The sequence below is a fragment of the Anabaena sp. WA102 genome, assembly GCF_001277295.1.
Lineage (GTDB): Bacteria > Cyanobacteriota > Cyanobacteriia > Cyanobacteriales > Nostocaceae > Dolichospermum > Dolichospermum heterosporum.
In genome coordinates this window covers 1,787,815-1,901,933 of record NZ_CP011456.1, presented here as the reverse complement: position 1 = coordinate 1,901,933, position 114,119 = coordinate 1,787,815, and the positions used below count along the sequence as shown (strand labels likewise).

The window sequence follows — 114,119 nt, the reverse complement described above, 5'->3', positions numbered from 1 at the left end:
GGAATGGAAAACTTCATGGCTTTACCAACTTTTGGTCAAACGACTTGCAAACGCTGGATCTGAAATGACAGAATATTTGCAAAATATCCCAGAGTTAATTACTGAAAATAAAACTGGTTTGGGCTGGAGTGTAACATCAAATGAAAAATTATTTGAAGAACTAATCGAAAGAATGATTGGTAAGTATATGGGTGTTAATGCTAAAAAAGGAATTACCTATTGCTGGATTCCCAATCACCTTCAGGATGCTGATGGTCGAATTGCACCGCGTTCTTTTCTCAAGTTATTTGTTTTAGCCGCAGAACTGAGAATACAACAGCACTCGACTGTTGAACAAAATATGGTACTTTTGCAACCCTCTGATTTACAGGGGGCTTTAATAGATACTTCAAAAGCGCGAATTGAAGAATTAGCTCAAGAGGAGTATCCTTGGTTAGAATCTCTTAAAACAAGTTTAGCTGAACTTGTAGTCCCAATAGAGAAAGACAAGTTTTTAGAAGCAGTAGAATCTACTAACTGGAGCGAAAAACCCGAAAAGCAACCACCTGTAATTAACCCTGAAGAAATTTTGAAATATTTACTTCAACTGGGAATTGTAGAAAGTCGTTCTGATGGAAGAATTAATATGCCTGAAATATATATGTATGGATTTAAAGTTAAACGGAAAGGTGGGGTTAAACGTCCCAAGTAGAAACTCAGGTAGAGAGCAACTGCCAAAAAATAACCCCCCCTTAATCCCCCCTTACAAAGCTACGGTGTACACACTGGAAATTGCCTGTTGGTTACCATAAAACCCCACCCCTAGCCCCTCCCCGCTCTTCGAGAGGGGAACTGGATTTTCAATAAATTCTTTCTCGTTGTGGAAAACTGGCTTTGGGTAAGGATGTGTGTACACGGTAGCGGATGCTTTGGGGGGAAACCGGAAAAATTACAGCAAATTGTCATCAAACCTGGAACAAGAACCCCACCCGCCACCCCCTCCCCGCAAGCGATGAGGGGGCTAGGATGTACCTTATATGATTGGAAATCGCTGTAGTTCCCTCCCCAAAGCATCGGGGAGGGTTAGGGTGGGGTAATTTGAGGAATAATGGTGATTCGATAACTTGTGTGTACACCGTAGCTACTTATAGTAGAGGGGGTTTACAAAACTTAATATCCGCCTTCTTCTTCGTATTCCACTTGTCGTTCCTTAACCTTTTTGGGAATGTTTACAGGCTTTGGTGCATCATCCCAGGCATCACCGTCTAGATCATCATCATAGTCATCATACTGGTCAGCGTAGGTCTTTTTGGCAGGTTTGGCTTCGGCTCTGGGGGCTTCCTGATAACTATCTCTTACCGTTGCATCACTCCAGTTATCTTCTTCGTCTTCTTCATACTGAATTGACTCGTAGGAACGGGCTTTCATCACCTGACGCTGGGGTCTTTCTTCTTCTACATAGTCTTCCGTCCATTCCTCTTCTTGGGCTATGGGTTCAGGAATGCGGACTTTAGGACGAGGTGGTTGGAGAGGAACACCACTAGGTAATTGATTACTGGGTGCAACTGTCCGAGGGGCGCTATAGCCAAATTCTTCTTCTGCATCTCTTTCCCAAGGGGCTTTACCGATTCCCAGCCGTTCTAAAACGCCCACGGTTAACTGGTTTACTCTTTCTTCAGCACCTTCAAACACAATTAACCGACTAGGTCCGGTGCTGACTACTTCATCAATGGATAGTTCATAGGTACTCAAAAATTGGTCGGGAATTTGCGGTAATCCCAAGGAGGCAATGACGATAGAGTATATTTTACCCGTTTCGCCATTAAATTTAAAGCCTCTTACTTTGCCTAAAACTTCACCTGTTTCGGTGATTACTTCCCAGTTCATCAGGTTACTGAGAATCTCCACTTCTACATCTTCGATGACATCCTCGTTATCAACTAAGATGACATCACCGATTTGGTTGATGCTGTTGAGATACATATTGCGGGGCAAACTAGAAATAGATATCAGGCTGTCTCGCAAACTTATTGCCACAACCTCTCTTTGATCAACATCAACCCAAATCTGACTCACGATACCTAACCGCTTACCGTTGTCGCGGGTGATTACCTGAGTGTTTAATATATCTGAACGTCTAACTATTTGTTCTGAAGTCATTCTATAGGTCGTCCTGTTCGCGTAGCGTGCCGTAGGCAATCTCGAATCTGGTTTATGTATATGTCTATTTTTAACAGAAATTTGTCAGTTGTCAGTTGTCAGTTGTCATTGGTAAACTTTTTTCCTGTTCCCTGTTCCCTGTTACCTAACTTAATACTCAAAACTTGAGTATCCGCGCCTCTGGCTTGAGTTACGCCAATTGTGCGTTGGGCTGATTGATTCTATCATCGGACGGCGCAAACTCACAATTATAAAGCTTGTTCCGCCTGTTGTCTGATCATTCTAGCTAATCATTCCCTGTTTGGCCCATTTAAAAACATATCAACTTCGTAATTGTAGCTGGATATCCTGATAATACATTTCCACCAGAACAGCAAGATTTATTGATATTAATATCCTTCTTTAGAAAGAAGAAGTAAAAAATTTTATTTTTAAAATTATAAGTATAGCTGTTTGGAGCTAAATGAATATGGCTTTATACAAAATTGAAGACTTTACTGCTGACTCTAACTATGATAGTCCAGGGTTGGATGGCAGTGAAGTTGAAAAGATTAAGCATTTTGATGTCTATTCAGACATAGATGATGATAAAGTTGGCACTATTAAATACATATTGGTAGATGATTCAGGGCGTTTGCGTTATTTAGTTGTGGACACAGGGTTTTGGTTTTTTGGTAGACAAGTATTGTTACCAATTGGACGTTCCCGAATTGACTATGATAAACGTCGGGTATACGCGAATAAGCTGACAAAGCAGCAGGTAGAAAATTTACCAGATTTTAAAGATTTGCAAGAAATTGATTACGACTATGAGGAACGGGTGCGGGGAGTTTATCGTAGACCAAGAGGACAAGCGCCTTTAGAGTCATCAACACCGCTAGAGTCGCCGATAGCTGTAGATTCTCCACTAGTTTCTCATGAGCGCACAATAGTTACTCCTGCTGTTCCTGTTGAACGGAATACATATAGGTATGAGGAAGAACCAAATCTTTACAATGTGAATGAGCAGGATCACCAAAACCTGAAACTATATGAAGAACGTTTAGTAGCTAATAAATCTCGTGTGAAGACAGGAGAAGTAACTGTTAGTAAGCAATCATATACTGAAATGGTAACAGTTTCTGTACCTGTGCAAAGAGAACGTATAGTCATTGAACACACTGATGCAGAAACGGGTGTTAAAACTGTATCACTAACTGAAGCTGATTTAGGTGAAGGAGGAGTAAAAATCAAGAAAATAGTTGAACAGGATACAGTTGAAGCGGAAGATACTATTCGTCGTGAAGAATTAGACGTGACTCGGAATGATCAACGAGTAACTGAGAGAAGAAACTAAGAAACCTCGAAACAGCACTTCCACAATCTCATCATGAAACATAATCAACCTCCTAGAAATTCATAGGGTGTACAAAGAATCGGCAATTCGTATCCAAAATCAATGCTGATCTGCTTGGGATGAGTACAGTTGAAAGTCACTGCGCCGTGTATTCCACCACTCCCTCGTTATCTCAATATTAGCCGCCACAATAATGTCTCTGCTTGGTCGAGCAGTAAGGTAGCCTAAAATACTGGTTTCAATATAGACAGATTCACTCATACACGGTAGATTGTAAGCTACTTCATTTTAGCTTATATTTTAGGTGTGTTACACTGCATTAACGCACCCTACAAGATTGGCGATTCCTAGGTCGCGCTTCGCTATCGCATTGATAGCTGTAATGCTTATAGTTAAAAGATTACAAAATATCTATTTCCCAGTCTTCCAATTGTAGTTGGGGAATGCGTGAAAATTCTTTAGTATTATGGGTAACTAATATCAAATTATTCGCTAAAGCAATAGCCGCAATTTGTAAATCGTAAGCTCCAATAGGTGTTCCGTTAGCAGCAAGTTGGGCGCGAATCTCTCCGAAAATTAGAGCAGACTGGTCATCAAATGGCAAAGACACAAATTGACTCAAAAATCCTTGCTGTAACGTCAGATTACGCTCTGGGTTAGCACTACGAATTGATCCGTAAAATAATTCACCCTTCACAACTGAACAAACAGCAATTTCTGAAAGTGGGATATTATCCAGCTTTTGTTTTAAATGAAAGTTTTTGCCCTTGAGATAAATAATACAGGCATTAGTGTCTAGCAGATAAATCATCAAAATAGCTCTCTTTCTGCTTGTTCTGGCTGTGGATGTCTGATAAATGTTTCATCTTGAATACAACCATAAAAATCACTCAATTTTGTTGTTGTTTTTGTTGGTGATGCTGATTCATAAACAAGAATAATATCTAATTCCGTTCCTTCTGTTGTTTCGGGTAATTGAATTTGTAAAAGTCCATTTTTACCAATTAGCGATCGCACTCTCATACTTTGCATAACTATTTACCTCTTTTGAATATCTGTTCTTTAAGTTCTTGTAACAACATAGATAGCTCCTATGCTGGAATGGTTGTCTAATGTTGTCTATTCAGTATATTATAAACGATCTTGCTTTATAAGTCTAATTTGAGCGATTCCTAGGTCGCGCTTCGCTATCGCACCTTATCAATCCACCTACAAGCGATTCCTAGGTCGCGCTTCGCTATCGCACTTGGTCAATCCAATCTACAAGCGATTCCTGCGGAGCGCTTCGCTATCACACCTTATCAATCTAACCTACGAGCGATCGCTGATTACGCTTCCCCAACAGGCGAACTCGCACTAATGAATAATCAAACTATCTCTAGTCATTTCTAAAAAATCATAGGTCAAAAACAATTCGATTATTGGAGTAATATTTTGTAGAAAAAGTTGTTCAATTTGTTTGTTACTAATATTACCTGTGGTTATTAGTAGTAGTTTGTAAGGCTCTTGTTTGATTAAAAAAGAATCTAAAAAATCTTTATCTTTGGTAATAACAATTCTCTGTTCCAGGATTGATAGTTTGTTGATTTCCGAATCTGGAGTTGCATTTTTTAAAGGAAGATTTTTGGTATGTATAACATCATAACCTAAGTTATCTAATAAATTGGCAATTCGCATTGGTAATTGAGCATCAATCAAGAATTTCATGAAACTAATTGGAGAATACTTTTAACTTGAGTAAGTCGAGTAGCAAAGCTGAGAACTGCTAAAATGTCTTCGTATTCTAAATCATCATAATCTTCTAAAATATCATCAATATTCATGCCTGAACTCAAAAGTTCTAAAATCATTTCCACCGGATAGCGCAATCCACGAATACAGGGTTTACCATGACAAATATCATGGTTAATTGTTATTCTATTTAATAGAAGGTTATTCATGATATTAGATGTTATGTTGGCACTAAATTAATTGTACTTGATTTTTCGAGTTCTATGACAATAGAAAAAAGCGAACTGAAAGTCACCGTTGCGCGACTCTTACAGAGCGCTTCGCTATCGCACTTTATCAATTTAATCTACGAGCGATTCCTAGGTCGCGCTTCGCTATCGCACTTCCTAACACCACCCAACAAGCAATCGCACTTTATCAATCTAACCTATGAGCGATTCCTAGGTCGCGCTTCGCTATCGCACAAGAGGAGCAATTACTAGGTTATGATTCATCCTGTAAATATCCAATTCTTGATTTTAGAGTATTAAATAAGCGATCACAATAAGGAGAAGCTTGACGAACCTGAGTTACATCTAATGATTCTAATAGTTCAGAGGCGTGTTTTATTTTGTGATATTCTCCCTTAGTAGTTCTACCAGTCGCAGTTTTGAGAGTAGGTTCTAAATTATCTTTTGCAATAGTTTCCACATTAGCATTTTTGGGAATAGCATTTTCTTTAAAACCTTGGCCATAAAATTTTTTCAGCGTTGCAAAATCAGCAATAAACCAAGCTTCCATTGTTTGTACCATTAAATGACAATTATCATCATCAACTTCTGTTGGTTTATCCCAATTATCTCTAAATTTTAAATGTTCCCAAGGAGATTTTTTATTTACAGGTGCTTCAGCATCAACTAATAATACATTAAAAGCATCAGGATGAGATTTTAAAGCATTTTTGAAATCACGGAAAGCATTATTCCGAGTACCACACATAATGATATTCCATTTAATGTTTTTGGTTGTTGCTTCCTTTACTAATTTTAAAAAAAACTTACTAAATCCTTTTCTAAGTGAAGATCTCTGATTTTTGGAATCTCCACCACCTTCTATATAAATTCTAATCTCTTTTACCATCTGTTTCCACCTATTTCACCCATCCGCCACAAATCACCTAAAGTATAATTTTCTAACCAGTCTTTGAGTTTATCTGGTTTAAGTCTCCTTAAATGAGTTCCTGTATTATCTCTTTCACAAACTACGACAGATTCAGGATATTCACTCAACGCAGAAACCAAAGCATCAGAATGAGTTGTGACAATTAATTGAGTTCTCTGAGATGCTTCTATTAATAATTCTGCAATAGTCGGTAAAATATCTGGATGTAAACCTAACTCCGGTTCTTCAATACAAATTAGTGGTGGTGGAGTAGGATCTAAAAGTAACGCCATTAAAAACAAATATCGCAATGTTCCATCAGATAAACGAGTTGCAGAAATTGGTTGAATTACATCTTCTTCCCGAATAAATAGTTGTACTGTACCACCATATATTCTTACATCTAAGTCTTCTGCTGTTTCATAAAATTTTTTGAGATATTCAATAAGTTTTCTACTTAATCCTTTGTATTGTAAATCTTTTATAAATAAACCAAAATTACTGCCATCTTCTAATAAAGGATGTTGGGGTAAATCAGCTTTTTGAGCTTTTCTTAGTTCTGAATCTCGTCCCATTTGCCAGGAACGATATAAACTAATTTTAGAAAACTCCGTACTTAGATAGGAAATTTCTGGATATCTACTTGGATCTTTTATTTCAGATAAAACTGATTGATCTGATTTAATTGAATGTAGTTCCAAAAGTTGTTCACTTCGTCTTTCCTGTCCTGACAATGGATCTTTATCTCTTACTGTAAAAGAACGAAATCCATTATAATTGTTAAGATAATAAAATTGAAAACCTTCTTTTGCCGTTTCTGGTTCGATAAATTCATCTACTAAATCAAATTTTTGATCATATGTGGTAAAACTAAGCGTATAATCAAGTAAAAGTGACTCTGATTTTTGAGGATAATCAACAGTAATTTTAATTTCTGCTATCGGAGTATCTTTGTTACCTTTCCATAAAAACTCATTAATACCTCCACTTTTACGAAAAGGCACAGGTAAATCTGTCGGTGTTGCTTTTAAAATTCCAATAGCTTCAATTAAATTAGATTTCCCAGATGTATTAGCACCAATTAACACATTTAGCGGTTGTAATTCAATTTCTTCACCTTCACTTCCATAAGAAAGAAAGTTTTGTAATTTGATTTTATGAATAAATCTTTTACCTTCCATTTACTTCTCCTAATATTAAATAAAACTATATTGTTGCTAATATTTTGGGTAAGGAATACACAATTATTTATGTTTTGCGATCGCGCAATCGCTGACTTGTCAGTTCGCTGATTAAACTTAAAATCAATTGGCGATCGCACTTTATCAATCTAACCTACAAACGATCGCACTAACACCACCCAACAAGCGATTCCTACGGAGCGCTTCGCTATCGCACTTTATCAATTTAACCTGTGAGCGATTCCTACGGAGCGCTTCGCTATCACACTTAGTCAAGGTGTAAATGGCAAACTGACAAAAGCCTTTTGGGAATCTAAGAAACAGTCTTTGCGGTTCGTACCAAAACAGTGTTAGCCATTACCATCTATTTAGATTAGACGCGGAGATTAAAATTAAGTATTCATAGTTCCGTCACTGTCCACTTTAACCCTTGCATCTGGTTAGACTCAACGACTTTTGGATGCGGATCAATTGGTTTGATTAGACTTCTCAATTTAAGCTGTACCTTTGAAGGGTCAATAGCACGTGGAAATAACTTTGAAGTTTTTACTGGTTGCTCAAGATGCAAAACAACACGCAACTGTTGCCCTTTCAAAATTTCCCCAGCAAAATTACTTTCGGATATGTCTGATGCGTGAATCTTGGCAGGTAACATAGCCGCAAGGGTATACAAGACTTTTTGCACTACTTCATCTGCTAAATCTATGGTTTTAGTCCGAGGATGCTGTCTATAGTCCTTGGCTTCAATTAACCATATCACCTGACTCTCAATTGCGAGAAGATCAACTGCTTTAATTCCAGGCGACATCTTAGAGAACTGGTGACGATAAAAAGCCCATTCATCGTACTTGCAAACTTTCCATGAATCGGGAAAGGTAAATATCAAGCTATCAACCTGGATGTTTATCACACTCAAACCCCACTACTGATAAAGCGATCAGATTGAGCAAGCTCTTCGTCCAGTGTTGTAATATCGCCAATTTCGTCAATCGTATCTCCTTGGTTGACTACAACACCGTCATCTGAAAAGTGCAAACCAAAGAATCGTGAGTTGAGTTCAATATTTTGCTGATCAGTCATTAATATTTCAAGCTCACGCAACAGGAATAAACTATGAGTGGCAATAAATACTTGAATCCCTATTTTACTTAGGCTCACAATGCTTTGAGCTACTTGTTTTATCAGAAGTGGATTGAGATTTGCTTCAGGCTCATCCCAAAATAGAAAACCTTTGTCCATTAATACCCCAGTTGCAATTAAACGCGCCAGCATTGCTAATTTACGCTGGCCTTCTGCAATAAGTGGCATCTCAAAGCGACCGCGCTCATTCTTCAAATAAAAGCGTCCATTCTTATCTAGCTCGATTGAGCCACCCATTGATGTTTCAAGCGGAGCTAACAATTCTTGAATTCTTTTCTCCTTAGTCCCTCTCTGCAAAGGATAGCCTAGAAGTATACAAGTGTCTCGCCAAGTCTCTTCAAATTCAAGGTAATGGCCTTCGTAAACGGAAATAAAGTTTGGAAAAATACTCAGCAATTCACGAGTTGGGATATAAGCTGGTGAAGTGTCAAGCCAACCCTTTGGAACTTGCTCTATAAGCACTTCTGTTTTACTATTCGTAGAAAAGCTAAATTCAAAATTGAACTTTTTATCTTCAAACAAGAGTTTAATGTCACATCTCTCACGTCCTTGCTTTCTTCTAGCGAGTCGCCCAAGAGATTCTGGACGAAAAACATTGATAAGCTTGTCTGCTAGACGAGTTTGCATTAAAGCTTTTGTTGGTGTACTACTTGTTGGTTTGCGGCTTTCTTCCCAACTGGTTGCAAGCGCTGAATAAGCAACTTTAAGAAGATGTGTCTTACCCGATCCGTTTTCTCCAACTATTACATTCAGATGTTTAGAGAATTGGAGATTTGCACTAGGAAAAACTGTGAAGTTTTTAATATTTAGATTATTTAGCATAGATTATTTTAAATGTTTACACTAATATTCTGTACTAATCGCACAGATTATATCAACCAACAAGCAATCGCACTTGGTCAACCTAACCTACAAGCGATTCCTAGGTCGCGCTTCGCTATCGCACTTGGTCAATCTAACCTACAAGCGATTCCTAGGTCGCGCTTCGCTATCGCACTTTATCAATCTAACCTACAAGCGATTCCTAGGTCGCGCTAGTTCCCTCCGGGACGCAATGCGTTCGCTATCGCACTTTATCAGTTTAAACTGTGAGCGATTCCTAGGTCGCGCTTCGCTATCGCTTGACATTCAAAACAGTCGCTACAAACTTTTGGGGACTCATTGGTGATTTAAAAGTGTTAGTATAAATAATTCCCAAAAGTTCACAAACTTGATATAATGGACATAAAGACTATTTAGTGAGGTAATAATTATGTTATCAACTGATATGAAACAAGAATCAATAATTAAGAGAATTGAGAATGTTGTTGCTATTTTAATGGAAGAACGTCCTTTATTTAAAGAGGATCTAAATTATACGAAAATGGTTCAAGATTTAGTAAAAGTATTTAAAGAAAACTTTTCTTTAGAAGAATTTAGTCAGATATCAGAAGAAAGTCTTAAAAAGCGTTGTAGTGGTATCATGGCTCTACACCTTTTGGCTAAAATAGGAGAGGATTTTACTCCTGAACAAATGGCAATTTTTGATGATGCAGTTAAAAGAAAATAGAAAATTTATGAATTATTTATTAGATACTAATATTGTTTCTTTAGCACTCAAACAAAATTCCCAAATTCTTCACAAGATTACAATTAGTGAGTCTAAGGAAGAAAAGATTTTTATTAGTTGTATCACCTATTTTGAAATTAGGCGAGGTTTTTTAGCGGTTGATGCACCAAAACAAAGAGCAAGATTTGAGGAATTTTGTCAAGAATATCCGATTATTTTCTTAGATGATTTAGCAATTTTAGAAAAAGCTGCTCAAATTCATGCTAATTTGAGATTAAGGGGTGTACCAATTCAAACTGAAGATGTTTTAATCGCTGCTACTGCTATTCTTAAAGATTTAATTGTGGTTTCTAATGATAGTGATTTGGCCAGAGTTGAGGGTTTAAGTTTAGAGAATTGGGTAGAATTATGATGATTAAATTATTTTTTGGCTGATGTATTTAAAACTGTAGGTTTGGTTAAGCTGTTATTGGGTTTTTCGCATTTGGTCAGGGTGTAAGAGACTTCCAAATAAAAAAATGTCCCAAAACTGATGCAGAAATTCTCTCTCTGTGTACTCTGTGCCTCTGTGGTTCGTTTCTTAGGATAATTTATTTCTTGGAAGTCTCTAAGTGGCGAACTCGCACTTTATCAATCTAACCTGTGAGCGATTCCTACGGAGCGCTTCGCTATCGCACTTTATCAATCCAAACTAAAAGCGATCGCACTTTATCAATTCAACCTACGAGCGATTCCTACGGAGCGCTTCGCTATCGCACTTTATCAATCTAACCTACAAGCGATTCCTGCGGAGCGCTTCGCTATCGCACTTTATCAATCCAATCTACAAACGATTCCTACGGAGCGCCTCGCTATCGCACTTTATCAATCTAACCTACGAGCGATTCCTGCGGAGCGCTTCGCCATCGCACTTTATCAATCCAATCTACAAGCGATTCCTACGGAGCGCAACGCTTACGCACTTTATTAATCCAACCTACGAGCGATTCCTGCGGAGCGCTTCGCTATCGCACTTGCTCAATCCAAACTACAAGCGATCGCTGATTACGCTTCCCCAACAGGCGAACTCGCACTAATGAATAATCAAACTATCTCTAGTCATTTCTAAAAAATCATAGGTCAAAAACAATTCGATTATTTGAGTAATATTTTGTAGAAAAAGTTGTTCAATTTGTTTGTTACTAATATTACCTGTGGTTATTAGTAGTAGTTTGTAAGGCTCTTGTTTGATTAAAAAAGAATCTAAAAAATCTTTATCTTTGGTAATAACAATTCTCTGTTCCAGGATTGATAGTTTGTTGATTTCCGAATCTGGAGTTGCATTTTTTAAAGGAAGATTTTTGGTATGTATAACATCATAACCTAAGTTATCTAATAAATTGGCAATTCGCATTGGTAATTGAGCATCAATCAAGAATTTCATGAAACTAATTGGAGAATACTTTTAACTTGAGTAAGTCGAGTAGCAAAGCTGAGAACTGCTAAAATGTCTTCGTATTCTAAATCATCATAATCTTCTAAAATATCATCAATATTCATGCCTGAACTCAAAAGTTCTAAGATCATTTCCACCGGATAGCGCAATCCGCGAATACACGGTTTACCATGACAAATATCATGGTTAATTGTTATTCTATTTAATAGAAGGTTATTCATGATATTTAGATTTTATGTTGGCACTAAATTAATTGTACTTGATTTTTCGAGTTCTATGACAATAGAAAAAAGCGAACTGAAAGTCACCGTTGCGCGACTCTTACAGAGCGCTTCGCTATCGCACTTTATCAATCTAACCTGTGAGCTATCGCACTTAAACCCAATAGGTGATTCCTACGGAGCGCTTCGCTATCGCACTTTATCAATTTCTCACGCTGCTTTCGCTAGTGGCATGAATATTTCAACGGATTCAAACGGTACAGATATTTTGTCTTCTTCTGTCCGTTCAATTAATCCGAGTTCTTCCAGGCGATTTACGTCTGTGTGTACGTTTGAATAGTTTCTTTCGGCTGTTTTTGCCAGCGCGTAAATACTGCATGGACCTGTTTTGCTTAAAGTATCAAGTAAATCAAGTCTAGCAGGTGTTAGCTCGCTAAAAAGTGATTTTGCAGATTCAAATGAAAGTCTAAAATTTACTGGCTTTCCAATTTCGGAGTCTTTAATTTGTTGACGAGCGGCTCGGATTGCAGAACCACCCTTGGCTACTTCAATAATTGCTTTCATAATTCACTCCAGGTTTCAATGTCTTTTTCAAAATCGTCAAGCAATTTATCAATGCTTGTGAATTTGTAATCTATTTCGTGTGAATTTATATGTTTATGATCTCCTTTTTGTGCGTTCGTTGTCATATCGAATTCTACATTTTCCATATCAATCTAACCTACGGCTAAACTAACAAGTCAAGGTTCTTGAGAAAGAGATAAGATACGCTGATATAGCTGGGGACTGATGCGAAAACCAGCCCGGTTGATCAAAGCATCCATAACAGGTTGAACTTGAGGGATAAGACTTCTTTGTTTAGCAACAAGTAGAATACCCAGAATACCAATAATAGGTATCCCAAGCCGGAGAGCTTCTTGCCGTCCCAAGCGTTCATCAATGAGCAAATCATCGGCTTGTAGCTCAAGTGCCAAGGCTATAGCATTTGCTTCTCCAGCATCAAGTCCGCGTTCCTGTTGAAGCTGGTTAGCAAGTTGGAAGTTGTTGAGGAATTGGCTTTGAATCCAGTCCAGTTGGAGAATAGCTGAAATAGTAGGATTGCTGGCGGCTACCAATTCGCTGGCAACCACGTCAGGAATGATAACCTGATGGTAAATAGCTTTTAGCAACCCAAGATGATCAACAAGGGCAAGATTCGACAGAGCAGAAGTATCACTGACAACAATCATAGCCAGCCCCGACTCCGCAGGTGTTGAACATCTTCCTCAAAGTCTTCCACATCGTAATGGACACAAATATTCCGATCTGCCAGCAGCTTTTGAAAGTTCATTATGTCTATTCCCGCAATTTTGCTGGCGCGGCTGAGGGAAATCCGCTGCTGCTGGAATAGGGCAATGGCTATTTCCTGAAGCCATTCACTCTGGTTAAAAGTTTCAGTTTTACTGAGGCTATCAGGTAGGTTCAGGGTAATTTGCATCAAGTTGTCCTCACGCAGTCACTTCTAATTTTAATTTTACTCTATTTCCCAGTCTTCCAATTGTAGTTGTGGGATGCGTGAAAATTCTTTAGTATTTGTGTAACTAAGATCAAATTATTCGCTAAAGCAATAGCAGCAATTTGTAAATCGTAAGCCCCAATAGGTGTTCCATTAGTAGCAAGTTGAGCGCGAATTTCTCCGAAAATTCTAGCAGACTGGTCATCAAAAGGCAAAGACACAAATTGACTCAAAAATCCTTGCTGTAAGATCAGATTAGGCTCTGGGTTAGCACTACGAATTGATCTGTAAAATAATTCACCCTTCACAACTGAACAAACAGCGACTTCTGAAAGTGGGATATTCTCCAGCTTTTATTTTAAATGAAAGTTTTTGCCCTTGAGATAAATAATACAGGCATTAGTGTCTAGCAGATAAATCATCAAAATAGCTCTCTTTCTGCTTGTTCTGGCTGTGGATGTCTGATAAATGTTTCATCTTGAATACAACCATAAAAATCACTCAATTTTGTTGTTGTTTTTGTTGGTGATGCTGATTCATAAACAAGAATAATATCTAATTCCGTTCCTTCTGTTGTTTCGGGTAATTGAATTTGTAAAAGTCCATTTTTACCAATTAGCGATAGCGAAGCGCTCCGTAGGAATCGCACTCTCATACTGTGCATAACTATTTACCTCTTTTGAATATCTGTTCTTTAAGTTCTTGTAACAACATAGATAGCTCCTATGCTGGAATTGTTGTCTAATATATGTTGTCTATTCAGTATATTATAAACGATCTCGCTTTATAAGTCTAATTTGAGCGATCGCACTGGGGGGAAGTCTGTTTATATAATCATTTTCCCGGAATAAGGAAAAATAGTCTATCAAATAACCTTCAAAATCTCGATCTTTTGTGTAGTCCTTTTCAAGGGGTCTCCAAAATCTGTCGTTCATTTCTTGGGTGTTTTCATATGAAATATTTTCACGATCACGCCTGATATAACGCAATAACTTATCCCACAAAATTTCCAGCGTAACCAAATTTCTTTCTATTACATCTATTTGTGTAGATGGAGAACTTTTATAAAAGGTTTCAACGTAAGCGTAGGTTTTCCAGTGCGTTATTCTATCATTCTTTGATTTATAATATGTGTACTCGCTCAGATAGTTAAATACATGAATCGCAATGTTTAGCCTGTCAAACTTTTCTGTCTCTGTTAATTTTATATCAAGGAAATTGTTTTTTTGGAACAATTTTTTTTGGTATCCCTTCTTTATATCGCCATTTGCGGTATAAAAGAGGCGCCATAAAAAATTTCGCTCAACAATTTTTGCTCCAGTTATGTATCCATCGTGAATTCCATCTGCGAATTCTCCGCGTTTTCGTTCGTATAAAAGACCATAATTTTCAAAGAGAAAGGTTTGAACTGAAGTATGAAATAATTCATTTGAAAATTTGTCTGCATTTATAACTGGAGTTTGCTTGTTGGTTGCATTAGAAATATCGTCAATGAGTTGCATTTTTTCGTCGATGTTTATGGTATCGACGAGTGTAATAACTTTTAGTAAAACCTCTTTTCCTAAGAATTTTTTTTCTGATCCATCTATATCTTCGGCATATATACGGCTTAGACTAAAAGATGTTTGGCCTCCATTAATAATTTGCGGGTTTTTAACGTAGAGTTGGGCTTTGTTTTTTTGTCCGATTTTTTCATTTATATTCGTTTCATCTGAGAACATTGTGATTCCGTTATTAAAAAGGGCAAATTCATTGCTGTCTGTATTAAGTATCGTTTCACGAATGGCTGTATTAACCGACTTTCCTTCTAAGTCAAGATAGCTTCGAGGGTTATATGTTAAAATAGAGTTCTTATATTTATGCATTAGTTTAGCTATCTCAATGGCTGGAACAAAAAGAACAGTTATCTCACAGTTTCCATGTCTTGTGGATACGTTATAACTAATCTTACTGCCAGAATTTTTTTGCGACAAATCAATTGGAATGGATATATCGCTTGCTGTGAAATAAGTTCCTCGCACAATAGGAAACACCAATTCGCGATAAGTTCGTTCAAAATTAAATATTTTTGCTGCATAGCCTCCTGTTAGTTGTTTGGCTTTGGCAGGTGATATTCTTGAATTTGCGAGAATAGCAACGCTGTAAGAATATCTGGCAATGTCTGATATTTCAGATATCTCGCGTTGTAGTTGTTTTATTTTCCCATTATAGGGGTTGTCGTGATCATCTTTTTCTTCTCCCTCTAATATTCTGCTAATGTCCATAGCAAGAATTTCCTCAAGCATTATTTCTTTCTCTTCAAAATTTTTTTCTGTCGTTCTAAACTTTGATTGTATCAGGTATATTATTTTTGATTCTTCGCTAATAAAGTACCCGTCAATTCCGCCATCGTAAGAGCCATCTGTAATAGTTTTTTCGCGCATCTTAAAGTCAGTAATGCCGAACATTACTTTCAAATAAAGATGAATGAAAGCCCTCGATCTAGCTTGATTAACCTTTTCTGTATCCTCTTCATTAGGTAAATACTTTGTATGTAATTGTTGTGGGGCTTCTTTTCTAATTTGATCAATAACGCGAAGGAATATTTCGTAACGCATATAGATTTATTGCTAATTTAAGAAGATTCTGAGGCGTTGCTGAATCATGGGATGATTTTCTTTAATACAGAACGAAGTTTCAATGTTTCCAGCCTCTAATTCATCCCGCATTTATGCAACGCCCACAATTATCTATCTTACGCGATCCTGCGGACTTCTTCAATGATCTGATGATTGCAATTTAATCCCCAAAACCTGAGTATAAGCACCTCTAGCTTGAGTTACACCAATTGTGCGCTGTGCTGATTCTATCATCGGACGGCGCAAGCTCACTACAATAAACTGTGCCTGTTCTGCCTGTTGTTTAATCATTCTCGCTAATCGTTCCACATTTGACCCATCTAAAAACATATCAACTTCATCAAAGGCGTAAAATGGAGATGGACGATAACGTTGCAGGGAAAAGATAAAACTTAATGCAGTTAAGGATTTCTCTCCCCCAGACATGGAAGCAAGACGTTGGACAGGTTTACCTTTGGGGTGTGCGACTAGGTTTAAACCACTGTTAAAAGGATCTTCGGGATTATCTAGTTGTAAATAACCGTCACCATCGGAAAGGATAGCAAAAATAGATTGGAAATTCTCATTTACTGCGTCGAAAGCTTCTTTAAATGCTTTTTGACGGAGGGTGGTAAAGTTTTCAATTCTTAATAATAATTCTGTCCGTTCACCTTCCAAAGTCTCTAATTTTTCGGTAAGTTCTTGGAGACGACTTTGGACTTTATCGAATTCTTCCAAAGCTAACATATTTACAGGTTCCATTGCCTGTAAACGTTTACCTAAACTCCGCAATTCTTTTTGTAAGTCTTCTAAATCAACTTTATTGGGAACTTCTGGTAAAGGACTTGGTAATTCTGCACCTAAATCTCGCAATTGGTTTTGCAGTGCTGTTAAATCTTCCCGGCGTTTTTGTTGAGTTTCTTGGAGTTTCTCAATTTCCCATTGTAATTGTTGTTGACGCAATAAGAGCGATCGCAATTCTATTTCTACTGTATCTCGATTCTTTTTCTCTTCCCCTAAATTTTCCTCTAATTTCCGCAAATTAGTCTGAATTTCGGTAATTAAACCATTTAATTCTTCAAGTTGACCATTAACTGTTGTTTGTTGCTGTTTTCCTGTCGTCTCTTCTTGCTGATATTGAATAACTCTGATTTGGGATTCTTCTATTTTTTCTTGTAACCGCTGTTGTTGATTTTCAAGATTTTGTAATTGTTGTTTAACATCTGTTAACGCAGTTTCCCGTTGTTGTAATTCCTGTTCCTGGTTTTTAATAATAGCTTGGATTTGTTGCCATTCGCTGGGGGTTTGAGAAGATTCTAACTCAGCTAAAGTATGTCTCAATTGTTGTAATTGAGTTTCCTGTTCTGGCAATTCCCGATTTAAAATTTCTAAACGGGATTGTGCCGATGTAAATTTTGCCGTATTTTGCGAAAGTTGAGTGCGATTATGTTCCAACTGCGTTGTTAAACTCTTAATCTCTTTTTGTAACTGTTCTAAATATAATTGTTGTTCCCTGCGTCCTTGACGTGCTTCCGTTAACTCCAGGGAGAGGGTTTTAGTACGAATTGCTAAAGTAGAAATTGCTTCTCCACAACGCTCTAAAATACGATCAATATCTATTAAGCGAGATTTCAAATTAGCGACCTCTTGAGATTCCCCCGTTTCTCCTTTATCAAAACGTAAAGATGAGCGTTGACTACCACTACCTCCAGTCATTGCTCCGCTAGTTTCCAATAATTCCCCTTGTAAAGTGACTATACGATATAGTCCCATATTTTTTCGTGCTTGAGCAAGAGTAGCAAAGACCACCGTTGCGCCGAAAACATAGGCAAAAACATCACGATAACGGCGATCGCACTCTACCAAATTTACCGCATAATTAACAAAACCATCAGCTAAACGCAGAGTTGCATCTTGGGTAAATCTAGGGACTTTAACCTTATTTAAAGGTAAAAAAGTTGCCCTTCCTGCCCGTTTTTGTTTCAACAGTTCAATGCCCGCAGATGCCACACTATCATCTTCAACCACAATATGCCCTAAACGTCCACCCGCAGCCATTTCCAACGCTGTTTGATATTTGGGATCTACCTTACCCAACTGCACCACCAAACCACATAAACCGGGCATTTCTGACTGTAAAATTACTTTACTAGCTTGTGTTCCTTGTATTTCCTGTTGTGCCTGGGTTTGTGCCTCTAATTTATCTAATTGACGTTGTTTGTCCCGTTGTTCTTGTAAAAGTCGCTTTTGGGTATCTTGTTGAATTTGTAACTCTTGTTCAGTAGCGGCGAGGTTTTCGGCTAAATTTTGAATAGGTTGAGTAGAAGCATTAAATTCTGTTTCCAAACGCCCATATTCAACTTGTTTTGCGGTTAATTCCGGTTCTAAAGTCGCAATTAATTGAGACTGTTCAGAAATGAGTTGTTGTAATTGAGTATTCCGTTCTTGTAATTGTGCTTGTTCTGTGCGTTGTGGTTCAAGGGTATGCAATAAAGATTCAATTTGCCGATTTAAAGCCGTTTGTTGTTGTACCCAGGCTTCCGAAGCTGAAGCAATTTCCGCAGCAGCTTGACGAGAAGATTCTAAATTTTGTTTAGCGGTGTCACGTTCTGATTGTAGAGATGTGACATTCAACATTTCTACATTATGACTTTTTTTAGCTTCCTCTAAAGCAAGTTGATATTGTTGAATTTCTTGATAAGTTTGATTTAACCGCTTTGTAGATTCTTGAATAGATGTCTCTAACTCCCGTTGTTGTCGCTGGAGTTGTTTCCGTTCCGCTTCTTGGGTAGCGAGATTAGACTGAACAGAGAGAAGTTCCTCCTCACCCAAAGCCTTCACACGCAGATTTAGCTGCTCTAATTCAGTAGTTTTCTGATCAATTTGGGAATTAGTTGTTAATAGTTCATTAGTAAAATTACCAAAATTGCGATCGCCCTCTTGAACTTGTGCAACCAGTTTTTCCTGCTGTGCTTGGAGAGAACGCCAAGATAACACCGCTTCCCAGGATTGTTTTTGGATAAATTCAATTCGCAATAATTGATACTTTTCCGCCTTAGCCTTATCTTGAGATAGGCGATCGCATTGTACACTTAACTCAGTTTGAATAATCCGACAACTATCCTCCTTATCCTTCACCTCATCTAAAGTAGACTTAGCTTGGACAATTTTCCGATCATAAGTCGCCACCCCAGCCAACTCATCAATAATTTCCCGACGTTCCCGCGCATTCATCGAGATAATACTCGTCACATCCCCCTGCAATACTACATTATACCCTTCAGGATAAATCCGCAGTTCCTCCAAATCCTCATGTAACTCAGACAGAGTACAAGCCACACCATTAATATAATAATTCGACGTATACCCCCCTGCTGAGACACCCGCAACCGCCGAGTCACACTCCACTCAGAGGATTTTGGATTTTGGATTTTAGACTTTGGATTTTCCCCCACTTCCCCCACTTCCCCCACTTCCCCAACCTCCCCCACTTCCCCCACTTCCCCCACTTCCCCCACCTCCTCCCTCTGCGCCTCTGCGCCTCTGCGTAAGATATCTGAAATATCAAAAGTCACAGTTACACTAGCTTCCAGCGCCGAACGCCCCTTATGTTTTTGAGCATTATTGACCAAATCTGGTAAACGTTCCGCCCGCATACCCTTAGAACTAGCTAAACCCAAACAAAACAACAAAGCATCCAGAATATTTGACTTCCCAGAACCATTAGGACCAGATATGACAGTACACCCCGGTAGCAAAGGGACAGCAGTAGTCCCACCGAAGGATTTAAAATTGGTAAGTTCAACGCGCTTGACATATACCATGAGGCACTAATTAACTGTAAACTGGGTCAAGTAAATAAGTGTACCAATTATTTATCATTTCGTGGTTATAAAAAAGGGTAATAAATAAATTTATGCAGATTAACACGCCAGATTGGGTGAAACACGCAGTTTTCTATCAAATATTCCCCGACAGATTTGCTAGAAGTCAGCGTTCCCGTCAAAGCTTCTTAAATAATACCAATTTAGAAGCCTAGGATGCACCACCCACATATCAAGGCTATAAAGGTGGTGATTTGTGGGGTGTGATAGAAGAATTAGATTATATCGAAAGTTTAGGAATTACAGCGATTTACTTTACACCCATTTTTCAATCTGCTAGTAATCATCGTTATCATACCCATGATTATTACCAAGTTGATCCGATGTTGGGGGGAAATCAAGCTTTACGAGAATTAATAGATGCAGCCCACTCCCGCAATATAAAAATAGTTCTTGACGGCGTATTTAATCATTCTAGTCGCGGCTTTTTCTTTTTCCATGATGTCTTAGAAAATGGTTCTAATTCTCCTTGGATAGATTGGTTTAAAATTCAAGGCTGGCCGCTTGCACCTTATGATGGTAATTTACCTGCTAATTATGATGCTTGGGCAGGAATTCGCTCTTTACCAACTTTTAATCATGATCATCCTGATGTTAAAGAGTATATCATGAAAATTGCCGAATATTGGCTGGAATTTGGCATTGATGGTTGGCGGTTAGATGTACCTTATGAAATTAAAACTTCGGGTTTTTGGCAGGAATTTCGCCAACGAGTCAAAGGTATTAATCCTCATGCTTATATTGTCGGTGAGGTCTGGTCAGATGCCCGTGAATGGCTTGATGGGACGCAATTTGATGGGGTATTGAATTATTTATTTAATGAGGCAGTGCTGGCGTTTGCAGTAGGCGATCGCATTGTATTAGAATTAGTAGAATCTCAGAGTTATTATCCCTATCCTGCCCTAGATGCGGCTGGTTATGCAGCCAAAATTCACAGCCTTTTAGAATTATATCCTTGGGAAATTCAACTAACTCAATTAAACGTCCTCAGTAGCCATGATACAGCCAGGTTAATTAGTATTGCTGATGGTGATCAAGCAAGTGTAGAATTATGTAATCTGTTGTTATTTACCTTTCCCGGTGCGCCTAGTATTTATTATGGTGATGAAGTTGGTTTACCTGGAGGCATAGATCCAGATTGTCGCCGTGTTTTCCCCCTAGAATCTGATTGGAATCAAGACATTTTAAATACTCACAAACAATTAATTTCTATTCGTCAAAATCACCCGGCTTTGCGAATTGGTAGTTATCAAGTTCTTTATGCAGTAGGAACAGTTTATGTATTTGCCCGAACTCTAGAAAGTGAAGAATTAATTATTGCTGTGAATGTGGGAACTGAATCTATCACAGTGAATATAGATTGTCGTAATTTGCCAAAAAAACCACACCAAGTTTTATTTGGCAATGGGGAAATTACATGGAAGGATAACAATGTTTCTTTAACTATTCCTCCCCGTAGCGGCTTGATTTGCGTTAATCTCAAATCCCCACCACATCTCGTTCCTAGTCTCTGACTAGGAATGCAGTTGATGAGGCTCTGCCTCTAATATCATTGAAGGCAGAGCCTTCTAGAGTTCATTCCCAGTCAGAGACTGGGAACGAGATGATGAGTGATATTTTTTTGCTACTTATGGGTAATCTAATCATAGTAGGGGTAATGCTGCTATTAAGACAACAGCAATTTTTGACACATGACTAACTCTAGTGATGATTACTTGGTTCGGCGCGGTAAGCAGATTGAGCGAAAGAAAAGAATTGTTACATATATCGGACTTATTTCATTTGGCGGTTCAATACTGTTCGGCGGGGTTAATGCCATCAAACAGTCTTGGGAAAAACCTAAGCAAGCAGTAGTTAAAACCGTTGGGAATGATTTACAGACACAGATTAAGGGGTATGAGTTGGTTTTACAACGTGAACCGAATAATCAAATGGCGCTTGAGAGATTGTCCATTATGCGGTTAAGGTCTGGGGATAATCAGGGGGGGATTGCCTTAATTGAGAAGTTAATAAAATTACATCCAGATAGAGAGGATTATCAAACTGTGCTGGCAGATATAAAGAAGAAAATGAGGGAAAAGTAAGAGCGATATCAGAATTGTTTAAGTAGGTTGGCGTTGAAAATTGTCGTTATGGCAAGGCAAAAGGCAAGATTTATTAGTCCGTTTTAACGGACTTGAGCTATGAGACAGGGAATTTATTCCCTGGCAGGTGTGGAAAGCAACTTTACCCAGAGGGAAAATTATGTCTTTTAATAAATACAAAAGCATTGCTGATGTTTTACAGGAATTTCCACTCACTTACAAAGAAAAAAATTTCATTGAACAAGTACCTATGGAAACTGATCCGTATTTTAAGAGTAGATTAGATTTTATCCTAGAAGAAGGAGTTGTTTTTAATTCAGAATATGCTATTTGTGAAAGCATTATTTACCCAGTTCTTGTAGAAGTATGGCGACAATATGCTAGTAAATTATTACTTTGGAGTCATCAACCTTTAAATTATGATGAGAATTTATCAGGGATTCCTGACTATATGGTTGCTCAACGTTCTTCTAGGGGTAAAATTATTTTAGAGAAGCCCTATCTAATTATAGTGGAAGCTAAAAAAGATAACTTTGAGGAAGGTTGGGGACAATGTTTAGCGGAACTGATTGCTGCACAAAAAATGAATGGTAATCAAAATAGTCGGTTATTTGGTATAGTTTCTAATGGTAAGTTATGGGAATTTGCAGTTTTGCAAGAAATGGAGTTTGTTAAGAATGTTAAATATTATGTATTAGAGGATTTACAAGCACTGATGGAGGCGTTAAACTTTATATTTAGTAATAGTTTTGAACAGGTTATTTATTGAGTTTTTAAGTAGTTAATAAATTCTGTGACTCCATCATATTGATCATGGTAATCAACATACTGATTTAACACTTGTATATCTAAATCTGGTAATAATTGACTTTGATTAACCTGATTATATTCACCATTTTCTAAAGCATAGATTTTTAATAATCCATCTTCCCAAATCCAAACTTCAGGAATACCAATTCGTTTATATATTTCTAATATTTTTATATTTCCACTGGTAAAAATTACCTCAATAATTAAATCGGGAATGTCTTTTTTACTATGAAAAATATAGGATTCATCAGGTTCTTTACGTCCAGTTATATTTTTATTTCCTAACGTGGCACTACCTCCAGCATAAAATCTAACCCTTTTTTCTCTACAGTATGCTTCTAACAATAAACTAATTGTTCTTTTGTAATATTCATGTTCTTGTCCTAAATTCATAATAATTTCTAATTCTCCATCTAAATAAATAAATCTTATCCCCTCAATATCTTGAAAGGTGGTTTCTATTTGCTCAAATTTTTCCCAAGTAATTCCTGTAAGAACTAGATGATTATTTGGTACAATAGCTTTTTGTAATGTAGTTGTCATAGTTTTTATTCCTCAAATACAAGGTATGGAAGCGGTTACAGTTAAATTGTACTAAATAAGTGATATCTACCAAGATAAAGCAGCAGAAGCAGAAATTGATTTATAATCCTATTTCAAAAGTCGGTAAGGTGTCTGCTTGGAATTTAGCGATCGCCTCTTGGTTTTCTAATTCTAATACAACTCTACTCTGTAAATGTGGTAGTAGTGTTTGCCACTGTTTTTCACTGATTTCTTCTATCAAAGAAATTTGTATGCTTTCGGTAATATCTATCTCATCTTCCATTATTAAGTTCATAGCGATACTAGATAATATTCCGTCCGCAGTTTCAGGATCACTGTTACTAACATAGATGAGTAATGTCGTTTCATCAGCATGAGAATCAGTAGCTAGTGCTTTAATTACCTCTCCTAATTGCACATATAAATCATCTTCTGACTGATTCCAATCAGGAAACATGATTAGATTAATTTCTCCAAGGTTGAAAGGTAAAGATTCAAGAGTTTGATTAACTAAAACATTGCTGACAATATCAGCCATTTTGTCCCAAGAAAACTTCTGAGATTGTTGTAATCCTGCCTGAATTAAATTACGTCTTAAGCTGGGTTTTTGAACATCACATAAAGCATTAGTCATACCCTCAATATCATCATCTTTAACATAGATGACTGCTTCTCCTCCAACTTCGGGTAAAGAGGCATTAGGAGTAGTAATTACAGGGCATCCACAAGCCATTGCTTCCGCTACTGGCATTCCAAAACCTTCATATTGAGAGGGATAAACTAGTGCCACTGCTCCAGCATAAGCTAATCTTAATTCTGCATCACTTAATTGTAATCCGTGAAAGGTACATCCAGCAGTATATTGTCGCCATTCAGGAGGTAATTGACTACCTGCACCAGTCGCTACTATATCAAAACTGTGTTTATTAATCAGTTGGGAAAATGCCTGCAAGAAGAGAATTGAGTTTTTATATCCGCCTAGTCCACCTAATAGGAAATAGGGTTTATTGATGCCATATTTATATTTAAAGGCATTAATTTCATTTTCAGAGACAGGGGAGAAAAGAGGATCAACTCCACAATGGGCAACAGTAATTGATTCTAATGATATATCTGGGAAAAATTTACTTAAATCTTTCGCTGTATTTTCTGATATTGAAAGAAAAGCAGATGCGTGTTTGATTGCATTATGCTTTTCTCTCCACATAGGTTCATTTAAGTTGAGTCCTAATACTTCTGCTATCATGTCATAAGCCATAAATACTGAAGGTGTATGAATGGGTGTCGTGTAATAAGTAGAAATAAATAACTCTGCTCCTTCTTCATCACAAATTTGCTGGAGAATTTGGCGATCGCTGTCTGTATTATTGTAATCATAAGGGTGAATGGTACGATACCATACTCCCGCTATATTTGGAGCAGTACCCGCTCTATCTAATAAAACAATATGTTTAGCAAAACCACTGTTAACCCACTCCTGTAATAAAGATTGCCAAACTCTAGCAATTCCTGTTTTATAGAGTTGGAAAAATACAGCATCAACAACAATAATGGGATCAGAATAGGTTTTTGTTTTTGTTAGTAAAGAATAGGAATTTTGCTGATTTAGATTGTCTTGCTGTTGTAGTTCTGGTATGAGTTGATATTCTATTTTTTCACCTGTATTTACAAATTTAATAATTTGATTAATACGAGCCTCTATGGTATGTTTGGCTATAACTTCTTGTCGAGCTTGTTCAGAAATATATTCTAAATCTGGTAAATGTTTTAAATAATATTTAAAATTCTCTAGTAATTCAGGTATATTATCAATTTCATAAGGAATATAATGCTCATATTCTTTAAATAATAAACTATGGTAAGGATCATTTTTTAAACGATATTGAAAAAGAATTGTACCACAAGACATAGCCTCATAAACCCTTTGAGTATAACCACCATGATTTGTGGGTAAATTTATCGTTAAAGTATATTCATTATATAGATTTACTAATTTTTCTGCACTCTCTCCAGTATAAATATATTCACTAATATAATCTATTGCTTGATTAGTTAAGAGTTCGCTCAATAATCTTCTTCTTTCTGAATAAACTTTTTCGATGCCAAAATTATTTATTTTTCCGAAGAAAAAAACCTGATTATTCCTCTCATTTAATGGTTTGCTTTTCTTAAATTCTTGACCATCAACGCAAAGTGGTGAAAAACAATAATTAACTGATTTTCCTTCAAAAAAAACTTTATCTCGCTCATCTCCATAAATAAAATAGTCAAAACAATGTAAAGAATTAGAACTTCTTTTAAAAAATCCTGGAAACAAAGAATTAACAATAGATTCCCAACAAATACAAATTTTGGGTATTTTTACTTGATCCCAAATATCTTTTTTAGCATGATTGTCATACATAAAATAAAGAAAATGATCACCCCCTAAAATTATTATAAGATCGCTATTAGGAGCTTTTAAATATTCCAAAAGAGTATGACAATTTTCCGGATCTAATGCAAAAAAATTATTAAGTAATTTCATCCTTTTTAATGTTTCTACCCAACCTTTTCCAGTATTCCAAGTGTCATGGAATATTTTTCGAGAAGGATAAACTAAATCAATTTTCATGTTATTTAAGCATCTAAAGTATTATATAAGATATCAACAATTTTAACTTGTTCAAAAATTTCTAATTGAACAAATAATGGTATTATTAATCCTTGGTTTTGATTTTTCTCACTCTGTAACAATTTTGGACAAGTATTTAACTGACAAGCACAATCTTTTTTATCAATGCCACAACTCCAGTGTTCCTTTTGATAAGCTTCTTCCCTATGGGCGCACATTATCCCCCTTCGAGTAGCAATTCCTTGATCTAATAATTTTTGCATTACCTCCACTTGATTAATATGGTCAGCTAATTTAATACAATAGCTTTGCCAATTACTTTTTGCCCAGGCTGGTTCTGTTGGAATTTCTATTCCAGAAACATTAGCTAATAATTCCTGATATTTTTCTGCTAATTGTCGTCTTTTCGAGATTATTTGAGGTAATTTCTTCAATTGTTCCCGTCCGACTGCCGCCTGAATATCAGTCATTCTGTAGTTATAGCCTAAAACGGGATAGGTTTCAAAAATGACTTGTTTTGATCCATGACGCACGGTATCTGGTACACTCATGCCATGTTGTCGCCATAGCCTGAATTTTTCATCCCATTCTGGATTAGAAGTGGTTAGCATTCCTCCATCACCAGTGGTAATTACTTTTCTGGGATGAAAGGAAAAACAGGCAATATCTCCATGAGGTTTACCAATTTTTTCCCATTCTTCCTCCCATAATATCTCACTACCGATCGCACAGGCAGCATCTTCAATAACTGGTAAGGAATGTTTTTTTGCAATCTCTAAAATTTTTTTTAAATTGCAAGGCATTCCCATTTGATGCACTACTAAAATTGCCTTAGTGCGATCGCTGATGACAGACTCAATTAAATCAGGATTAATATTATAGGTTTCGGTTTCAATATCTACAAATACCGGAATAGCACTACAGTAGCGAATACTATTAGCTGTTGCAATATAAGAATGGGATACGGTAATTACTTCATCATCAGGTTGAACACCTACGGCTAATAAAGCCAAATGTAAAGCGGTGGTACAACTAGAGACGGCACAAGCATATTTTGCTCCCACATAGTCAGCAAATTCTTCTTCAAAAGCTTTGACTTGGGGACCCTGTGTCACCCAGCCTGATAAAATGGCTTGACTTGCAGCTTGGGCTTCTTCCTCACCCAGAAAAGGTTTAGCAATGGGGATGAAAGATAAGGGTTCATTCATACTCAATTATTGTGTCCATAAGAATAAGGTAAGTTAAATTATCCTTGATTGAAAAAGCTGAGTTTAAACACCAACTACTATTAAGATAGGTTATACAATATTCTTGGTTGTTTTCCACCAATCAACTAAACGGCTTAAACCCTCTTCTAAGGAAACCTCTGCTTTAAACCCTAGTAACTTTTCAGCTTTGCTGGTATCAGCTAATCTTTTTTGTACAGGATTAACTTTTCTCTCGGCTGTATATTCAGGTTTTAGATCAGATTTCATTACTTTTAAAAGGCTAAAAGCTAAATCGTTCAAGCTAGTTTCTACCCCACTAGCAATATTAAAAACTTCATCAGTAACATTACTTTGAGCAGCTAAAATATTGGCTTTGGCAATATCTTCCACAGAAACAAAATCCATAGTTTGTAAACCATCACCAAAAATCAGCGGTGGTTTTCCCTCGATAATACGATCCATCCACCTAACTAAAACTTCCGTATAAACCCCATAAATATCCATTCTCACACCATAAACGTTAAAATAGCGCAACGCGATATAATCTAAGCTATACATTTCATTAAAAGTGCGTAACATTCCCTCATTGAAGGTTTTAGCTGCACCATAAAAGGTACGGTTATTATAGGGGTGATGGGATTCAGTGGTAGGAAATTCTTCGGCCATACCCAAAACAGAAGCGGAAGAAGCCGCTATCACTTTTTTTACTTTTGCTTTTACTGCCGCTTCTAAAACGTTATAAGTACCATCAACTAATACCTCTAATGCTAATCTTGGTTCTTCAGCACATTGGGTAATACGAATCGCTGCTTGGTGAAATAAAACATCTACACCTGACATGATTTCGTTGAGTAGTGTTTGATCTCTAATATCTCCTTTGATGATTTTGACATTCCCATTAGCGAGCGCCCATTGTAAATTAGCTTTAGTACCCCTAACAAAGTTATCGAGAATAACTATTTCCAAAACTCCTTGTTTAACTAATTGATCGGCAATATGAGAACCAACTAATCCTGCACCACCAGTTATTAAAACTTTTTTCATAATTCGTTTCTCCAACGTAAAAATCTAGCAGGTACACCAGCTACAATCGCCATAGCAGGAACATCTTTTGTTACTACTGCTCCTGCACCTACTATACTACCTTGACCAATATTTACTCCTGGAAGAATAACTGCATTCATTCCTATATCAGCACCCATAGCAATTTTTACTGGTTTTATTTCTAAATCTGTTTGAATGATTGGGATATCAGTAGGTATGCCCGTATGGGTTGAACCTAATACTTTTGCTCCCGGTCCCCAACCAACATAGTCTTCTATAATTAAATTGCGAGCATCAAAGTAACTACCTGGACCTATCCAAACGTGATTGCCAATTAAGCATCTACCATCAAATCTACCTTGTATATAGGTTTGAGTGCCAATAAAAACACCATCACCTATTTCAAATGTCTCTGGATGTTTAAAGCGAACTTCACTACTAATAACGACATTATTACCTATCTTTTTTGTTAAAGCTTTCCATAATACTCTTCTCATTAGAGTATCAAATTGACCATCTTGAATAATGAATCGGTCATATAAATTAATTAATTGCTCTTGCTGGAAAGCAGTCAGTAAATGTTGCGCTAATTCTTTTTCAAAATTAGGATCTTCTTGAACTTGCTTCAATCCATGCTGTGCTTTAACAATTTTAGTTTTTAAATTATCACTCATAAAAAAATTAAAATGCTCCTGCAATATATGTAATAGCTGAATCAGTTAATTCTGCATACATAGGTAGAGATAATTCTTCATTGGCCGCTAATTCACTACAAGGAAAATCACCTAGTTTATAACCTAAATCTGCATAACCTTTCTGTAAATGAACAGGAATAGGATAATGAATCCCTGTTTGAATCCCCTTTTCCATTAATTGTTGTTGTAGAATATCCCTATTAGCTGATAGCACCCCATATATATGATAAACATGACGACTATAAGGCATTTCTACAGGAGTTTCTAACCCAGAATTTGCTAATAATTGATTATAAACTTGAGCGTGACTTCTCCTAGCTTCAGTCCAAGTTTCTAGGTGACGTAACTTCACCCGTAACACTGCCCCCTGTATTCCTTCCATACGGTAATTATAACCATTGAAATCATGATGATATTTCTTTTCTTGTCCCCAATCCCTTAACTTTCTAATAGTATGGGCATACTCAGGGTTATTAGTGGTTACAATTCCTGCTTCGCCATAAGCTCCTAAATTTTTGCCGGGATAGAAACTAAAACAACCTAAATCACCAATACTACCAACCCTTTTGCCTTTATATTCAGCACCATGAGCTTGAGCAGCATCTTCAATTACTTTCAGATTATACTTTTTAGCTATAGATAGAATAGAGTCCATATCCGCAGGTTGCCCATATAGATGAACAGGAAGTATGGCTTTAGTATTTTCAGTAATAGCAGATTCAATTTGGTTAACGTCTATAGTGTAGGAAATAGGATCAATATCCACAAAAACTGGTTTAGCTCCTGTATAACAGATAGCTGCCACCGTTGCCACAAAGGTAAAAGGCACAGTTATGACTTCATCACCAGCACCAATGCCTAATGCTAACAAGGCTAAGTGTAAAGCACTTGTCCCAGAATTTACACCAATACCATAATTAGCATCACAGTAAGTTGCAAACTCAGTTTCAAAAGCTTCTACTTCTTCCCCTAATATAAATTGGGTAGTTTCCAGCACTCCAGAAATAGCTTGGTTAATTTCATCTTTGATAGTAGCATACTGAGTTTTTAAATCTATAAATGGAATCATTGTGTTACCTCTGCTTCTGTCCAGTTCAATTCCACTAATTTACCCTGGTGTTTCATAGACTCAGTAGCAGCTTCAAGAATTTTCACCACTCGTAACCCAGCTTTACCATCAGTTAAAGGGCGATCGCCTGTTTTAATACAATTAATAAAGTGTGATACCACTCTATTAAGAGCTTCTGTCAGATCCAATTTTGGACACCACATATCGCCAGTCCGATAACCAATCAGCATTTTATACATATTCTCTTGATTGTTATTGACTGTAATTCCTCTGTCATATAACTTTACCTTTTCGCTAGGTTCTACATCATCATAGACGATCATTTTTTGACTACCACCAATGAGTGTACGCCGCACTTTGACTGGAGCAAGCCAGTTAACTTGTAAGTGGGCAATTAATTGCTCATTAAAAAATAATGTCATATAGGCTATATTTTCAGGTTCTCCACTGACATGACTTATACCTGTAGCAGATACAGCACAAGGTTTGGAAGGCAAGACATAATCCATAATGGATAAGTCATGTACTGCTAAATCCCAGATTACATTTACATCATGTTGAAATAATCCCAAGTTTACACGCGCCGCGTCATAATAATAAATATTACCTAATGTATTATTCTCTATGATCTCGTGTATTTTGCGAATTGCTCCCGTATAAACAAAAGTATGATCCACCATCAGAACTAGATTACGTTTATCAGCTTCAGCAATTAATCGTAATGCCTGTTCGGAGTTTGCGGTTATGGGTTTTTCTATTAAAACGTGCTTTCCAGCCTGTAAAGCCTGAATAGCTATATCAAAATGGGCTGAAACTGGAGTAGCAATAGCGATCGCCTCTATACGATCATCATTGATTAAGTCTTGATAGTTTAACGTCACATCAATAGTGGGGTAACGAGATTGGACTTTTACCAATCTATCTGAACTGAAATCACTAACAGCAATTACTTGGGATTCTGGTATTTCATAAAAGTTACGTACCAGATTCGGACCCCAATAGCCATAACCAACTACACCAATTCCTATCATGACTCACGCTTCCGCACATCACCTGTTACTTTAGCGGGTACACCTAGAGCAATTGCGTATTCAGGGATATTATTAGTAACTACTGCTCCAGCAGCAATCATTGCCCCTTCACCTATTGTTACTCCGCACATAATCACTGCTCCACTACCTATAGATGCTCCCCGTTTAATTTTCACTGGAGTTACATTCCAATCAGCTTCCGTCTTCAAATTACCGTTGCTGGTGGCTCTAGGATAACGATCATTAATGAACATAACACCATGACCAATCAGAACCTCATCCTCAATTTCCACTCCTTCACAAATAAAACTGTGGGAAGAAATTTTACAGCGATTACCCACAATCACACCTTTTTGTATTTCTACGAAAGCACCTATTTTAGTATCATCGCCAATCTTACATCCATACAGATTAACCAATTCAGGATGATGAATCACGACATTATTACCTAACTTTACATCTTGTGAAATTGCCATAAAATTTATATTGATCAGGACGCGGTTCAATTGCTAATTCTTGAATTCTTAAACCAATTCTTTCTCTAATATCAGTTGGTAATTTTTTGAGTTGTTTTACAGCACCCTTGGTAAATTCAATTTGATACTTCACGATTTTAATTCCTGTTGGTACTGTTCCCAAGATATTGTACCGTTCACTTCTGCATCTTTTAATTCAGCAATCGCATCCGCAATATCCTCTGTATCTTCACCTTCACAAATATCTAACAGTTCTAATATTTCCTCTAAAGTGCCTTCATAAACTTGTTCTAGCCGTTCATAGATTGCTTTTAATAATGCTTGTTTTTTAGTTGTAGTTTCCATTTTTACACCTCCTGCAAAATTATCTAAAAAATATTTGTCAACTTCAGTTACTTTTGAGGATACCAATTATCATCAAATAATTGTTCCAAAGAATAGGGACAATTATCAGGGAATAGATTTGATGCTAATCCTGTTTTTTGAACAACAACTTTCACAGCAACATTGTAAATATGAGCTAATTCTTGAACTAACTTATTTTTTAATGTATTAGTTAAGCTATTGTTTAAATCATCTCTAAAAGCGATTAGTTCTCCCTGCCAATGCCGATAATTTCGATCATGTTCTTCCTGCCAATATTCTAACAGTAAAATATGAATTATAATTTGTCTTAATAAACTTCTAACTTTGTTTAAATCATTTCTTCCCAAACTTTCTAACTCCTCAATTAAATTATCTAAATCTAAATTATCTAAATCTTTTGTTTTTAGAAGCTTAATAGTTTCTTCCAACCACAGATAATCATCAATTTCATACAGTTTTTTTAGTTGATTTTGTGTTACAGTTATCATAATCACAGTCCTTTTTTGTTAGAGGGTGTTTGAAAAGTTATGGTTGATGTATCAAATATTTTTTACCCCTCCCTAACCCTCCCCTTGTAAAGGGGAGGGAACTGGATTTTTATTTTTTCCCCCCTTTACAAGGGGAAAGGGGGGTAGCAATGTGACAAAAATTACGGAATACCACTTTTAAAACATCCTCTTAGTAGTAATCATTTCTCATGGTACATATAGAGTTCTCCTACAGTGGTAAACTACGCCCTTTATTTAAAGATTAACATAATCTAAGTCTGTTGAACTAAATATTGATTAGTAAAATTTAACATTTCTTCTGCTTGGACAATCAGTTTATCAGCATCTTCCCTGGTTAAATCTGGATTAACATCATAATCACCTCTATTTCTTTGATCCTGAGCATCAATGAGATAACGATGATATTTAATCGGAATTTTATTAGTTTTTACCAAATATTTACCTAAAGCAGAAATAACCGCAGCATGACTAGAATAAGATAAATTTTCATTTAATAACAAAGCTTCTGCTACATAAAACATACTATAGTAGCATCGAGAAGTCGCAAACTCAGGATAATTTTTATTATTTAATTCTTTAGCTGCATTTAAGCTCCTTTCTGCCTTAATTAATAAATATTTTTGTTCATTATTCATAAAGTAATCCCCTCTTTTCTAACATTCATAAAAAAAGGAGTATTTTTAGAGTTAAAATCTTTAGTTTCAGCAAAAACACGAGAAATAACTAAGTCAAATTCTAAAGATAATTCTGAAAGAAAAATGCTAGTTTTTTCGATTTCTTGAGAATAGTTAAAGGGTTCTTTTAACACAATTAAAATATCTACATCAGAATCAGAATGATGATCACCTCTAGCACGAGAACCAAACAAGATAACTTTATCCAAATTCTCCTGATAGGTTTTTTGTAGAAAACCTTTAACTCTTTCTAAAATTTTATTTATTATTAGCGATTCCATAGATGATGACCTCTTTTGATGAACATTATTTGGTGATCGTAGCACATTTTTTTATAGCTGAAGTCCTGACTATATACTTATTTGCTATCAAGATACTTCTGCCACATTTGCTCATAAGCCGTTTCCATATCACGGGTAAACTGCTTTGCATTCCATAGCGGTGCTGTGTGTCTTGACTGACGCAATTTCCAAGAAATCTGCTGTCGGAGTTTTTCATCCTTACCCAAACGCACACCCCACTCTACATACTCCTCCTCAGTCCAAGCAATACCTTCTGTAATACCAGCATTAACCATCATGCCGTAACTATTGCGGGCAGAGAATTGTTCACCCACTCTAGTAACTAAAGGAATACCCATCCATAGAGTCTCTAAAGTTGTGGTTGCACCATTATAAGGATAGGTATCTAAAACCACATCAGCAACTTGTAAATTAGCCCGATGGACGGCTTCACTACGGGCATAGGGTAAAAATTTGATGCGAGAAAAATCTACACCTGCTTCCGCTGCAATCTCTTCAAAAAATACCCTAGTTGTTTCTGGATCTGCATCCCCTTTAACCAAAAGATAGCTATTAGGTACTTCTTTGATAATTTTCATCTGTAGATATAAATGGGGTTGATGCCGTTTATATCCTTTTTGAGTCATGAAATAAACTATAGCATCACTAGGAATATCTAAATCTTCCCTTTGTAAATCAGGTACATCTACTTCAAAACCATCCACAGCAATATAAGTTTGAGGTAATCGCCAAATTGTCTCGCTATAATAATCCTGTGCTGCTTCTGGTAACACATAGGGATCAGCAATAAAATAGTCAATTGATGGTAATCCTGAGCTATCCCACCCTAACCATGTTACCTGTATCGGGGCAGATTTGACAGATAATAAATCACAAGCTTGATCTAAAGTTAAACTATCTAAATCTACCAAAATATCAATTTCATCAGATCGAATTTGATTCCATACTTGATGATGTTGAGAAGTACCAAATTGGTAAAAATTAGCAGACTTACTAACAAAGTGATTTTTGGTAAAATTTTCTATCTGCTCAGAGTCATTGAAAAAATAACAATGTATTTTAAATTTTTCTGGATCATGATAGTTGAAAATCCAGCGACATAACCAAGAAACAGAATGTTTCTTAAAACAATGGGAGATATAACCAATATTCAGTATCTTCTTATTTTTGCTTAGATTATGTTTACGTGAATCTAAATATTGTTGTTGTTGTTCTGCAATTTCTCCATGAAATTTGATTATCTGTGATTGGCAAAAACTAGAAATTTGGTGTTGAAGTTTGTGATTTCTATCAGGTTTATCTTCAAAATATGGTAAAAAGAATAGAGAAATAAACAGTCTAGAAATATTGACTATATTAATATCTTCAGGCTTAGTTTCTACCAAATTTTGAGCTAACAGAATGTGATTTTGTAAACGATCATGAGCTTCTTGCCAATAACTACCGGAAGTCATTAATCCCCTAATTACCACGTAATTAGCGCAAATTTTTTCAGCTAAAGTCTTACTCAATTCATAAGCAAGTTTAGCAGTTTCTATACCTTGCTCAAATTGATGATTATTTTGATAAAAATGTGATAGTAAGGTGAGAATTTCCCGGTATTCTATCTGGTGAATATCAGTAACCAATTCTAAACAAAGTTCTGAAAATTTTGATGCTAAACCAGGTCTTTTATAAAAAGCAGAAAATCTGACACATTGGATCATTATAGCTTCAATAATAACGATCCTGTCACTATCAGAATAATTCTGTAAACAGATTTTCACAAAGTTAAATACTGAATCAAATGCTTCTGCTTCCCTAGTTATATAAACTAAAAGTTTTTTAATGCTATCTATTAGTAGATTGATATCACAATTATCTGTTTTGGGAGATAAATAATTAATAGCTGACTCTAATAGATAAGCATAATCATCTTTAAATGTTTCTAGTTGGATGACAAGCTGAATAAGATGTAATAAATTATTGATATCTTCAGGAAAAATTTCTTTTATATGTTGACGAATTGCCCAAGCAACATGATAGTCTTCAATCGTCACCCGACGTTTAGCTTCTATTTCTAAAACTTCTAATAAATCTTTAGTGTCAATATCTACTTCTTCTGATAAAGCTGAAAACCAAGTAAATTGAGCTTCTGTTTCTTGACCTTGTAATAATAAGAGTAACCCTAAATGCCAATAATAACTTTTAATATCTTCTTCTTGTTCAATTGCTTCTTCATAAAGTTTAGCAGCAGCACTATAGTTCTCTTCAATTAGATATTGTTCTGCCCGTTTCTCCCAATCACTTATTTTACTAATAGTGTTTAATTCATTCATAACTTTTTTCAGTATGTTTATCGTTATGTAATATAAAGTATTCACCTCCCAAGTTCAATATGGAAGGTGAATGATTATTTCTTACCATTGATTAGCAAGAACAATAACTTAATTATTACTTAATTACGATACCATTGGTACTATCACAAATAGATGTAGATACGGATACTGAGGCACTACCATTAGTGTTTACATTCTTAGTTTCACAAAGGAAAGCTACACTTGTAAGTTCACTGTTAGCATTAATGGCTTTCAAATAAACCATACCACCGTAGTTTTTCAAACCAGAGGTAGTTACAATTTGAGCAGAAGTATTTAGAGCATAAGCACCAGCACCAGCACCAGAAGATGAAGTTCCGTATGTGTAATTTGCGGTAGTGGTATTAATACCAACACCTAATAAGTTAATATCTGTTCCAAATACATCATTCTCTGTCATAAATGCTTGTTGACCTCTGTTCAAAGAACCAACATAAGTCTTAGCTTCAGACTGTTTAGCTTTCTTAGCTTGGTTCAAGAAGGAGGGAAGCGCAATAGCGGACAGAATACCGATGATGATGATAACAACTAACAATTCAATCAGGGTGAAACCTTGATTATCTTTCTTTTTACCAAGAAGGTGTTGCAAGAATTTGGCTTTCAGTTCAGTTTTCATAGTAGTTTTCCCTGGTCGGAGTGTTGTTTGTTTCTTTATGCAAATAACTTACCCAGTTCTGATCAATTTCATATCACCCCACCAAAAAATATTTTTTCCTAGATATAAAAATGGATTAGAAAGCTTACATACAGATGATTTCATCTGATTATGTTTATTCAATCAATCCAACCGTTGGCATTTATAAAGGTATCCAACCAGTGGGACAAGAAGCTAAATTCATTGTTTGCTCAGTCCCTTCACCAGCAGCAGGACTTTCACATAAAATAGTGATGGTAACTGATCCAATAGTACCATCTGTGCTTAGAATCGTATTTAAATAGGGGACTCCTGCATAGGATTTCAACGCTGGTTTCCTGGATATACCGTTATTTGTCACCACTGTATTACTAGGAGCAATATTGATTTTATATAAATAGTTCTCTGTTTGCTGTCGAATACCAACGCCTAATTCATCAACAGATTCAGTAAAGACTGTATTTTCTAGATAATAAGCTTGTTGACCGCGGTTCATTGCACCAACATATAGTTTAGATTCTACCTGTTTAGCTTTATTAGCCCGACTCAGTAAAGTGGGTAGGGCGATCGCAGACAAAATACCAATCATGAGTATAACTACAAGTAGTTCAATTAGGGTAAATCCCGTATTGCCTAGCTTTGGTGATAAAAAATAGCCTAATATTAAGCCACACCAACTTAAAAACAGGATCTTATGCCAGCATTTTTATTAGAGGTCGGTACAGAAGAATTACCCGCAGGTTTTTTGAGTGATGCTATTGGGCAATGGCGATCGCGCATTCCCGAAAGTCTCAAAACCCACAGTCTCCCCGAATCGGTTGTCGAAGTCTATGGAACACCCCGCCGGTTAGCAGTTCTCATTACAGGTTTACCTTCCCAGCAAGCAGACAGAGAAGAAGAAATCAAAGGACCACCCGCACAAGCAGCTTTTAAAGATGGACAACCCACTAAAGCCGCCATTGGTTTTGCGAGTAAGCAAGGTGTAGATATTTCTGCTTTAGAAATTCGTCCCACGGAAAAAGGCGATTTCGTCTTTGTCAACAAACAAATTCCCGGTCGTCCCATCGCCGATATTCTAACCGAACTTGTCCCCCAATGGGTCTGGAACTTAGAAGGCAAGCGGTTAATGCGGTGGGGACATGGTGACGGACGATTTTCGCGCCCAATTCGCACTTTAGTCACATTGTTAGATGGGGAAATTTTACCATTACAATTAGAAAATGGGGCAAAAGTTGTTAAAAGCGATAGCCTTTCTCGCACCCATAGAGTCTTACACCCCCAACCCGTCAGCATTGACCATGCTACAGAATATGTTAAAACCTTGGCTTCTGGCTATGTAAATGTACTCCCAGAAGACCGAGCCGAAATCATCACAAATCAAGTGAAAGCAGCAGCCGAAAAATTAGGCGGATATACCCCAATTTACCCCGACTTACTAGCAGAAGTTGTCAATTTAGTTGAATATCCCACAGCAGTTATCGGCCAATTTGAAGAGGAATTTCTCAATTTACCAAAAGAAGTAATTACCGAAGTCATGGTAAGTCATCAGCGTTATTTTCCCGTCTTCAAAAATGCTGATTGCCAGGAATTATTACCCAACTTTATCACCATTAGTAACGGAGATCCTGCCAAATCTGATATTATTGCTGTCGGTAATGCCAGAGTAATTCGAGCGCGGTTAGCAGACGGCAGATTTTTCTATGAAGCTGATTTAGCCAAACCCTTAGAAAGCTACTTACCCCAATTAGAAAAAGTCACCTTTCAAGAAGATTTAGGTTCAGTTCGTGCCAAAATCGCCAGAATAGTTAAAAATGCCGAAAGAATTACCACTCAATTACAATTAAATCCAGACCAAACCCAGAATATACAAAGAGCCGCGTTACTTTGTAAAGCCGATTTAGTCACACAAATGGTCTATGAATTTCCAGAATTACAGGGAATTATGGGCGAAAAATACGCCTTAGCTAATGGCGAAAATCCAGAAGTTGCAAAAGCCATCTTTGAGCATTATTTACCCAGAAATGCTGATGATATTTTTCCCCAAACTCTCACAGGGCAAATAGTTGGTTTAGGAGATAGATTAGATACCTTAGTTAGTATCTTTGGTTTAGGTTTAATTCCCACAGGTTCATCAGATCCTTTCGCCTTACGTCGCGCGGCAAATGCGATTGTTAATATTACCTGGTTGGCGAATTTACAAATTAATTTATCAACCCTTTTAGAAGAAATCGCCACAGATTTCGCTACAACTTTTAACAAAGATGCCAAATCCTTAATTAAAACCTTGCAAGAATTTTTCCTGCAACGGATTCGCACCTTATTACAAGATGAAAAACAGATAGATTACGATTTGGTAAATGCAGTTTTGGGAGAAAATGATCCTGAATACACAGAACGAGCATTAACGGATTTATTAGATGTCCGCGATCGCGCTCTCTATTTACAACAAATCCGCAAAGATGGTACATTAGATAAAATCTACGAAACCGTCAACCGTTCCACCCGGTTAGCAGCCCAGGGAAATCTAGACTTTCAAACCCTAGAACCACAGTCTTTAATTAATCCCCAACTGTTCCAGAAAAAATCCGAATCTGCATTTTATAACGCCTTACTTGAATTAGTTCCTCAAACCCAAGCAGCACAACAAAACCGGGATTACCAACTATTAGTAACCGCACTAGCAAAAATTGCCCCCACCGTCAGTACATTTTTTGATGGTGAAGACAGCGTTTTAGTTATGGACGCAAATCCCGATATTAAGCAAAATCGCTTAAATTTACTGGGATTACTGCGAAATCACGCCCGTGTATTGGCGGACTTTGGCGCGATAGTCAAAAATTTGTAGCATAACGCAACAAAAATTGGTGTAATTTTTGCCAATTAACGCTACTATAGTGAAGCTTAACCAGGGATGCTACATAGTCTATGCCAGAAGCGTTAATTATTGGATTCGGAAAATCCGGTGTTGCTGCGGCAAGATTGTTGAAACAGGAAGGCTGGGAGGTTGAACTTTGCGATAGTAGCACCTCCCCAACCCTCCTCGAACAACAACAACAACTCGCCAGCGAACACATCACCGTCAAATTAGGACACAAACCAGAATTCACCAACTCTGATATATCCAAATTAATAGTTTTCAGTCCCGGAGTTCCTTGGGATATTCCTATTTTAGCCAAAGCGCGAGAATTAGGCATAGAAACTATTGGCGAAATGGAACTAGCTTGGCGATATTTGCAAGATATTCCTTGGGTAGCAATCACCGGGACAAATGGTAAAACTACCACCACCGCTTTAACTGCTGCCATTTTCCAAACAGCGGGATTGAACGCCCCCGCCTGTGGTAACATTGGTCATGCTGCTTGTGAGGTAGCAATACAGGCAAGAGGCAAGGGGCAAGAGGCAAGAGGGAATACAGACAAAAGTTCCGTTAATTGGATAATTGCTGAACTTAGTAGTTATCAAATCGAATCTTCCGTAACTTTAGCGCCCCGCATTGGGATTTGGACAACCTTCACCCCAGATCATTTAGCCCGACACAAAACATTAGAAAATTACTATAATATCAAAGCCAAATTATTACATAATTCCCAAATTCAAATATTTAATGGTGATGATACTTATTTGAGCAAATTAGGATTAACTCATTGGCCAAATGCCTATTGGACAACCGTTAAAGGTGAAAAATTCTTAATCGGCGAAAAAGGCTTTTATATAGAAAATGGCTGGGTAATGGAAAAAATTACCCCCACACCACAACCCATTGTAGAGGTATCTGCATTGCGAATGGTAGGGGAACATAACCAGCAAAATCTGCTCATGTCCGTCGCCGCTGCTAGATTAGCAGGTATAGATATTACCGCTATTTCTCAAGCTGTGCGTGAATTCTCTGGCGTTCCCCACCGTTTAGAACATATTTGCAATTGGCAAGGAATTGATTTTATTAACGATAGCAAAGCCACCAACTACGACGCAGCCGAAGTAGGATTAGCATCTGTCCATAGTCCCGCCATTTTAATTGCTGGTGGCGAAGCCAAAGCCGGGGATGATACCACTTGGTTAGCCCAAATTCAAGCCAAAGCCGCCGCCGTTTTACTCATAGGTAACGCAGCACCAGCATTTTCTAAACGGCTGCAAGAGATGGGATATAGCAATTATCACATAGTTGAAACAATGGCAAACGCCGTATCCTTATCTGCGGAATTAGCCAAAAAATATCAAGCCTCTGTAGTATTATTATCTCCAGCTTGCGCTAGTTTTGACCAATATCCCAACTTTGAAATGCGGGGTGAAGACTTTCGGCAATTGTGCCAAAAATATCTAGTACCGTAGGTTGGGTTAAGCAAAGCGCAACCCAACATCAATCAAATTGATGTATACTAAACACGGGTGAGATTTAAACTTTTGCCAAATGACAAAAAGCCCAGATGTGTAGGGGTAAAGCAAGAGCTTCATTGGTGTCAACTTAAGGTAAAACCTGTAGCCCGCCTGGGAATGAATTCCCAGTCTAATAGCAGAAGTCATCTGAAGATGACTAAATAACCCGGAAATTTTTGAGTAAACTTTAAGTAGGTTGGCGTTGAAAATTGTCGTTATGGCAAGGCAAAAGGCAAGAGGCAAGAGGCAAGAGTGAAGAGGGTTTGGGCGATTTTACATTTCTTTACACAGTTTGGTTTTATTGTGTTCACCTACTTAATTCATGTTGATTTAATATCAGGACTTACGCAAAATATTCCTCAAACCCTCATTTCTCTGTGTTCTCTGTGTTCTCTGTGGTTCATTATTCCGTAACTCGTGCGTAAGTCCTAAATATCACTAAAATTAATAACATTGACAGGTTACATATCACTTTTTTGTCAATTTGTCAATAGGAAATTTTTGCGATCGCTCAAATTAGATCATTTCTGAGCAAATTCATGGCTAAAATTGTTGAGGGAATAGCTATTAATTTTGTAAAGTTTTGTATTAGCCTGGGAAATTAATTTCTGAAACTACTGTCAATCAAGGGTTTGAGACTAACCTCTTCTGAAAGATCTAAAATTGATAATAGTAACCCAATTATGAAATTCTCTGAAATTATAGCAGATCGCTGAAAGTATAGCAACCTCGTTGATAAATAGAAAAGATTCTCAATTAATTATTAAGAAAATATAAAGGGAATTGCTAAAAGTTATAAATATCAAAAGTATTATTGATTTTCTATAATTTAAACTTATCATACAGCCATTATGAATAATATATCTGATAAACAGCATCTAGGATAAAACTAAGAGCATATTATAATTGTGCGATAGCGAAGCGCTGCTGCAAGCAGTTCGCTTTTTCGACTTAAGCTCAAATCCCTACCACATCTCGTTCCTAGTCTCTGACTAGGAATGCAGTTGATGAGGCTCTGCCTCTCATATCATTGAAGGCAGAGCCTTCTAGAATTCATTCCCAGTCAGAGACTGGGAATGAGATGATCTGGGTTCTTTGCGGGGTAGATATTTTACGTTAAGTTGACACCAATGAAGCTCTTGCTTTACCCCTACACATCTGGGTTCTTTGTCATTTGGCAAAAGTTTAAATCTCACAAGTACATAGTATAACTCTTAACTGGGAACAGTTTCAACTGTCTGGACATCCTCAATTTTCCAAATCTGACAAAGAAAAATGCACCTATTTTGAGACACCATCAGCCAAAACCTGGCACTTCTTTGTGATGAAAATCCGCGAAACTCTTATTAATAAATGGTTTTAGCTTTATTTAGCAAGTCTTAATTAAGTAGGTGAACAGAAAAATTTAAAGGTATGTGAAGAAAAGTAAAATCACTCAAAACTCTCTTCCTGTTCCCTGTTCCCTGTTCCCTGTTCCCTGTTCCCTGTTCCCTTGCCCCAACGACAATTTTTAACGCCCACCTACTTAACAATTGTCCAGAAACTATCCTAGCTAGTCCACGTCACCATACATATCACATATTATTGGCAATCTTATCATGAGTCGTTCTATCCATTGGCAATCTAGCACCGCTGCACTCATGGCTATAGCCATTACAACAGGTACAGCCATCCCCGTGCTATCATTTAACCCTGTTTTTGCCCAAGGATTTAATCTCAATCAATCGCGGACAATTAGTATCCCCGCTAATGTCACTTTACCTGTTACCTACGAAAAAGAGAAGGTTATTGTCAAACCGGGTGAAACATTGGCTCTAACTCTGAAAATAGCTGACAATGTTACTGATAAAAACAGAAATATTTTAATTCCTGCTAATACTGAAGTTATTGGAGAATTACAACCAGTAAGATTAAATGGGGCATCTACTAATAATAACCGGCAAGGTGTCCGCTTTGTAGCCAGGGAATTAGTATTTCCCTCTGGACAACGACAACAGATTTATGCTAACTCTAAAACCATCACCCAAACAGAAACAATTACCAAAGGATCAAGCACTGGACAAATATTAACAGATGCGGCTATTGGTGCGGGTGCTGCTACTCTGATTTCTTTGGTGACTGGTAACAAGAAAATTGAAGTTTTAGAACCCGTAGGTGGTGCAGCAGCGGGGGCTTTAGCTAGTATACTATTGCGAAAACCAAAAGCTGATGTTTTTGTGTTAAGACCAGAACAAGATTTAGATATTACCCTGACTTCAAATTTAGTCATAACTCGTCAATAAACTTATAGCGGTATGCACTGGAATGAAATACATCATAGTCCCCTCCTCGCTTGCGGGGAGGGTTTGGGGGTGGGGTTCTTGTACTTCATAACACCACAAAGTGCTGTAATAGTTTTGAAGTTGTGAATTTCATAATATAAATAAATTTTAGTCTCACGCAAAGGCGCGAAGACGCACTGAGGTTTGAGTTTTAAAGGTTCAATTTGGGAATTTCATACCTCACATTGGTGTCAACTTAACGTAAAACCTCTATCCCGCAAAGAACTCAAGTCATCTCATTCCCAGTCTCTGACTGGGAATGAATTCTAGAAGGCTCTGCCTTCAATAATATTAGAGGCAGAGCCTCATCAACTGCATTCCTAGTCAGAGACTAGGAACGAGATGTGGTAGGGATTTGAGCTTAAGTTGACACCAATGCATACCTCAATATGGCTACGCTACGCAGGCTATCAGCAACGCCTGAAATTTTTAAGTCTATTTATTTATTCCCTATTTTAGCCAACAGATTGCAACCAAATTATAAATGTAGTTCCTGGGGTATTTGGTAATGTGATAATTGAGTTAATGGCTGGACTAAAAACCTCGATGTTTCCCTGCATTTCTACTATTAACTGTTTAGCAATGGCAATTCCTAAGCCAGTTCCCGGAATTTCTGTTTTTGCCTGTACACCCCGGTAATGTCTTTCTCCTAGATGTTCTAAGTCCTCTGGAGGAATACCTGGACCTGTATCACTAATAGCAATACCTTGTAAATTTCCTTTTTGTTGCCCACATTGTACTAAGATTTTACCTCCAGGTGGTGTATATTTTAAAGCGTTATCAAGGATATTACTCAAAACTTCTCCTAAGGCTTTTTCATTCACCCTCGCTAGGGGTAGGTGAGGAGAAATTTCTGTGATTAATTGTAGATTTCGTTCTTGAGCGATCGCTTGGGCAGATATTAATAAAGGTGCTAATAAATCTACTAAGAAACGATTAGTTAATTGTTCCCCTGTTCCGGGCAATAATAACGCAGGTTTAGCTGCTTTTTGGACATTTGCGTTAATAACTACTTTTGATTCTGGTAGAGGTAAAGGTTCTGAATCTGCCGTATTTAAATCAATTACTTGATCAAATTGTTTTAATAGTTCTTGTAAGCGATCGCTCTCCCGGACTATACTGGTGGCTACTTCCCGATTAGGATCAACCGGTAGCATCCGCTTAAATAGTAATTTCCCAAAGGTGCGGATAGCAGTTAAGGGGTTACGAAATTGATGTAAAAGATTATCTAATAAATCCCGTTGTCTCTCTTGGAGAATTTGTTCCTGCTGGAGTTGATGTTGTAACCATGACTGGCGCTGGTCTAAAATGCAAGCGATCGCTAAAGTCTTAGCAATGCGTTCAATTTCCCGTTCCTCTCGTTCATTCCATTCCCTATCTTCTCTCGCCGTCACCAATAACCCCATCATCACGCCTTCATGAATCAAAGGTAAAACAATTTGGTTATGACTCAGCCAGTATTCATCTTGTGCATCGTGTAAATTTTGTTTTCCTGTTGCTGCCGATTCCGCTGATTCATGGGAGGATATTGGAGTCGGTTTTAACAATCTCATTTGCTGATTGGGTAATGCTAAAACATTAGCTAACCTTACAGGATAACCTTCCCCCACATCACTATATTCATCACTAGGATTTAATGCTATAGTCTCTGGATACACCATTACTGGAATTAGTCGTGCCTCTGCTGTAGATTTTTCTACTAGTTCTTGTGTCAAATAAACAACGCTAAAGCCCGCTCCCATCCCTTGGGTTAGCAGAGCCATTTGCTCTCGACATAGAGCAAGAAAATCAGAACTGGCAGACATTAGCATGAGTTCAGGAATCTAGGAGGAAGAATAAGTCACCAAGTCAGAAGAAGAAGGAAAGAAGGAATTGGTAGGGGTTTAGCTTATGCCTTACCCCTATAGCTTTCGACCTAATTTTCGCATTTTATTCAAGTACATAACGTTACTAAGGCTTCTAGCTATCTAGTTTAGTCTGGTAATGGATGATTGGTAGGGAAACAATAGCTGAAAAGTCAGCAATTTTTTTAATTTTTAAGTCTTCATTTTTGACAGTTTTACCCTAGTTGTATCAAAACATTAAAAACTATTGATCTTTTAAGATAGAACTTATATAATGACGACGGATTTTGTAGCCATAACTACAGTCTATAGCTTGAAACAGGAGGACAATAGGTTGGCAAGGAGACGCAAGCGGAAGAGTCGTCGTAGGCAGGAAGGACGGCGCATACTTGAGCATATCCCTCAGTACAGCATTGAAAGTGGCGAAGATAAACCTGTGACAGCAGCAAGAAAGTTCATTCAAGCTGAAGGTATCACGCCACCTGCGCTGCTACTAGTAAAACGCAATGAACATACAACAGACCGATATTTCTGGGCGGAAAAAGGTCTGTTTGGCGCTCAATACGTAGAAGAGAATCATTTCTTGTTCCCTAGTCTCAGGATTTTAGAATCACCAACAGCACCACAAACTGTGTCTGTTGCTGTGGCTAGTAACTAAACAACAAATGACTATCATATCTTGTAAATGTGACTTCTGACTCTGTGAATAATTAACTGGCAATTATGACTGGTTTGTTCAAAAATTCCATTTCTTTTAATTTTTTGGTTGAATTTGCCAGTAGAGTTTAAATACATTCTCTCAAGTCATGGGATAATTAATTCCTCATTAATCTGTAATAGATTAGATGAATCAGTTTGTTATCAGCTTATACAAAAGAGAATAGCGACAGAGCCAAGGTCATCCAAAAAATGAAGTATGAATTATTTATTTATGCTCTCACTAATTTGGACTACTATCAAGCTCTGTCCGCCAATTTAAATTTTTCCTCATGACATACCAAGCATCAGGAAGATTTCCCTACTGCTGATTTACTCAAAACTTGAGTCAGAAGCCTACATAATGCTAGTTTTCACCCCCAACAATTAATCAAGTGTCAAGTGTCTTTAGCTGTAATGCCCTTTGTAACTCAGCCAGTTCATCTCTATGGGCAGTTACAGTGATTGTACTTGAGAAGTTTTGCCCACTTGGGATATTTTCCATCTTGAGTGACACCTTCTCAAGTCTTCCAGATTTTTTCCAGTACAATAATCCACTTAAAGGCGAAAACAGGATTATTAATAGAAAAAATTGGCCAAAATCGGGCAAAAGCATTGATAGAACCAACGCCAAACAACCCAAACCTACGGCTGCTAATATAGTCAAAAATATAGCTAGAAACCAGCTAGGGCTAACCAATCCTTCAAAAGTGACTTGATTTTTAGCAGTATCTACCGCTGAAACTCGATAAGCACGAGAGCGAAAATACTCCTTTAATGCAGCCATTAATGTATTTTCATCCTGTTCTGAAGTCAATTGCATCATTTCTGTACGATCCTTGGTCGAAGCGCGTATAAAGAAAAATAATCCAACTGATAACAGAAAAGTTAAGAGGAACGTAGATTGAGAAACAGTAGAATTCATAACTAATTTTACGTCTGAAATTTTCAGTAGACTTAACCCATTATCAATTATTCTGGAAATAGGTAACAGCTAACAAACAACAAACGGAAGTTGTTCTTAATTTTTAAGTTTTAATTTTTATATGACGCAAAACTCCGAAACACCATCATCTAACCTCCGGGCTATAGCCCAACAATTTCGCCTAGCAGGTTGGATTAGTTTATGGATTCAGTTGGTATTAGGTGTAATTTCTGGAATAATTGTCTTGTTATTTGGCATTTTTAGTCAAAAAGCAGGTAGCCCCAGTAACAATCCAGGAACGGGCTTTGGCGTGTTTTTAGCAATTTGTGGCATACTTCTGTTGGGTGCTGGTATTTACTTAGCTTATCGCTACACTAGAATTGGCAAGAAATTAGAATCCCCTAATCCCACTAATCGCCCTCGTAAGGTGGAAACTGTGCAGGTATTACGTTTAGGTCTATGGATAAATTTAGGGGGAATATTAGTCACTTTATTGGGAGCGCAAGCGATCGTTGGTACACTAGTAGCTAGGTCTATATCTCCTCAAGCAGTAACTACTCAATTATTTGACCCAACTCGGATTATTAGCGGTTTAGATATGCTCATAGTCCAGGCAAATACAAATACTGTATCAGCGCATTTTGCAGGTTTATTAGCATCTTTGTGGTTAATGAATCGGATTAATAAACCATAATTGACAGTGGTTGTGGTATCCTAATCTTTGAAAACAGGTAATTCTAAAATAAATCCTGGTAAAACATTTTCTCCCGATAAACTTGTCGGTAATGATACTATTTCTACAGACTGATTTTGACGGTAAATTTCTACTTGTTGATTTTGAGGATCAATTAACCAACCTAAACGTAAACCACTATTAAAATACTCCTGCATTTTCTCCTGTAATTGACTCAAAGAATCTGTACGAGAACGCAATTCTATGACAAAATCAGGACAAATTTTAGCAAATTTCTCTTTTTCTTGAATGCTTAAAGAATCCCAACGTTCATTAGCAATCCAAGCCACATCAGGAGAACGTTTACCACCATTAGGTAGAGTAAAAACAGTGGAAGAACTAAATACTTTTCCGAGTTTAGTTTGACGATTCCAAATCACAACATCTGCATTAAACTCTGATTCTCTATTACCACTAATTGCACCAACTGGAGGCATAATTATTAATTCTCCTTTAGCTGTTTGTTCAAGTTTCCAATCTTCATTGATTTGACATAGTTGATAAAATTGATCATCACTTAACTCTACATTTTTGATATTTAAAATAACTGATTGAGTTGTCATCATTGCTGAAAACTCCTTAACGCTTAGGTAATGGAGAAGAGTATCTGAACTAATTATCAACTATATTTGGTAAATTTACCACTGATCATAATTAAACGCAGATAAACGCAGATAAACGCAGATGAGAAAGGTGGCATTAGTATATAGGGTTTAGCATTGTTAAGCCCTTACGATTAATTATCTCAATCAAGTATAATTGACAAAACTTAACGAAATTCACCAATGCTGGATATTAAACAAATTAGAGAAAATCCCCAATTAGTACAAGAAAAGTTGAATACTCGTAGTGGTAAATACGAGATTCAGCCTATCTTAGATTTGAGTCAACAACAACGGGAATTGGAAGTAAAACGCAATGAACTCCAAGCCCGGAGTAATGAAATTGGTAAACTGGTGGGACACAAGGTAAAATCTGGTGTTAATCCTCAAGATGCAGAAATTCTGGCTTTAAAGGATGAAGGAAACAGCCTCAAAATCACATTAAGCGGATTAGAACCCCAGGAAAAAGAGTTAAAAGCGCAAATTCATCAATTACTCTTAGCACTTCCTAACCTTCCCAGTGATTCTACCCCCATTGGTACAAGTGAAGATGATAACCAAGAAGTGAAAACATGGGGAGATGAATATAAACCCGAAAATCCCAACATTGTCCCCCATTGGGAAATCGGCGAAAAGTTGGGAATTTTGAACTTTGAAAGAGCGGTAAAAATTGCCCAAACTCGGTTTGTGAGTTTGATAGGTGCGGGTGCAGGTTTAGAAAGAGCATTAATTCAGTTTATGCTTTCTAAACATATTGAAAATGGCTATATAGAAGTTAGTCCACCGTTATTAGTAAATACAGATTCTTTAACGGGAACTGGACAATTACCCAAGTTTGCAGAGGATAGTTTTAAATGTGCAGAAGATGATTTATGGTTAATTCCCACCGCAGAAGTTCCGGTAACTAATTTGTATCGAGGGGACATTATCAACGGGGAAGAATTACCAATTTATCATACTGCATATACGCCATGTTTTCGGCGGGAAGCGGGAAGTTATGGACGGGATATGCGGGGTTTAATTCGGTTACATCAATTCAATAAAGTTGAGTTGGTGAAGTTAGTAAAACCGGAAAATTCTTTTGATGAATTGGAGACGTTGCTAGTCAGTGCAGAGAGTATTTTACAGGCTTTGAAATTGCCTTATCGGGTGATTAATTTATGTACTGCTGATTTAGGTTTTTCTGCAACAAAAACTTATGATTTAGAGGTGTGGTTGCCTTCTGCTGGGAAGTATCGAGAGATTTCTAGTTGTTCTAATTGTGTTGATTTTCAAGCGAGAAGGGCGGATATTCGGTTTAAGGAAACTGGTAAGAAAGGAACGCAGTTTGTACATACTTTAAATGGTTCTGGTTTGGCTGTGGGTAGGACTATGGCGGCGATTTTGGAGAATTATCAGCAAGCTGACGGGACGATTAAAGTACCGGACGTTTTGCAGGTTTATTTGGGTAGGGAGGTTTTGTGATTTAGGGGTTTTGTAGAGGCGTTTGGGGTGCGTCTCTACATGGGTTTTGATAAAGCATATTTTTAGAATATATTATAAGTTGATACCCTAGCAGTATACTAACTTTAGTAAAGTAACTGTAAATTTTATTCTGAGCATAAGCTTATGCAAAAACAGTATATCTACTCAATACTCGGTCTTTTCGTTGGTGCTTTTATTAATGTCATTTTTAACCTAATTGCCGCTGCTATTCAGCAACGCACTATTGGTGAAAAGTTTAATAATCAGACGATTTGGTGGATGGCTATATTTGCAACTTTAGGCTTGTTAGTTGGATATTGGTTAAGCCTCAAATCAGAAAGTTCTAATAAAGCGAAGCATCAAGGTGGAATTAGAGGCAGACGCATGAAAAGTAAGAAAGGTCGTTTTCGTGCAGAGGAAAGCACTGGTCAAGGTATTGATCTAGAGGATGTTGAAGCTGAAGGTGATGTTGATCTTATAGGCACTCACTTACAAAACGATAAATATCGTAATTCTATTCATTCTATTTTACCAAATGTCCCTGGATCTATTGATGCGAACTCCTTAAATGCTGGTGGAAATATAGCTATCTTCAATGGTTCATTACCTCTAGCAGAGCAACTTAACTATTTCCAAGACCAGTTAAATATTTCTTCTTCTCATCCAGATAGCTATCCTTCAGCTAGACTCCAATCGTATTGGAATATATGGAGAAAACTCCAATTACTCCGGTTAGCGGGAGAGGAATTGTGGAAAGGAGCAAGCGAAAATAATATTATGAATTTCTCTCAACTGTTGAACGAAATACTCTTAAAATTAGATGAAAGTGCGATATTCTTTGAAGAAGAAGAATATATGAGGCTTCGGGAAATATTAAATGTATTTGGTAACTTCAGACTTGGAAAGATTCGTCTTATAGACATACGCAATGAAGAAGATTTATATCGAATCTCTTCGAGTCAAGCAAGGCGGCAAATCGAACGTAATCTTAGATACAAATGTGAGTATGAAGAACTTTTGGATAAAATTCGTGTTTCTTTTAGAGATAGGCTTAGATGCTAGATTATCTAATCTTGATCGCTCATCTGGTAGGGTGCGTTAATGAAATGTAATGCACCGTTTTTTATTAAAATTTAACTGTCTGAATCAGGATATCCAGGATTAAAGGATTAACAGGATTATATTTGATATTGATATTGTGGAATATTTGAATTAGTGCAATTTCTGAAAATGTAGATGAATATTAAAAAACATCCTGTACATCCTCAAATCCTGAGCATCCTGATTCAGACAAGAAAATTAACTGTCTGAATCAGGATAACCAGGATTAAAGGATTAACAGGATTATATTTGATATTGATATTGTGGAATATTTGAATTAGCGCAATTTCAGAAAATGCAGATTAATTTTAAAAAACATCCTGTAAATCCTCAAATCCTGGACATCCTGATTCAGACAAAATGCAATTTCAGAAAATGTAGATGAATATTAAAAAAACATCCTGTAAATCCTCAAATCCTGGACATCCTGATTCAGACAAAATGCAACTTCTGAAAATATAGATGAATATTAAAAAAACATCCTGTACATCCTCAAATCCTGGACATCCTGATTCAGACAAAATGCAACTTCTGAAAATGTAGATGAATATTAAAAAAATATCCTGTACATCCTCAAATCCTGGACATCCTGATTCAGACAAAAAAGATTAACAGGATACTGTATAGTAAATTTAGCAAAGTAATCATACTTTAATAATATGACCAAAACAATATACATAGAAACAAGTATTATTGGTTATTTAACAGCAAGACCTAGTAAAAATTTGATAGTTGCTGCTAATGCAGAATTAACAAGAGACTGGTGGGACACTCAGCGAAACTCCTTTACTATTTACATTTCTCCACTGGTATTGCAAGAAGTAGCAAAAGGTGATGCAGAAATGGTGAATAAAAGACTAGAAGTTTTAAATAACTTTCCTTTACTTGATATCACAGAATCAGTACAAAATTTAGCACAGGAATTCCAAAAACAAAGTAATTTACCACCCAGTGCTGCTTATGATACTGTTCACATTGCTACAGCTACCGTCTATGGATTGGATTATCTGTTAACATGAAATTGTAAGCACATTGCTAACCCCTATATTCAGAAAAAACTCTCACAGATTGCTGATAGTTTAGGGTATGAATTGCCAACAATATGTACACCTTATGAAATGTTAGGAGAATAATTTATGTGGAATGATGAAGTTTTGGCAGAAATTCGTAAAATAAGAGATGAACAAGCTAAGTCATTTAATTATGATTTGGCTGCTATTTGTGCTGATTTAAGAAAACAACAAGCAACAAGTGGAAGAAAGATTATTTCTCTTCCATTGAAGAAAGTAGTTCTCTCACGCTAATTTTGTAGGGTGTATTAATACAATATGATGCACCTTTTTCTATTAACATTTAACTGTCTGATAGCGTAGCGTGGCGCAAGCCATATCAGGATATCCACCGATTAAAAGATTAACAGGATTGTATTTGATATTGATATTCTGGGATATTTAAATTAGCGCAATTTCTAAGTAATTCCAGTTCATAATAATCGGGTAAAATCAGTTTATGTTAAACGAGTATTAGAATTAATAGAAGGAGAGTAATCATGAATTATCCCATAGTTGTTTATCCTTGTGAAGAAGGCGGTTTTGTAGCAGAAATTCCAGCATTAAAAGGATGTTTAGCACAGGGTGAAACTTTAGAATAAACCTTACAAGAATTGATAATTGTGCGAAACTTATGGTTAGAAACAGCCGAAAAACATGGTCAAAAATTGCCAGATATTGAAGGTGCTATTGCAAAGGTGAAAGCCCTAAGTAGCGTATAAATTTTAGAATCAGGATTTCCACCGATTAAAGGATTAACAGGATTATATTTGAGTTTGATATTCTGGAATATTTGAATTAGCGCAATTGCTGAAAATATAGATAAATATTAAAAAACATCCTGTACATCCTCAAATCCTGAGCATCCTGATTCTGACAAAATGCAACTTCTGAAAATGTAGATAAATATTAAAAAAACATCCTGTACATCCTGATTAAGCCAATTTTTAGCTACAATTAAAGCATAAGCAACTAACATGAATTAGAGGAAATAATCATGAATACAGCTAAACTTTGCAGTGACGGTACTCATCAAATGGTGATATTACCAACAGATTTTAAAATGACAGGTACTGAAGTCTATGTTAAAAAAATTGGTAATGCCATTATTCTTATTAGTAAAGATAATTCTTGGCAAACTCTAATTGATAGTTTAGACCAATTTTCTGATGATTTTATGATGACTAGAGATCAACTTCCTATTGATAAAAGAGAGGAGTTTTAAATGCAATATCTTCTCGATACTAATATCTGTATTTATCTGATTAGGCAAAAACCAGAAAAAGTTATAGCACGATTTCAAACCTTGTCAATTTCTGATATTGGCATTTCTTCCATTACCGTTGCTGAATTAGAATATGGAGTTTATAAAAGTCAGCAACAAGAGAAAAATAAAAATGCCCTCATGCAGTTTTTACTTCCTTTAGAAATTATTGAATTTAGTCAAAATGCAGCAGTAATTTATGGATGTATTAGAAGTGATTTAGAAAGAAAAGGGCTTGTAATTGGATTAATGGATATGTTAATTGCTGCTCATGCAATGAGCTTAGGTGTTACTCTCGTTACTAACAATATCCGCGAATTTTCTCGCATTCCTAAACTCTCGTTAGAAAATTGGGCAGAGTAAGTTAATGAAATGTAACGCACCGTTTTCTATTAATATTTAACTGTCAGAATCAGGATAACCAGGATTAAAGGATTAACAGGATTATATTTGATATTGATATTGTGGAATATTGGAATTAGTGCAATTTCTGAAGATGTAGATTAATATTAGAAAATTATCCTGTACATCCTCAAACCCTGGACATCCTGATTCAGACAAAATGCAATTTCTGAAAATGTAGACCAATATTAAAAAAACATCCTGTACATCCTCAAATCCTGGACATCCTGATTCTGACAAAATGCGATTGTTTAAACTATAATAAAATATAACCATCATTCATCATCAAATTATTATGCTAAAAAGTTACGAAGCAATTTATGAAAATGGCCAATTAACATGGTTGTCAGAACAACCTCAAGTTAATTCTGCTCGTGTGATTATCACTATACTACAAGAAAACTTACCATCAAAAAAACGCCGTACTCCTCCTGCTTCTATTGCTGGTAAAGGTAAAACATTGGGTGATATTGTTAGTCCTATTGTGAATGAAGAAGAGTGGGAATGTCTCAAATAATAATTCTTGATACTCATATTTGGTTCTGGTTTATTAATCAACAATTTGATAAATTTCCTACCCACTGGAGAGAAGTTATTGAAACGGCTGACGAGGTAGGTATTTGTGTTATCTCCTGTTATGAAATAGCACTTGCACAACAACGAAGAAGACTAGAATTACCTTGTGCTACTAATCAATGGTTTCAGGAAGCATTAGCACCAGCAGGTATTACATTATTTCCCTTGACTCCGGAAATTGCTTGTCGTGCTGTGAATTTATCTCCTGTTCACAAAGATCCATTTGACCGTTTAATTATTGCTACTACATTAGAATATCAAGCAAAATTAGCCAGTATTGATGGTTTCTTTTCTCAATATCCTGAACTCAATAATTATTTGATGAAATAGTTCGCTCATCTTATAGTGTGCGTTAATGAAATATAACGCACCGTTTTTTATTGAAATTTAACTGTCAGAATCAGGATAACCAGGATTAAAGGATTAACAGGATTATATTTGAGTTTGATATTGTGGGATATTTGAATTAGTGCAATTGCTGAAGATGTAGATTAATATTAAAAAATCATCCTGTACATCCTCAAATCGTGGACATCCTGATATGGGTTGCCCCACTCTACGCTATCAGACAAATTTGGTATAATTAACATGATCATTTACTAATTAAGTGAACTATGAAAACACTAAGTAGGTTGGCGTTGAAAATTGTCGTTATGGCAAGGCAAAAGGCAAGAGGCAATAGGCAAGAGTGAAGAGGGTTTGGGCGATTTTACGTTTCTTTACACAGTTTGGTTTTATTGTGTTCACCTACTTAGACATAAAAGTAACTATAACAAATGATGGCAAATTATTAGTCAATTCTCCTGTAGATATACCAATGGGAGAATATAACGCTGTTATTGTATTAGAAGATCGCCCAATTGAACATCATCTGCACCAATTGCAGAATGTGATGGGGAATTAGAGTGGTAAATTGGAAATTAGTTTATACTAAACAATCTCAGAAAGATGCTAAAAAATTAGCTGCAAGTAATTTAAAATGAATTTCGCTCAAACCCTCACATTTAAGGGTAAAAACCCGGTTGTCACGTTGTTAGAAAAAGTCTATTCCACAGGTGTTAAACTCACAACTTCAGCTATGGAAGAACTGGAAACACAGATTCACCACCTTCCTGATCTCAAAAAATGGTTTGTGGAAATTTTTGCTAAACCAGCATAGTTATTGGATCATCTTTTTTGTGGAGTTCTCTTATGTCTGATTTCAACTGGAAATTTTTAAGTGTAGTTTTATCTTGGCAAGGTTTATTTACTGTAATTATTACTAATTGCTTATTGATTCTCAATCTAGCTACAAAACCAGCCATTGCTCAGAACAGACAGGATTGTTGGGTATCATCAAAAGCAACTCAAGAAAAAGAAAACTTACGTTTATTGGCTTTTAAAGGCAATAAAGAGGCGGCAAGTCGCTATCAGAAATTACTCAAACAGCATACACAAGAATTAAAAACCTGTCGTAGTCAGACTTGGCCGCAAACTCAGGCTATTTGGTTGCGCCTGTATCCCTGTGATATCCAGCCGGGAGCAGTTGATCAAATTATGGATCGAATTGTCAACCAAGGCTATAACCAAGTTTATTTAGAAGTATTTTATGATGGACAAGTGTTATTACCCGCCGCAACTAATTCTACAGTTTGGCCTGCTGTAGTTCGCCTTCCTGGTGCAGAAAAATTTGATTTATTAGCATTAGCAATTAAAAAAGGGCAACAACGGGGTTTAAAGGTTTATACTTGGATGTTTACGACTAACTTCGGTTACACCTATGCTCAACGTGCAGATAGACAAAATGCGATCGCTCGTAATGGCAAAAATCAAACCAGCTTATCCGTAGTAGAAGATAGTTCCCAAGTCTTCATTGATCCCTACAACACCCAAGCAAAAACCGATTACTACCGTATGGTACAACAGGTTATCCGCCGTCGTCCAGATGGTATTCTCTTCGATTATGTTCGTTATCCTCGTCAGACCGGCATTGACTCCATTGCTACCAAAGTTCATGACCTCTGGCTATTTACTCCAGCCACCCAAGAAGTCCTATTTAGTCGCGCCAAAAATGCCAAAGGATTAGAATTAATTCGTCGTTTTTTAACCAAAGGATATGTCAGCGCTGGCGACATAGCAGAAATTGATAAACGCTATCCTCAAGAAGATGAACCCATGTGGGAAGGGCGTATTCCCCCCAAAAAGCAGAAATCCTTACCTTCTCCAGCAGAAAAACAGCGGGTTTTGCAATTGGATTTGTGGTTACTCTCCGTTGCTCATGCTATGCAAGGTATCTTAGATTTTGTAACTTTAGCAAGTTACCCAGCCAAACAAAAAGGTATTCCCGCGGGAGCGGTATTTTTTCCCGAAGGTAATCAAGCTTTAGGACAGGGGTATGATTCCCGCTTGCAACCTTGGGATAAGTTCCCCAGTACCCTAGAATGGCATCCCATGTCCTATGCAAATTGCGGGAATGCTAGTTGCATTGTGGCGCAAGTTCAACAAGTTTTAAAAATGGCGCAACCAGGTACAAAAGTGATTCCGGCTTTAGCTGGGAAATGGGGAGAATCAATTAGCAATCGTCCTCCTTTAGAAGTACAAATGCAAGCCCTCCGCCAATTATCTCCTCAAATTAAGGGTGTCAGCCATTTTGCTTATTCTTGGCAACATCCTGAACATGACGGTGAACGGAAAGCTTGCAATATTCGGTGAAAAATGCTGTAGCTAGGAATCAACATACCTATCTAATGTAGTAGCTAATGTAGTTTTAGGAACAGCACCAACAACTGTTTTAATTTGTCGTCCCCCCTTAAATATCATCAAAGTGGGAATACTGCGAATCCCGTAATGACTAGCAACAGTAGGATTTTGATCAGCATTTAACTTTACCACTTTTAGCTGTCCCTCATATTCCGCAGCCACTTCTTCCACTACAGGAGACAGCATCTTACAAGGACCGCACCAAGGGGCCCAAAAATCAACTAAAACAGGAGTTTGACTTTCTAGCACCTCTTGTTTAAATGTAGCTTCAGTGACATTGGTAATAGATGACATAAATTATTTGCCTAGATTTCAATCAATAACTTAATAATATCGAATAAAAGAGGAGAGCAGGAAAACCAAATTATCTGCGTTTATCTGCGTCTATCTTCTGCCATCTGCGGTTAATTATTGCCCATTATACCTCACTTGCATCGAAATTTCTCTACTTTCTTAAAGTGTTAATTTACCTCTAAATTAGGGGAATTTTGATCAGCACCGCAATGATGACAATAAGGTAATTCCTTATAAGTTAAATTATGACAATTATGGCATTCGACATATTGATAGTAACCACAGTGGGGACAGTGGCTATCTTGAGGGCGAATTTTTTTAGCACACCGAATACAGCGTGATTTTTGAATTCTGTTAGCTGCTTGAATTTTATGATTAAAAACAACCGTTTGAAAGAATTTAATCATGCCAAAACCAACTAAGGGAATTAGCAAAATATAAACATAACTAATTAGGAAAACTAGCCCACCAAACAGAAAACTAATAATATCAAACAAGAATTTAAATATTACACCAATTTGCAGAAATTCAAATATTTTCAAAATTAGCGGAATGAGAAATATCACTAGCAAATGCCAGCTAATTAATCCTATTAATCCATATCCTTTCCGTTGACTGAAATTATTAACTAATAATGCCATCAGAATAAGTGGAATTAAAAAGATAGCCTGAAAAACTAATTGAATGCTAGGATACCAAAAGGAAGCATCTTTATAGCCTTGTTCAACTTGATTAAATTTAGTTTCATCTTTGACAAAAGACAAGAAATTAACACTTTCAGGTTTTGTCAGCAGTTGATTTTGCAGATTAGCAATTTCCTGTTTTAAGTTGGCAATTTTCTGATTATTTTGTGTTAATTCCTGTTTAGCTTTTTCAGCGCGAACCTGATTAATAGAATTACCTGAAGACTGACCGGCAATTTTTTCTAATAAGGTTGAATCATATTGCTGACGAATGGTAGCATTTGCTTGTTCAAGACGACTAATTTTATCTTGAGTCTGATTTATCGTGGTGATAATTTTCTGATTTTGCGGATTATTCAGTTTATCTTTAGATTCACCATAGTTCAAACAGATTTCGGAAACTTTACCCAAATGTCCAATTTCTGCATCTTGATATCTTTGCTGAATTTTTTGCTCATTGCTACCGTAAGGTAATGAACTTCTCAAAAATTCATAATCTTTATTTTTGGTAGTTTGGGTTTTGTAAATATTCCATTCAGAATAACATGGATAAGCTTGGGTTGGACTGAGATGCCATTCACTAATATTATTTAAACCCGTAAAAACATTAATTAAAATAAAAATATCAACTAAAATAATGACAATCAAACTCACTTTATTCAGTGGTTCGTTGTTTACTGTCCGAGAGTTATTAAAAAACCGATTTGAAAGCCGGCGGATTCTGGTAAACATATAACTATCCTGTATGTACTTAAGTTGATGTACTATCAAGAAACACAACCTGATTACGGGTGTTACTGAAATTAATTTACCATTGTCCTATGACTTTAGTGGTTTTTTTGTTAATTTTTATATACTTATTAAGTAGTTAGTTCTATTTTTTGTGAATAAGTTAAATATTTTTTCTCACGCAGAGGCGCAGAGACGCAAAGGAAGAGAGAAGAAGATCAGAAAATGAAACCGACGGATTTAGATCCCCGACTTCTTTGAATTATCTTCATTATTTACAAAAAATTTAATTAAGAAATCGGGGATCTTTCGTACCTGGCTTAGAGGGTGTTTGAAAATCTTTAATTGCACTTTGCTTATCTCCTAATTTATAATGGGAAATTCCCCGGTTGATGTAGGCATTGGCATAATTTTATTATTCCCCATCAAGAGGCAAAAATTCCATCTCTTAAACTCTTCCTTTGCGCCTTTGCGCCTTTGCGTGAGACAAATTCCTACTTTGATTCCTGCGCTTCCGTAGGTTGAGTAATAGCTTGACAATATCTAATTAAAGTATCAATGCGTTCTTCAATAGTTTTCAACCTAGCTTGCAATGTCGTTAATTGCTTTGCTCCTTGGAGAAACATCATATCTACTTCCAATAGTCGCAACTGCTTACTTATTTCGGTTTTATAGGATTGTTCTCGTGAATTAGCATCAACCAAAGGAACAATTTGCTGGCTAAAAAACGCCTGTAACTTGGCTAATTGCGGACGTAACTCCCCAGCATTGAGTTTACCTGCTGTTACATTAGTCCGAAACTCATCTAGAAATGTTGCCAATTCCTGATATTTATCACAATTAAAAGACATCTGTTGCTAGTTAAGATAGTATTAATGTCAAGAAAATTTTCTTATATCCCCAAGCTTTCCATTGTTCCTGCTCAAAATCACAAGTCTCAAATTTTATTTGGAGGCTTGATTTACCGTCAATAGGTTTTTTATTATGTTTGGATGAAACCTACAATGGATGATGACCATAGGCAATTAGGACATCATCTCTCCAACCTTGTCTTTAAACCTTCAGTCAACAGCATCTATTTATAGAAATGCTGTTATTTTTGCTTATCTCTTAACCTATCCACAAATTACCTTTTTTATTTTATGAGTAGTGTAGCCGTCAAACCTCCTGTTGATGTTGTTCTCCCAGACTGGCTTAACAAATGTTTAATCGCACCTCCAGCGCCAATACTTACAGAGGAGGAAGACCGAACGTATAACGGTAATGCCTTAATTTGTCGGGCTTTTCAGTTTGCATACCAACTACATGGGGGACAAATTCGCAAGTCGGGAGAACCTTATATTGCCCATCCTGTTGCTGTAGCGGAAATACTCCGTGAATTAGGTGGTAGTCCTGCTATGATAGCAGCCGGATTACTTCATGATGTAGTTGAAGATACAGAAGTTACAAGTGAAGATATAGAAGCACGGTTTGGTCCAGAAGTCAGGTTATTGGTAGAAGGTGTTACCAAGCTGTCGAAAATTAATTTTACTAGCAAAACCGAAAGTCAGGCGGAAAATTTCCGGCGAATGTTTTTGGCTATGGCGCAAGATATTCGTGTCATTGTGGTGAAACTGGCAGACCGTTTGCATAATATGCGGACTCTCCAATATATGTCAGAAGCTAGTCGTCAACGTAGCGCCCAGGAAACGCGAGATATTTTTGCACCTTTGGCGAATCGCTTAGGGATTTGGCAAATTAAGTGGGAATTAGAGGATTTAGCATTTAAATATTTAGAACCAGAGGCTTATCGAGAAACTCAGAAATGTGTCGCGGAAAAACGCACGGCACGGGAAGAAAAGTTACTCAAAGCTACGGATACTTTACGCCGTCGGTTACTCAAGGCGGGGATTAATTGTTTGGAAATTAGCGGTCGTCCTAAACACCTTTATAGCATTTATCAAAAAATGCAGCGGCAGCAAAAGGAATTTCATGAAATTTACGACTTGGCGGCGCTGCGAATTATTGTCCAAAGTAATGAAGAATGCTATCGCGCTTTAGCTGTTGTTCATGATTCTTTTCGTCCTATCCCTGGTAGGTTCAAGGACTACATTGGATTGCCAAAGCCAAACCATTATCAGTCTTTGCATACGGGGGTAATTGGCTTGACTGGTCGCCCGCTGGAGGTGCAAATTCGGACTTTGGAAATGCACCATATCGCGGAGTACGGAATTGCTGCCCATTGGAAGTATAAAGAAACTGGGGGTTCTGAGAATACTTCCGTCACAGGCTCTGATGAAAAGTTTACTTGGTTGCGCCAGTTGCTAGATTGGCAAAGTGATTTAAAAGATGCTCAGGAATACTTAGATAGTGTTAAGGATAATCTATTTGAAGATGATGTTTATGTCTTCACCCCAAAGGGGGATGTTGTTCCTTTAAGTCCTGGTTCTACAAGTATTGATTTTGCTTATCGGATTCATACGGAAGTGGGAAACCACTGTGCGGGAGCGCGGGTTAATGGTCGCATTGTGCCTTTGTCAACGCGCTTGCATAATGGCGATATTGTGGACATTATTACTCAAAAGAATAGTCATCCTAGTTTGGATTGGTTAAATTTTGTTAGCACTTCAGCGGCGAAGTATCGAATTAAACAGTGGTACAAGCGATCGCGCCGGGAAGAAAATATCGCCAGAGGACGGGATTTATTAGAGAAGGAATTGGGGAAAACTGGTTTTGAGAATTTGCTCAAATCAGATGCTATGCACACTGTCGCAGAAAAATGTAATTATCACAGTGTGGAAGACTTACTTGCCGGTTTGGGTTATGGGGAAATTACCTCGAATTTAGCGCTGAACCGTTGGCGAGAAGTTGTGAAAGCTAGACAACCAGTGAGTGATGTTGTCCCATTTATCCCCAAAGAACCAACGCCAAAATCCTCACGGGATACCCCACTAATTACTTCCCGTGCTAGTGATTCCCCGATTATTGGTATGGAGGGTTTGGTTCATCATATCGCTGGCTGTTGTAACCCCATTCCTGGTGAAGCAATTGTGGGTGTAGTCACACGAGGAAGAGGAATTTCTATCCACCGCCAAGGCTGTCATAATGTAGATCCTATTGAGTGTGAGCGGTTAGTACCAGTGCGCTGGAATTTGGCTATGGAAAACCGCAGCCGTCCCCATACTTATCCGGTTAATGTGCAAATTGAGGCTATGGACAGGGTGGGAGTATTGAAAGATGTATTGTCACGCTTGAGTGATCAGGGTATTAATGTTCGTCATGCTCAAGTGAAAACTTGTTTGGGACAACCTGCGTTGATGGATTTGGGAATTGATGTCCGCGATTGTTCTCAGTTGGAACATTTATTTGTGCAACTCAAGAAAATGAGTGATATTCTCAATATTCGCCGTGTTTGTGAGACTGAGGACTGCGGTTAGTGGGGTGTTACAGCTATTTTCATTATCTCACGCAAAGGCGCAAAGGCGCAAAGGAAGAAAATATATGAAAATGGCTGTGATTTAAGGTTGTTACGCGATTTCATTGAGGGTTTGTAGAAGTTGATCTATTTCTGCGGCTGTGTTGTAATGGGCTAGTCCTATTCGTAATAAGCCGCCTGATGTTTCTACGTCTAATTTTTCGGTGAGGTTGGTTGCATAGAAGTTTCCGTACCAAGCGAATATTCCCTGTTCTCCTAATATTTTGGCTATGGTTGCTGGTGTTTTTTCTGTCATGCGAATGGATACTGTTGGTGTGCGCCATGTAAATTGGCTGGGTTCGGTAATTCCATAGAGGGTTAAACCAGGGATTTTTAATAATCCTGAAATCAATTTTTTACTTAATTCTCTTTCGTATTGTTGAATGGCTGACATGGCTGATAATAATGCGGCTCGACGACTATGATAGGCTGATGCTAATTTGTGGTTTGGTTGGGCTATTTCGGTTAGGAATCGAGGACAATGGAAGGTGGTTAAGCCTTCTCTATCGGCTTCTATTAAGGAGGAAAGTAATTCGTTATCTAAGGTTGGGGAAACATGACAACCTAATTTTGCTAAATAATTAATTGCTGCTACTAATCCTGCTAAACCTTCATGATTTAATGTTCCTGTTTCCCATCTGGAAGGGACTTCTTCTGATGCGGGTTTAACTTTATAAGGGGAAAATCTGGTTAAATGTTCTCTTTTTCCGTAAAGAATTCCTAGATGGGGAGCGAAGAATTTGTAGGCGGAACAGGCGAGAAAATCACAGTCTAAATGATGAACATTTATTGGTGCATGGGGGGCGTAATGGACGGCATCAACATATACTAAAGCTCCGAAACTATGGGCAATTTTAACTATTTTAGCAATATCATTAATTGTGCCGACGGCGTTGGAAGCGTAAGTTACTGCTACTAGTTTGGTGCGGGAATTTATCTTTTTTTCTAAATCGGTTAAATCTAATGTACAGTCGGCAATATTAATATTAACTGTCCGAATAATCACACCTTTTTCTTCTAAAGCATACCAGGGAGAAATGTTGGCTGCATGGTCTAAGTCTGTAACAATTATTTCATCACCGGGTTGGAGTTCTCTACCGATAGCGCGACTCACGGAGAAGGTGAGGGTGGTCATATTTGCGCCAAATACTACTTCATCATGATCGCATCCCAGAAAGTCGGCGATCGCCGACCTGGCAGAAATAATCAAGGCATCGGTTCGCATACTGGTAGTAAAAGCACCGTGAGCATTAGCATTTGACCTGACTAAATAATCACTAATTGCGTCTAGTACACCACCGGGTACTTGTGTGCCACCGGGTCCATCAAAGAAAATTGCTGGTTTTCCGTTGATTGTTTGTGTGAGTGCGGGAAACTGGGAACGAATCCATTTTATATCCAGAGATTCCATGATTTTTCCTCTTTTTGATGATTTTTGTTTCGCGCAAAGGGAGAAATATATTAATTTATATTGTAGTCTAAGATTCAATGTTGTTGTAGAGGAAAAGCAACATGATTTAAAAGGTTAATAGGGCTAATATTTTTTAATAGTTGCATTTGTTGTTGATTTTTGACTAACAATGCCCCTGCAAACCCCAATGAGTTCACAGAAATTGATTCAAATTCTTCAAATTTTCTGGGAACAATTAACATCCATTCTCGTGTCATTAAAAGATTATATGCTCCTGATTGGATATTATTTTCTAGGGGGTTAATTCCCAAGGTTTGTAGTAATGTATGATATTTTTTGAAAGTTATTTCGGCACTTTCTCCCAAGTTAATTTCAGTGGAAGCGTGTACAAAGGGAAATTCTGGGATAGTTCCCAGGGAATTATCTAATTTTGCGGCTTTTACAAGTGGTGAAATGGGAATATCTGTTTCTGCAAAAGGGACAATTTGTAAATGTTTATGTGGTTGACTCGCACCAGCAAGTTTACCACCGTTATAAAATACTAACCCATCAAATTCTGCTAAACAAGCCCACATAGCTGTAAAATCTTCTAGGGTAAGTAGGCTTTCCTGTGGTTCAAAAGCGCGGGTAATTATCAAAAAGTGATAATCAACAACATTGAATTTATTTAAAATACAAACGTGAGTAGGGGAGATATCCGCCACAAATAAAGCTTCTTCATAAGGTAAAAAAGGATTAAATTCTTTACCAGTTTTAGCAGTTTTTTGATTTTGTTTTTCTTGATCAGCTTTTTTGCGATTGATATTTTCTAAAATTCTGACAACAAACTTGATTCCATCTTGTTCAAAAATTTCCACCTCTGTGGGAATAGATTTTAAAGCTCCAGATTTTAAAGCCAGTTCGGTGGTTTTTTTGAGACTTGTCCATAATGTACCGGGTTTAAGTCGGATTTCTTGCTGGTGCATATTTTATAGGAGATAACTAACAATTTTATATCATAAATTGGTTACATAAAATCAATAATTTCGGCTCTACATTTCGCTTTATGTAAACATTTATTGTAGGTTGGGTTGACGCAAGGAAACCCAACAACTCTTACTATCTTAACGCCAATGTTGGGTTGAGGTACGTTCATGAAGTGTGGCGATAGCTTGCGTGGCGACGTAGGAGCCATAGCCATAACCCAACAAATGCATCGGGTTGCGCTGTCGCTTAACCCGACCTACAAAAAATGGACAAGATATTGTATAGTATAATTAAAATCAGCAAATTATCACCATTCAAGAGGTGAATCATGGTTCAAACCTTAACCAAATCAGTCAGCTTTGAGGAGTTTATCCAATCCTATCCAGAAACAGGATCACGTTATGAATTGCACAATGGAAAAATTGTAGAAATGAACCCACCAGTAGGAGATCATGAATTCGTAATTGGTTTTTTAGCCCGTAAGATATCAGGAGAATTAGATAGACTTAATCTTTCTTACCTCATACCTAAAACAACATTAATCAAAACACCAAAATCTGAATCTGCCTATTCACCTGATATTTTATTACTCAATCCTGCCAACTTACCTAATGAACCTTTATGGAAAAAAGAATCAACTATTACTCAAGCCGATTCAGTTCCTTTAGTAATAGAAATTGTTAGTAGTAATTGGCAAACAGATTATACTCATAAAACCAACGATTATGAATCAATGGGTATTCCTGAATATTGGATAGTTGATTATGGTGCTTTCGGTGGTAAAAGATTTATTGGTAATCCTAAACAACCAACTATTTCTATTTATTCTTTAGTTGATGATGAATACATAGTTAATCAATTTAGAGGTGATGATTTAATTATATCGCCATTATTTCCAGAACTCAAATTAACACTTTCACAAATTTTACAAAATATCTAAATACTGTAAGCGTCAGATCCCCGAATTCTCAAAGAAGTCGGGGATCTGATCTGAATCTAAGAACAATATAAGGTATCTCTTGTTTCCCTTCCTGTCACGGGATTAGTACCTTTTGCCAACTTACATAGTTTCTTTTGTTCATCTTGACGCAGTAGTACATCAGTAAAATCTGCACCCTCGATTATAGCACCATCAAATTTGGCACCAGCTGCAAATGCTCCTTCTAAAACGGCGTTGGTTAAATCGGCTCTAATTAACCGCGCTGAATCAAGTGTAGCATTAGTTAGGTCTGCTCCCTGTAAATTTGCTGATTCTAGATTGGCGGCGAAAAAACTAACACCTCTTAAATTAGAGTGACTAAAATTACTGTAGCGAAGATTTGCTTTAGTAAAACTAGAATCTGTTAAATCACGTCCAGAAAAATCAGCACTGATAAGAATTTCTTTGTTATATTCCAGTGCTACAGCAGAAGGGACAAAAGCTGCTAAGACTGTGGTGGAAATCATCACCCAAAGTAATAAACTGAGTATACTTATCCAATTGGGATGCTTAGTATTCATGGTATTGTTAATTAATGGCTAATCCTTCTCCATTTAATTATGCAGATATTGGTAACATAGGTGAAGACCTAGTAGCCAAATGGTTACAATCTACAGGTTGGGAAGTTTTGCAGCGGCGCTTTTGTTGTCGTTGGGGAGAAATTGATATTATTGCCCAATATCAAGACACAATGCTGGCGTTTGTTGAAGTGAAAACCCGGAGTTCTGGTAATTGGGATGAAGGGGGAAAAAATGCCATTACTCCCCAAAAACAAGCAAAAATCTGGCGGACTGCGGAAATATTTTTAGCTGAATATCCACAAAAAGCTGATTATGCTTGTCGCTTCGATGTGGCACTTGTTCATTATCAATTACAAAGTAAAAAGACTATTGGCGAAGAATTTTTAGAGCGTTTATCTATAGCTGGATATGAATTTAAGCTGCTTCAATATATTGAGGCAGCCTTTGAACAGTAATAATCATGATTGCAAAATTATTTTTACGTTGTGACACTTAATTTAGCATTGTTTAAGCGAGTGTTTCTGGACAATACCCTAAACCTCGAACAAACTGTTGTCTAAATGCTTCAATTTCTTCTCTTTCCGGGCTACCATGAGAAACAACTGCTACTTGGTAACGACGCATTACGTCTATGGGTGTTTGTCCAGATTCCAAACTCCAAAATGCCATTTGGACTCTCATTGGTGGCTGATAGCTAATTCCCAATTCACTCAAGAAAGCTCGAAAATCACCATCTTGTTGATCTGAGACTGTTTCTTTGAGTTTAATTCTGACTACCCAACCATTAATTTGATGAATCACGCTCACAAAGGAAACGGGAAGTTGTGGTCTACCATGTAAGTATTGAACGATTCTCAGGGTGAGTGTGGCATTGCCTAGATAGTACAAGTATTCCATCATAGTGTTATGGGATTCAATTTAGTTCTACCTATCTATCTTCGTTAATGGGGTGGAGTTCCCGGTAGGGTAAAAGCACCCGTTATTCTATGGGGAGATTTACCCAATAATTCAGGAGTCAGGAGGTAGGGGCGCAGGGCCTGCGCCCAGTCAGGAGTCAGAATGAAGAAGATGGAAAGAAAAGGCAGTAAAAGTGATGTATAGCGGTTACAGTAAGTTTTGTAGCTCATTTAAGTGCATACTATTATAACAATTTAACAATTACTTGATTAATATGAAGCGACAAATAATACAAGATAAAGCGAAAACACAAAATGTTAATTTAGATTGTTCGTTGTCTAGTTATGACTACGAACTTCCACCAGGACTAATCGCCCAAAACCCTGCTGTTCCTAGAGATAGTTCTAAGTTATTGGTGGTAAATTCTCCCGAAACTGCTAAAACTATACCACCTCTACATCACATTTTCCGTGATTTGTCGGAATTGCTGAAACCGGGTGATTTATTGATTATGAATAATACAAAGGTAATTCCCGCTCGGCTATATGGCTGTAAGGATACAGGTGCGGGGGTGGAGGTGTTGCTATTGGAGGAACGAGGGCATAATTGCTGGTTGGCTTTGGTGAAGCCTGGAAAGCGCTTTAAGGTGGGTAGTGAGATTATTTTTACAGCGGGAGGAGATGGGAATAAACAGGAATTGAGGGCGACAGTTGTTGAGTCAGATCCAGAAACTGGGGGGCGATTATTACAGTTTGATTTGCCCCCAGCAGTTCCTTTAGTGCAGGTGTTAGGGAAGTTTGGACAGATTCCCCTACCTCCTTATATTACGGCTTCTACTGCGGCTGATGAACAGTATCAGACGGTGTATGCAGCTCAACAGGGAGCGATCGCCGCCCCAACAGCAGGATTACATTTTACACCGGAATTACTAGAAAAGCTGCGTAATTGTGGGATTAATCAAGCCTTTATTACCCTTCATGTTGGTATCGGTACTTTCCGCCCAGTGGAAGTAGAAGATGTCACTACCCACGCCATGCACGAAGAATGGATTGAAGTTCCTGCTGATACCGTTGAGCAAATTCGGGCTACTCAGGCTGCTGGGGGACGAATTATTGCGGTAGGGACAACAGCGGTAAGAGCTTTGGAAGGTGCGGCGCAATCTGGGGATTTACAGCCCTTTGTCGGGAAGACAAATTTGTTTATTTATCCGGGCTATAAATGGCAGGTTGTGGAGGGGTTAATCACCAATTTTCATTTACCCCGTTCTAGTTTATTGATGCTGGTTAGTGCTTTAATTGGTAGAAAAAGATTATTGGATCTTTACCAGCAAGCAATTAGTTCTGAATACCGCTTCTACTCTTTCGGTGATGCTATGTTGATCTTACCAGAAGGGAAAAGTATTCAATTATGAATTTTTGATGAAGTGATGGATAATCTAATTTAGATAAGTAGGTAGGCGTTAAAAAATATAAGATAGACCTAACCTCCCAGCCCCCTTCCCTACCAGGGAATGGGGAGTCAAAGCCTCTCCCCTGCAAGGGAAGAGGTTTGGAGAGAGGTCTTATATTTAATTATGCCCAGTTACTTAGATTAGATTCAGTATAACTAAAGGGTAGTGAGTCATGTATCAAAAATGCCATAAATATCCGTCTTTTAACATAGCTAGGGCTACATACAAGCAAGTGTTAATGAGTATCCTTTCTACTTCTTCTGCATTTTTAATCTTGACTTTACCTGCAATTATTAATTCTCCCAACAGTCAGGTATCAGCAGCAGAAGTTGTTTCCCAGGATTTAGAAGCAGCTATATCTTTTCAACAGGGAGTGACATTTTATAATCGTCAAGACTATCAAGGTTCGGAAATGGCTTTTCGTAAAGCCTTAGAGCGAGATCCTAATATTGGTGCAGCCCGAAATTATTTAGGTAATATTCTTTTACAACAAAATCGCTTAGATCTAGCTATCCAAGAATTTGGAGAAGCCATTAGATTAAATCCCAATTTGGGATCAGCTTATTATAATTTGGGTGTAGCTTTACAAAAACAGGGACAAAAAGAAGCCGCTATTACAGCTTATCGTCAAGCCTTAGTGGTAACTCCCACATTGGCTGATGCTCATTATAATTTGGGGGTTTTATTCTATGAACAAGATCAGCGTCAAGATGCTATTTCTGCTTATGAACAAGCAATTAATTTAGATAGAAATCATGAAAATGCTTATTTCAACTTAGCAATTGTTCAACAACAAGAAGGTCAAGTAGAATCGGCGATTTCCGCCTATCGGGAAGTTTTAAAAATAGATCCTGAAAATTCTGTAGCTTACAATAATTTAGGTAGTCTTTTAGTAAATCAAGGTAAAATTGCCGAAGCAATTAATATTTATAAAGCAGCAATTCTGCAAAATCCTAAAAACACCTCTGCTCACTATAACTTAGGAGTAGCTTTATATAATCAAGGTGTCTTTAAGGAATCCGCTCAAGCATTAAGACGCGCTCGTCAACAGTACGTAACAGCAGGAAATACTGAGCAAGTTGCCAAAACTGAACAAATCATCCAACAAATTGCCCAAATTTTAGCACCCAAAAAATCGCCTGTAAATCAACCCGGTAGCGCAACGGCAGTTACTACTCCACCAGTTGAACAAGCACCTGCAAATCTTCCCCCTGTTGAAGACTTACCTGCAAATACTTCGACAACTGAGAAAACTACTTTACCGAATTTGACACCAGATAAACAAATCACAAATCCAAAATAATTTGTCATTTATCATTTATCATTTGTCATTTGTCATTTGTCATTTGTCATTGAAAAATTATTATTCCCTGTTCCCTATTCCCTATTCCCTATTCCCTATTCCCTGTTCCCTGTTCCCTATATTGGTAAACGATTAATATCTTTATTACAACCAATTACTACCATTGCAGAACCTTTTTCTAAACGTTTAGTTGGTTCGGGATTAATGATAAATTTACCATCATGACTTACAGCCAACATATTTAAACCGTAGCGGTTACGCAGTTGCAGTTCAGCAATAGTTTTCCCATGAAATTCATCAGGGACAATTAACTCCACAATACTGTTATCTGGGTCAAGATCAAATCTTTCTAAAATTCCCGGTTTAGTGAGTGTTCTTGCTAAAGCACAACCAGCTTCATATTCAGGAAATACTACATGATCTGCGCCCACTCGTTGTAATAATTTGCGGTGAACTTCACTAGAGGCTTTTGCAACTACGTGAGGTACACCACCTTCTTTCACATTTAAGGTAGTAATAATACTTTCCTGAACGTAGTTACCAATGGCGACAATAACGGTATCAAATTCAAAAATTCCGGCTTCTTTCAGGGCTGCTGATTCAGTTGAATCGAGTTGCAAAGCATGACCAACTATTTCTTCATTCAATGCTTCGGAAACCCGTTTTTCATCAACATCTGTAGCTAATACTTGATAACCTAAATTATGCAATGTTGAACAAACAGAACGACCAAAACGACCTAATCCAATTACAGCAAATTGGTGGTTATCTTTACGTAAACTGCGAAGAAATTTTAAGGATGAAAGGTTCATGATTTGTCAGTTGTCAGTTGTTAGTTGTTCGCTAAATCCTACAGCACTTCCCGATGTTATGAGGTACAAGAACCCCACCCCTAACCCCCTCCAGTATCAAAAGCTTATCCTTTTCTTCCCCCCGCTGCGGGGGGATTTAGGGGGGTGCGATGAGGGGGCTAAGATGCACCTCATAAGAGCGGAAACCGCTGTAATTATCCAACAAGGAGATTTTCTTCGGGATAGTGAATTCTGCTAGGACGAGGATCACCTAGTATAGATGACATCAATAATAAAATACCAACGCGACCAATATACATGGTGAGAATTAAAATTAATTTTGCTGCGGTAGAAAGAGTAGCTGTAATCCCTGTGGAAAGTCCTACTGTACCAAAGGCTGATACTACTTCAAAAAGAATTTGAATAAAAGCCAATTTGGGGTCGGTAATACTAATTAAAATGGTGGCAAAAATCACTGTTGCTAATGAACCGAACACCACCCCCACAGCTTTTAAAATTAAAGAAATGGCAATTTTACGATTATATAATAATACCTCTTCTTTGCCTTGGATAATTGCCTTTGTACAACTGGTCAGAACTCGTAAAGTAGTGGTTTTGATTCCTCCTCCTGTACCTCCTGGACTTGCACCAATAAACATCAGTGCAATCATAATGAATAATCCCGCATTAGTCATTTTCCCAATGTCAATGCTGTTAAAACCAGCGGTTCTGGTACTGACTGACTGAAACCAAGCAGCTAATATTTTATCAGATAAACTTAATTGCCCAAAGACGCTATCGTTTCTGATTTCTATAAAGAAAATTGCAATTGTTCCTAGCACTAATAATATTAAAGTTGTGCTAGTAGCAACCTTAAAATCTAGAGAGAATATTAAACAACTTGTCTTTCTAACGAGGCGATTACCTTGATAGGTAAAGCTGTCTCGCAACCACAAATACATATCCAAAATTACTTGATAACCAATACCTCCAAAGATAATTAAACAGCCAATTGTGATAATCACTAAAGGAGAAGATTGATAGCCAATTAAATTATCTTTAAATAAACTAAATCCAGCATTGTTCCAAGCACTGACACTGTGAAAAATAGCTAACCAAGTTCCTTCTTGCCAACCTTTTTCGGGAACAAAAGCTATCATTAATAAAAATACTCCCGTGAGTTCAAACAACAAGGTAGTCACAATAATAGAACGGATAATTTGAGAGCTACCACTCATGCCTGGACGGTCTAAAGCTTGCTGAATTGCTACTTTTTGTCTCAAGTCAAATTTTCTGCCAATTAATAACATTAAAAATGTGGTAGTTGTCATATAACCTAAACCACCAATTTGGGCTAATAGAGCAATAAATAACTGACCTAGAAAGGAAAATTCAGTCCCAGTATCTACCACTGCTAATCCTGTGACACAAACCGCTGAAGTTGAAGTAAATAGGGCAACAATTGGGTCATTCCAATTACCGTTACCAGTTGAAAAAGGCATTGTTAAGAGAATTGCTCCCAAAAGAATGACAGCAATAAATCCCAAACAAATTGTCCGCGCAACAGTCATAAGTGATTAAAAATGAAGAAATTTCATGCAGTTAGGTTATTTTTATATATTCCCAAGGTAGAATTAATGAGTTATTCCCTGGCGTAAAAATATCCCTATAGCGGTTATTGGTTGAGTGAAATACAAGAACCCCACCCCCAACCCCCTCCCCGCAAGCGAGGAGGGGGCTTATGACTGTATTTCATTCAAGTGCATACCGTTATATCTAATTAAAAGCATAGATGGTAGCCTAAGAATAAGTTTTTTTTGCAGTTTCTTCTCATCTTTATTATTATTAAATTCATGAGTCAAATACTTTACAAACAAATTCAGGAATTTTACGACGCTTCTTCCAGTCTGTGGGAACAGATTTGGGGGGAACATATGCACCACGGTTATTATGGCGTAGATGGTCAACAGGTGAAAGAACGCCGTCAGGCACAAATTGATTTAATTGAAGAATTGTTAAAATGGGCTGATGTTAAGGGTGCAAAAAATATTCTTGATGTCGGCTGTGGGATTGGTGGTAGTTCTTTATACTTAGCTGAGAAGTTTGGGGCAAATGCCACGGGAATTACACTGAGTCCTGTACAAGCTGCTAGGGCTACTGAAAGGTCTTTGGCAATGAATTTGAGTCAAAAAACTAGATTCATGGTTGCTAATGCTCAGGAAATGCCTTTTGAGGATAATTCTTTTGATTTGGTCTGGTCACTGGAAAGCGGTGAACATATGCCGGATAAAACTAAGTTTTTGCAAGAGTGCTATCGCGTATTAAAGCCCGGTGGGACTTTGATTATGGTGACATGGTGTCATCGAAATACGGATAAGTCATCACTGACAGCAGATGAACAAAAGCACTTGCAGGATATTTATCAGGTCTATTGTTTACCGTATGTAATTTCTTTAGCGGAGTATGAAGCGATCGCTTGGCAATTACCATTAAATAATATTCGCACGGCTGATTGGTCAACCGCAGTTGCTCCTTTTTGGAATGTTGTCATTGATTCGGCATTTACACCCCAAGCATTTATCGGTTTATTAATGGCTGGTTGGACTACAATTCAGGGGGCATTATCTTTAGGTTTAATGCGTCGAGGTTATGAAACTGGATTGGTTCGGTTTGGATTATTACGCGGGACAAAATAAGTCCAATTCTGTTTAAAGATGTACTCAATTTAAGGATAAACGAACCACAGAGGCACAGAGGACACAGAGAAGAAAAAGATAAGGTTAGGAAATTCGGCGCAGTTTCATAAAGAAATGGTATAAGTTCAATTCCTTTAGGTGCTTACGAACAAAAAAGAGCAAAAAATGAATCAATTTTATAAACAAAGTTCTGCTATTTTTCCAGGAAGTTGGTTTTATTCTTTTTGGAAGTTTTCCCGTCCCCATACAATTATGGGAACAATTTTGAGTGTCTTGGGTTTATATTTAATTACCCTGGGTGTCACTTCAACAAATTTTTCTAGTTTGCATATTAGTCAGATTTTAGCAACATGGGTTGCTTGCATAAGTGGCAATATTTATATTGTTGGTTTGAATCAATTAGAAGATATTGACATTGATAAAATCAATAAACCTGATTTACCTCTAGCATCGGGGGAATTTACGAGAGGACAAGGACAATTAATTGTTATTATTGCTGGTATTGTTGCCTTAGCTTTAGCATGGCTAACTGGACCGTTTTTAATGGGCATGGTGACAATAAGTTTAGCAATTGGTACGGCTTATTCTTTACCGCCAATTCGGTTAAAACAGTTTCCTTTTTGGGCTGCTTTGTGTATTTTTTCGGTGCGGGGAACAATTGTTAATTTAGGTTTGTTTCTGCATTTTAGTTGGGTATTGCAAAGAAGCCAAGGGATTCCGGGTGCAGTTTGGGCTTTAACTGTGTTTATCTTGGTATTTACATTTGCGATCGCTATCTTCAAAGATATTCCTGATATGGAAGGAGATAGATTTTACAATATCACAACTTTCACCCTCCAACTCGGACAACAAAAAGTATTTAATCTTGCACTTTGGGTATTAACAATCTGTTATCTCGGCATGATTTTAGTAGCGTTATTCCATCTTGCGGAAGTCAACACTATCTTCATCTTAATCACCCATACCGTAGCTTTAATTGTCATGTGGTGGCAAGGTGCAGGAGTTGATTTACAAGATAAACAAGCCATTACTAATTTCTATCAATTTATCTGGAAATTGTTTTTCATTGAATACCTAATTTTTCCCGTCTCCTGTTTATTAGCTTAAACTCATGTTAGAAACATTTCCTACTTCCGATCTGATAGCCATTTCTGTAGTTATTTTTGGTCTTGCCATTCTTGGTTATTTGAGTATCAAAACATTGATTACCTCTAACTTATTTCAGAAAGGCATCAATTTTTATCAAGCCAAAGATTTTGAAAATGCCGAAATAGTTTTGAGAAAGGTTATTGCCATCAACTCTACAAATGATATGGTACGTTTGTTATTAGGGGATATTTTAAATCAGAAAGGACAAATTGCCGAAGCAAAAGCATTATTCTGTGAAGTAATTGATAGCAGTCCTAAAAATCCCGATGCTTATTTACGTTTAGCAAATATTCTCATGCAGGAACAACAGGAAGTAGAAGCTAAAGCTAATTTACTTCAAGCGAAAGAATTATTGCAGAAACAGCGTCAACCAGAAAGGGCGAAAAAGGTCAGCCTTTTGTTAGATAAAATGTCTAACCTGTGATTTTTTAACAACAAGATCCCCGACTTCTTAAAGAAGTCGGGGATCTGACTTATCTCCCCGTGTTTGCCCTGATACTTGTATTTGAAGAAATAGGCAGTAGGAAGAAATCCGGGTGTTCTGGTAAGATGAGTGAACCGTTTAATTGATTTTTCAGGAGTTAAAGAATGTCCATACCAGCAGATCCAGTTAAATTGATGAAGCAAGAAGTTGGCAAAGCCGCCGCCAATTTGGTAAAATCAGGTTCCATAGTTGGTTTGGGGACAGGTTCAACCACAGCTTACACCATTCAATATTTAGGAGAACGCCTCAAATCAGGTGAACTCAAAGATATTGTCGGTATCCCCACCTCATTTCAATCAGAAGTATTAGCAAAAGAGTATGGCGTTCCTCTCACCACTTTAGACGCTGTAGACCATATTGATATCGCTATAGACGGGGCAGATGAAGTAGATCCCCATAAAAACTTGATTAAGGGTGGTGGTGCTGCACATACCCGCGAAAAAGTTGTAGATTACCTAGCAAAGCAATTTATTGTTGTCGTTGATGGTGGTAAATTAGTAGCCCGCTTAGGTTCTAGTTTCGCTGTACCAGTTGAAGTTATCCCTATGGCTATTACCCCCGTTACAAATGCCATTAAAGCACTTGGTGGTAAGCCAGAACTACGCATGGGTGTGAGAAAAGCAGGACCTGTAATCACTGACCAAGGTAACATGGTTTTAGATGTCACCTTCGATAGCATTGATGACCCTGTAAACTTGGAAAAAACACTGAATAATATCCCCGGTGTTCTGGAAAATGGCATTTTCGTCAATTGTGCAGATATCGTTCTTGTAGGTGAAGTTATTGATGGTAAACCTGTAGTTAGACAACTTTAGCTTAAACAGTAGAAGCCTCTCACCTCCCTATCGGGTAGGTGATGAGAAATAAATTATCCTGATTAACGAACCACGGAGGCGCAGAGGACACAGAGGAATAAGGGTTTGAGAGATTTTTGCGTTAGGTGGTTTATCGGTTGTCAAGAAATTGCTTCCTTTCACTCGCAATGACAACTCATGCAGCACAGGTTTATTAGAGATTTCCAATCAAAAAAATATCCCAAAATTTCTTGTGGTGCGGGACGAATTGCCCGCTAATCATCAAGGACGGGCAAGGATGCCCATCCCACAAAATTGGATCATTTTTTTGTGGAGTTCTCTTAGCCCTCTCATCGCTTGCGGGGAGGGGGTTGGGTGTGGGGTTCTTGTTCCGGGTTTGATGACAATTTGCTGTAAATTACGAGTTAGGAAAAAGGAGGAAGAAAAGGAACTCTTTTCTCATTACCTTTTTCCCAACTTGAGATCAGTATAAATTTACACATATAATTATAAAAAACTAGAGGAAGAGCGATCGCAATTTTTTGTCTGATAGCGTAGCGTAAGCCATAGTTCTGGGCGGATTATGTTTAGAATGAAATAGCCCTGATCACTCTGGCTATTCCCAAATCGTGATTAAGGACTTTCTAAATGCGTAAGTCCTAGTAGCAATCATTCTGTGCAGTTCTCTAATTGAAAGTTCCCGTCAATCGGAACGTAGGGATTTGAACCCTAGACCTCCACTACCCCAAAGTGGCGCGCTACCAAGCTGCGCTACGTCCCGTAAATGTGAACTTGAGATTTTAGACTTTTGGCGTGGGGATGATTCCAAATGTATGAATCTAAAATTAATTAAGTCACTCTCCTAAATATATCACAAGATCAAGAAAAATAGCAAGGGGTGATTCAAAAAACTTTTAACATTCCGACGGCTGGCAACAATTCAGCTACGGCTGAAGCCTCCCATTTACCTTCTGTCCCCCGTCCTGTATTGAGGATGAAGCGCAGATTGTAGGCATGAGCATAACCTTCCACCTCCATCCATAATAAATCACTTTCGGCTTCACAGGCAATTTTTTCCTCATCCATTAATTCTGTAGTTAGATGCTTCATGGTATCTGCAAGCTGATTAAATAGACGACAAAATTCGTTTAATTCTGCTTCGGTTAATTCTATTGCCCAATCTTCTGTGCCGACTAAGCCTTTAAATTCTGGTGCATCTGGATTCCAGCCTATGCGCCAACCAGCGCCGCTTTTGATGACTCGTTCCATACTGATTTATGCTCAGACTGCTGCTATCAATTGTGGAAATTATACCAGTTGGCTTTACCGATGGAGTTAGTCTTTCACAATCTTAAATCTAAAATGCTATAATTTTTCAGCGATCGCCTTAGGATCTTGGCAAACATAATTTTGTAAACATTCCTAATTGGCACACTTTCCGGTTAGGATAGTATATCCGTTCTATTAAAACTCCTGTCCAGTAATTTTGGAAAATCCTATACTTAGAGGCAAAAATGGCAGCTAATACTGAGACTTCTGGCAAGCAAAAAGCGTTAAATATCGTCCTGGGACAAATTGAGCGCAGTTTCGGAAAGGGAGCAATTATGCGCTTAGGTGATGCCACCCGGATGAAGGTAGAAACAATATCCACCGGGGCGCTCACTCTAGATTTAGCCTTGGGTGGTGGTTTACCCAAAGGACGGGTAATCGAAATCTACGGACCAGAAAGTTCTGGTAAAACTACTATTGCCCTCCATGCCCTCGCAGAAGTGCAAAGAAATGGTGGTATAGCGGCATTTGTAGACGCTGAACACGCATTAGACCCTACCTACGCCGCTGCATTGGGTGTAGATATTGATAACTTACTTGTTTCTCAACCAGACAATGGTGAATCAGCATTAGAAATAGTTGACCAACTTGTGCGTTCTGCGGCTGTTGATATTGTTGTTATTGACTCCGTTGCCGCTTTAGTTCCCCGCGCTGAAATTGAAGGGGATATGGGGGATATTCACGTAGGTTTACAAGCTCGGTTAATGAGTCAAGCCCTACGGAAAATTACTGGTAATATTGGTAAATCTGGATGCACAGTTATTTTTATTAACCAGTTGCGGCAAAAAATCGGTGTCACCTATGGTAGTCCAGAAACTACAACGGGTGGTAATGCGCTGAAATTTTACGCTTCCGTGCGCTTGGATATTCGCAGAATTCAAACTTTAAAAAAAGGAACTGATGAATTTGGCAACCGGGTCAAAGTCAAAGTAGCGAAAAATAAAGTTGCACCACCTTTTAGAATTGCCGAATTTGACATTATCTTTGGCAAAGGAGTTTCTACCATTGGTTGTTTAGTGGATATAGCCGAAGAAACTGGTGTTCTTCTTCGTAAAGGTGCTTGGTATAGCTACAGTGGTGAAAATATTTCCCAAGGTAGAGATAACGCGATTAAGTATTTAGAAGAAAAACCAGAATTTGCTGCCAAAATTAAAGAACAGGTTCTGGAAAAACTCGATAAAGGGGCTGTAGTTTCTGCTAATTCTGTAGTTCAACCCCATGATGTTGAGGAGGAAGAAGAGATTGAGTTAGAAGAGGAATAAACAACATTAGGGACAATTCAATAAATTGTCTCTACGCCTTTTTTAAGTTTATTCAAGTTTGAAAATATATTCAGAGGCTTCAATTAAGTAGGTAAACAAAATAAAAATGAGGGGTATTGCGTTTTGTAAAATGGCTGAAACCCAATCAGAATCTCGCATTGAGACAACTTTACATACCGTTATATACCTTTAAATTTTTCTGTTCACCTACTTAGTCTAGTACAGCATGGTGCAAATAAAGCAACCATTCTTAATAGCCATTATGGGTTGGGGTAAATAAATTTCATGGTCTTATTGATGAATCGTTTTTTGGCGCAGACCCTGCGCCCCTACTTTCTGAATTTTTCATGGTCAGAATCTACTAGTACAGGTTGGCGTAAATAATATGACTATTAAAAGCTCCGAAAATTTGATTGATTACAAGGCTTGAAAATGGTTCATTCACTTAAACTGCACGGTACTAGAGAGTTTCTTAGTATACAAGGTCTTATGATTTATTTTTTGGAGTTCCCTTAACAGCTTTTAATTACAGCCAATAATTCACTGGGATGATGAATTAAAAAATCTGGGTTTTGTTTGCTGAGGGCTTCGGAAGAATTAAAACCCCAACTGACAGCAATAACTTTGATATTGGCTTTTTTAGCAGATTCTATGTCTCTAGTTTCATCACCGACATAAATTACTGCTTCAGGGTTGAAATGTTTTTGTCGCAACACATTATTAATAATTGTGGTTTTACCAAAAATAGTTACTCCTGAATAAATAAAGTCAAACAAATAATCTAAGTTATGACATTTAAGAAATTGATTGACGTTTTCTTGAGAGTTAGAGGTAATAATTCCCAGTTGATAACCTTGATTGTGGAGTTCTATTAATGCGGTATTAATTCCCTCAATAGGTTTTAATTCTGGGATTTTATGTTTTAATTCTCCTTTTACTTTTTTAACCATAAAAGGAATTTTGAATAGGGAAACACCAGAATATTTAATAATTTCTTTGGCTGTTAAATTTCTCAATAGGACTAGTTCTTGCGAATTAATCGGCACATATCCAAATTCCAAGGCTAAACGATTGGCAATAGTTACAAGAGCATCCACTGTATCAGCAATCGTCCCATCGAAATCAAAAATTATTACTTTCTGGGTCATTATTATGCCTGGATTTATCAAGATTAGCGCGAGCATTACGTCGTAACATTTCTGGTTTAATGCGTCGCAAGGCTGATGCTGTGAATCTTTTATCCCACTCCTCATTGGATATTTGGGCTAATTCTACCAGCTTGGGAGCTAAGTTTCCAGGATAGGGTTGAAAATCCTTGACATTAGTTGCTTGAGCAAATCGCTGATTCCAAGGACAAATATCTTGACAAATATCGCAACCTGCGATCCATCCTTGTAAATTGGGTGTGATGTCTGCTGGTAGTTCTTCGGCGCGGTTTTCAATGGTATGATAGGCAATGCAGCGATTAGCATCCACGATAAAGGGTTCGGTAATTGCACCTGTCGGACAGGCTTGCAAACAACGAGTACAGGTGCCACAATGTTGGGTGGATGGGCGATCGCTTTCTAGTTGCAGATTGGTTAATATTTCTGCCAAGAACACCCAAGAACCGTATTTTCTGGTAATCACATTCCCGTTTTTAGCAATCCAACCAATGCCGGCTTTTTGCGCCCAAACTTTATCTTGGACTGGCCCTGTATCTGCATAATAACGGGCTTTGACATTTTCGCCCAGGGATTCTAGCCAATTGGCTAGTTCTTTGAGCTTTTTGTGGATGACTTTATGATAATCTCGACCCCAAGCATAACGGGAAATTTTGCCATATTCATCCCCCTGGGGACGTTGATGGGGGGTATAATAATTTAAGGCTACAGATATGAGCGATCGCACTTCTGGCATCACTAAATTAATATCCTCACGCTTGGGATTTTTCATCCATTCCATGTCGGCGTGATAACCCATTTTTAACCAAGCTTGCAATTTTTCTGTCTCTGTCGTCTCTAAATCACCGACAGCAGCAATCCCTACTTCGTGAAATCCCAATTCTTTGGCTTTTGCTTTGACTGCTGCGCTGTCTATTGAGATATATTCATTCATTTTTAACTATTATTGATTTTATGACGATGGTAAAGTAGGTGAACACAATAAAACCAAAGTGTGTAAAGAAAAGTAAAATCGCCCAAAGCTTCTTCACTCTTGCCTCTTGCCTCTTGCCTTCCCAAAACAACAATTTTCAATGCTAACCTACTAATATTTTGAGTGGGTTATCTGTTGTTAACCCACTATTTTAACTCATTTCAATAACTTCTTACTCAAAATTCCCTTTAAGAATCTTCTGGAAACACCCATTTTGGGGGTTCTGTCATTTTTTTCCGCAATCTTTCTTCAGCTATTTCTAGCATTTTGTCTAAAGAAGTTTCTTCGATGAATTTTGAAGCTGATTCTCGATACTCAATATTGGGACATTGATCACCTAAAACACACCCGTTGACACAGGCTTCAGCACAGTTAATTTTTTGTTCCACCATCAATTCCTCTCTAATGTGGGTGTTTTTATTTTGTAAATAAATTTTACAACAACACTTGGTAAGTGTAATTCGGGTGCGTCTTTCCAGTAACTCTTTCATCACGCTTTTAAAGTTGGGGGATAAGTGCTGCACCACTATCAGCATAGCACGCATATAATCAATACTTTTAAGGTTCAGAGTTACATATCTTGATAACGTATCCCATGTTGGGGGATATTAGTAGCTAACCTATATAATTAGGTTGGTTTGTAATTTTAAATTGTGATGACTCTACCTAACTGGATTACTTTTTCTCGACTGCTGGGAATACCTTTTTTACTTTATGGTTTATATAATCCCACAAATGAAGCCAAATGGATATGTTTAACTATATTTTTAATTGCGGCTTTAACTGATTGGTTAGATGGATATTTAGCCAGAAAACTCAACCAAATTAGCGAATTAGGTAAATTTCTTGATCCTTTAGTAGATAAATTATTGGTACTTGCACCATTATTAGTATTAGTAGAATTAGGAAAAATCCCAGCTTGGGCAGTGTTCATAATTTTAGCACGGGAATTAGCGATCGCCGGTTGGCGAGTTAATCAAACCACCATCACCGGGGCAAATATTTGGGGTAAACTGAAAACAGTGAGTCAAATCATTGCCATATCTTTACTAATTGCCCCCTTATCACCAACTTGGCAAACTCCGGTTTTAATTACCTTTTGGATATCTGTAATATTGACAATTGTTTCAGGAGTTATTTATCTAATTCCTCAAAAAATTAGCGAGTAAAATCAAAGTAGAGCAAATTAAATGTCGAAGATAGAAGGCTTTAGAGTTAGAAATTACAGAGTTATTCGTGATATCACTTTGGGGAAATTATGGAACACACAAACTGCCAAGCCATTAACACCAATGACAGCCGTTATTGGTAAGAATGGTGTGGGAAAAAGTACCATTTTCGACACTTTTGGTTTTCTTGCCGATTGCTTAAAAAATGGAGTAGAAGAAGCTTGTTATGCTCATGGTCGTGGTGGCTTTGAGAAAATTCTCTCTCAAGGACAACAGGGAAGTATTGAGTTTGAAATCTATTATAAAGAAGATGGTAATGCCCGACCAATTACTTATGAATTAGCAATAGATATTGACTCATCTCGAAGACCTTATGTAAAAAAAGAGAGACTCAGACAACGCAGAAAAGGACAAGGTAAGGGACAACCTTTTTCTTTTTTAATTCTCAATGAAGGCAGAGGAATCGCATGGAAAGGTGAACAAGAAGGCAAACAAGATGATTTTGATGTGTCAGATTTAATGGATAAAATCCAAAGGGGTGAAGCAGAAAAAGAAAGCAAAGAAACCGAAGTAGTTGAACTTGACGATAAGCGAAAACTGGGAATTGCTACTTTAGGTTCACTTAAACAACATCCCCGAATTTCTATGTTTAGAAGATTTATTGAAGGATGGTATTTAAGCTATTTTACACCAGATGCTGCCCGCAGTTTACCTCTAGCTGGACCACAAAAGCATTTAAATACTCATGGAGATAATTTAGGTAATGTAGTTCAGTTTATGGAAAGAGAACATCCAAAAAAGTTTCAATCCATACTGGAAAAAATAGCCAACAAAATTCCCGGTGTCAACAAGATTAGCACTTCCCCAAGTCCAGATGGAAGACTGCTTTTATGTTTCAATGACAAAGGGTTTCAAGACCCATTTTACTCTCAACAAATGTCAGATGGTACACTCAAAGTATTTGCGTATCTTCTGATGTTGGAAGATCCATCACCACCACCATTTTTGTGTATCGAAGAACCAGAAAATGGACTTTATCATAAACTTTTAGAAACTCTAGCTAGAGAATTTCGAGAACACACTACAGGTCAAAAAGGTGGATCACAAATATTTGTGACAACACATCAACCATATTTTGTAGATGCCCTTGAACCTGAAGAAGTTTGGATATTAGAAAAGGGCGAAGATGGATTTGCTAAAATTAAGCGGGCTAGTGAAGATCCTCTGATTAATAATCTTGTTTCTGAAGGGTTGCCCCTGGGTGGACTTTGGTACAGTGACTACTTGGACGCAAGGTGAATATATGTACTTTGAGATATTAGTTGAGGATGTTTCCGGCAAAACTACTCCTTTTATGGACATTGATAATAATCAATCATTAAGCTTCTGTTATTTTCGAGATCAGCTTCGACGTTTAAGTGGGCAGTAAAGCAAGAAATGGCATTGACACTCCCCGGTCCAAAGACGCGGGGATTCTATAGAGAGTTTCAGTCTATATCTCTCAGTTATCCCAGCTTCAGGCAGGGTTCCTTAAATAAATATTTGGGTTCTTGCCCTGATCCTGTTTGCCATTACTGGCAGAATCATCTCTGACAAGCGTAACTTTCCGAGAGTCCCCCGGTAGGTTTTTAATGTCTTTGCTGACAATCTGATTGTATCACGAATATGGATTAAAATACAATACAAAAAACCCTGGCGAAACTGACCAGGGTTGATTAGGAGAAAATTTGAATGACGATTAGATACAAATACCGAAGCGGGAAATTTTAGCTAACCCCCAAGGTAATTAGAACTATAGAAGTTAAAAGTAATATTGCTACTGCGCCTTGAAAAGCATACTTATTTTGTTGTGCCTTACTAGGAAATTCTGCGTGGTAAAGTTTCGGTTCTTTGGCGTAGTTGTTAAGAATGCCTTTTTCATCCGTTGTGGTATACATAATTTTTTTCTCTGGTTTGTTACTTTATGTAAACTAATATAACAAGATTGTTACAAAGTGTCAATAGAACTTGACAAAAAAATAATAGATGCTACTGACAAGACCCACTTACAGCAAATTGTCATCAAACCCGGAAGAAGAACCCCACCCCCAACCCCCTCCCCGCAAGCGATGAGGGGGCTAAGATGTACCTTATATGATTGGAAATCGCTGTATCTGGAATCAGAGAAGATATCCTTATTTAGCGGGTCAAGCTTTTCATATAGGTCAAAATTTTTATCAATTAACCTAAGCAAATTTTTATTAAAGTTAATCCGATTCGCTCCCTGATTGCTGATAATTTAGTGAAAGGAATCCCTTGGTGGTCTGATTTTTGGGAAAAATTGGTAATAGAGGATTTACAAGGATATTTATTTAACCAGTTGTTTTTCAATCGAGAAGGATTCATCATAATGGCAGAGAATAGTGAAGAAGATAAGCAGCATCTTATTTTTATTAAGGTATTTCAGCAAGCAATGAAAGGAACCTTTGCTAAAATGTATGCCAAAGTAGAGGCAGGAAAAGACCCTCCAATTAAGAAGAAGGTTGAACGATTAAGGGCAGAACTAAATTATTGTTATGATGACTTGTCATTTAAGGAATATTTGTCTGATTTTTTAGTAAGAGGGGGATTAAATAAGTATTTTAATCAGCATCAAGAAGAAATTTCACTACTCATTAAAAAAACACCTTGGCAAGAATTAATAATTTGGTCATTGTTAGCGATCGCTAGTTATAAACCCAAGGATAAACCCACCATTATTGATGATAGTTCATTACTAAACAATCAACAACTAGAAGAAATGTATCCTTTCTGTCCCGATAGTTTGGTATTTCAACGGACAACTCATTTTGCTTCATATATTTCCTATTGTTTTGAATATTGCGATCCTCAAAGTAAGGCAGCAAAATTTACACAAGAGTTTATAGATGAAGTGGAATGCGGACAGATTGACCCCAGTACATTATGGATTGGGGGAGCAATTGTTAAGGATTTACAGCAATTGGATAATTTTGATAATTCCCCTTTTAAGAAGGCGCATATTTATCGTAATCGAAATGAACTGATTGAAGCCTTGAAAACAGTCATTAAAAGAGACTTGGGGTTAGAAAAATCAAAATGATTGCGCCATTAATTCTCTATTTGGATGTTCCATTTGCGACTTTTAGGGAATCCCATGCAAGGGAAATGGGAAAAACCTATCCTGTGCCTCCTCCAGCAACAGTGTATGGGATGTTGTTATCTTTGGTAGGGGAAACGGATGTCTATCGCCACTGTGGGGTAGAATTGGCGATCGCTATGTTATCTAGTCCCAAAAAGTCACAAATTTTGCGTCAAATGAGAGGGTTTAAGAATACTGATTTTAGCCATCCAGAGAATGTTATTCCCTGTTATCAAGAAATTTCGTCTAATCTCAAGTGTTTAATTTGGGTTCGTTCTGATGAGGAGAAGATACAACCAAGTTTAAGGGAGAGGATACAGTTAGCGTTTGACCATCCTGACAGAGTAAAACGGTTTGGTTGTTTATTTTTCGGAGAAAGTGACCAGTTGATTAAAACGCTCAAAATTGTTTCGGAAGATTATCTAAAAGGGGTGAGACAATAGATAATTAGGGATAATAGAGGTAGGTTAACCTTACCCTATTGGGTTGATCATATGGGGTCAAGAAATACCCGATTTTTGAGGTATCGGATTGAGGAAATACCAAGTTTACCACCTCCTGATTTGGCGTGGACGATGATTCAATCTCCAAGTTGAAACCTCAGTTATTAGTGATTCGTGGCTTGATGCTGTTAGGCGTTGCTCAAATATCGAGATAAAATTACTGACTGCGATCGCATAAATTCTTGCTGTAGTATAACTTTTCCATGCCTAGTCCCTTGCTATGTCCTAAGTAGGTGAACAGAAAAATTTAAAGGTATATAACGGTATGTAAAGTTGTCTCAATGCGAGATTCTGATTGAGTTTCAGCCATTTTACAAAACGCAATACCCCTCATTTTTATGGCTCTTCGGTACTTGTTATGCTAAATTATTTTTTTAAATCCCAAGATCCCTGTTATATAAGGATTTTACATTAATTTATTGGTTATTTTGACAAATTTGGTATCAAAAACAATAAAATCCTTTATTTATATGGGTTGTGGGGTAAATAAACTCATATTTGGCATAACAGGTACGGAAGAACCACTTAAATTAGAGCAAATAGACAAGCTAAAAGTTTGGCTAGATGACTTTAGACCCTTTGACACAACAATGATCGCGGAACTCAAAAAGCTGTATGATGTCCGCTTTACTTATAACTCTAATGCCATTGAAGGGAATACTTTAACTCAAAGTGAAACCGAGTTAGTGTTAACTAAAGGAATTACAATTGGGGGCAAGACTCTCGATGAACATTTAGAGGTGATTGGACATAAAGAGGCGATTGACTATATTGAGAGTTTCGCCCAAAAAGATACAGAAATTAATGAATGGGAAATTAAACAAATTCACAATCTAATTCAGCTTTTTGGTTTGGTTTGTGATTCTGCTATCAGTTCGTTGGTGGAAACTTTAAGGTTATTGGTGACTGCTAGGAGTAGCAGGGAAAAGGGGCAGGTTTTTTATCAGGAAATTACTGATTTTATTGATAATATAGGAATCCGGTTTGATTCCTGATAGCGAAGCGTGGCGTTAGCCATATTTACTTGTGTGGTCAGGGAACAGGGAACAGGGAACAGGGAACAGGGAACAGGATAAAATAAAAGTATTAGCCATTACCAATTATAAAGAAAATGATTGCCGCTAAAGACAACAACCCCCACCTAACCCCCGAAGAATACTTTGCATGGGAAGAACAGCAACTAGAAAAACATGAATATATCAACGGTCAAGTTTACGCCATGAGCGGCGGTAGCATCAATCATGGTCGTATCGCCATCCGCTTTACTGCCATGTTTGACAGCCACCTAGAAAATACAGGCTGTATCACTGGAAATTCTGATATCAAAGTTAAGATTGTTGGCACTAATAACTACACCTACCCAGATGTTAGCGTCACCTGCGACGAACGGGACAAAACCAGCACCCAATATATTACCTACCCCTGCTTAATTGTTGAAGTTCTTTCCAAAAGTACCGAAGCCTATGACAGAGGTGGTAAATTTAGAATGTATCAAAATAACTCAGCTTTAATAGATTATCTGCTAGTCAGTTCCACCAGTATGGAAATTGACCTTTATCACAAAAATGATGCAGGAGACTGGTTAATTATCAACTACAAACCAGGTGACACCATCCAACTTAAAAGCATTAATCTTAACTTTCCCCTTGAACAAATCTATCGCGGTTTAAATCTTGAACCAGAGAATGGGGAATAATAAAAGCATTACCTAACTAATTACCTATTATCTATTAAGGAATGTGGATTAAATAACTTACAATTCTAAATGTTGTTGTGGTTTAGCATTAGCAACAGTGTTAACACTGTCGAAAATAACACCTTTACAAGCCCGACTTAGATGTGGAAACAGCCGATGCTCAATCGGATTGTACTTAGAAGTAATATCAAGTCTGGAAAATTGAACGATTTTTGATGCTAAGTAATTGGACAAAAATATTTACAGTCATTGAGAGCGAAGGGAAGCAATGACAACCCTTGCGATTGCTTCATTTCACTTCGTTCCATATGGCTAACGCCACGCAACGCTTACGCAATGACATTGTGGAATTAATTCTGTCTCACTACTTATTATCACACTTTCCTTGCACCTCATTTATCTTTCATACAGATAAAACTCTTCATGCGTCTGGGTTGTAGGTTTATTCAGCAAGCCCTACCTATTAGCTTCAAAAACTAAACCCATAACTCTGCCGGATTGTGTTGGAAGCATAAGCTTGCCGTCGCGGTAAAATTATGGGTAAGGTCACAAACTCCTATACAAGAGTAGATTTTTTAAAATGGGCAGTACCAGACTCGAACTGATGACATCCTGCTTGTAAGGCAGGCGCTCTACCAACTGAGCTAACCGCCCGTTTCTTTCACTCAATTAATATAGCATAGCTTTTCTAAATTTTGCAAGTCTTTTGAGAAAAATTTTTTTGCTCGATGGAAAAGGCTGATGGGAATGGAATTGAGCTATACTGACTCAGGATTTCACTGTTAATTTTATATTTTTAATTTTCCTAAGATGCCCTCTGGTCAAACGCACGATCGCATTACTATTTGGTCTATGCCTGTGGTGGCGGGTGTAACGCTGGGTTCCACTCACAGCAGTAATATGACTTTGTTGGTGGCGGGTGGGTTTATGTTTGGGGGGCTGATGTTTGGTCCTGATTTAGATATTTACTCCCGTCAATTTCAGCGGTGGGGTTTTCTGCGGTGGATTTGGCTACCTTATCAAAAAAGTCTGCGACATCGCTCTTTTTTATCTCACGGTCCGATTATTGGCACAACTTTACGGGTGGTGTATCTGACGACTTTTTTGGCGTTGGTGGCGATTGTGGTTGTGATGATTTTCACCAAGTTGGGAAATGTGGCTTGGAATTGGGGAGAACTGTGGGGAACTGTGGGGAAGACCATCTATATGTATTATGGAGAATTTTTTGCCCTCTTTGTCGGCTGTGAACTCGGTGCAATGAGCCATTCTTGCAGTGATTGGACTGTTTCTGGTTATAAGCGCTTTCAAAAACAGGGTATTCAAGGTTTACTCCCTCGTGGCAAAATTAAGAAACGTAAAGTTAGCCCCGGTCGTCGCAGTGTCAAAAAGCGGTAAAAAGATGGAAATTAATCAGACTTTAGAGGCGTTACAAGAGTTAATAAATGTGGTGGCGAAATTGCGATCGCCTGATGGTTGTCCTTGGGATTTAGCACAAACCCCATCAAGTCTAACTCCCTATGTGATTGAAGAAGCCTATGAGGTGGTAGACGCAATTCAAACCGGGGATAAAAAGGCTATTTCTGAAGAATTAGGTGATTTATTATTACAGGTAGTATTACAGGCGCAAATTGCCAGTGAAGCGGGTGATTTTTCTCTCCAACAAGTAGCTGAGGGCATTTCTCAAAAGTTAATCCGTCGTCATCCTCATGTATTTGGTGATGTGACTGTAGCAAGTATGGAAGAGGTACACAAAAATTGGGAAACCATCAAAGCTGCGGAAAAAGGCGAAACTATAGAAACCCAAAAACTCAGTGATCAATTGAATCGTTATCGCCGTAGTCTTCCGCCATTAAATGCAGCTATGAAGATATCTGAAAAGGCGGCTAAGGTTGGTTTTGAGTGGAACAATGTAGATGAAGTTTGGGGTAAATTTCATGAAGAGTTAGGGGAATTTCAACAGGCTTTAGCTGAAGAAACCAAAGAAAGACAAGAATCCGAATTAGGTGATTTACTATTTGCCATTATTCAAGTTGCCAGATGGCACAAACTTGATCCTAGTGCGGGTTTACAAGGGACAAGTCAGCGATTTATTCAACGATTGCAAAAAATGGAAGATGTAATTGAACGTCCGTTGACAGATTATAGTTTAGAAGAATTAGATGCCCTGTGGCAACAGGCTAAAGCTCAACTTGGTCATTAGACATCAGGTGAATTTAAATATTCTTTATGACTTTTCAAGAGGTCTATGAATGGTTAAATAAAAATGGAGTTTTGAAAAAGTTTGTCTACTTAGATGAAGAAATTTTAATCGCTTTAGATGGGACAGAATATTTCTCATCTAAGAAAATTAGTTGCCCTCATTGTAATTTTCGTAATCATCGAAATGGAACTACAACTTATTTTCATGGCTGTGTCACACCCATTGTAGTTTCTCCTAATCAAAAACAAGTAAAGTAATTAATTTAGAACCAGAATTTATTAAAAAACAAGATGGACATCAAAAACAAGATTGTGAAAATGCGGCTGTTAAAAGATGGTTAAATAAGAATCATCAAAATAAGTATGGTTATGCTGCAACCCTTTTAGGAGATGACTAAAATGCTAAAATAAAGCCAGATATAACAAAAGTAAAATTGTAATTTTTTATGAAAACACATTCAAATGGATAAAATTTTTATTCTTGTTGACATGAATCATCAATAGGTAAATAGGTTCGTGTGATAAAATCCAAATATATTGGGTTTTGTAAAATTGCTAAAACTCAACAACAATAACGGATTGAATCAACCTTACATACCGTTACATGATTTGAATTTTTCCAGCTAACCTACTGCTAACCAAAGTTGACGAGAATTGAGAATAAATCCATTATCTATGATTTTTGAAAAAGCCCAGTCATCAAGCATTCTTTATGAGTAACACAGAAGTAGTCGTAATTGGTAGCGGTATTGGCGGATTGAGTTGTGCTGCACTCTTGGCACGCTATGGAATTGATGTCACAGTAGTAGAAAGCCACTCCATTGCCGGTGGTGCGGCTCATGCTTTTGAACGCAATGGCTACAAGTTTGAGTCTGGACCCTCTTTATATTCTGGTTTATCCTATAGCCCTTCACCTAATCCCTTACGTCAAGTTTTAGATGCCATTGGCGAAGATTTACCCTGCGTCAATTACAATACCTGGGGTTGTTATTTACCAGAAGGCTACTTTGATGCTCAAGTTGGTGCTGACCAATTCTGTGAAATATTGCAACAACTGCGGGGAGATAAAGCTGTAGCACAATGGCGCAAACTCCAGGAAATTATGACACCTTTAGGTAAGAGTGCCACTGCTCTCCCACCCTCTGCCTTGCGCTATGATTTAGGTGCGGTGTTAACTATGGGTAAATTTGCCCCAGCTTTACTGCAACAGGCCGCTAACGTCATCAAATTAACAGGGTCTTTTTCTAATATTATTGATGGTGTAATCACAGACCCTTTTATTCGCAACTGGTTAGATTTACTTTGCTTTTTGTTATCTGGATTACCCGCAGATGGGACAATAGCCGCAGAAGTGGCTTTCATGTTTGCAGATTGGTATCGTCCTCATGTGCAGTTAGATTATCCGATTGGGGGAAGTGGTGCATTAGTTGATGCACTGGTACGGGGGTTGAATAAACATGGTGGTAAGTTAGTTTTGAATGCTCATGTGGAGCAAGTTTTAGTAGAAAATAACCGTGCTGTCGGGGTACGTCTGCGGAGTGGTCAAGAAATCCGAGCCAGTAAAGCTGTTGTTTCTAATGCTTCTGTTTGGGATACCCTCAAACTCATTCCTGAAGGTGCTTTACCTAAACGGTATGTAGAAAAGCAACAAGCAACTCCTGAATGTGATAGTTTTATGCACCTGCATTTAGGTATTGATGCAGCAGGATTACCTGAGAATCTAGGTATTCACTACATTGTCGTTAACGATTGGGACAAAGGCGTAACTGCACCGCAAAATGTGGTAGTTGTATCTATTCCTTCAGTTCTTGATTCGTCTTTAGCACCAGTGGGTAAGCACGTAATTCACGTTTATACTCCTGGTAATGAACCTTATGCTATTTGGCAAGGAAAGGAACGCAATAGCGAAGAATATGCGTTGTTAAAACAAGAACGTGCGGAGGTGATGTGGCAAGCTTTGGAAAGAATTATTCCTGATATTCGTTCCCGTTGCGAAGTTAGTTTGGTAGGTACTCCCCTTACTCATGGGCGATTTTTGCGTCGTCATCATGGTAGTTATGGACCTGCTATAGCGGCAGGGAAGGGTTTATTTCCTGGTGGGAATACACCTTTGTCGGGGTTGTTATGTTGTGGAGATTCGACTTTTCCGGGGATTGGGTTGCCGGCTGTGGCTGCTAGTGGGATGATTGTTGCTAATGCGATCGCTCCGGTACAGAAACATTTACAATATATTTCAGAGACTTTTGGTTAAAATATCTTTACGCATGATTTGTATATCAGAAAATATAAACCTCCAATATCTGGGAGTTTAATTAAGTTAATACCAAAATACTTTCCGTGTCACTACTATCAAATTGGGTAATTGTGGACAAATTATCTCTCAAAATCTGCACAATCTTTGATGTGGGACTATTACCAATACGCAGATAAATAAATTTAGGTGGATGACCATAAAGTAAACTACGTTGATGAAAGTCAGAATCTTTGGAAATAATCACAAAACTATTCATTTTGGCGAATTCCCAAATAATAGCATCATCAGTATTTATAAGTCCTAAAGTCTTAACGTGCTGAGAATCAGGATACAGATCAATAATTTTATCAACAATCCGATCTGATAAATTCTCGTCTAATAGCAGTTTCATAAAGATGCAACAAATAACTTTTTCTCTCGGTCAGCAGCAAAAGAAAGACAAGCTTTAATATCTTCAGATGTCAGTTCTGAAAAATCTTCCAGAATTTCGGCTTCTGTCATCCCACCTGCTAAATATTCTAAAATGTCGTACACAGTGATCCGCATTCCTCGAATGCAAGGTTTTCCACTGCGTTTTCCAGGTTCAATGGTAATAATGTCTTGATAATTCATGATTTTTCCTGATGTTTAATCTTTGGTCTATATAATTTTAGGGTAAATCATGGCAAATTAGTCTTAAGGTAGCGATCGCTTATTGAGAGAGAAAGGAAAAGGTGAGCGATGATCGCTTTGCTAACACCCTTTGGGTGACACTCACAGCAATTTTTCACTCAAGCGTATCTGCAAAAATAGCAACCATACTATGAATTTTTTCCTTCTCGCTTACGTTCACTGACTATTTCTCTTTCTAGGAAATAATACATATCTTTTGACCAAACGGACATTTCAGGTACTGGATGATTAAACCATGTTTCCAAAGGTGTTAAATAAATTCCAAGGTATGGGATTCTAGACCCTGACCATATATTAGGAAAGAGACGAGGTGCTAAAGCTTGGCGAAATTCCTTAGAAGCACCAAATTCATGAGTCAATTTTTCTAAAGCTGGATGCCATCTATGATTACCTTGATCGTCTATTTCAAGCATAGGATAGAAAATACATAGGAAGGATGCACGAATTTCCGGATTAACTTTAGCCCATTCTCTAAATATAGAATCAGAAATACCGAATAGTATGCCTTCTTTATAATTAAATCCTACATTACGAGAATTTACATCAAAAGCATCTTGTTGTGGCCTAATAATAGCTTCTAAGCGATAAATCTCTGATGGAGTTGCAATTTCAAAGAAATGTGATAAATTATTCCACAGTAAGATCGGTTTCTCTTTCACTAATAATTCAATGATATTTCTACAATATTTTTCTAGCGCAGAGAAAATTTGATACTCTTCAACTTTGCATAACCTTACTACTTGATTACTAAGTCCAATGGCGAATTCGTCATCTATACCATAATGTTTTTGCATCAATAAAACAAGCTCTTCAAATAAATATCCATCTGTAGTAGCTGACCTTATTTTTTCAAAAAGTTCCTTTGAAGTAATAATTTCTTTAATCCGTTTGGCGAGTTGCCTGTCAAGAATATCTTTATTATGTTGGTACATAGAAATAATTTCAAGAGATACCCACACACCTTCCGAACCGTGATTAGAAGATAATTCATCAATTAAACTAAAAATATCTTCAGAATTAAGTTGGCTTAGTGCTTGTCCATAAGAAAAATAGACACATTCTGTTACGGGAATACTCCCATCTCTTATTCTTTGAATAATTTCATTTAGTCTACCAACAGAGATATCAACAGACCTATAAATATTACTTATTTCATGCTTTAGGGCATCACAATTACGAGCAATATGAATGCACTTATTTGCAAATTCAGTATCTCTTTTATCAATCCCAGAAAGTAATGCTCTTAAAAAATTTATTCCTTTCCCATCAGAAGATATTTCAAATTCATTGATTGCTAACTGAAAAGATTGTACTGGATCTTCCAATTTCATGGCCAACTCATGAGCAAATGGAAACACATTGTTCAGTTCTTCCCTAATCATTATTCGGATGGCACGATCTGTAAGTTCTTTGTCTACTGCAATTTCAGCAGCAACTTCTTTTGCTTTTCTGTCAGCATATTCAAAATCATTAGTAGACCTATTTTCCTGATCGTATTTTATATCAGGATTGCGAAGATGTGAGTGCCAAAATTTTGTATAGAGAAGTGCTTTCTGAATTGGATCAGTTGGTATTAGCTTATCATAAAGCTTCCTAACTTTTTGTAAAAATTCTTCTGGTGCTTTCGTGCTGTCAAAATATAACCAATCGCTAATTCCCTTAATAGCATCAAGCCAAATTTGTTTTTCTTTAGTAATTTTGGCTAAAATTTGTTCAATATCATCTAAGAGATTTTCACAAATAAGTGACCGAATGGCTTTGGCAATAATGTTTTCACACTGAATCGAGAATTTTGTATACTGTGAGCGTATATAATCTAGCTTTTGAAGACCATTTCTGTGAAAATAAAAAATTTCACCCCATACTTTTGGTTTCCATTCTTCAGGAACAGGTTTGCTTCCCATTTGATAAGAGATCCCTGACCCAGAAAAATAATTTCGTTTAAGGGTATTTTCCAGTGCGTCAATACAAACTGATATGATTCTTTCGTCACCTGATGATAGTCCTTGATCTATAATTGCAAACCTTTCATCAGGTTCAGCTTCAGTTTCACTGAGATGTAATTGAAAAAGTTGTTTAAACCGTTTACCTGCATCATTTGAATAAGTATTATCTTCAATCACAGCTAACCGCATGAGTAGTGGTGCTGCTATGTAAAAATATCTTTTTCGCAAAACAAGTTTTGCTAAAATTTGGAAAAAATCATGCTTTCTCGTTATGGCTTCCTTCAAATCATCTATAGATAAATCTTTATATAGATAATGAATAACATTAGCTACACCATCAGGATCGATGTGTACTATGGCATTTAGGCATTGTGAACCAAGCTCAGTTTTCAAATGTTCTCGTGAACCACACCACCCATCTCTTGCTAAAAGCCTTTGAGCAACTGTAGCGGCTGTTTTTGAATCATCGAAATAACGCCATTGACTTAAAAAAGATGCACGTAATGTTGGAGATGCAATTTCTATAAATTTAAGGATTGTGTTTACACGCAGTAAATCTAACCTTCTTGTTCCAAGGAAAACTGCTATGGGAAGAGGTTTAGCTATAAAATAACAACCAAAATGATCTACAAGATTTTGTTTTGCTGCATAAGCTAAATGTTCATACATCTCATCACCAGTTTGTCTGGCTAAATTTTCACCAACAAAGTCAATCTCATCACTGATATTTTCATCCGCACCTAATTGCTTGAATAGCGCAAGACACTCAATTGCTCTAACTTGTTCGGCTCGATTTATGCCACAACTTGTAAGAATGCGCTCTACAACATCTTCTACAGATTTTAGAATTGGCGATCCCTCTGAATAGTTATCTGTAGCTAATACTGCAATTCGTGGATATCCACCACTTAAATCTTTAATAAAGTTAATATCTGAGTCATCAGCTTTTGGATATCGCTGCTGAATAATGCCTTTAATAAGAGTTTCATCAGCAGGAGTAACGGAAATATTGAGGCAACTATCTTTTTCTATAGGTTGATTATCATTACCAATTGTTATGATTTTAAGGTTACTACCTTCAGTTGTTATAATTTCACCAAGCTTAATAGCAATATCACGCGGACATTCATCCACAATCATGAGAGCAGAATTTTCACCATCTAAAAGACTCCGGGCTATTTCAAGAATCTGATTGCCAATGCCACTAAAATCACAATAAATTGCAGATATTGCTAATGAGTTTTTCGCTGTAGTAGTTTCATCTCTAAACACCTCATACACAAACCGAGTTTTTCCTACACCCGATGATCCAATAATTCTGATTGATTTTCTAGAATCAGCTAAGTAATCTATAATTCGTTCTTTTACTTTCTCGAAAGTAAGTGAGTTATCGCTATTCTTCGTTCCAATTATAAAACGGTTGGCTTTGTCTTCAATCTTTGGAATTGAGGCTATATCAACTTTTTTTCCTAATCTTTTAATTGTTTGAAAATTTTTTAAAGTAAGTCCAGATTGTTTTTCGTTAAGCCAAACTGCGATTGCTGGATATTGTGATACCCAGTCTTTAATCTTATTTGCATCATAAACATCAATAGTCTTTAACTGAGCAGGATCAGCCCCAGCCTCTTGAATACCCTCCTTAATAGCTGTAATTAGATCATCTTTTTTAGTTCCAATAAAAATTTCAGAGGTAAATCCGATGTAAGAGCCATTTTCATTAATGGTTGTTTTTAAAGCATTATTAAGTTCTCGTTTGGCATCCTTTTTTTGACTGGGCTTTGTCCAAACCTCTTTTTTCCAGCCTGTTTTTCCCAATTTAGTAGCTTTTGATTGAAATATGCAAAATCTAGATGTTAGATAATTTGTTTTTTCACACCCTCCTGTCCATGAAATTCGTGCATCTTCTCCTCCATCAGGAACAGTAATCTGAAGGGGTACTGAAACTCCTCGTAAACAAATACCAGAACTTTGTGCTTCGGCGTGTAGCAATTTTTTCAGCAGTTCTACAAGCTCTTTGCTATCCAAGCTTTCAATCTGAGATGGAGAGATATTGAAAATCATACTATTTTAGGCTGTGTGTAAGTTTGTGAAAAGTATAAATTTACGTATTGTAGATTTTGCATTAGTTAATTATACCCAATCAAAAGTCCTACTAACAGCTTTCTTCCACAACCGATAACAACCTTCCCTCTCCACAGCATCCATCTTCGCTTCCCAAGTCTGATCTAAAAGCCAATTCTCAGACAACTCCTCCAGACTACTCCAGAAACCAGTCGCCAACCCAGCAGCATAAGCTGCCCCTAAAGCTGTAGTTTCTGCTACCTGGGGACGAATCACAGGCACACCCAACACATCACTTTGAAACTGCATCAACAGGTTGTTGTACACCATCCCACCATCTACCTTCAAATCGGTTAAATTTACCTGCGCGTCTTCTCTCATCGCATCCAAAACTTCACGAGTCTGCCATGCTGTAGCTTCTAACACCGCACGGGCAATATGACCTTTATTTGTGTAGCTAGTCATACCTACAATTACACCCCTAGCATCATTGCGCCAATAGGGTGCAAATAACCCAGAAAAAGCAGGGACAAAATAAACACCACCGTTATCTGTAACCGACATTCCGCACCCCCCAGTTTCACAATCGGTAATTTCGGATTTTTGAATACCTTTGATGATAATTTTGATACAAAATTGTTGGAATCTTAGGTGGCGATAGCGAAGCGCTGCTGCAAGCAGTTCGCCAATCTCAAATCCCCAAACGACCATTTTTCCTTGTGTGACAGTTTAGGGTGCGGAAGGTGGGTTGGTAACATCAGTGATATGCAAACCGCCTTCTGTACCACCTGTTAAATGCCAAATCAAAAAGGTGTCTTTACCCCATAATATCGGAAACTGCTGTAAAGCGATCGCTAAATCAATTCATAACGATTCTATCCAGTTGTAGCAACGCTGAAAACAAGTACCAGTAGTATTGCCATTGCACTTACTTTTTTATGTTTTCCGACCCCCGGACAAATTCCTTGCAGCCGAGGGTAACAGAGAGAATCTAATTAAGCATGACGTTGACTGACTAAAACTTGATAAGAATATTCAAAATCATTATTAGTAATCCTGATATCAGCCGGATTTGTCTGTCCTTGCGATCGAAAACGGCGAATAGCTTCTACAGCAGCTTGATTGGATAGTAATACTAAATCTGCACCATTCCAGCCTTCCGTGACTTCAGACCAATAGGTTAAATTTACATCTAACAATGGTCGTCCCTGAGTATACACTTGCAAAATATCTAAACGACTAGCTAAATCAGGTAAATCTACCTTAAGTTGTAAATCCAACCTTCCTGCCCGTAATAAAGCAGAATCAAGAGCATCAGGACGGTTTGTAGCCCCAATGACCAGAATACTTGCACCAGCCTCTACACCATCCAACTCAGTAAGTAATTGCCCCACTACCCGGTTACTCACACCAGAATCACCGCTGTAAGTTCCCCGTGCTGGAGCTAAGGTATCAATTTCATCAATGAATATGACACAGGGTTCTGCTTGTCGCGCCTTAGCAAATAATTCCCGTACCGCTTGCTCACTAGCACCTACCCAACGGGTAAGCAACTCTGGTCCATTGACACCAATAAAATTAGCCCTGGCCTGGGAAGCCACAGCCTTTGCTAATAGAGTTTTGCCAGTTCCCGGTGGTCCCCATAGCAAAATCCCCTTGGGAGCTACGGCTTTGGTTTGGAGGTAAAGTTCTGGATAAAGCAACGCCCCTTCTACTGATTCTCGCAAGGTTTGTTTAATCGTTTCTAAACCACCAATATCGTCCCACGCCACTTGAGGAACTTCAACTTCAACGCTGCGAAGTACAGCCGGCTTGATTTCCTTTAGCCCTTGTAAAAAATCAGTTTGATTAACCGTCATGTTTTCTGGAGCTTCCACTTCTATGGAAGGAACTTGACGACGGAGGGCGGTATAAGCGGCTTTTTGACAAACGGCCTTCAAATCAGCCCCCACAAATCCCACCGCCCGCTCGGCGATAAAATCCAGGTCAACCGTATTATCCAAGGGCATGGGGCGGGTGAGAATTTGCAGAATTTCTTTGCGGCCGTTGATGTCAGGAATGCGAAACTGCACTTCTCGGTCAAATCTTCCCGGTCGTCGCAGGGCTGGGTCAAGGTGGTCAGGGCGGTTTGTAGCCGCGAGAACAATCACCCCTGGGCTATGGGAAAAACCATCCATCAAGCCTAATAATTGGGCAACCAGACGCTTTTCAACTTCCCCTTCTACGGCACTACGGTCTGGGGCGAGGCTATCAATTTCATCAATAAAAATAATACAGGGAGCATTTTTGGCGGCTTTTTCAAAGATACCGCGCAGTCTTTGTTCCGCTTCACCGTAATATTTACTGATGACTTCTGGACCAACAATGGCAATGTAGTTAACGCCCAGTTCTTCAGCTAAAGCCCGGGCGGTGAGGGTTTTGCCCGTTCCTGGCGGACCAACTAATAATACGCCATGGGTGGGTTCTAGTCCTAATTTAGCCAGTAGGTCAGGGCGTTTTAAAGGAATAGCAATCAGTTCCTTGAGTTCTTTAAGAATTTCGCTCAGTCCACCGATATCTTTAAGAGCAATACCTGAAGTAGGATCGGGGTGGACGACTGGATCTGATGGACCTGCACCAGAAGCTGGGGGGGATTGAGTGTTCATCCGACTTGTACCCACGTCATTACCCATGTTACCCATATTAACCCCCATATTACTGGTACGTGGGATATTTCCTGTTCTGGGAATACTGCTTAGGGGTCGGGAGTTAAACTGGACATTGGTCTTGATTTCTCCGTTTTCTGCTTTTTCTTCCAGAGTTTTTACTAGTTCTAGTAACTGCTCAAATCCCTTGAATAAATCACTCATCAGATTCCTCCAAAAATTGACTCTAAAAAAACCATTTTTTCTTGGCTACATTATCCACTTAAAATAAAAGATTGGCGGCACCTTGAATTCTGGCAATAGGTTCGACAGATCTGGGTAACTTAGGTAAGCGAACAATTGTTTGTTGTGAAAACAAGCTGCTCTCAATCTCTACATCTTGAGTGTAGCGATTTTGTACCACATAACGCTGTTGAATTCCTATGGTTTTTAGAGATTCTGTTAAGCGAATATGTTCAGCTATAATTGCCGCTTCTCCCTGAATTACACCCACAAATTGGGTATGCTTTGGGTTTTTTAATTTCTTCTGAGCTTTAACCACTTGTTGGCGCAGACTTCGCAACCGCCCAATGAAATCAACTCGACCCAAGACATTCTGATATTTCATCCATAACTTAAATATCCAAGATAACCAATCTCCTAATGCAGTTGGCATTTCCAAAAATTGCAGAAGATGACCTGTGGGTGCTGTATCTAGAATAATCAAATCTTGCTGGTTGCTGTCTAATAAATCCATGATGGTGATTAGAGATAGCATCTCATCAATACCTGGTAAAGCTTGAGACATAATCTGCCGCCAAGCCTCTGGAAGATAGGCAATATTTATTGTTGCGTCTGCTTCTGTTCCTTCACCACTAATCATATCCGCCAATTCCCAAAGATAATCGGCACGAAATTGATCTAATATTTTCTCAGCATTGATTTCCTGTCCACTTAAATTGGGAGCTAATAATTTTGGTTCATGTCCTAATTTTTCACCAAAAGCATCTCCCAAGGAATGAGCAGGATCTATGGAAATTACGCGAATGTTTTTATCAGGATAACGATTAGCAAAAGCCCAGGCCATGGCTGCTGACACTGTGGTTTTACCAACTCCTCCTTTGCCACCGACAACAATCAATTGACAGCCTTCAGCTACAAAATCAGTAAAGCTAGGTAGAATTTTAGTCGGCCATTGAATTGGTGGTGGAGAAGCGAGTTCCACTTGATCAATATTTTGAATTTGTCCTGCTAGATTATCTAATGCTAACCCACCTAAAGGTGGGAATTGCTGTTGTGGTACTATGAAAACGGGTTTATTTGGGGAAATTTTGAGGAATTTATTGATGAAGTTTTGCTGTTCTGCATAGCGGTCTAGCTCTGTATCTGAATTTGCCAAGATTCGATTGATTATTATTCCCGCATAGGGAACATCTAGGTTTTTTAAACTTTCTATGAATCGCTCGGTTTCGGCAAAACACATAGGTTCGGAAATGGCGACAACTATACAACCTGTAAATTGATTATCCTGTAGCAGTCGTCTCCCTTCTGCTAATTGAAATTTTAGATCAGCCAAAAAGTCATCAACTTCATCAAGAGTATAGTTTTTTCTGGTCAAAGTTTCTGTGATCACCTGATGCTTTTTTTGGAATAACTCTAATGAATTTAAAATCACATCTAAGAAATCTTTCAATCGCAATAGGTTTAAGGTATGACCAGAAGGAGCCATATCAACTACTATGCGATCTACTTTTTTTTCAGACAGTAGACGTTGGATTTCTAGTAACCCCATTAATTCATTTAAACCAGGCCAGTTCAAATCCCAAACTGGGGCTAAATCTTGTCCGTCTGCTAGACTTCCCCGCTCAACCAGTAGTTCTAAAAATTCGCTATATTTGGCCTTAAATTCTAAGAGCAGTTTTTCAGCATCTAAAGCCTGAACACTCAAATTAGGCAAATCTGTTAATGGTGAAGCATAATCTTTCACTTCTGTCAGTAATACATCTCCTAAAGAATGTGCCGGATCTGTAGAAAGTAACAAAATTGTTTCTTCTGGGAACTGTTTTGCCCAATAACGAGCAAAACTGCAAGAAGTGGTAGTTTTGCCAACTCCACCTTTGCCGCTAAACATGACCAAATTAAGTGAGTCGTACTGGTTCATAATAAAGTTAAAAAATTAACGAAAAGACTAAGTAGGTCGGCGGAAAAGTTTATAACTATGTAAGGAAAAGTTAAGAAGGAGTATGTTTGTTGAATTTAATACGTTTTGTACTGTATTGTGCTTTTTCTCCCCTGGCTTTAACCCCATTCATTACGGCATAAGCAATCGTATTACTCGTCCTCAAACATTTGTCCCGATAGTTCATCTTTTTTGAGATGCTGCCATTCCAATTCCATTGGATTCATTTCAGAGCAATATTTGGGCAGAAAGAAGATATAAATGAGCAGCTATTTTTTCTACATACCAACTATCTGAATTTAACCTAATTACCTCGGCTGTATCTTTGACTTTTTGCGGCAAATCCCTTGTTCTTAGGTTCAAACAGGGTTTTATCTTGCTCACGAGTTAAAAATACCCTTAAACGAGCGCCCATATTTTAATCACCTCAGTAGATTTATTTTCCGTATTTACTTATCTTTACATAGTTTGGTTTCTTTGCGCCGACTTACTTAATAAATAATCACTAAATAAAGTGGTAAGGAGGAAGACAATCTCCTAAAAGTAGATCCCACTTTGGACAAGCTTTCTGCCAGGTTAAAAACTGTTCTAAAAGTAAGGTCTTATCTTGACAACTAACTAAGAGGTAAATCTGTATTTGTTCCTCTTGTTCTTGAACAACAACGGGTAATTGATTAACTTTGGTGATTAAATCAATAAGATTTTGTTTTTCTGCTGCTTGAGCAATACTAAAGTTGTTTTGGTTTTGATAGCGTTGCTTTTTAGCTAAGAAATAATCCTTACCTCCCCCTTCAGATGGTACTATTTCTTCTATCATTCGTGGGATCAATTTTAAAGTAAATTCGTTTTTACCATTGATCTTTTCTAGCTTATTCTGATATTCTTTTTCATGGGATTTTAAATGGGTTAGCAGATTATTTGTAGAAGTAAAATAAGTTCCAAACCGCAAGGGTAAAACTGTAATCTGTTGAAAAAGTTCACAAATTACTCGATCATGATGTAAAGCCATTTGGATAATTTTTTCATCATTATTTTGGAATGATTCTAAAAATATCCCCGGCTCGACAATAGCCGCAAGTTCAGTACCATTAATTAGCACTACTTGATTAGCAGCACCCTGTGGCAAAATCAAGGGAGAGCTAGGTATTTCCAAAAAAGCATAAGTGTAGAGATTTTCTAATTCCATATATTTCACCTAGATAAAAATATTTGCTGTTACGAAGTACCTAAAGTTCATATTCATGGAAGTAAGAGATAAATTTTTTCCAGATAATTTGGGGATTTACAATTACAAAAACTTGGTTATAATGATAAAAAATATTCAGGTATTTTTCATGAAAACAATTAGTAATCGCAGTATTAGCAGAGCTAAAATTAGCACAATGCCTCGGCCTAAGTCTGATGCATCAAGTCAATTGGATCTTTATAAAATGGTGACGGAGAAACAACGTATTCAGCGAGATATGTATTCTATTAAAGAACGAATGGGTTTACTTCAACAACGCTTAGATATCCTCAATGAACAGATAGAAGCGACAGAAAAAACGATTCATAAATTGCGTCAACCTCACTCAAATACTGCTCAAAATATAGTGCGTTCAAATATTTTTGTTGAGTCGAATAATTACCAAACTTTTGAGGTTGAATATTAATATCTCAAATCTTGATAAATTTGGCAAAATATGAACACATTTTCCACATTTGACCCGCGAAAGCGGGTTTTTTATGATAAACTTAAACTTCATCTAAACATTGTACTATTACAGCACGGCGTAAATAAACCAACCATTCTTAATCGCTAAAAAGCCTACTGTATATTAGTTTTGACTTTTGACTTTTGACTTTTGACTTCCGCCCTGCGGTACTAGTTATATAGCCATCCTATTTGAATTTTACTCAATATACTTAGATTGTAACACCGATCAGGAAAGGCTTGGACTTTCTCAATTTTTCAACAATCAAATAGGATTCCTATAGGATAATTCCCAATTACCGTTTTCTAAGGGTTTTGAAGATAAAAAGAGGTGGCTTACTTGCGCCCATCAATCCTAAGGTAACAAGACGAGATGTTGATCCTTATTAACTTCTGCTGTGAATTCAGGTGGATATTCAAAGTCTTCCTGTTCAGCTTCTAATTCTAAGCGTGCTTCCTCTTGTTCAGCTTCTAGTTCCAAGCGTGCTTCCTCTTCTAATGCTTGAATTTTTAAAAGAATCTCTTCTTCTTGAATCTCGAATTCTTCCTCACCAATTTCGCCAATATCAAAGGAAAGTTGCAAGCTTAATAATTGTTTATGCAAATTTTCTTGGGCATCAAATTCAGTGTTAGTCCGCTCTTGGATTTGCTCTGCAATCCAGACAACTCCATTCAGAGGACCCATGATGGGCAGTAGTAACAGTTTCGTCAGCATCGTAATAACTCCTATGAATCAAGCTGGGCAAATGTGTAGGGAGCAGTAAAATTGTTGTAGCGAATACGTAAGCGATCGCCAAATTTCTGATCAATCACTTCAACACGTTCGCTAAATTCAGATTCACTTTCCCAAGGAATCAAAAAGGCTGCATTGTAAATCATTTCTTCCGTCATAGGCTCACTGACTACAATCTCCTGAGCGAAAGGATTTAGCTCCTGAGAGAAAACTTCAATTACAGCTTGTTTGCGGGCTAGGAGATTAATTTCAATTAATTGTCCAATTTGGATGACTTCCTCCATACTCAACTTTTTGCCTTCCATGTTGTCGCGCTGCTGCTTCAAATCCTGATGAGACTCCATCATGGTTTGTAATTCCGCTTTAGCATCCCAGAAAATTTTAATGCTTACCTCTCTTTTGCCTGCCAATTTTTGAAACAACTGATTCAATTGATCTTTATGGGGATTAATCAATTGACTCATGATGGTTTCCCAATCTTTAACCACTAATCCAAACCGCAGGGGGAGAAGAACACGAAAACCCGCATGCATTGTTTGTTCTAAAACTTTTTCATGAGTTAACAAATTACGGCGAGAAGCCAAATATTTTTCTTGACGAGCCTCTGAATATAAGAAACAAAACTCATCAACTACTTGACTATGAACAGGTTGCTTATCCAATCCTTCAAGCTCAAGAGTTTCAGGAATTGTATTTGGAAAAATGCCGTACAAATAAAGAGGAATACTCATAAGCCGTGAATAAATTAAACCTAAATTTATGATTGATAAATTGGGATTACATTGGTTTTGATGTCAAAACTAAACGTAATTTAGCGTGAATAAGATCGATTTGAGCGATACCTAAATCTATCTCACCATCTACAACAATTCCAGTATTTAAAAGTCGATCTAATAGCTCTAATACAGAAGGACGACTACTGGGTTGACCTGGATAATAAGAACCGGAAGATGGTAAAAGAGTCCCAATCTCTCCCAAATTTATATTCAAATCTGCCGGGTCAACCTCAAACATCTCACACAAATGTAAGATTTGTTCTTCTAACTTTTGCAGACTGTCTGCTGCCCGTTCTAAGTCAGGTTCACTCAGTAAATCCTCTTCCATGCGCCGAATTACTTGAGCTTCCATCAACTGACGCACCAATTCCAATACAGTCAAAAGTAAAGGAGCTAAACCCGCTTCATTCTTGGGTTTAGAAGCAATGGTCAGTGAATTATTGAAGTTTTCAGCGGGAGTGCAAACCATTTTTATGATGCAACCTAAAGTTTTAAATGTCTTTGATGCAATTTGACTATTAAAGTTTCAAGAGTTTCAGATAGTTCAAGCCTGGATAGTTTAGGTTAGACATCAATCGCTGGATCTACGGATGATGAACTTTCTTCACTGGTTTGAGCTTGAAAATCGAGAATTTCCACGGTTGAACCCAAAGGTGATGAACTTTCTTCACTGGTTTGAGCCTGAAAATCGAGAATTTCCACGGTCGAACCTACAGGTGATGAACTTTCTTCACTGGTTTGAGCCTGGAAATCGAGAATTTCCATTGATGTATTTAAATATGGTGGAGTTCCCCCACTGGATTGAGCCTGAAAATCTAGAACTTCAATTGGTGTATCTACAGGTGATGGAATTTTTGCACTGGTTTGATACAAATCATCTTTAACATCTGCTGCTAAGGGGATTTCCTCTTTCACACTAGAAGATGTCAGTGAATTTAGCTTTGCCTCTAGACTCTCTAGACGATGCTGAAGTTGTTGATTTTCTTCAACCAAACGTTGAGCCTTAGTGCTGAGATAAGGATCGCTTTCCCACCAATTGATGCCCATTTCCTTGGCTTTATCCACAGAGGAAATTAACAAGCGAATCCGAATATGTACAAGTTCGGTGGATGCGATAGATATAGAAATATCGCCAGCAATCACAATACCCTTATCTAAAACCCTTTCGAGAATGTCCGCTAAAGTCGAACCTTGGGTAGATGTGTTAATAGTTCGACTTGAGTTAGTCTGAGGACGTGTTGGCAGCATTGGGGTAGAAGTCACAAATAATTCAACTCTTGAATGGTATAGGACTCATATCTATCTGACTTTACAGACTAAAAATTCCTGCTCTAAAGAAAATAAAGCATTGATTATTAGTTGGCAAAAATTAACTTTTTTTTGCATTTGCGCTAGTGGTCTGTCAGGCTAAAAATTGTGATTTTGAGGGAAAATAGAGAGCCTATAAACTATAAACCTCATCAACAAATAGAAATTTGACAGACCAATAGTCTTGGATTTTTGGAAATAATTTTTAACCCTTAGGCTTTGCCCAGGTTTAAAGCCGAGCAGAGTTGAGGCTTTAACTTTTTCGATAGGTTGCTTCTCAACATTTATTGAGTTACACCTATTTCCTTAATATTATATCAAATATTCGGCAGAAAAACTGACCAAGAAAGTGTTCATTCCGCAGCTCAATCGCTGGATCTACAGGTGATGAACTTTCTGCACTGGTTTGAGCCTGGAAATCGAGAATTTCCACGGTTGAACCCACAGGTGATGAACTTTCTGCACTGGTTTGAGCCTGAAAATCGAGAATTTCCACGGTTGAACCTACAGGTGATGAACTTTCTGCACTGGTTTGAGCCTGAAAATCGAGAATTTCCACGGTTGAACCTACAGGTGATGAACTTTCTGCACTGGTTTGAGCCTGGAAATCGAGAATTTCCACGGTTGAACCTACAGGTGATGAACTTTCTGCACTGGTTTGAGCCTGGAAATCGAGAATTTCCACGGTTGAACCTACAGGTGATGAACTTTCTGCACTGGTTTGAGCCTGGAAATCGAGAATTTCAATTGGTGTATTTAAATATGGTGGAGTTCCCCCACTGGATTGAGCCTGAAAATCTAGAACTTCAATTGGTGTATTTAAATATGGTGGAGTTCCCCCACTGGATTGAGCCTGAAAATCTAGAACTTCAATTGGTGTATCTACAGGTGATGGAATTTTTGTACTGGTTTGATACAAATCATCTTTAACATCTGCTGCTAAGGGGATTTCCTCTTTCACACTAGAAGATGTCAGTGAATTTAGCTTTGCCTCTAGACTCTCTAGACGATGCTGAAGTTGTTGATTTTCTTCAACCAAACGTTGAGCCTTAGTGCTGAGATAAGGATCGCTTTCCCACCAATTGATGCCCATTTCCTTGGCTTTATCCACAGAGGAAATTAACAAGCGAATCCGAATATGTACAAGTTCGGTGGATGCGATAGATACAGAAATATCGCCAGCAATCACAATGCCCTTATCTAAAACCCTTTCGAGAATGTCCGCTAAAATTGATCGCATCACCTCCCGGTCGGGTAGGTGAGAGGCTTCTACTTTCTAAGCTAATTTGGTTGACCAGCTAATTGTTGGGATAAAAATTGGGAATTGTCAATCAGAAAATCATTGTCTCCTGTGACTCTATTATTTAATATTTCCAGTTCTTCGGCTGAGAATTTCTCTAGTAACTCCAAGAAAATGTTTGTGGATTCGCTCATAGATAAATGAGAGCGGTTGAACAGAATATCTATAGCAATATCTGGAAAATCTAAACTTTCTGTTGTCACCGGAATATTATGATCAGCACAGACCTTAGCAATCATTAAACAAGACCGTAAGCCGGAAGTTTTCTCCGCGCCGGTAGCTACACGAAATGACTTAACTAACCGCACGATGAAGTTAGCAGATTCTCGATCTATATTTGTTTTCTGAATTAATATCTCTGTTTGAGTGATTTCATCTGGTTCTGGCATACTAATAGTTACCAATCTATCCATCAAAGCATCTTGGGTTGAGTGAACTCCCGCATACTCTTCTGGATTCGATGTAAAAATCACCCGAAATTGAGGATTAACACTCAAGTATTCTGGCTGATTGCTGCTAGGAGGAAGACTAAGAATTTTTTCTTCTAATGCTGACAGCAGGACGTTATTAACTTCAGGTCGTGAACGGTTAAATTCATCATAAACTAAGGTGAAACCTTCACGACAAGCTAAGGTTAATCGGGAATCAACCCAATTTTGCTTAAATTCGTCCTCGAGTTTAACAACACTATGGATATAGTTGTCTAGTACCTTTTTGTGAGTGTAACCAGATTCACTACCAATCAGGTCCGAACTCTTAAACTGGTCATCTCCAAACAGTAACATGACTGGTCTGTCCAGACAGTTAGCCAAGTGCATGGCTAGGGTTGTTTTCCCTGTGCCGGCTGGTCCGCGTAAGTGAACAGGAAACCCCGATTTGAGATAACGTAGCGCCCGAATTGCGACTCGCTCGATAGCAGGTGTGACGACAAACTGCCCTGGACGAAGACGAAGAACGGCTCTTTTATGATTAACCTGGGTAGTAGTCATAATTTAAAGATGGTAAAAAAGTTTATGTTTGTGCGGATATTATTGCCAAACTTGGGTTTGTATATGAAGCACGAAGCCTAGTTTAATAAGAGTATCAACGTTAATGCTAGACAGATTTTCTATGTTAACGAATACGGAGTATAAATATAGACAACCGAAGCTTCACGCCAAGATTCATTGTTGTTGAATTTTATTAATCGCCCCCTTGTCTTACCAGTCTTGCAACTGGAATATCAGGGGGTTTTATTATGTAGCCCCATTGTCCAACAAATGGACTACAGGTAATGAGAGTATTTATTAACCAAAGATACTCACAAACAAATCCTGACGGAATTTCAGGAGAGATTCCTTCTGTTCCTTAGCTTGAGCAGTTCTTGCGTCGGCTGTTGCTGATAAAAACTGCTGACTTGTTTCTTGAAGTTCTTTGTGGAATGCTAACAGTTCTTGAGCTTGTTTTTCAGCTTGAGCAATTCTGGCTTGGGCTGTTGCTGATAAAAACTGCTGACTTGTTTCCCGAACTTCTTGATAAAATGCTAACAGTTCTTGAGCTTGTTTTTCAGCTTGAGCAATTCTGGCTTGGGCTGTTTCTGATAAAAACTGCTGACTTGTTTCTTGAAGTTCTTTGTGGAATGCTAACAGTTCTTGAGCTTGTTTTTCAGCTTGAGCAATTCTGGCTTGGGCTGTTTCTGATAAAAACTGCTGACTTGTTTCCTGAAGATCCTTGTAGAATGCTTGCAGTTCTTGAGCTTGTTTTTCAGCTTGCTCTTGTCTTTTCGCTGTCGTGACGGACAAGAATTCTCTGGTCTCAAGAGATAGTTCAGCCACTTTCTCTGCTATTGACTGATGTTCTTGCCGGATTTTTGCCATTAAAGAAATCATGAAGTTCTCCAAAAAATAGTAAATTAGCCCAGACCTAACAGAAATTGCTTATCCAGGTACTACATTATAAGGATTCGTACTTTTTTGTAATATCCTTTGAGAAGCGTTGATTTCCAAATATCTAGATAATTAAAAAAAGCAGAACCAATATCAGGATTAATTAATCCTGATATTATGGAGCTTGCTTAATTAAGCAGGTACTGCTGCTGATTGGGTTAAACCAACTGCTTCAGCATACTTCAAGTAGGTTTCAACGGAAGCGATAACGATCCGAGCTTCAATTGCTAGTAATTCGATACCAACTAAGGAAACGCGAACCCAAGCGTCAATTACGATACCTTTGTCAAGGATTCTATCAATAACTTCTGCCAAGCTGGAGGAAGAATTGGTTTTTTCAACTGCCATTTTTTTTAATTCCTTGTTATTTGTTGTCGGAAACTTGGGAAATGAGGAGAATAACTATAAATATGAGTCATGGTTATTCTCCTACTTGGTAACTTGCTTAGATTAAGCAGGTACTGCTGCTGATTGGGTCAAACCAACTGCTTCAGCATACTTCAAGTAGGTTTCAACGGAAGCGATAACGATCCGAGCTTCAATTGCTAGTAATTCGATACCAACTAAGGAAACGCGAACCCAAGCGTCAATTACGATACCTTTGTCAAGGATTCTATCAATAACTTCTGCCAAGCTGGAGGAAGAATTGGTTTTTTCAACTGCCATTTTTTTTAATTCCTTGTTATTTGTTGTCGGAAACTTGGGAAATGAGGAGAATAACTATAAATATGAGTCATGGTTATTCTCCTACTTGGTAACTTGCTTAATTAAATTAAGCAGGTACTGCTGCTGATTGGGTTAAACCAACTGCTTCAGCATACTTCAAGTAGGTTTCAACGGAAGCGATAACGATCCGAGCTTCAATTGCTAGTAATTCGATACCAACTAAGGAAACGCGAACCCAAGCGTCAATTACGATACCTTTGTCAAGGATTCTATCAATAACTTCTGCCAAGCTGGAGGAAGAATTGGTCTTTTCAACTGCCATTTTTTTAATTCCTTGTTATTTGTTGTCGGAAACTTGGGAAATGAGGAGAATAACTATAAATATGAGTCATGGTTATTCTCCTACTTGGTAACTTGCTTAATTAAATTAAGCAGGTACTGCTGCTGATTGGGTTAAACCAACTGCTTCAGCATACTTCAAGTAGGTTTCAACGGAAGCGATAACGATCCGAGCTTCAATTGCTAGTAATTCGATACCAACTAAGGAAACACGAACCCAAGCGTCAATTACGATACCTTTGTCAAGGATTCTATCAATAACTTCTGCCAAGCTGGAGGAAGAATTGGTCTTTTCAACTGCCATTTTTTTAATTCCTTGTTATTTGTTGTCGGAAACTTGGGAAATGAGGAGAATAACTATAAATATGAGTCATGGTTATTCTCCTACTTGGTAACTTGCTTAATTAAATTAAGCAGGTACTGCTGCTGATTGGGTTAAACCAACTGCTTCAGCATACTTCAAGTAGGTTTCAACGGAAGCGATAACGATCCGAGCTTCAATTGCTAGTAATTCGATACCAACTAAGGAAACACGAACCCAAGCGTCAATTACGATACCTTTGTCAAGGATTCTATCAATAACTTCTGCCAAGCTGGAGGAAGAATTGGTCTTTTCAACTGCCATTTTTTTAATTCCTTGTTATTTGTTGTCGGAAACTTGGGAAATGAGGAGAATAACTATAAATATGAGTCATGGTTATTCTCCTACTTGGTAACTTGCTTAATTAAATTAAGCAGGTACTGCTGCTGATTGGGTTAAACCAACTGCTTCAGCATACTTCAAGTAGGTTTCAACGGAAGCGATAACGATCCGAGCTTCAATTGCTAGTAATTCGATACCAACTAAGGAAACACGAACCCAAGCGTCAATTACGATACCTTTGTCAAGGATTCTATCAATAACTTCTGCCAAGCTGGAGGAAGAATTGGTCTTTTCAACTGCCATTTTTTTAATTCCTTGTTATTTGTTGTCGGAAACTTGGGAAATGAGGAGAATAACTATAAATATGAGTCATGGTTATTCTCCTACTTGGTAACTTGCTTAATTAAATTAAGCAGGTACTGCTGCTGATTGGGTTAAACCAACTGCTTCAGCATACTTCAAGTAGGTTTCAACGGAAGCGATAACGATCCGAGCTTCAATTGCTAGTAGTTCGATACCAACTAAGGAAACACGAACCCAAGCGTCAATTACGATACCTTTGTCAAGGATTCTATCAATAACTTCTGCCAAGCTGGAGGAAGAATTGGTTTTTTCAACTGCCATTTTTTTAATTCCTTGTTGTTAATTTTATGACTATCGGTTAAGTAATTGCTTAACCCTTAAACAAACTATCATCTAATTTTTATGATGTAAAGTAAAATTCTGTCAAGAAATGTAAAGTTTATGAGTCACAGAAAATGAGAGAAAAATGAAATTAAGTGAAAATATACATTATGCTAAATCATCAATACGTACAAAATCTGGATAGCATAATATTTTTTCAAACTTAGAGACTAATAAGAAAGTTACACAGTAATGAATTTATAGGATAACGCTTGTTTATTGAATATGATTATTATTATTATTATTTAATATCCGTAAAATTATTACTGTGTAAGGGTTTCATGTATAACATTTAACGCCACTCTAGGATCTATTAGCAAATCCTAAGTGGTAAAATTATCCATTAAAAATTACCTTGAAATATCTAAAAAGCACATTATATATTTTGTCTATATGACTACTATTGTATTTTTTCTATGATTATCATTATATTTTCCATAGGATTACTATTGTATTTTCTATATGATTACTATTGTATTTTTCATAGCATACGTGGCTATACAAAACTAAGTATTTTAGCGTGATCAGATGGAATCTTGAATGCATAAAATCTTTGATAATGGTGCTTTGGAATGTCGCTAACACACCCTACATATCCTTTCCTTTTAAAGATCAAACTGGATCTTTATATATACAGCCTAAATTACGTGAACTTTTACAAATTGTTTTAATGAAAAAAAGCTACACAAATAAGTATTAATACTTAATAGTAGATGGGCAGGAAAAAACGCAGTATCTTATGTAACGAAAAGTAAACTAGTTCGTGATGGCTACTCCAATCAAATTCCTATAGATATAAGTAATGAGACAAAATTAATTACACAAATATTTGGACTGAAATCCTTAATGGACAAAGGATTGGTAAATAAATAATAGTAATTAATTCTATCTAGGTACTTACCTCATCCATCTTGAAACCTAAAGTGAAGTTTTTGTCAGTTTAAAACCCCTCCCCTTGGTAAGGCTACGGTGTACACAGAAGTCTGATCAAGTTGCCTAACAGGGTTTTGATCCCCCCTAGCCCCCCTTAAAAAGGGGGGAAATTTTCTTGAAGTCCCCCTTGGAAAGGGGGATTTAGGGGGATCTGATGATTTGTGTGTACACGGTAGTTGGTAAGGGGAGGGTAGGTTTTGCTTTAGCAAAACCGGGGTGGGGTAATTCGATAAACTACAGGTTTCATCTTGAACGTGGTTTAAATTAAAATGGCCTGTGAATTTTATTTTTTTCAGAAATTATGTCTACAGAAGGGACTCCTGTTAATATTCCACAGACAGCTTTAGCCGCTTTGGTGGATGTTTTTGTGCAGCAAGGTCATCCACGTCAATATGCTGAAGCGATGGCGACTTCAATCATTTTTCAGACTGATTTAGATTTACGGAATGCTCAGATTGCCAATCTCTTAGGCTGGCTGAAACAGGAGCATAATGATATCTATCCCTCAGCCTTAGATGTAATTGGCAAAACTTCCGAAGAATTTGAACGTCGAGTTCAAGAAGGTTAAGTGTCTAGACTCGATTTGGTGAATTTCAAAAAATAGGGTCAAAAATTAGCTGTTTCAGCTAATTTTTTCCTCAAAGGTTTCCCACTTACCAGGTATTCTTATGACTAATTTCAAAATTATTTCTCCTCTATCTGCGATGCCTACTACCAGCGAAGCTATCGCTCAACAAACCCGTCAAGCTGCTAGTAAGCTGGCAGTTCTCTCCTCTGAGGCCAAAAATCAAACTATTGAAGCGATCGCTCAAGCTTTAGAATTGGCAAAGGATGATATTCTGCAAGCAAACCTAGCTGATTGTCACGCAGCAACAGCGGCAGGAATCGCTAAACCCCTTTATAAACGGTTGCAGTTAGATGAACATAAATTAAGGGATGCGATCGCTGGTGTGCGAGATGTTGGTAAACTAGAAGATCCTATTGGTAAAGTCCAAATTCATCGAGAAATTGACACTGGTTTAATTCTCAAACGCATTACCTGTCCTTTAGGCGTTTTAGGCATCATTTTTGAAGCCCGTCCCGAAGCCGCAATTCAAATAGTTTCCTTAGCAATTAAATCCGGTAATGGTGTCATTCTCAAAGGTGGTAAAGAAGCTTTACATTCTTGTACAGCCATAGTTAAAGCCATTAAACAAGGATTATCTCATACAGCAGTTAATCCTGATGCTGTACAATTATTAACCACCAGAGAAGAAATATTAGAACTTTTGCAATTAGATAAATATGTAGATTTAATTATTCCTAGAGGTTCTAATGCTTTTGTGAAATTTGTCCAAGATAATACCCGCATTCCCGTATTAGGTCATGCTGATGGCATTTGTCATCTTTATGTAGATCAAGCCGCTGATATTGCCAAAGCTATTAGTATTACTGTAGATTCTAAAATTCAATATCCTGCTGCTTGTAATGCCATTGAAACTTTGCTAGTTCATAGTAGCATTGCTGCCGAATTTCTCCCCCAAGTTGCCACAGCTTTACAAGCACAAAATGTAGAATTAAAAGGTGATGAACGTACTTTAGAAATTTTACCAGATATTGCCCCAGCCACAGAAATAGACTGGCAAACAGAATACAGTGATTTGATTTTAGCCATTAAAATAGTTGATTCTTTAAATGAAGCCATATCCCACATTGAAAATTATGGTTCTCGCCACACAGAAGCAATTATTACTGAAGATATCACAGCCGCAGAAACATTTCAAGGCTTAGTCAATGCAGCAGGAGTTTATCATAATTGTTCTACTCGTTTTGCTGATGGTTTCCGTTATGGATTTGGTGCTGAAGTGGGAATTAGTACCCAACAAATGCCACCTCGTGGACCAGTTGGGTTAGAAGGTTTAATCACATATAAATATCAAATGTCTGGGAATGGACATATTGTGAAAACCTACACAGGTGCAAATGCAAAATCATTTAGTCATCAGGATTTAGAATAGTATTATTAAAAGAATGCAGAATTTAGAATTTAGAATTTAGAATTACGTTTTGCAACGGGGATTTTACCCCGACGCAAAACCCGCTGCTTGTAGAAGCAGGGGACTTTAACCCCCAAAGGTAAGTTAAACTAAGGCTTTTAATAAAGCTTGTAGTTTAAGTTGCACTTCGGCAAATTCCTTTTGAGGATCTGAACCAGCAACAATACCCGCACCTGCATACAGTCTGGCATAATTACCATCAATTAAAGCCGAACGAATCCCCACAATAAATTCACAATTTCCTTCTCCGTCTACCCAACCTAAAGGGGCTGCATATAAACCCCTTTCAAAACTTTCATAACGGCGAATTTCTGCACAAGCAATATCTCGTGCTGCCCCGGCAACTGCTGGAGTAGGATGCAGTTTAGCAACGATTTGTAAAGGGTGAATATTATTGGGAACTACTGCACTAATTGGTGTCCATAAATGTTGGATATTAGATAATTGTCGCAGTCTGGGGGCTAAAACTTGGGGGAATAAACCCAGTTGAGATAAATGTTGAGTAATAAAATCTAGAACCAGTTTATGTTCGTGTTTTTCTTTGGTACTATTAACTAAATTGTTAGCATTTGTAGCATCTTCTGTGGGTGTTTTTCCCCTTGGTGCAGAACCTGCCAAAGCATCAGTAATTAACTGCCGTTTGTGAATACTAATTAATCGTTCTGGACTAGCACCAATAAAGTTTTGTCCTTGACCATTACTGGTGGAAAATACATTGCAATTAGGATGTATTTGGCGGAGATTATTTAAAGATTGTAATAAGTTAAAATCATGATTAGCACTGACATCTAAGATATCAGCTAAAACAATTTTTCTTAACTGGTTAGCATGAATTATTTCTAAAACTGAGGAAACAGAAGTTTTAAATTTTTCACCGTTATTAGTGATTTTTTTATATAAGTTTAAGGGAAATTTATCAATATTTAGAGAATGGGTATTCAAAGATTTAATAATTTCTA

The 114,119-nt window shown here is 37.5% G+C and carries 121 protein-coding genes, 2 tRNA genes and 5 pseudogenes (2 of these 128 only partly in view); 49 read left to right on the top strand and 79 right to left on the bottom strand.

Going from position 1 to position 114,119, the window contains the following annotated elements; all coding sequences use genetic code 11:
* On the top strand, positions 1-691 hold the end of the coding sequence (locus AA650_RS08360; RefSeq protein WP_053541227.1) for a P-loop ATPase, Sll1717 family. It extends 803 nt beyond the left edge of the window; the window shows 691 of its 1,494 coding nt (coding positions 804-1,494); its start codon lies off the left edge, out of view; it ends in the stop codon at positions 689-691.
* A gap of 458 nt (positions 692-1,149) precedes the next feature.
* Here the strand turns inward: AA650_RS08360 and AA650_RS08355 are convergent, their stop codons facing one another.
* A complete protein-coding gene (locus AA650_RS08355) occupies positions 1,150-2,139 on the bottom strand; it encodes a PRC-barrel domain-containing protein (protein WP_039203471.1) in 990 nt (329 codons plus the stop codon).
* A gap of 98 nt (positions 2,140-2,237) precedes the next feature.
* Positions 2,238-2,468, bottom strand: a pseudogene (locus AA650_RS29440) (hypothetical protein); the annotation flags it as partial.
* A gap of 140 nt (positions 2,469-2,608) precedes the next feature.
* On the opposite strand from AA650_RS29440, the gene AA650_RS08350 reads away from it, so the two are divergent.
* Positions 2,609-3,475: a DUF2382 domain-containing protein gene (locus tag AA650_RS08350; protein ID WP_053538660.1), complete on the top strand. Its 867-nt coding sequence runs from the start codon at positions 2,609-2,611 to the stop codon at positions 3,473-3,475.
* A gap of 400 nt (positions 3,476-3,875) precedes the next feature.
* Here AA650_RS08350 and vapC (AA650_RS08345) read toward each other — a convergent pair whose 3' ends face one another.
* The 8 genes from vapC (AA650_RS08345) to AA650_RS08310 form a co-directional block, all read right to left on the bottom strand.
* The gene (gene vapC, locus AA650_RS08345; RefSeq protein WP_053538659.1) at positions 3,876-4,286 is read right to left on the bottom strand and encodes a type II toxin-antitoxin system tRNA(fMet)-specific endonuclease VapC; all 411 of its coding nucleotides are present in this window, start codon (positions 4,284-4,286) and stop codon (positions 3,876-3,878) included.
* Positions 4,286-4,507: a hypothetical protein gene (locus tag AA650_RS08340; protein WP_015080101.1), complete on the bottom strand. Its 222-nt coding sequence runs from the start codon at positions 4,505-4,507 to the stop codon at positions 4,286-4,288. Before AA650_RS08340 ends, vapC (AA650_RS08345) begins: the two co-directional genes overlap by 1 nt.
* A gap of 324 nt (positions 4,508-4,831) precedes the next feature.
* Entirely contained in the window at positions 4,832-5,182 is a 351-nt protein-coding gene (locus AA650_RS08335; RefSeq protein ID WP_053538658.1) for a DUF5615 family PIN-like protein, read from the bottom strand.
* Complete coding sequence (locus AA650_RS08330) at positions 5,179-5,415, bottom strand: DUF433 domain-containing protein (protein ID WP_015080100.1); 237 nt, start codon at positions 5,413-5,415, stop codon at positions 5,179-5,181. Before AA650_RS08330 ends, AA650_RS08335 begins: the two co-directional genes overlap by 4 nt.
* 274 nt (positions 5,416-5,689) lie before the next feature.
* Positions 5,690-6,325 (bottom strand): DUF4276 family protein, encoded by a 636-nt coding sequence (locus tag AA650_RS08325; RefSeq protein WP_053538657.1) that lies wholly within the window; start codon positions 6,323-6,325, stop codon positions 5,690-5,692.
* Entirely contained in the window at positions 6,319-7,527 is a 1,209-nt protein-coding gene (locus AA650_RS08320; RefSeq protein WP_053538656.1) for an AAA family ATPase, read from the bottom strand. Before AA650_RS08320 ends, AA650_RS08325 begins: the two co-directional genes overlap by 7 nt.
* A 400-nt stretch (positions 7,528-7,927) precedes the next feature.
* A complete protein-coding gene (locus AA650_RS08315) occupies positions 7,928-8,437 on the bottom strand; it encodes a hypothetical protein (RefSeq protein ID WP_168634789.1) in 510 nt (169 codons plus the stop codon).
* A 2-nt stretch (positions 8,438-8,439) separates the two neighbouring features.
* The gene (locus tag AA650_RS08310; RefSeq protein ID WP_053538655.1) at positions 8,440-9,489 is read right to left on the bottom strand and encodes an AAA family ATPase; all 1,050 of its coding nucleotides are present in this window, start codon (positions 9,487-9,489) and stop codon (positions 8,440-8,442) included.
* Between the two features lie 430 nt (positions 9,490-9,919).
* Between AA650_RS08310 and AA650_RS08305 the strand changes: the two genes are divergently transcribed.
* The 3 genes from AA650_RS08305 to AA650_RS29080 all read left to right on the top strand — a co-directional run bounded on the left by AA650_RS08305 (position 9,920) and on the right by AA650_RS29080 (position 10,987).
* On the top strand, positions 9,920-10,216 hold the full coding sequence (locus tag AA650_RS08305) for a hypothetical protein (protein ID WP_027402408.1): 297 nt from the start codon (positions 9,920-9,922) through the stop codon (positions 10,214-10,216).
* Between the two features lie 7 nt (positions 10,217-10,223).
* A complete protein-coding gene (locus tag AA650_RS08300) occupies positions 10,224-10,628 on the top strand; it encodes a type II toxin-antitoxin system VapC family toxin (protein WP_015080096.1) in 405 nt (134 codons plus the stop codon).
* A gap of 230 nt (positions 10,629-10,858) precedes the next feature.
* Positions 10,859-10,987 carry a hypothetical protein gene (locus tag AA650_RS29080; protein WP_257720899.1) on the top strand — a complete coding sequence of 43 codons (129 nt, stop codon included), beginning with the start codon at positions 10,859-10,861 and terminating at the stop codon, positions 10,985-10,987.
* Positions 10,988-11,288: 301 nt separating this feature from the next.
* Here the strand turns inward: AA650_RS29080 and AA650_RS08295 are convergent, their stop codons facing one another.
* The 10 genes and pseudogenes from AA650_RS08295 to smc form a co-directional block, all read right to left on the bottom strand.
* Positions 11,289-11,639, bottom strand: coding sequence for a DUF5615 family PIN-like protein (locus tag AA650_RS08295; RefSeq protein WP_027402409.1), 351 nt, complete (start codon positions 11,637-11,639; stop codon positions 11,289-11,291).
* Positions 11,636-11,872, bottom strand: a complete 237-nt coding sequence (locus tag AA650_RS08290) for a DUF433 domain-containing protein (RefSeq protein ID WP_015080100.1) — start codon at positions 11,870-11,872, stop codon at positions 11,636-11,638. The genes AA650_RS08295 and AA650_RS08290 overlap by 4 nt, the downstream gene beginning before the upstream one ends.
* 210 nt (positions 11,873-12,082) lie before the next feature.
* Positions 12,083-12,436 carry an HVO_A0114 family putative DNA-binding protein gene (locus AA650_RS08285; protein ID WP_053538654.1) on the bottom strand — a complete coding sequence of 118 codons (354 nt, stop codon included), beginning with the start codon at positions 12,434-12,436 and terminating at the stop codon, positions 12,083-12,085.
* On the bottom strand, positions 12,433-12,561 hold the full coding sequence (locus AA650_RS29290; protein WP_335337449.1) for a toxin-antitoxin system TumE family protein: 129 nt from the start codon (positions 12,559-12,561) through the stop codon (positions 12,433-12,435). The genes AA650_RS08285 and AA650_RS29290 overlap by 4 nt, the downstream gene beginning before the upstream one ends.
* A 51-nt stretch (positions 12,562-12,612) precedes the next feature.
* Positions 12,613-13,101, bottom strand: coding sequence for a DUF3368 domain-containing protein (locus tag AA650_RS08280; protein WP_053538653.1), 489 nt, complete (start codon positions 13,099-13,101; stop codon positions 12,613-12,615).
* On the bottom strand, positions 13,098-13,349 hold the full coding sequence (locus tag AA650_RS08275; protein WP_053538652.1) for a UPF0175 family protein: 252 nt from the start codon (positions 13,347-13,349) through the stop codon (positions 13,098-13,100). Before AA650_RS08275 ends, AA650_RS08280 begins: the two co-directional genes overlap by 4 nt.
* 41 nt (positions 13,350-13,390) lie before the next feature.
* Positions 13,391-13,675: a type II toxin-antitoxin system VapC family toxin gene (locus AA650_RS08270; protein ID WP_335337440.1), complete on the bottom strand. Its 285-nt coding sequence runs from the start codon at positions 13,673-13,675 to the stop codon at positions 13,391-13,393.
* 113 nt (positions 13,676-13,788) lie between these two features.
* A complete protein-coding gene (locus tag AA650_RS08265; RefSeq protein WP_053538651.1) occupies positions 13,789-14,031 on the bottom strand; it encodes a hypothetical protein in 243 nt (80 codons plus the stop codon).
* A 103-nt stretch (positions 14,032-14,134) separates the two neighbouring features.
* Positions 14,135-15,964, bottom strand: a complete 1,830-nt coding sequence (locus AA650_RS08260) for an AIPR family protein (RefSeq protein ID WP_081424178.1) — start codon at positions 15,962-15,964, stop codon at positions 14,135-14,137.
* A gap of 159 nt (positions 15,965-16,123) precedes the next feature.
* Positions 16,124-19,788, bottom strand: a pseudogene (smc, locus tag AA650_RS08255) (chromosome segregation protein SMC).
* 92 nt (positions 19,789-19,880) lie between these two features.
* On the opposite strand from smc, the pseudogene AA650_RS08250 reads away from it, so the two are divergent.
* The 3 genes and pseudogenes from AA650_RS08250 (at position 19,881) to AA650_RS08240 (ending at position 22,701) form a co-directional block, all read left to right on the top strand.
* Positions 19,881-21,362, top strand: a pseudogene (locus AA650_RS08250) (glycoside hydrolase family 13 protein).
* Positions 21,363-21,539: 177 nt separating this feature from the next.
* Positions 21,540-21,932, top strand: a complete 393-nt coding sequence (locus AA650_RS08245; RefSeq protein WP_053538650.1) for a tetratricopeptide repeat protein — start codon at positions 21,540-21,542, stop codon at positions 21,930-21,932.
* Between the two features lie 160 nt (positions 21,933-22,092).
* Positions 22,093-22,701 (top strand): hypothetical protein, encoded by a 609-nt coding sequence (locus tag AA650_RS08240; RefSeq protein WP_053538649.1) that lies wholly within the window; start codon positions 22,093-22,095, stop codon positions 22,699-22,701.
* On the opposite strand, the gene AA650_RS08235 is transcribed toward AA650_RS08240, so the two are convergent.
* The 16 genes from AA650_RS08235 to AA650_RS08165 form a co-directional block, all read right to left on the bottom strand.
* Positions 22,695-23,285 carry a Uma2 family endonuclease gene (locus AA650_RS08235; RefSeq protein ID WP_053538648.1) on the bottom strand — a complete coding sequence of 197 codons (591 nt, stop codon included), beginning with the start codon at positions 23,283-23,285 and terminating at the stop codon, positions 22,695-22,697. The genes AA650_RS08240 and AA650_RS08235 overlap by 7 nt on opposite strands.
* Before the next feature lie 100 nt (positions 23,286-23,385).
* Positions 23,386-25,899: a glycosyltransferase family protein gene (locus tag AA650_RS08230; protein ID WP_053538647.1), complete on the bottom strand. Its 2,514-nt coding sequence runs from the start codon at positions 25,897-25,899 to the stop codon at positions 23,386-23,388.
* A 5-nt stretch (positions 25,900-25,904) separates the two neighbouring features.
* Positions 25,905-27,107: a DegT/DnrJ/EryC1/StrS family aminotransferase gene (locus AA650_RS08225; RefSeq protein ID WP_053538646.1), complete on the bottom strand. Its 1,203-nt coding sequence runs from the start codon at positions 27,105-27,107 to the stop codon at positions 25,905-25,907.
* Positions 27,108-27,197: 90 nt separating this feature from the next.
* Positions 27,198-28,151: an SDR family NAD(P)-dependent oxidoreductase gene (locus AA650_RS08220; protein ID WP_053538645.1), complete on the bottom strand. Its 954-nt coding sequence runs from the start codon at positions 28,149-28,151 to the stop codon at positions 27,198-27,200.
* Positions 28,148-28,825 carry an acyltransferase gene (locus tag AA650_RS08215; protein WP_053538644.1) on the bottom strand — a complete coding sequence of 226 codons (678 nt, stop codon included), beginning with the start codon at positions 28,823-28,825 and terminating at the stop codon, positions 28,148-28,150. The genes AA650_RS08220 and AA650_RS08215 overlap by 4 nt, the downstream gene beginning before the upstream one ends.
* Positions 28,826-28,832: 7 nt before the next feature.
* A complete protein-coding gene (locus AA650_RS08210; RefSeq protein WP_053538643.1) occupies positions 28,833-29,915 on the bottom strand; it encodes a DegT/DnrJ/EryC1/StrS family aminotransferase in 1,083 nt (360 codons plus the stop codon).
* Positions 29,912-30,946, bottom strand: coding sequence for a Gfo/Idh/MocA family protein (locus AA650_RS08205; protein ID WP_053538642.1), 1,035 nt, complete (start codon positions 30,944-30,946; stop codon positions 29,912-29,914). Before AA650_RS08205 ends, AA650_RS08210 begins: the two co-directional genes overlap by 4 nt.
* Positions 30,943-31,422 (bottom strand): acyltransferase, encoded by a 480-nt coding sequence (locus AA650_RS08200; RefSeq protein WP_053538641.1) that lies wholly within the window; start codon positions 31,420-31,422, stop codon positions 30,943-30,945. The genes AA650_RS08205 and AA650_RS08200 overlap by 4 nt, the downstream gene beginning before the upstream one ends.
* Positions 31,391-31,555 (bottom strand): type II toxin-antitoxin system RelE family toxin, encoded by a 165-nt coding sequence (locus tag AA650_RS27725; protein WP_199924404.1) that lies wholly within the window; start codon positions 31,553-31,555, stop codon positions 31,391-31,393. Before AA650_RS27725 ends, AA650_RS08200 begins: the two co-directional genes overlap by 32 nt.
* Positions 31,552-31,767 (bottom strand): hypothetical protein, encoded by a 216-nt coding sequence (locus tag AA650_RS08195; RefSeq protein WP_053541225.1) that lies wholly within the window; start codon positions 31,765-31,767, stop codon positions 31,552-31,554. Before AA650_RS08195 ends, AA650_RS27725 begins: the two co-directional genes overlap by 4 nt.
* Positions 31,768-31,814: 47 nt before the next feature.
* A complete protein-coding gene (locus tag AA650_RS08190) occupies positions 31,815-32,276 on the bottom strand; it encodes a DUF29 domain-containing protein (protein WP_053538640.1) in 462 nt (153 codons plus the stop codon).
* Positions 32,277-32,548: 272 nt separating this feature from the next.
* Positions 32,549-32,932, bottom strand: coding sequence for a HEPN domain-containing protein (locus tag AA650_RS08185; protein ID WP_053538639.1), 384 nt, complete (start codon positions 32,930-32,932; stop codon positions 32,549-32,551).
* Positions 32,929-33,252 (bottom strand): nucleotidyltransferase domain-containing protein, encoded by a 324-nt coding sequence (locus AA650_RS08180; RefSeq protein WP_053538638.1) that lies wholly within the window; start codon positions 33,250-33,252, stop codon positions 32,929-32,931. Before AA650_RS08180 ends, AA650_RS08185 begins: the two co-directional genes overlap by 4 nt.
* A gap of 77 nt (positions 33,253-33,329) precedes the next feature.
* On the bottom strand, positions 33,330-35,591 hold the full coding sequence (locus AA650_RS08175; protein WP_053538637.1) for an O-linked N-acetylglucosamine transferase, SPINDLY family protein: 2,262 nt from the start codon (positions 35,589-35,591) through the stop codon (positions 33,330-33,332).
* Positions 35,592-35,706: 115 nt separating this feature from the next.
* A complete protein-coding gene (locus AA650_RS08170; RefSeq protein ID WP_053538636.1) occupies positions 35,707-36,246 on the bottom strand; it encodes a type IV pilin-like G/H family protein in 540 nt (179 codons plus the stop codon).
* A gap of 181 nt (positions 36,247-36,427) precedes the next feature.
* Complete coding sequence (locus AA650_RS08165; RefSeq protein ID WP_257720908.1) at positions 36,428-36,928, bottom strand: type IV pilin-like G/H family protein; 501 nt, start codon at positions 36,926-36,928, stop codon at positions 36,428-36,430.
* 30 nt (positions 36,929-36,958) lie between these two features.
* Here AA650_RS08165 and glyS point away from each other — a divergent pair, with 30 nt between their 5' ends.
* The 3 genes from glyS (at position 36,959) to AA650_RS08150 (ending at position 42,920) form a co-directional block, all read left to right on the top strand.
* Positions 36,959-39,109, top strand: a complete 2,151-nt coding sequence (glyS, locus tag AA650_RS08160; RefSeq protein WP_053538634.1) for a glycine--tRNA ligase subunit beta — start codon at positions 36,959-36,961, stop codon at positions 39,107-39,109.
* A gap of 80 nt (positions 39,110-39,189) precedes the next feature.
* Positions 39,190-40,593 (top strand): UDP-N-acetylmuramoyl-L-alanine--D-glutamate ligase, encoded by a 1,404-nt coding sequence (gene murD / locus AA650_RS08155; RefSeq protein WP_053538633.1) that lies wholly within the window; start codon positions 39,190-39,192, stop codon positions 40,591-40,593.
* A 1,643-nt stretch (positions 40,594-42,236) separates the two neighbouring features.
* Positions 42,237-42,920, top strand: coding sequence for a hypothetical protein (locus AA650_RS08150; RefSeq protein ID WP_053538632.1), 684 nt, complete (start codon positions 42,237-42,239; stop codon positions 42,918-42,920).
* 494 nt (positions 42,921-43,414) lie between these two features.
* Here the strand turns inward: AA650_RS08150 and AA650_RS08145 are convergent, their stop codons facing one another.
* Entirely contained in the window at positions 43,415-44,770 is a 1,356-nt protein-coding gene (locus AA650_RS08145) for a sensor histidine kinase (protein WP_053538631.1), read from the bottom strand.
* A 367-nt stretch (positions 44,771-45,137) separates the two neighbouring features.
* Here AA650_RS08145 and AA650_RS08140 point away from each other — a divergent pair, with 367 nt between their 5' ends.
* Positions 45,138-45,461, top strand: a complete 324-nt coding sequence (locus tag AA650_RS08140; protein WP_053541224.1) for a DUF3155 domain-containing protein — start codon at positions 45,138-45,140, stop codon at positions 45,459-45,461.
* Between the two features lie 429 nt (positions 45,462-45,890).
* Here the strand turns inward: AA650_RS08140 and AA650_RS08135 are convergent, their stop codons facing one another.
* A complete protein-coding gene (locus tag AA650_RS08135; RefSeq protein WP_053538630.1) occupies positions 45,891-46,424 on the bottom strand; it encodes a cofactor assembly of complex C subunit B in 534 nt (177 codons plus the stop codon).
* A gap of 121 nt (positions 46,425-46,545) precedes the next feature.
* Here AA650_RS08135 and AA650_RS08130 point away from each other — a divergent pair, with 121 nt between their 5' ends.
* Complete coding sequence (locus AA650_RS08130; RefSeq protein ID WP_053538629.1) at positions 46,546-47,118, top strand: DUF3611 family protein; 573 nt, start codon at positions 46,546-46,548, stop codon at positions 47,116-47,118.
* Positions 47,119-47,138: 20 nt separating this feature from the next.
* On the opposite strand, the gene AA650_RS08125 is transcribed toward AA650_RS08130, so the two are convergent.
* On the bottom strand, positions 47,139-47,720 hold the full coding sequence (locus AA650_RS08125) for a Uma2 family endonuclease (RefSeq protein ID WP_411762908.1): 582 nt from the start codon (positions 47,718-47,720) through the stop codon (positions 47,139-47,141).
* Positions 47,721-47,942: 222 nt separating this feature from the next.
* Between AA650_RS08125 and serS the strand changes: the two genes are divergently transcribed.
* The 12 genes and pseudogenes from serS (at position 47,943) to AA650_RS08070 (ending at position 56,306) form a co-directional block, all read left to right on the top strand.
* Positions 47,943-49,223 carry a serine--tRNA ligase gene (gene serS / locus AA650_RS08120; RefSeq protein ID WP_053538627.1) on the top strand — a complete coding sequence of 427 codons (1,281 nt, stop codon included), beginning with the start codon at positions 47,943-47,945 and terminating at the stop codon, positions 49,221-49,223.
* Positions 49,224-49,367: 144 nt separating this feature from the next.
* Positions 49,368-50,285 carry a hypothetical protein gene (locus tag AA650_RS08115; protein ID WP_053538626.1) on the top strand — a complete coding sequence of 306 codons (918 nt, stop codon included), beginning with the start codon at positions 49,368-49,370 and terminating at the stop codon, positions 50,283-50,285.
* A gap of 698 nt (positions 50,286-50,983) precedes the next feature.
* Positions 50,984-51,343, top strand: a complete 360-nt coding sequence (locus AA650_RS08110; protein ID WP_234413346.1) for a type II toxin-antitoxin system VapC family toxin — start codon at positions 50,984-50,986, stop codon at positions 51,341-51,343.
* Between the two features lie 117 nt (positions 51,344-51,460).
* Positions 51,461-51,628: a hypothetical protein gene (locus AA650_RS27720; RefSeq protein ID WP_168466228.1), complete on the top strand. Its 168-nt coding sequence runs from the start codon at positions 51,461-51,463 to the stop codon at positions 51,626-51,628.
* 245 nt (positions 51,629-51,873) lie between these two features.
* Entirely contained in the window at positions 51,874-51,975 is a 102-nt protein-coding gene (locus AA650_RS27715; RefSeq protein WP_199924403.1) for a type II toxin-antitoxin system HicB family antitoxin, read from the top strand.
* Between the two features lie 395 nt (positions 51,976-52,370).
* Complete coding sequence (locus AA650_RS08100) at positions 52,371-52,598, top strand: antitoxin (RefSeq protein ID WP_053538625.1); 228 nt, start codon at positions 52,371-52,373, stop codon at positions 52,596-52,598.
* Positions 52,599-53,000: a type II toxin-antitoxin system tRNA(fMet)-specific endonuclease VapC gene (vapC, locus tag AA650_RS08095; RefSeq protein WP_053538624.1), complete on the top strand. Its 402-nt coding sequence runs from the start codon at positions 52,599-52,601 to the stop codon at positions 52,998-53,000.
* A 334-nt stretch (positions 53,001-53,334) separates the two neighbouring features.
* Entirely contained in the window at positions 53,335-53,556 is a 222-nt protein-coding gene (locus tag AA650_RS08090) for a hypothetical protein (protein WP_053538623.1), read from the top strand.
* The gene (locus AA650_RS08085; RefSeq protein WP_053538622.1) at positions 53,544-53,945 is read left to right on the top strand and encodes a type II toxin-antitoxin system VapC family toxin; all 402 of its coding nucleotides are present in this window, start codon (positions 53,544-53,546) and stop codon (positions 53,943-53,945) included. The genes AA650_RS08090 and AA650_RS08085 overlap by 13 nt, the downstream gene beginning before the upstream one ends.
* Before the next feature lie 409 nt (positions 53,946-54,354).
* Positions 54,355-54,519, top strand: coding sequence for a hypothetical protein (locus AA650_RS08080; protein ID WP_168634702.1), 165 nt, complete (start codon positions 54,355-54,357; stop codon positions 54,517-54,519).
* 75 nt (positions 54,520-54,594) lie between these two features.
* A pseudogene (locus tag AA650_RS08075) lies at positions 54,595-54,774 on the top strand (ISAzo13-like element transposase-related protein); the annotation flags it as partial.
* A 32-nt stretch (positions 54,775-54,806) separates the two neighbouring features.
* Positions 54,807-56,306 carry a family 10 glycosylhydrolase gene (locus tag AA650_RS08070; RefSeq protein WP_053538619.1) on the top strand — a complete coding sequence of 500 codons (1,500 nt, stop codon included), beginning with the start codon at positions 54,807-54,809 and terminating at the stop codon, positions 56,304-56,306.
* Between the two features lie 12 nt (positions 56,307-56,318).
* Here AA650_RS08070 and trxA read toward each other — a convergent pair whose 3' ends face one another.
* The 3 genes from trxA to patD form a co-directional block, all read right to left on the bottom strand.
* Positions 56,319-56,648: a thioredoxin gene (gene trxA, locus AA650_RS08065; protein ID WP_039203110.1), complete on the bottom strand. Its 330-nt coding sequence runs from the start codon at positions 56,646-56,648 to the stop codon at positions 56,319-56,321.
* Between the two features lie 167 nt (positions 56,649-56,815).
* The gene (locus tag AA650_RS08060) at positions 56,816-58,063 is read right to left on the bottom strand and encodes a hypothetical protein (RefSeq protein WP_053538618.1); all 1,248 of its coding nucleotides are present in this window, start codon (positions 58,061-58,063) and stop codon (positions 56,816-56,818) included.
* 491 nt (positions 58,064-58,554) lie between these two features.
* Positions 58,555-58,911, bottom strand: coding sequence for a heterocyst frequency control protein PatD (gene patD, locus AA650_RS08055; RefSeq protein WP_053538617.1), 357 nt, complete (start codon positions 58,909-58,911; stop codon positions 58,555-58,557).
* Positions 58,912-59,202: 291 nt separating this feature from the next.
* On the opposite strand from patD, the gene AA650_RS08050 reads away from it, so the two are divergent.
* Positions 59,203-61,476 (top strand): RelA/SpoT family protein, encoded by a 2,274-nt coding sequence (locus tag AA650_RS08050; RefSeq protein ID WP_053538616.1) that lies wholly within the window; start codon positions 59,203-59,205, stop codon positions 61,474-61,476.
* 90 nt (positions 61,477-61,566) lie between these two features.
* Here the strand turns inward: AA650_RS08050 and AA650_RS08045 are convergent, their stop codons facing one another.
* Both AA650_RS08045 and AA650_RS08040 read right to left on the bottom strand, forming a co-directional pair.
* Positions 61,567-62,925: a cysteine desulfurase-like protein gene (locus AA650_RS08045; RefSeq protein ID WP_053538615.1), complete on the bottom strand. Its 1,359-nt coding sequence runs from the start codon at positions 62,923-62,925 to the stop codon at positions 61,567-61,569.
* Between the two features lie 74 nt (positions 62,926-62,999).
* A complete protein-coding gene (locus tag AA650_RS08040; RefSeq protein WP_053538614.1) occupies positions 63,000-63,890 on the bottom strand; it encodes an ATP adenylyltransferase family protein in 891 nt (296 codons plus the stop codon).
* Positions 63,891-64,219: 329 nt separating this feature from the next.
* Between AA650_RS08040 and AA650_RS08035 the strand changes: the two genes are divergently transcribed.
* Positions 64,220-64,831 carry a Uma2 family endonuclease gene (locus tag AA650_RS08035; protein ID WP_053538613.1) on the top strand — a complete coding sequence of 204 codons (612 nt, stop codon included), beginning with the start codon at positions 64,220-64,222 and terminating at the stop codon, positions 64,829-64,831.
* Between the two features lie 56 nt (positions 64,832-64,887).
* Here AA650_RS08035 and AA650_RS08030 read toward each other — a convergent pair whose 3' ends face one another.
* Entirely contained in the window at positions 64,888-65,391 is a 504-nt protein-coding gene (locus tag AA650_RS08030; RefSeq protein ID WP_039203116.1) for a pentapeptide repeat-containing protein, read from the bottom strand.
* Between the two features lie 14 nt (positions 65,392-65,405).
* Between AA650_RS08030 and AA650_RS08025 the strand changes: the two genes are divergently transcribed.
* On the top strand, positions 65,406-65,846 hold the full coding sequence (locus tag AA650_RS08025) for a YraN family protein (RefSeq protein WP_039203117.1): 441 nt from the start codon (positions 65,406-65,408) through the stop codon (positions 65,844-65,846).
* Between the two features lie 52 nt (positions 65,847-65,898).
* Here AA650_RS08025 and AA650_RS08020 read toward each other — a convergent pair whose 3' ends face one another.
* Entirely contained in the window at positions 65,899-66,288 is a 390-nt protein-coding gene (locus AA650_RS08020; RefSeq protein WP_027402361.1) for a hypothetical protein, read from the bottom strand.
* A 274-nt stretch (positions 66,289-66,562) separates the two neighbouring features.
* Here AA650_RS08020 and queA point away from each other — a divergent pair, with 274 nt between their 5' ends.
* Together queA and AA650_RS08010 are read left to right on the top strand one after the other, a co-directional pair.
* Positions 66,563-67,699: a tRNA preQ1(34) S-adenosylmethionine ribosyltransferase-isomerase QueA gene (queA, locus tag AA650_RS08015; protein WP_053538612.1), complete on the top strand. Its 1,137-nt coding sequence runs from the start codon at positions 66,563-66,565 to the stop codon at positions 67,697-67,699.
* Positions 67,700-67,976: 277 nt separating this feature from the next.
* The gene (locus tag AA650_RS08010) at positions 67,977-69,041 is read left to right on the top strand and encodes a tetratricopeptide repeat protein (RefSeq protein ID WP_053538611.1); all 1,065 of its coding nucleotides are present in this window, start codon (positions 67,977-67,979) and stop codon (positions 69,039-69,041) included.
* Between the two features lie 116 nt (positions 69,042-69,157).
* Here AA650_RS08010 and AA650_RS08005 read toward each other — a convergent pair whose 3' ends face one another.
* A complete protein-coding gene (locus tag AA650_RS08005; protein ID WP_027402359.1) occupies positions 69,158-69,853 on the bottom strand; it encodes a potassium channel family protein in 696 nt (231 codons plus the stop codon).
* A gap of 194 nt (positions 69,854-70,047) precedes the next feature.
* Entirely contained in the window at positions 70,048-71,403 is a 1,356-nt protein-coding gene (locus AA650_RS08000) for a TrkH family potassium uptake protein (protein WP_053538610.1), read from the bottom strand.
* Positions 71,404-71,685: 282 nt separating this feature from the next.
* Here AA650_RS08000 and AA650_RS07995 point away from each other — a divergent pair, with 282 nt between their 5' ends.
* The 4 genes from AA650_RS07995 (at position 71,686) to rpiA (ending at position 74,976) form a co-directional block, all read left to right on the top strand.
* Entirely contained in the window at positions 71,686-72,528 is an 843-nt protein-coding gene (locus AA650_RS07995) for a methyltransferase domain-containing protein (protein WP_053538609.1), read from the top strand.
* Between the two features lie 165 nt (positions 72,529-72,693).
* Complete coding sequence (locus AA650_RS07990; protein WP_053538608.1) at positions 72,694-73,635, top strand: homogentisate phytyltransferase; 942 nt, start codon at positions 72,694-72,696, stop codon at positions 73,633-73,635.
* 4 nt (positions 73,636-73,639) lie between these two features.
* Entirely contained in the window at positions 73,640-74,101 is a 462-nt protein-coding gene (locus tag AA650_RS07985) for a tetratricopeptide repeat protein (RefSeq protein WP_053538607.1), read from the top strand.
* 164 nt (positions 74,102-74,265) lie between these two features.
* Complete coding sequence (rpiA, locus tag AA650_RS07980; protein WP_027402347.1) at positions 74,266-74,976, top strand: ribose-5-phosphate isomerase RpiA; 711 nt, start codon at positions 74,266-74,268, stop codon at positions 74,974-74,976.
* 686 nt (positions 74,977-75,662) lie between these two features.
* On the opposite strand, the gene AA650_RS07975 is transcribed toward rpiA, so the two are convergent.
* Positions 75,663-75,736: transfer RNA gene (locus AA650_RS07975), tRNA-Pro, on the bottom strand.
* Between the two features lie 122 nt (positions 75,737-75,858).
* The gene (locus tag AA650_RS07970) at positions 75,859-76,224 is read right to left on the bottom strand and encodes a DUF1818 family protein (protein ID WP_053538606.1); all 366 of its coding nucleotides are present in this window, start codon (positions 76,222-76,224) and stop codon (positions 75,859-75,861) included.
* 245 nt (positions 76,225-76,469) lie between these two features.
* Between AA650_RS07970 and recA the strand changes: the two genes are divergently transcribed.
* Entirely contained in the window at positions 76,470-77,546 is a 1,077-nt protein-coding gene (recA, locus tag AA650_RS07965; protein WP_053538605.1) for a recombinase RecA, read from the top strand.
* Between the two features lie 512 nt (positions 77,547-78,058).
* On the opposite strand, the gene AA650_RS07960 is transcribed toward recA, so the two are convergent.
* The 3 genes from AA650_RS07960 to AA650_RS29285 form a co-directional block, all read right to left on the bottom strand.
* A complete protein-coding gene (locus AA650_RS07960) occupies positions 78,059-78,694 on the bottom strand; it encodes an HAD-IA family hydrolase (protein WP_053538604.1) in 636 nt (211 codons plus the stop codon).
* Positions 78,669-79,643, bottom strand: a complete 975-nt coding sequence (gene queG / locus AA650_RS07955; RefSeq protein ID WP_053538603.1) for a tRNA epoxyqueuosine(34) reductase QueG — start codon at positions 79,641-79,643, stop codon at positions 78,669-78,671. Before queG ends, AA650_RS07960 begins: the two co-directional genes overlap by 26 nt.
* A gap of 227 nt (positions 79,644-79,870) precedes the next feature.
* On the bottom strand, positions 79,871-80,071 hold the full coding sequence (locus AA650_RS29285; protein WP_053541223.1) for a hypothetical protein: 201 nt from the start codon (positions 80,069-80,071) through the stop codon (positions 79,871-79,873).
* A gap of 267 nt (positions 80,072-80,338) precedes the next feature.
* Between AA650_RS29285 and pgsA the strand changes: the two genes are divergently transcribed.
* From pgsA to AA650_RS29075, 3 genes are read left to right on the top strand one after another with little or no spacing between them, the layout of a single operon-like run.
* Positions 80,339-80,851 carry a CDP-diacylglycerol--glycerol-3-phosphate 3-phosphatidyltransferase gene (pgsA, locus tag AA650_RS07945; RefSeq protein WP_027402315.1) on the top strand — a complete coding sequence of 171 codons (513 nt, stop codon included), beginning with the start codon at positions 80,339-80,341 and terminating at the stop codon, positions 80,849-80,851.
* Between the two features lie 21 nt (positions 80,852-80,872).
* The gene (locus tag AA650_RS07940) at positions 80,873-82,150 is read left to right on the top strand and encodes an AAA family ATPase (RefSeq protein WP_168634830.1); all 1,278 of its coding nucleotides are present in this window, start codon (positions 80,873-80,875) and stop codon (positions 82,148-82,150) included.
* A gap of 4 nt (positions 82,151-82,154) precedes the next feature.
* Positions 82,155-82,280, top strand: a complete 126-nt coding sequence (locus AA650_RS29075; RefSeq protein ID WP_257720897.1) for a hypothetical protein — start codon at positions 82,155-82,157, stop codon at positions 82,278-82,280.
* A gap of 337 nt (positions 82,281-82,617) precedes the next feature.
* On the opposite strand, the gene psb34 is transcribed toward AA650_RS29075, so the two are convergent.
* The gene (gene psb34 / locus AA650_RS27705) at positions 82,618-82,788 is read right to left on the bottom strand and encodes a photosystem II assembly protein Psb34 (RefSeq protein ID WP_053538602.1); all 171 of its coding nucleotides are present in this window, start codon (positions 82,786-82,788) and stop codon (positions 82,618-82,620) included.
* Between the two features lie 296 nt (positions 82,789-83,084).
* Between psb34 and cas8a1 the strand changes: the two genes are divergently transcribed.
* The 4 genes from cas8a1 to AA650_RS07915 all read left to right on the top strand — a co-directional run bounded on the left by cas8a1 (position 83,085) and on the right by AA650_RS07915 (position 86,189).
* The gene (gene cas8a1 / locus AA650_RS07930; protein ID WP_442853961.1) at positions 83,085-83,951 is read left to right on the top strand and encodes a CRISPR-associated protein Cas8a1/Csx13; all 867 of its coding nucleotides are present in this window, start codon (positions 83,085-83,087) and stop codon (positions 83,949-83,951) included.
* Complete coding sequence (gene cas5, locus AA650_RS07925; RefSeq protein ID WP_233455364.1) at positions 83,948-84,433, top strand: CRISPR-associated protein Cas5; 486 nt, start codon at positions 83,948-83,950, stop codon at positions 84,431-84,433. Before cas8a1 ends, cas5 begins: the two co-directional genes overlap by 4 nt.
* Before the next feature lie 488 nt (positions 84,434-84,921).
* Entirely contained in the window at positions 84,922-85,488 is a 567-nt protein-coding gene (locus AA650_RS07920; RefSeq protein ID WP_234413344.1) for a hypothetical protein, read from the top strand.
* A gap of 116 nt (positions 85,489-85,604) precedes the next feature.
* A complete protein-coding gene (locus AA650_RS07915) occupies positions 85,605-86,189 on the top strand; it encodes a Uma2 family endonuclease (RefSeq protein WP_053538600.1) in 585 nt (194 codons plus the stop codon).
* 57 nt (positions 86,190-86,246) lie between these two features.
* Here AA650_RS07915 and AA650_RS26220 read toward each other — a convergent pair whose 3' ends face one another.
* Both AA650_RS26220 and AA650_RS07910 read right to left on the bottom strand, forming a co-directional pair.
* Positions 86,247-86,423 (bottom strand): ISAzo13-like element transposase-related protein, encoded by a 177-nt coding sequence (locus AA650_RS26220; RefSeq protein WP_199308373.1) that lies wholly within the window; start codon positions 86,421-86,423, stop codon positions 86,247-86,249.
* Between the two features lie 347 nt (positions 86,424-86,770).
* Positions 86,771-86,843, bottom strand: a tRNA-Val gene (locus AA650_RS07910).
* A 156-nt stretch (positions 86,844-86,999) separates the two neighbouring features.
* Between AA650_RS07910 and AA650_RS07905 the strand changes: the two genes are divergently transcribed.
* From AA650_RS07905 to AA650_RS07890, 4 genes and pseudogenes are all read left to right on the top strand, one after another.
* Positions 87,000-87,584 carry a metal-binding protein gene (locus tag AA650_RS07905; RefSeq protein ID WP_053538599.1) on the top strand — a complete coding sequence of 195 codons (585 nt, stop codon included), beginning with the start codon at positions 87,000-87,002 and terminating at the stop codon, positions 87,582-87,584.
* A 4-nt stretch (positions 87,585-87,588) separates the two neighbouring features.
* Positions 87,589-88,389, top strand: coding sequence for a nucleoside triphosphate pyrophosphohydrolase (gene mazG, locus AA650_RS07900; RefSeq protein ID WP_053538598.1), 801 nt, complete (start codon positions 87,589-87,591; stop codon positions 88,387-88,389).
* Positions 88,390-88,418: 29 nt separating this feature from the next.
* Positions 88,419-88,783 (top strand): annotated as a pseudogene (locus tag AA650_RS27700) (ISNCY family transposase); the annotation flags it as partial.
* 317 nt (positions 88,784-89,100) lie between these two features.
* Positions 89,101-90,639: a phytoene desaturase family protein gene (locus tag AA650_RS07890; protein WP_053538596.1), complete on the top strand. Its 1,539-nt coding sequence runs from the start codon at positions 89,101-89,103 to the stop codon at positions 90,637-90,639.
* A gap of 61 nt (positions 90,640-90,700) precedes the next feature.
* Here AA650_RS07890 and AA650_RS07885 read toward each other — a convergent pair whose 3' ends face one another.
* From AA650_RS07885 to AA650_RS07855, 8 genes are all read right to left on the bottom strand, one after another.
* Complete coding sequence (locus AA650_RS07885; protein WP_053538595.1) at positions 90,701-91,033, bottom strand: DUF5615 family PIN-like protein; 333 nt, start codon at positions 91,031-91,033, stop codon at positions 90,701-90,703.
* Positions 91,030-91,254, bottom strand: coding sequence for a DUF433 domain-containing protein (locus AA650_RS07880; RefSeq protein ID WP_053538594.1), 225 nt, complete (start codon positions 91,252-91,254; stop codon positions 91,030-91,032). Before AA650_RS07880 ends, AA650_RS07885 begins: the two co-directional genes overlap by 4 nt.
* A gap of 188 nt (positions 91,255-91,442) precedes the next feature.
* Positions 91,443-95,321: a hypothetical protein gene (locus tag AA650_RS07875; RefSeq protein ID WP_053538593.1), complete on the bottom strand. Its 3,879-nt coding sequence runs from the start codon at positions 95,319-95,321 to the stop codon at positions 91,443-91,445.
* Between the two features lie 69 nt (positions 95,322-95,390).
* Positions 95,391-96,032, bottom strand: a complete 642-nt coding sequence (locus tag AA650_RS07870; RefSeq protein ID WP_053538592.1) for an FGGY-family carbohydrate kinase — start codon at positions 96,030-96,032, stop codon at positions 95,391-95,393.
* A 284-nt stretch (positions 96,033-96,316) separates the two neighbouring features.
* Positions 96,317-98,170 (bottom strand): AAA family ATPase, encoded by a 1,854-nt coding sequence (locus AA650_RS07865; RefSeq protein WP_053538591.1) that lies wholly within the window; start codon positions 98,168-98,170, stop codon positions 96,317-96,319.
* 58 nt (positions 98,171-98,228) lie between these two features.
* Positions 98,229-100,106, bottom strand: coding sequence for an ArsA family ATPase (locus AA650_RS07860; RefSeq protein ID WP_199924401.1), 1,878 nt, complete (start codon positions 100,104-100,106; stop codon positions 98,229-98,231).
* Between the two features lie 170 nt (positions 100,107-100,276).
* The gene (locus tag AA650_RS29435; RefSeq protein WP_442853960.1) at positions 100,277-100,372 is read right to left on the bottom strand and encodes a hypothetical protein; all 96 of its coding nucleotides are present in this window, start codon (positions 100,370-100,372) and stop codon (positions 100,277-100,279) included.
* A 257-nt stretch (positions 100,373-100,629) separates the two neighbouring features.
* Entirely contained in the window at positions 100,630-101,310 is a 681-nt protein-coding gene (locus tag AA650_RS07855) for a GvpL/GvpF family gas vesicle protein (RefSeq protein WP_053538589.1), read from the bottom strand.
* Positions 101,311-101,365: 55 nt separating this feature from the next.
* Here AA650_RS07855 and AA650_RS07850 point away from each other — a divergent pair, with 55 nt between their 5' ends.
* The gene (locus tag AA650_RS07850; protein WP_325064569.1) at positions 101,366-101,776 is read left to right on the top strand and encodes a gas vesicle protein; all 411 of its coding nucleotides are present in this window, start codon (positions 101,366-101,368) and stop codon (positions 101,774-101,776) included.
* A 396-nt stretch (positions 101,777-102,172) separates the two neighbouring features.
* Here the strand turns inward: AA650_RS07850 and AA650_RS07845 are convergent, their stop codons facing one another.
* From AA650_RS07845 to gvpA (AA650_RS07780), 14 genes are all read right to left on the bottom strand, one after another.
* On the bottom strand, positions 102,173-102,532 hold the full coding sequence (locus AA650_RS07845; protein WP_053538588.1) for a gas vesicle protein GvpG: 360 nt from the start codon (positions 102,530-102,532) through the stop codon (positions 102,173-102,175).
* A gap of 11 nt (positions 102,533-102,543) precedes the next feature.
* Positions 102,544-103,281: a GvpL/GvpF family gas vesicle protein gene (locus tag AA650_RS07840; RefSeq protein ID WP_053538587.1), complete on the bottom strand. Its 738-nt coding sequence runs from the start codon at positions 103,279-103,281 to the stop codon at positions 102,544-102,546.
* Positions 103,282-103,327: 46 nt separating this feature from the next.
* Positions 103,328-103,795 carry a gas vesicle protein K gene (locus AA650_RS07835; RefSeq protein ID WP_039203149.1) on the bottom strand — a complete coding sequence of 156 codons (468 nt, stop codon included), beginning with the start codon at positions 103,793-103,795 and terminating at the stop codon, positions 103,328-103,330.
* 95 nt (positions 103,796-103,890) lie between these two features.
* Positions 103,891-104,589: a gas vesicle protein gene (gene gvpJ / locus AA650_RS28640; protein ID WP_234413342.1), complete on the bottom strand. Its 699-nt coding sequence runs from the start codon at positions 104,587-104,589 to the stop codon at positions 103,891-103,893.
* A 343-nt stretch (positions 104,590-104,932) separates the two neighbouring features.
* Positions 104,933-105,874, bottom strand: a complete 942-nt coding sequence (gene gvpJ, locus AA650_RS28635; protein WP_234413340.1) for a gas vesicle protein — start codon at positions 105,872-105,874, stop codon at positions 104,933-104,935.
* A gap of 41 nt (positions 105,875-105,915) precedes the next feature.
* Positions 105,916-106,923 carry a gas vesicle protein GvpN gene (gene gvpN / locus AA650_RS07820; protein WP_053538586.1) on the bottom strand — a complete coding sequence of 336 codons (1,008 nt, stop codon included), beginning with the start codon at positions 106,921-106,923 and terminating at the stop codon, positions 105,916-105,918.
* A gap of 297 nt (positions 106,924-107,220) precedes the next feature.
* Entirely contained in the window at positions 107,221-107,802 is a 582-nt protein-coding gene (gvpC, locus tag AA650_RS07815; protein ID WP_053538585.1) for a gas vesicle protein GvpC, read from the bottom strand.
* A 189-nt stretch (positions 107,803-107,991) separates the two neighbouring features.
* Positions 107,992-108,207: a gas vesicle structural protein GvpA gene (gene gvpA / locus AA650_RS07810; RefSeq protein ID WP_015080752.1), complete on the bottom strand. Its 216-nt coding sequence runs from the start codon at positions 108,205-108,207 to the stop codon at positions 107,992-107,994.
* 102 nt (positions 108,208-108,309) lie between these two features.
* Positions 108,310-108,525 (bottom strand): gas vesicle structural protein GvpA, encoded by a 216-nt coding sequence (gene gvpA, locus AA650_RS07805; RefSeq protein WP_015080752.1) that lies wholly within the window; start codon positions 108,523-108,525, stop codon positions 108,310-108,312.
* A 106-nt stretch (positions 108,526-108,631) separates the two neighbouring features.
* A complete protein-coding gene (gene gvpA, locus AA650_RS07800) occupies positions 108,632-108,847 on the bottom strand; it encodes a gas vesicle structural protein GvpA (RefSeq protein WP_015080752.1) in 216 nt (71 codons plus the stop codon).
* Positions 108,848-108,952: 105 nt separating this feature from the next.
* Positions 108,953-109,168, bottom strand: a complete 216-nt coding sequence (gvpA, locus tag AA650_RS07795) for a gas vesicle structural protein GvpA (RefSeq protein WP_015080752.1) — start codon at positions 109,166-109,168, stop codon at positions 108,953-108,955.
* A 105-nt stretch (positions 109,169-109,273) separates the two neighbouring features.
* On the bottom strand, positions 109,274-109,489 hold the full coding sequence (gene gvpA, locus AA650_RS07790; RefSeq protein WP_015080752.1) for a gas vesicle structural protein GvpA: 216 nt from the start codon (positions 109,487-109,489) through the stop codon (positions 109,274-109,276).
* A 105-nt stretch (positions 109,490-109,594) separates the two neighbouring features.
* A complete protein-coding gene (gene gvpA / locus AA650_RS07785) occupies positions 109,595-109,810 on the bottom strand; it encodes a gas vesicle structural protein GvpA (protein WP_015080752.1) in 216 nt (71 codons plus the stop codon).
* 105 nt (positions 109,811-109,915) lie between these two features.
* Positions 109,916-110,131 (bottom strand): gas vesicle structural protein GvpA, encoded by a 216-nt coding sequence (gene gvpA / locus AA650_RS07780; RefSeq protein WP_015080752.1) that lies wholly within the window; start codon positions 110,129-110,131, stop codon positions 109,916-109,918.
* Between the two features lie 1,294 nt (positions 110,132-111,425).
* Between gvpA (AA650_RS07780) and AA650_RS07775 the strand changes: the two genes are divergently transcribed.
* Together AA650_RS07775 and AA650_RS07770 are read left to right on the top strand one after the other, a co-directional pair.
* The gene (locus AA650_RS07775; RefSeq protein WP_015080750.1) at positions 111,426-111,692 is read left to right on the top strand and encodes a hypothetical protein; all 267 of its coding nucleotides are present in this window, start codon (positions 111,426-111,428) and stop codon (positions 111,690-111,692) included.
* Positions 111,693-111,792: 100 nt separating this feature from the next.
* Positions 111,793-113,121, top strand: a complete 1,329-nt coding sequence (locus AA650_RS07770) for a glutamate-5-semialdehyde dehydrogenase (RefSeq protein WP_053538584.1) — start codon at positions 111,793-111,795, stop codon at positions 113,119-113,121.
* Positions 113,122-113,244: 123 nt separating this feature from the next.
* Here the strand turns inward: AA650_RS07770 and AA650_RS07765 are convergent, their stop codons facing one another.
* On the bottom strand, positions 113,245-114,119 hold the 3' portion of the coding sequence (locus AA650_RS07765; RefSeq protein ID WP_053538583.1) for an isochorismate synthase. Its footprint extends 541 nt past the window's final position; 875 of the gene's 1,416 nt are visible here — the last part of the coding sequence; its start codon lies off the right edge, out of view; the stop codon is at positions 113,245-113,247.

What these genes read in the sequence shown, in the direction of transcription:
- AA650_RS08355 (WP_039203471.1), bottom strand. Translation starts at nt 2,139, where the DNA reads ATGACTTCAGAACAAATAGTTAGACGTTCAGATATATTAAACACTCAG.
- AA650_RS08350 (WP_053538660.1), top strand. Translation starts at nt 2,609, where the DNA reads ATGGCTTTATACAAAATTGAAGACTTTACTGCTGACTCTAACTATGAT.
- vapC (WP_053538659.1), bottom strand. Translation starts at nt 4,286, where the DNA reads ATGATTTATCTGCTAGACACTAATGCCTGTATTATTTATCTCAAGGGC.
- AA650_RS08340 (WP_015080101.1), bottom strand. Translation starts at nt 4,507, where the DNA reads ATGCAAAGTATGAGAGTGCGATCGCTAATTGGTAAAAATGGACTTTTA.
- AA650_RS08335 (WP_053538658.1), bottom strand. Translation starts at nt 5,182, where the DNA reads ATGAAATTCTTGATTGATGCTCAATTACCAATGCGAATTGCCAATTTA.
- AA650_RS08330 (WP_015080100.1), bottom strand. Translation starts at nt 5,415, where the DNA reads ATGAATAACCTTCTATTAAATAGAATAACAATTAACCATGATATTTGT.
- AA650_RS08325 (WP_053538657.1), bottom strand. Translation starts at nt 6,325, where the DNA reads ATGGTAAAAGAGATTAGAATTTATATAGAAGGTGGTGGAGATTCCAAA.
- AA650_RS08320 (WP_053538656.1), bottom strand. Translation starts at nt 7,527, where the DNA reads ATGGAAGGTAAAAGATTTATTCATAAAATCAAATTACAAAACTTTCTT.
- AA650_RS08310 (WP_053538655.1), bottom strand. Translation starts at nt 9,489, where the DNA reads ATGCTAAATAATCTAAATATTAAAAACTTCACAGTTTTTCCTAGTGCA.
- AA650_RS08305 (WP_027402408.1), top strand. Translation starts at nt 9,920, where the DNA reads ATGTTATCAACTGATATGAAACAAGAATCAATAATTAAGAGAATTGAG.
- AA650_RS08300 (WP_015080096.1), top strand. Translation starts at nt 10,224, where the DNA reads ATGAATTATTTATTAGATACTAATATTGTTTCTTTAGCACTCAAACAA.
- AA650_RS08295 (WP_027402409.1), bottom strand. Translation starts at nt 11,639, where the DNA reads ATGAAATTCTTGATTGATGCTCAATTACCAATGCGAATTGCCAATTTA.
- AA650_RS08290 (WP_015080100.1), bottom strand. Translation starts at nt 11,872, where the DNA reads ATGAATAACCTTCTATTAAATAGAATAACAATTAACCATGATATTTGT.
- AA650_RS08285 (WP_053538654.1), bottom strand. Translation starts at nt 12,436, where the DNA reads ATGAAAGCAATTATTGAAGTAGCCAAGGGTGGTTCTGCAATCCGAGCC.
- AA650_RS29290 (WP_335337449.1), bottom strand. Translation starts at nt 12,561, where the DNA reads ATGACAACGAACGCACAAAAAGGAGATCATAAACATATAAATTCACAC.
- AA650_RS08280 (WP_053538653.1), bottom strand. Translation starts at nt 13,101, where the DNA reads ATGATTGTTGTCAGTGATACTTCTGCTCTGTCGAATCTTGCCCTTGTT.
- AA650_RS08275 (WP_053538652.1), bottom strand. Translation starts at nt 13,349, where the DNA reads ATGCAAATTACCCTGAACCTACCTGATAGCCTCAGTAAAACTGAAACT.
- AA650_RS08265 (WP_053538651.1), bottom strand. Translation starts at nt 14,031, where the DNA reads ATGCACAGTATGAGAGTGCGATTCCTACGGAGCGCTTCGCTATCGCTA.
- AA650_RS08260 (WP_081424178.1), bottom strand. Translation starts at nt 15,964, where the DNA reads ATGCGTTACGAAATATTCCTTCGCGTTATTGATCAAATTAGAAAAGAA.
- AA650_RS08245 (WP_053538650.1), top strand. Translation starts at nt 21,540, where the DNA reads ATGACTAACTCTAGTGATGATTACTTGGTTCGGCGCGGTAAGCAGATT.
- AA650_RS08240 (WP_053538649.1), top strand. Translation starts at nt 22,093, where the DNA reads ATGTCTTTTAATAAATACAAAAGCATTGCTGATGTTTTACAGGAATTT.
- AA650_RS08235 (WP_053538648.1), bottom strand. Translation starts at nt 23,285, where the DNA reads ATGACAACTACATTACAAAAAGCTATTGTACCAAATAATCATCTAGTT.
- AA650_RS08230 (WP_053538647.1), bottom strand. Translation starts at nt 25,899, where the DNA reads ATGAAAATTGATTTAGTTTATCCTTCTCGAAAAATATTCCATGACACT.
- AA650_RS08225 (WP_053538646.1), bottom strand. Translation starts at nt 27,107, where the DNA reads ATGAATGAACCCTTATCTTTCATCCCCATTGCTAAACCTTTTCTGGGT.
- AA650_RS08220 (WP_053538645.1), bottom strand. Translation starts at nt 28,151, where the DNA reads ATGAAAAAAGTTTTAATAACTGGTGGTGCAGGATTAGTTGGTTCTCAT.
- AA650_RS08215 (WP_053538644.1), bottom strand. Translation starts at nt 28,825, where the DNA reads ATGAGTGATAATTTAAAAACTAAAATTGTTAAAGCACAGCATGGATTG.
- AA650_RS08210 (WP_053538643.1), bottom strand. Translation starts at nt 29,915, where the DNA reads ATGATTCCATTTATAGATTTAAAAACTCAGTATGCTACTATCAAAGAT.
- AA650_RS08205 (WP_053538642.1), bottom strand. Translation starts at nt 30,946, where the DNA reads ATGATAGGAATTGGTGTAGTTGGTTATGGCTATTGGGGTCCGAATCTG.
- AA650_RS08200 (WP_053538641.1), bottom strand. Translation starts at nt 31,422, where the DNA reads ATGGCAATTTCACAAGATGTAAAGTTAGGTAATAATGTCGTGATTCAT.
- AA650_RS08195 (WP_053541225.1), bottom strand. Translation starts at nt 31,767, where the DNA reads ATGGAAACTACAACTAAAAAACAAGCATTATTAAAAGCAATCTATGAA.
- AA650_RS08190 (WP_053538640.1), bottom strand. Translation starts at nt 32,276, where the DNA reads ATGATAACTGTAACACAAAATCAACTAAAAAAACTGTATGAAATTGAT.
- AA650_RS08185 (WP_053538639.1), bottom strand. Translation starts at nt 32,932, where the DNA reads ATGAATAATGAACAAAAATATTTATTAATTAAGGCAGAAAGGAGCTTA.
- AA650_RS08180 (WP_053538638.1), bottom strand. Translation starts at nt 33,252, where the DNA reads ATGGAATCGCTAATAATAAATAAAATTTTAGAAAGAGTTAAAGGTTTT.
- AA650_RS08175 (WP_053538637.1), bottom strand. Translation starts at nt 35,591, where the DNA reads ATGAATGAATTAAACACTATTAGTAAAATAAGTGATTGGGAGAAACGG.
- AA650_RS08170 (WP_053538636.1), bottom strand. Translation starts at nt 36,246, where the DNA reads ATGAAAACTGAACTGAAAGCCAAATTCTTGCAACACCTTCTTGGTAAA.
- glyS (WP_053538634.1), top strand. Translation starts at nt 36,959, where the DNA reads ATGCCAGCATTTTTATTAGAGGTCGGTACAGAAGAATTACCCGCAGGT.
- murD (WP_053538633.1), top strand. Translation starts at nt 39,190, where the DNA reads ATGCCAGAAGCGTTAATTATTGGATTCGGAAAATCCGGTGTTGCTGCG.
- AA650_RS08150 (WP_053538632.1), top strand. Translation starts at nt 42,237, where the DNA reads ATGAGTCGTTCTATCCATTGGCAATCTAGCACCGCTGCACTCATGGCT.
- AA650_RS08145 (WP_053538631.1), bottom strand. Translation starts at nt 44,770, where the DNA reads ATGCTAATGTCTGCCAGTTCTGATTTTCTTGCTCTATGTCGAGAGCAA.
- AA650_RS08135 (WP_053538630.1), bottom strand. Translation starts at nt 46,424, where the DNA reads ATGAATTCTACTGTTTCTCAATCTACGTTCCTCTTAACTTTTCTGTTA.
- AA650_RS08130 (WP_053538629.1), top strand. Translation starts at nt 46,546, where the DNA reads ATGACGCAAAACTCCGAAACACCATCATCTAACCTCCGGGCTATAGCC.
- AA650_RS08125 (WP_411762908.1), bottom strand. Translation starts at nt 47,720, where the DNA reads ATGACAACTCAATCAGTTATTTTAAATATCAAAAATGTAGAGTTAAGT.
- serS (WP_053538627.1), top strand. Translation starts at nt 47,943, where the DNA reads ATGCTGGATATTAAACAAATTAGAGAAAATCCCCAATTAGTACAAGAA.
- AA650_RS08115 (WP_053538626.1), top strand. Translation starts at nt 49,368, where the DNA reads ATGCAAAAACAGTATATCTACTCAATACTCGGTCTTTTCGTTGGTGCT.
- AA650_RS08110 (WP_234413346.1), top strand. Translation starts at nt 50,984, where the DNA reads ATGACCAAAACAATATACATAGAAACAAGTATTATTGGTTATTTAACA.
- AA650_RS27720 (WP_168466228.1), top strand. Translation starts at nt 51,461, where the DNA reads ATGTGGAATGATGAAGTTTTGGCAGAAATTCGTAAAATAAGAGATGAA.
- AA650_RS27715 (WP_199924403.1), top strand. Translation starts at nt 51,874, where the DNA reads ATGAATTATCCCATAGTTGTTTATCCTTGTGAAGAAGGCGGTTTTGTA.
- AA650_RS08100 (WP_053538625.1), top strand. Translation starts at nt 52,371, where the DNA reads ATGAATACAGCTAAACTTTGCAGTGACGGTACTCATCAAATGGTGATA.
- vapC (WP_053538624.1), top strand. Translation starts at nt 52,599, where the DNA reads ATGCAATATCTTCTCGATACTAATATCTGTATTTATCTGATTAGGCAA.
- AA650_RS08090 (WP_053538623.1), top strand. Translation starts at nt 53,335, where the DNA reads ATGCTAAAAAGTTACGAAGCAATTTATGAAAATGGCCAATTAACATGG.
- AA650_RS08085 (WP_053538622.1), top strand. Translation starts at nt 53,544, where the DNA reads ATGTCTCAAATAATAATTCTTGATACTCATATTTGGTTCTGGTTTATT.
- AA650_RS08070 (WP_053538619.1), top strand. Translation starts at nt 54,807, where the DNA reads ATGTCTGATTTCAACTGGAAATTTTTAAGTGTAGTTTTATCTTGGCAA.
- trxA (WP_039203110.1), bottom strand. Translation starts at nt 56,648, where the DNA reads ATGTCATCTATTACCAATGTCACTGAAGCTACATTTAAACAAGAGGTG.
- AA650_RS08060 (WP_053538618.1), bottom strand. Translation starts at nt 58,063, where the DNA reads ATGTTTACCAGAATCCGCCGGCTTTCAAATCGGTTTTTTAATAACTCT.
- patD (WP_053538617.1), bottom strand. Translation starts at nt 58,911, where the DNA reads ATGTCTTTTAATTGTGATAAATATCAGGAATTGGCAACATTTCTAGAT.
- AA650_RS08050 (WP_053538616.1), top strand. Translation starts at nt 59,203, where the DNA reads ATGAGTAGTGTAGCCGTCAAACCTCCTGTTGATGTTGTTCTCCCAGAC.
- AA650_RS08045 (WP_053538615.1), bottom strand. Translation starts at nt 62,925, where the DNA reads ATGGAATCTCTGGATATAAAATGGATTCGTTCCCAGTTTCCCGCACTC.
- AA650_RS08040 (WP_053538614.1), bottom strand. Translation starts at nt 63,890, where the DNA reads ATGCACCAGCAAGAAATCCGACTTAAACCCGGTACATTATGGACAAGT.
- AA650_RS08035 (WP_053538613.1), top strand. Translation starts at nt 64,220, where the DNA reads ATGGTTCAAACCTTAACCAAATCAGTCAGCTTTGAGGAGTTTATCCAA.
- AA650_RS08030 (WP_039203116.1), bottom strand. Translation starts at nt 65,391, where the DNA reads ATGAATACTAAGCATCCCAATTGGATAAGTATACTCAGTTTATTACTT.
- AA650_RS08025 (WP_039203117.1), top strand. Translation starts at nt 65,406, where the DNA reads ATGGCTAATCCTTCTCCATTTAATTATGCAGATATTGGTAACATAGGT.
- AA650_RS08020 (WP_027402361.1), bottom strand. Translation starts at nt 66,288, where the DNA reads ATGGAATACTTGTACTATCTAGGCAATGCCACACTCACCCTGAGAATC.
- queA (WP_053538612.1), top strand. Translation starts at nt 66,563, where the DNA reads ATGAAGCGACAAATAATACAAGATAAAGCGAAAACACAAAATGTTAAT.
- AA650_RS08010 (WP_053538611.1), top strand. Translation starts at nt 67,977, where the DNA reads ATGAGTATCCTTTCTACTTCTTCTGCATTTTTAATCTTGACTTTACCT.
- AA650_RS08005 (WP_027402359.1), bottom strand. Translation starts at nt 69,853, where the DNA reads ATGAACCTTTCATCCTTAAAATTTCTTCGCAGTTTACGTAAAGATAAC.
- AA650_RS08000 (WP_053538610.1), bottom strand. Translation starts at nt 71,403, where the DNA reads ATGACTGTTGCGCGGACAATTTGTTTGGGATTTATTGCTGTCATTCTT.
- AA650_RS07995 (WP_053538609.1), top strand. Translation starts at nt 71,686, where the DNA reads ATGAGTCAAATACTTTACAAACAAATTCAGGAATTTTACGACGCTTCT.
- AA650_RS07990 (WP_053538608.1), top strand. Translation starts at nt 72,694, where the DNA reads ATGAATCAATTTTATAAACAAAGTTCTGCTATTTTTCCAGGAAGTTGG.
- AA650_RS07985 (WP_053538607.1), top strand. Translation starts at nt 73,640, where the DNA reads ATGTTAGAAACATTTCCTACTTCCGATCTGATAGCCATTTCTGTAGTT.
- rpiA (WP_027402347.1), top strand. Translation starts at nt 74,266, where the DNA reads ATGTCCATACCAGCAGATCCAGTTAAATTGATGAAGCAAGAAGTTGGC.
- AA650_RS07970 (WP_053538606.1), bottom strand. Translation starts at nt 76,224, where the DNA reads ATGGAACGAGTCATCAAAAGCGGCGCTGGTTGGCGCATAGGCTGGAAT.
- recA (WP_053538605.1), top strand. Translation starts at nt 76,470, where the DNA reads ATGGCAGCTAATACTGAGACTTCTGGCAAGCAAAAAGCGTTAAATATC.
- AA650_RS07960 (WP_053538604.1), bottom strand. Translation starts at nt 78,694, where the DNA reads ATGACCCAGAAAGTAATAATTTTTGATTTCGATGGGACGATTGCTGAT.
- queG (WP_053538603.1), bottom strand. Translation starts at nt 79,643, where the DNA reads ATGAATGAATATATCTCAATAGACAGCGCAGCAGTCAAAGCAAAAGCC.
- pgsA (WP_027402315.1), top strand. Translation starts at nt 80,339, where the DNA reads ATGACTCTACCTAACTGGATTACTTTTTCTCGACTGCTGGGAATACCT.
- AA650_RS07940 (WP_168634830.1), top strand. Translation starts at nt 80,873, where the DNA reads ATGTCGAAGATAGAAGGCTTTAGAGTTAGAAATTACAGAGTTATTCGT.
- AA650_RS29075 (WP_257720897.1), top strand. Translation starts at nt 82,155, where the DNA reads ATGTACTTTGAGATATTAGTTGAGGATGTTTCCGGCAAAACTACTCCT.
- psb34 (WP_053538602.1), bottom strand. Translation starts at nt 82,788, where the DNA reads ATGTATACCACAACGGATGAAAAAGGCATTCTTAACAACTACGCCAAA.
- cas5 (WP_233455364.1), top strand. Translation starts at nt 83,948, where the DNA reads ATGATTGCGCCATTAATTCTCTATTTGGATGTTCCATTTGCGACTTTT.
- AA650_RS07915 (WP_053538600.1), top strand. Translation starts at nt 85,605, where the DNA reads ATGATTGCCGCTAAAGACAACAACCCCCACCTAACCCCCGAAGAATAC.
- AA650_RS07905 (WP_053538599.1), top strand. Translation starts at nt 87,000, where the DNA reads ATGCCCTCTGGTCAAACGCACGATCGCATTACTATTTGGTCTATGCCT.
- mazG (WP_053538598.1), top strand. Translation starts at nt 87,589, where the DNA reads ATGGAAATTAATCAGACTTTAGAGGCGTTACAAGAGTTAATAAATGTG.
- AA650_RS07890 (WP_053538596.1), top strand. Translation starts at nt 89,101, where the DNA reads ATGAGTAACACAGAAGTAGTCGTAATTGGTAGCGGTATTGGCGGATTG.
- AA650_RS07885 (WP_053538595.1), bottom strand. Translation starts at nt 91,033, where the DNA reads ATGAAACTGCTATTAGACGAGAATTTATCAGATCGGATTGTTGATAAA.
- AA650_RS07880 (WP_053538594.1), bottom strand. Translation starts at nt 91,254, where the DNA reads ATGAATTATCAAGACATTATTACCATTGAACCTGGAAAACGCAGTGGA.
- AA650_RS07875 (WP_053538593.1), bottom strand. Translation starts at nt 95,321, where the DNA reads ATGATTTTCAATATCTCTCCATCTCAGATTGAAAGCTTGGATAGCAAA.
- AA650_RS07870 (WP_053538592.1), bottom strand. Translation starts at nt 96,032, where the DNA reads ATGGTCGTTTGGGGATTTGAGATTGGCGAACTGCTTGCAGCAGCGCTT.
- AA650_RS07865 (WP_053538591.1), bottom strand. Translation starts at nt 98,170, where the DNA reads ATGAGTGATTTATTCAAGGGATTTGAGCAGTTACTAGAACTAGTAAAA.
- AA650_RS07860 (WP_199924401.1), bottom strand. Translation starts at nt 100,106, where the DNA reads ATGAACCAGTACGACTCACTTAATTTGGTCATGTTTAGCGGCAAAGGT.
- AA650_RS07855 (WP_053538589.1), bottom strand. Translation starts at nt 101,310, where the DNA reads ATGGAATTAGAAAATCTCTACACTTATGCTTTTTTGGAAATACCTAGC.
- AA650_RS07850 (WP_325064569.1), top strand. Translation starts at nt 101,366, where the DNA reads ATGGAAGTAAGAGATAAATTTTTTCCAGATAATTTGGGGATTTACAAT.
- AA650_RS07845 (WP_053538588.1), bottom strand. Translation starts at nt 102,532, where the DNA reads ATGCTGACGAAACTGTTACTACTGCCCATCATGGGTCCTCTGAATGGA.
- AA650_RS07840 (WP_053538587.1), bottom strand. Translation starts at nt 103,281, where the DNA reads ATGAGTATTCCTCTTTATTTGTACGGCATTTTTCCAAATACAATTCCT.
- AA650_RS07835 (WP_039203149.1), bottom strand. Translation starts at nt 103,795, where the DNA reads ATGGTTTGCACTCCCGCTGAAAACTTCAATAATTCACTGACCATTGCT.
- gvpJ (WP_234413340.1), bottom strand. Translation starts at nt 105,874, where the DNA reads ATGCGATCAATTTTAGCGGACATTCTCGAAAGGGTTTTAGATAAGGGC.
- gvpN (WP_053538586.1), bottom strand. Translation starts at nt 106,923, where the DNA reads ATGACTACTACCCAGGTTAATCATAAAAGAGCCGTTCTTCGTCTTCGT.
- gvpC (WP_053538585.1), bottom strand. Translation starts at nt 107,802, where the DNA reads ATGATTTCTTTAATGGCAAAAATCCGGCAAGAACATCAGTCAATAGCA.
- gvpA (WP_015080752.1), bottom strand. Translation starts at nt 108,207, where the DNA reads ATGGCAGTTGAAAAAACCAATTCTTCCTCCAGCTTGGCAGAAGTTATT.
- gvpA (WP_015080752.1), bottom strand. Translation starts at nt 108,525, where the DNA reads ATGGCAGTTGAAAAAACCAATTCTTCCTCCAGCTTGGCAGAAGTTATT.
- gvpA (WP_015080752.1), bottom strand. Translation starts at nt 108,847, where the DNA reads ATGGCAGTTGAAAAGACCAATTCTTCCTCCAGCTTGGCAGAAGTTATT.
- gvpA (WP_015080752.1), bottom strand. Translation starts at nt 109,168, where the DNA reads ATGGCAGTTGAAAAGACCAATTCTTCCTCCAGCTTGGCAGAAGTTATT.
- gvpA (WP_015080752.1), bottom strand. Translation starts at nt 109,489, where the DNA reads ATGGCAGTTGAAAAGACCAATTCTTCCTCCAGCTTGGCAGAAGTTATT.
- gvpA (WP_015080752.1), bottom strand. Translation starts at nt 109,810, where the DNA reads ATGGCAGTTGAAAAGACCAATTCTTCCTCCAGCTTGGCAGAAGTTATT.
- gvpA (WP_015080752.1), bottom strand. Translation starts at nt 110,131, where the DNA reads ATGGCAGTTGAAAAAACCAATTCTTCCTCCAGCTTGGCAGAAGTTATT.
- AA650_RS07775 (WP_015080750.1), top strand. Translation starts at nt 111,426, where the DNA reads ATGTCTACAGAAGGGACTCCTGTTAATATTCCACAGACAGCTTTAGCC.
- AA650_RS07770 (WP_053538584.1), top strand. Translation starts at nt 111,793, where the DNA reads ATGACTAATTTCAAAATTATTTCTCCTCTATCTGCGATGCCTACTACC.